This is a genomic window from Aeromonas sp. MR7 (assembly GCF_963899385.1).
GTDB lineage: Bacteria > Pseudomonadota > Gammaproteobacteria > Enterobacterales > Aeromonadaceae > Aeromonas > Aeromonas bestiarum.
The window spans coordinates 1-112367 of the sequence record NZ_CAWQXH010000043.1; the positions used below are offsets into that span (position 1 = coordinate 1).

General features: G+C 60.9%; 113 protein-coding genes and 10 tRNA genes (1 of these 123 running past the window's edge). 60 read left to right on the plus strand and 63 right to left on the minus strand.

Annotated features, from left to right (window positions below; all coding sequences use genetic code 11):
* Positions 1-46: 46 nt before the first annotated feature.
* From AACW87_RS15970 to pncC, 11 genes are all read right to left on the minus strand, one after another.
* Positions 47-123 (minus strand) — tRNA-Arg (locus tag AACW87_RS15970).
* Between the two features lie 25 nt (positions 124-148).
* Positions 149-225: transfer RNA gene (locus AACW87_RS15975), tRNA-Arg, on the minus strand.
* Between the two features lie 26 nt (positions 226-251).
* Positions 252-328, minus strand: a tRNA-Arg gene (locus AACW87_RS15980).
* A gap of 100 nt (positions 329-428) precedes the next feature.
* Positions 429-505, minus strand: a tRNA-Arg gene (locus AACW87_RS15985).
* A gap of 3 nt (positions 506-508) precedes the next feature.
* Positions 509-601, minus strand: a tRNA-Ser gene (locus tag AACW87_RS15990).
* Positions 602-813: 212 nt separating this feature from the next.
* Positions 814-1002 (minus strand): carbon storage regulator CsrA, encoded by a 189-nt coding sequence (gene csrA / locus AACW87_RS15995; RefSeq protein WP_005315760.1) that lies wholly within the window; start codon positions 1000-1002, stop codon positions 814-816.
* 93 nt (positions 1003-1095) lie between these two features.
* Positions 1096-2343: an aspartate kinase gene (locus AACW87_RS16000; RefSeq protein ID WP_042866547.1), complete on the minus strand. Its 1248-nt coding sequence runs from the start codon at positions 2341-2343 to the stop codon at positions 1096-1098.
* 16 nt (positions 2344-2359) lie between these two features.
* Positions 2360-4984, minus strand: coding sequence for an alanine--tRNA ligase (gene alaS / locus AACW87_RS16005; protein WP_098982140.1), 2625 nt, complete (start codon positions 4982-4984; stop codon positions 2360-2362).
* Positions 4985-5512: 528 nt separating this feature from the next.
* Complete coding sequence (locus AACW87_RS16010) at positions 5513-6013, minus strand: regulatory protein RecX (protein ID WP_241325523.1); 501 nt, start codon at positions 6011-6013, stop codon at positions 5513-5515.
* 41 nt (positions 6014-6054) lie between these two features.
* Complete coding sequence (gene recA, locus AACW87_RS16015; protein ID WP_042866551.1) at positions 6055-7116, minus strand: recombinase RecA; 1062 nt, start codon at positions 7114-7116, stop codon at positions 6055-6057.
* A gap of 80 nt (positions 7117-7196) precedes the next feature.
* Entirely contained in the window at positions 7197-7688 is a 492-nt protein-coding gene (gene pncC / locus AACW87_RS16020; protein WP_103473049.1) for a nicotinamide-nucleotide amidase, read from the minus strand.
* A 292-nt stretch (positions 7689-7980) separates the two neighbouring features.
* Here pncC and mutS point away from each other — a divergent pair, with 292 nt between their 5' ends.
* Entirely contained in the window at positions 7981-10551 is a 2571-nt protein-coding gene (gene mutS / locus AACW87_RS16025; protein WP_241325524.1) for a DNA mismatch repair protein MutS, read from the plus strand.
* 84 nt (positions 10552-10635) lie between these two features.
* Here mutS and AACW87_RS16030 read toward each other — a convergent pair whose 3' ends face one another.
* Both AACW87_RS16030 and AACW87_RS16035 read right to left on the minus strand, forming a co-directional pair.
* Positions 10636-12234, minus strand: coding sequence for a BCCT family transporter (locus AACW87_RS16030; protein WP_043554476.1), 1599 nt, complete (start codon positions 12232-12234; stop codon positions 10636-10638).
* 9 nt (positions 12235-12243) lie between these two features.
* The gene (locus tag AACW87_RS16035; RefSeq protein WP_043141064.1) at positions 12244-12771 is read right to left on the minus strand and encodes a hypothetical protein; all 528 of its coding nucleotides are present in this window, start codon (positions 12769-12771) and stop codon (positions 12244-12246) included.
* A 163-nt stretch (positions 12772-12934) separates the two neighbouring features.
* Here AACW87_RS16035 and AACW87_RS16040 point away from each other — a divergent pair, with 163 nt between their 5' ends.
* Positions 12935-13414 carry a MarR family winged helix-turn-helix transcriptional regulator gene (locus AACW87_RS16040; protein WP_042866558.1) on the plus strand — a complete coding sequence of 160 codons (480 nt, stop codon included), beginning with the start codon at positions 12935-12937 and terminating at the stop codon, positions 13412-13414.
* 77 nt (positions 13415-13491) lie between these two features.
* On the opposite strand, the gene AACW87_RS16045 is transcribed toward AACW87_RS16040, so the two are convergent.
* Positions 13492-14073: a YjaG family protein gene (locus tag AACW87_RS16045; protein ID WP_241325525.1), complete on the minus strand. Its 582-nt coding sequence runs from the start codon at positions 14071-14073 to the stop codon at positions 13492-13494.
* A gap of 163 nt (positions 14074-14236) precedes the next feature.
* On the opposite strand from AACW87_RS16045, the gene AACW87_RS16050 reads away from it, so the two are divergent.
* A complete protein-coding gene (locus tag AACW87_RS16050) occupies positions 14237-15181 on the plus strand; it encodes a D-2-hydroxyacid dehydrogenase (RefSeq protein ID WP_241325526.1) in 945 nt (314 codons plus the stop codon).
* 72 nt (positions 15182-15253) lie between these two features.
* Here AACW87_RS16050 and mepM read toward each other — a convergent pair whose 3' ends face one another.
* Positions 15254-16591, minus strand: a complete 1338-nt coding sequence (mepM, locus tag AACW87_RS16055; RefSeq protein WP_043140372.1) for a murein DD-endopeptidase MepM — start codon at positions 16589-16591, stop codon at positions 15254-15256.
* Positions 16592-16851: 260 nt separating this feature from the next.
* On the opposite strand from mepM, the gene AACW87_RS16060 reads away from it, so the two are divergent.
* Together AACW87_RS16060 and AACW87_RS16065 are read left to right on the plus strand one after the other, a co-directional pair.
* Positions 16852-18150, plus strand: coding sequence for a LapD/MoxY N-terminal periplasmic domain-containing protein (locus AACW87_RS16060; RefSeq protein WP_241325527.1), 1299 nt, complete (start codon positions 16852-16854; stop codon positions 18148-18150).
* Positions 18147-19088 (plus strand): TAXI family TRAP transporter solute-binding subunit, encoded by a 942-nt coding sequence (locus AACW87_RS16065; protein WP_241325528.1) that lies wholly within the window; start codon positions 18147-18149, stop codon positions 19086-19088. Before AACW87_RS16060 ends, AACW87_RS16065 begins: the two co-directional genes overlap by 4 nt.
* Here AACW87_RS16065 and AACW87_RS16070 read toward each other — a convergent pair.
* A complete protein-coding gene (locus AACW87_RS16070) occupies positions 19083-19757 on the minus strand; it encodes a transglutaminase-like cysteine peptidase (RefSeq protein ID WP_043140381.1) in 675 nt (224 codons plus the stop codon). The genes AACW87_RS16065 and AACW87_RS16070 overlap by 6 nt on opposite strands.
* 76 nt (positions 19758-19833) lie before the next feature.
* Positions 19834-20739 (minus strand): zinc ABC transporter substrate-binding protein ZnuA, encoded by a 906-nt coding sequence (gene znuA, locus AACW87_RS16075; RefSeq protein ID WP_241325529.1) that lies wholly within the window; start codon positions 20737-20739, stop codon positions 19834-19836.
* Between the two features lie 94 nt (positions 20740-20833).
* Here znuA and znuC point away from each other — a divergent pair, with 94 nt between their 5' ends.
* Both znuC and znuB read left to right on the plus strand, forming a co-directional pair.
* A complete protein-coding gene (gene znuC / locus AACW87_RS16080; RefSeq protein ID WP_042868263.1) occupies positions 20834-21598 on the plus strand; it encodes a zinc ABC transporter ATP-binding protein ZnuC in 765 nt (254 codons plus the stop codon).
* Positions 21599-21618: 20 nt separating this feature from the next.
* Positions 21619-22398 (plus strand): zinc ABC transporter permease subunit ZnuB, encoded by a 780-nt coding sequence (gene znuB / locus AACW87_RS16085; protein ID WP_042868261.1) that lies wholly within the window; start codon positions 21619-21621, stop codon positions 22396-22398.
* A 12-nt stretch (positions 22399-22410) separates the two neighbouring features.
* Here znuB and AACW87_RS16090 read toward each other — a convergent pair whose 3' ends face one another.
* Positions 22411-23301: a LysR substrate-binding domain-containing protein gene (locus tag AACW87_RS16090; protein WP_043140387.1), complete on the minus strand. Its 891-nt coding sequence runs from the start codon at positions 23299-23301 to the stop codon at positions 22411-22413.
* 91 nt (positions 23302-23392) lie between these two features.
* Here AACW87_RS16090 and AACW87_RS16095 point away from each other — a divergent pair, with 91 nt between their 5' ends.
* Positions 23393-24250 (plus strand): DMT family transporter, encoded by an 858-nt coding sequence (locus AACW87_RS16095; RefSeq protein ID WP_043140389.1) that lies wholly within the window; start codon positions 23393-23395, stop codon positions 24248-24250.
* A 14-nt stretch (positions 24251-24264) separates the two neighbouring features.
* Here the strand turns inward: AACW87_RS16095 and AACW87_RS16100 are convergent, their stop codons facing one another.
* Positions 24265-24852, minus strand: coding sequence for a uracil-DNA glycosylase family protein (locus AACW87_RS16100; protein WP_241325530.1), 588 nt, complete (start codon positions 24850-24852; stop codon positions 24265-24267).
* A 102-nt stretch (positions 24853-24954) separates the two neighbouring features.
* Between AACW87_RS16100 and rarD the strand changes: the two genes are divergently transcribed.
* Positions 24955-25857 (plus strand): EamA family transporter RarD, encoded by a 903-nt coding sequence (gene rarD, locus AACW87_RS16105; RefSeq protein WP_241325531.1) that lies wholly within the window; start codon positions 24955-24957, stop codon positions 25855-25857.
* On the opposite strand, the gene AACW87_RS16110 is transcribed toward rarD, so the two are convergent.
* Complete coding sequence (locus AACW87_RS16110) at positions 25839-26570, minus strand: substrate-binding periplasmic protein (RefSeq protein WP_241325532.1); 732 nt, start codon at positions 26568-26570, stop codon at positions 25839-25841. The two genes, rarD and AACW87_RS16110, sit on opposite strands and share 19 nt — an antisense overlap.
* Before the next feature lie 44 nt (positions 26571-26614).
* Between AACW87_RS16110 and AACW87_RS16115 the strand changes: the two genes are divergently transcribed.
* On the plus strand, positions 26615-27025 hold the full coding sequence (locus tag AACW87_RS16115; protein ID WP_277606807.1) for a GIY-YIG nuclease family protein: 411 nt from the start codon (positions 26615-26617) through the stop codon (positions 27023-27025).
* Here AACW87_RS16115 and pspG read toward each other — a convergent pair.
* The 4 genes from pspG to AACW87_RS16135 form a co-directional block, all read right to left on the minus strand.
* Positions 27022-27240 carry an envelope stress response protein PspG gene (gene pspG, locus AACW87_RS16120; protein WP_043140399.1) on the minus strand — a complete coding sequence of 73 codons (219 nt, stop codon included), beginning with the start codon at positions 27238-27240 and terminating at the stop codon, positions 27022-27024. The genes AACW87_RS16115 and pspG overlap by 4 nt on opposite strands.
* 46 nt (positions 27241-27286) lie before the next feature.
* Positions 27287-27493, minus strand: coding sequence for a PspC domain-containing protein (locus AACW87_RS16125; protein ID WP_043140401.1), 207 nt, complete (start codon positions 27491-27493; stop codon positions 27287-27289).
* Between the two features lie 2 nt (positions 27494-27495).
* Positions 27496-28158: a phage shock protein PspA gene (pspA, locus tag AACW87_RS16130; protein WP_043554461.1), complete on the minus strand. Its 663-nt coding sequence runs from the start codon at positions 28156-28158 to the stop codon at positions 27496-27498.
* Between the two features lie 210 nt (positions 28159-28368).
* Positions 28369-29097, minus strand: a complete 729-nt coding sequence (locus tag AACW87_RS16135; protein ID WP_043554460.1) for a 1-acylglycerol-3-phosphate O-acyltransferase — start codon at positions 29095-29097, stop codon at positions 28369-28371.
* Positions 29098-29272: 175 nt separating this feature from the next.
* Here AACW87_RS16135 and AACW87_RS16140 point away from each other — a divergent pair, with 175 nt between their 5' ends.
* From AACW87_RS16140 to AACW87_RS16185, 10 genes are all read left to right on the plus strand, one after another.
* Positions 29273-29650 carry a hypothetical protein gene (locus AACW87_RS16140; protein WP_043554553.1) on the plus strand — a complete coding sequence of 126 codons (378 nt, stop codon included), beginning with the start codon at positions 29273-29275 and terminating at the stop codon, positions 29648-29650.
* Between the two features lie 50 nt (positions 29651-29700).
* A complete protein-coding gene (locus AACW87_RS16145; RefSeq protein ID WP_241325534.1) occupies positions 29701-31743 on the plus strand; it encodes a protein-disulfide reductase DsbD family protein in 2043 nt (680 codons plus the stop codon).
* Complete coding sequence (locus AACW87_RS16150) at positions 31740-32483, plus strand: DsbA family protein (protein WP_241325535.1); 744 nt, start codon at positions 31740-31742, stop codon at positions 32481-32483. The genes AACW87_RS16145 and AACW87_RS16150 overlap by 4 nt, the downstream gene beginning before the upstream one ends.
* Positions 32484-32486: 3 nt before the next feature.
* Positions 32487-33011: a protein disulfide oxidoreductase gene (locus AACW87_RS16155; protein ID WP_241325536.1), complete on the plus strand. Its 525-nt coding sequence runs from the start codon at positions 32487-32489 to the stop codon at positions 33009-33011.
* 249 nt (positions 33012-33260) lie between these two features.
* A complete protein-coding gene (gene atcJ, locus AACW87_RS16160; RefSeq protein WP_096119877.1) occupies positions 33261-33545 on the plus strand; it encodes a cold adaptation protein ActJcold adaptation protein ActJ in 285 nt (94 codons plus the stop codon).
* 6 nt (positions 33546-33551) lie between these two features.
* Positions 33552-34082, plus strand: a complete 531-nt coding sequence (gene atcA, locus AACW87_RS16165; protein ID WP_241325537.1) for a cold adaptation protein AtcA — start codon at positions 33552-33554, stop codon at positions 34080-34082.
* A gap of 13 nt (positions 34083-34095) precedes the next feature.
* The gene (gene atcB / locus AACW87_RS16170; protein WP_098982089.1) at positions 34096-34857 is read left to right on the plus strand and encodes a cold adaptation protein AtcB; all 762 of its coding nucleotides are present in this window, start codon (positions 34096-34098) and stop codon (positions 34855-34857) included.
* A gap of 11 nt (positions 34858-34868) precedes the next feature.
* The gene (atcC, locus tag AACW87_RS16175; RefSeq protein ID WP_241325538.1) at positions 34869-35774 is read left to right on the plus strand and encodes a cold adaptation protein AtcC; all 906 of its coding nucleotides are present in this window, start codon (positions 34869-34871) and stop codon (positions 35772-35774) included.
* A gap of 193 nt (positions 35775-35967) precedes the next feature.
* Positions 35968-36219 carry a hypothetical protein gene (locus tag AACW87_RS16180; RefSeq protein WP_277604567.1) on the plus strand — a complete coding sequence of 84 codons (252 nt, stop codon included), beginning with the start codon at positions 35968-35970 and terminating at the stop codon, positions 36217-36219.
* Between the two features lie 182 nt (positions 36220-36401).
* Positions 36402-36776: a hypothetical protein gene (locus AACW87_RS16185; RefSeq protein ID WP_241325539.1), complete on the plus strand. Its 375-nt coding sequence runs from the start codon at positions 36402-36404 to the stop codon at positions 36774-36776.
* Between the two features lie 340 nt (positions 36777-37116).
* Here the strand turns inward: AACW87_RS16185 and AACW87_RS16190 are convergent, their stop codons facing one another.
* The gene (locus AACW87_RS16190) at positions 37117-38361 is read right to left on the minus strand and encodes an MFS transporter (RefSeq protein WP_241325540.1); all 1245 of its coding nucleotides are present in this window, start codon (positions 38359-38361) and stop codon (positions 37117-37119) included.
* Between the two features lie 87 nt (positions 38362-38448).
* Between AACW87_RS16190 and AACW87_RS16195 the strand changes: the two genes are divergently transcribed.
* The gene (locus AACW87_RS16195) at positions 38449-39357 is read left to right on the plus strand and encodes a LysR family transcriptional regulator (protein WP_241325541.1); all 909 of its coding nucleotides are present in this window, start codon (positions 38449-38451) and stop codon (positions 39355-39357) included.
* A gap of 105 nt (positions 39358-39462) precedes the next feature.
* On the opposite strand, the gene AACW87_RS16200 is transcribed toward AACW87_RS16195, so the two are convergent.
* The 12 genes from AACW87_RS16200 to nudF all read right to left on the minus strand — a co-directional run bounded on the left by AACW87_RS16200 (position 39463) and on the right by nudF (position 52073).
* On the minus strand, positions 39463-40467 hold the full coding sequence (locus AACW87_RS16200) for an alpha/beta hydrolase family protein (protein WP_241325542.1): 1005 nt from the start codon (positions 40465-40467) through the stop codon (positions 39463-39465).
* A gap of 122 nt (positions 40468-40589) precedes the next feature.
* Positions 40590-42884, minus strand: coding sequence for a DNA topoisomerase IV subunit A (parC, locus tag AACW87_RS16205; protein ID WP_241325543.1), 2295 nt, complete (start codon positions 42882-42884; stop codon positions 40590-40592).
* A 148-nt stretch (positions 42885-43032) separates the two neighbouring features.
* Positions 43033-44928, minus strand: coding sequence for a DNA topoisomerase IV subunit B (gene parE, locus AACW87_RS16210; RefSeq protein ID WP_103472158.1), 1896 nt, complete (start codon positions 44926-44928; stop codon positions 43033-43035).
* Positions 44929-45044: 116 nt separating this feature from the next.
* Positions 45045-47060: an FUSC family protein gene (locus AACW87_RS16215; protein WP_241325544.1), complete on the minus strand. Its 2016-nt coding sequence runs from the start codon at positions 47058-47060 to the stop codon at positions 45045-45047.
* Position 47061: 1 nt separating this feature from the next.
* Complete coding sequence (locus AACW87_RS16220; RefSeq protein ID WP_241325545.1) at positions 47062-47928, minus strand: efflux RND transporter periplasmic adaptor subunit; 867 nt, start codon at positions 47926-47928, stop codon at positions 47062-47064.
* The gene (locus tag AACW87_RS16225; protein WP_043137108.1) at positions 47921-48163 is read right to left on the minus strand and encodes a DUF1656 domain-containing protein; all 243 of its coding nucleotides are present in this window, start codon (positions 48161-48163) and stop codon (positions 47921-47923) included. Before AACW87_RS16225 ends, AACW87_RS16220 begins: the two co-directional genes overlap by 8 nt.
* 199 nt (positions 48164-48362) lie before the next feature.
* A complete protein-coding gene (locus tag AACW87_RS16230) occupies positions 48363-48767 on the minus strand; it encodes a GFA family protein (protein ID WP_241325546.1) in 405 nt (134 codons plus the stop codon).
* Between the two features lie 37 nt (positions 48768-48804).
* Entirely contained in the window at positions 48805-49428 is a 624-nt protein-coding gene (locus tag AACW87_RS16235) for an NUDIX hydrolase (RefSeq protein WP_241325547.1), read from the minus strand.
* Between the two features lie 2 nt (positions 49429-49430).
* Positions 49431-50018, minus strand: a complete 588-nt coding sequence (locus tag AACW87_RS16240) for a YqiA/YcfP family alpha/beta fold hydrolase (RefSeq protein ID WP_241325548.1) — start codon at positions 50016-50018, stop codon at positions 49431-49433.
* 13 nt (positions 50019-50031) lie between these two features.
* Entirely contained in the window at positions 50032-50850 is an 819-nt protein-coding gene (gene cpdA, locus AACW87_RS16245) for a 3',5'-cyclic-AMP phosphodiesterase (RefSeq protein ID WP_241325549.1), read from the minus strand.
* Positions 50851-50876: 26 nt separating this feature from the next.
* On the minus strand, positions 50877-51323 hold the full coding sequence (locus tag AACW87_RS16250; RefSeq protein WP_043554441.1) for a DUF1249 domain-containing protein: 447 nt from the start codon (positions 51321-51323) through the stop codon (positions 50877-50879).
* A 108-nt stretch (positions 51324-51431) separates the two neighbouring features.
* Entirely contained in the window at positions 51432-52073 is a 642-nt protein-coding gene (gene nudF, locus AACW87_RS16255) for an ADP-ribose diphosphatase (RefSeq protein ID WP_241325550.1), read from the minus strand.
* A gap of 306 nt (positions 52074-52379) precedes the next feature.
* On the opposite strand from nudF, the gene tolC reads away from it, so the two are divergent.
* A complete protein-coding gene (tolC, locus tag AACW87_RS16260; protein WP_098982054.1) occupies positions 52380-53705 on the plus strand; it encodes an outer membrane channel protein TolC in 1326 nt (441 codons plus the stop codon).
* A gap of 169 nt (positions 53706-53874) precedes the next feature.
* Here tolC and hldE read toward each other — a convergent pair whose 3' ends face one another.
* Positions 53875-55302 carry a bifunctional D-glycero-beta-D-manno-heptose-7-phosphate kinase/D-glycero-beta-D-manno-heptose 1-phosphate adenylyltransferase HldE gene (gene hldE, locus AACW87_RS16265; protein WP_103472152.1) on the minus strand — a complete coding sequence of 476 codons (1428 nt, stop codon included), beginning with the start codon at positions 55300-55302 and terminating at the stop codon, positions 53875-53877.
* A 308-nt stretch (positions 55303-55610) separates the two neighbouring features.
* On the opposite strand from hldE, the gene lpxL reads away from it, so the two are divergent.
* Positions 55611-56534, plus strand: a complete 924-nt coding sequence (lpxL, locus tag AACW87_RS16270; RefSeq protein WP_241279663.1) for an LpxL/LpxP family Kdo(2)-lipid IV(A) lauroyl/palmitoleoyl acyltransferase — start codon at positions 55611-55613, stop codon at positions 56532-56534.
* A 155-nt stretch (positions 56535-56689) separates the two neighbouring features.
* Complete coding sequence (locus tag AACW87_RS16275; RefSeq protein ID WP_043137134.1) at positions 56690-57157, plus strand: energy transducer TonB; 468 nt, start codon at positions 56690-56692, stop codon at positions 57155-57157.
* A 107-nt stretch (positions 57158-57264) separates the two neighbouring features.
* On the opposite strand, the gene AACW87_RS16280 is transcribed toward AACW87_RS16275, so the two are convergent.
* Entirely contained in the window at positions 57265-58230 is a 966-nt protein-coding gene (locus tag AACW87_RS16280) for a CYTH domain-containing protein (protein ID WP_241325551.1), read from the minus strand.
* 169 nt (positions 58231-58399) lie between these two features.
* On the opposite strand from AACW87_RS16280, the gene AACW87_RS16285 reads away from it, so the two are divergent.
* From AACW87_RS16285 to ybaK, 3 genes are all read left to right on the plus strand, one after another.
* Positions 58400-59080, plus strand: coding sequence for a TIGR00153 family protein (locus AACW87_RS16285; protein ID WP_042653142.1), 681 nt, complete (start codon positions 58400-58402; stop codon positions 59078-59080).
* A gap of 25 nt (positions 59081-59105) precedes the next feature.
* On the plus strand, positions 59106-60371 hold the full coding sequence (locus AACW87_RS16290; protein ID WP_042868184.1) for an inorganic phosphate transporter: 1266 nt from the start codon (positions 59106-59108) through the stop codon (positions 60369-60371).
* 220 nt (positions 60372-60591) lie between these two features.
* Entirely contained in the window at positions 60592-61062 is a 471-nt protein-coding gene (gene ybaK, locus AACW87_RS16295; RefSeq protein ID WP_042868183.1) for a Cys-tRNA(Pro) deacylase, read from the plus strand.
* 51 nt (positions 61063-61113) lie between these two features.
* Here the strand turns inward: ybaK and AACW87_RS16300 are convergent, their stop codons facing one another.
* From AACW87_RS16300 to AACW87_RS16310, 3 genes are all read right to left on the minus strand, one after another.
* Positions 61114-61842, minus strand: coding sequence for a GNAT family N-acetyltransferase (locus AACW87_RS16300; RefSeq protein ID WP_241325552.1), 729 nt, complete (start codon positions 61840-61842; stop codon positions 61114-61116).
* Entirely contained in the window at positions 61832-62269 is a 438-nt protein-coding gene (locus AACW87_RS16305) for a rhodanese-like domain-containing protein (RefSeq protein WP_241325553.1), read from the minus strand. Before AACW87_RS16305 ends, AACW87_RS16300 begins: the two co-directional genes overlap by 11 nt.
* A 91-nt stretch (positions 62270-62360) precedes the next feature.
* Complete coding sequence (locus tag AACW87_RS16310; protein WP_098982043.1) at positions 62361-62843, minus strand: OsmC family protein; 483 nt, start codon at positions 62841-62843, stop codon at positions 62361-62363.
* 128 nt (positions 62844-62971) lie between these two features.
* Here AACW87_RS16310 and pdxR point away from each other — a divergent pair, with 128 nt between their 5' ends.
* From pdxR to AACW87_RS16325, 3 genes are all read left to right on the plus strand, one after another.
* Positions 62972-64399 (plus strand): MocR-like pyridoxine biosynthesis transcription factor PdxR, encoded by a 1428-nt coding sequence (gene pdxR / locus AACW87_RS16315; RefSeq protein WP_241325554.1) that lies wholly within the window; start codon positions 62972-62974, stop codon positions 64397-64399.
* Positions 64400-64499: 100 nt separating this feature from the next.
* Positions 64500-65384, plus strand: a complete 885-nt coding sequence (locus tag AACW87_RS16320; RefSeq protein ID WP_241325555.1) for a hypothetical protein — start codon at positions 64500-64502, stop codon at positions 65382-65384.
* A gap of 217 nt (positions 65385-65601) precedes the next feature.
* Positions 65602-66462: a hypothetical protein gene (locus AACW87_RS16325; RefSeq protein WP_241325657.1), complete on the plus strand. Its 861-nt coding sequence runs from the start codon at positions 65602-65604 to the stop codon at positions 66460-66462.
* Between the two features lie 6 nt (positions 66463-66468).
* Here the strand turns inward: AACW87_RS16325 and AACW87_RS16330 are convergent, their stop codons facing one another.
* On the minus strand, positions 66469-67344 hold the full coding sequence (locus AACW87_RS16330; protein WP_241325556.1) for a LysR family transcriptional regulator: 876 nt from the start codon (positions 67342-67344) through the stop codon (positions 66469-66471).
* A gap of 126 nt (positions 67345-67470) precedes the next feature.
* On the opposite strand from AACW87_RS16330, the gene AACW87_RS16335 reads away from it, so the two are divergent.
* The 4 genes from AACW87_RS16335 to AACW87_RS16350 all read left to right on the plus strand — a co-directional run bounded on the left by AACW87_RS16335 (position 67471) and on the right by AACW87_RS16350 (position 70560).
* Complete coding sequence (locus AACW87_RS16335; RefSeq protein ID WP_017412989.1) at positions 67471-67872, plus strand: CidA/LrgA family protein; 402 nt, start codon at positions 67471-67473, stop codon at positions 67870-67872.
* The gene (locus AACW87_RS16340) at positions 67865-68554 is read left to right on the plus strand and encodes an LrgB family protein (protein ID WP_103472145.1); all 690 of its coding nucleotides are present in this window, start codon (positions 67865-67867) and stop codon (positions 68552-68554) included. The genes AACW87_RS16335 and AACW87_RS16340 overlap by 8 nt, the downstream gene beginning before the upstream one ends.
* Before the next feature lie 100 nt (positions 68555-68654).
* Positions 68655-69569: a hypothetical protein gene (locus tag AACW87_RS16345; RefSeq protein ID WP_241325557.1), complete on the plus strand. Its 915-nt coding sequence runs from the start codon at positions 68655-68657 to the stop codon at positions 69567-69569.
* A gap of 106 nt (positions 69570-69675) precedes the next feature.
* Positions 69676-70560 (plus strand): hypothetical protein, encoded by an 885-nt coding sequence (locus AACW87_RS16350; protein ID WP_241325558.1) that lies wholly within the window; start codon positions 69676-69678, stop codon positions 70558-70560.
* Between the two features lie 136 nt (positions 70561-70696).
* Here AACW87_RS16350 and AACW87_RS16355 read toward each other — a convergent pair whose 3' ends face one another.
* A complete protein-coding gene (locus AACW87_RS16355) occupies positions 70697-71935 on the minus strand; it encodes a multifunctional CCA addition/repair protein (protein ID WP_098982033.1) in 1239 nt (412 codons plus the stop codon).
* A 273-nt stretch (positions 71936-72208) separates the two neighbouring features.
* On the opposite strand from AACW87_RS16355, the gene AACW87_RS16360 reads away from it, so the two are divergent.
* The 5 genes from AACW87_RS16360 to mltC all read left to right on the plus strand — a co-directional run bounded on the left by AACW87_RS16360 (position 72209) and on the right by mltC (position 77245).
* Positions 72209-73852 carry an ExeA family protein gene (locus AACW87_RS16360; protein WP_172955267.1) on the plus strand — a complete coding sequence of 548 codons (1644 nt, stop codon included), beginning with the start codon at positions 72209-72211 and terminating at the stop codon, positions 73850-73852.
* Entirely contained in the window at positions 73852-74532 is a 681-nt protein-coding gene (exeB, locus tag AACW87_RS16365) for a GspB family T2SS assembly factor variant ExeB (RefSeq protein WP_241325559.1), read from the plus strand. Before AACW87_RS16360 ends, exeB begins: the two co-directional genes overlap by 1 nt.
* 101 nt (positions 74533-74633) lie before the next feature.
* Positions 74634-75695 (plus strand): A/G-specific adenine glycosylase, encoded by a 1062-nt coding sequence (gene mutY / locus AACW87_RS16370; RefSeq protein WP_043554415.1) that lies wholly within the window; start codon positions 74634-74636, stop codon positions 75693-75695.
* Positions 75696-75703: 8 nt separating this feature from the next.
* On the plus strand, positions 75704-75976 hold the full coding sequence (locus tag AACW87_RS16375; protein ID WP_005313967.1) for an oxidative damage protection protein: 273 nt from the start codon (positions 75704-75706) through the stop codon (positions 75974-75976).
* Positions 75977-76144: 168 nt separating this feature from the next.
* Positions 76145-77245: a membrane-bound lytic murein transglycosylase MltC gene (mltC, locus tag AACW87_RS16380; protein ID WP_043137185.1), complete on the plus strand. Its 1101-nt coding sequence runs from the start codon at positions 76145-76147 to the stop codon at positions 77243-77245.
* A gap of 69 nt (positions 77246-77314) precedes the next feature.
* On the opposite strand, the gene AACW87_RS16385 is transcribed toward mltC, so the two are convergent.
* Complete coding sequence (locus AACW87_RS16385) at positions 77315-77695, minus strand: YgiW/YdeI family stress tolerance OB fold protein (RefSeq protein ID WP_043137188.1); 381 nt, start codon at positions 77693-77695, stop codon at positions 77315-77317.
* Positions 77696-77933: 238 nt separating this feature from the next.
* On the opposite strand from AACW87_RS16385, the gene AACW87_RS16390 reads away from it, so the two are divergent.
* Entirely contained in the window at positions 77934-78941 is a 1008-nt protein-coding gene (locus tag AACW87_RS16390) for an SGNH/GDSL hydrolase family protein (RefSeq protein ID WP_043137347.1), read from the plus strand.
* Between the two features lie 56 nt (positions 78942-78997).
* Here the strand turns inward: AACW87_RS16390 and AACW87_RS16395 are convergent, their stop codons facing one another.
* On the minus strand, positions 78998-79732 hold the full coding sequence (locus AACW87_RS16395; protein ID WP_241325560.1) for a substrate-binding periplasmic protein: 735 nt from the start codon (positions 79730-79732) through the stop codon (positions 78998-79000).
* Positions 79733-79964: 232 nt separating this feature from the next.
* Here AACW87_RS16395 and ompA point away from each other — a divergent pair, with 232 nt between their 5' ends.
* A complete protein-coding gene (ompA, locus tag AACW87_RS16400; protein WP_241325561.1) occupies positions 79965-81023 on the plus strand; it encodes a porin OmpA in 1059 nt (352 codons plus the stop codon).
* Between the two features lie 84 nt (positions 81024-81107).
* Here ompA and AACW87_RS16405 read toward each other — a convergent pair whose 3' ends face one another.
* The 3 genes from AACW87_RS16405 to AACW87_RS16415 are packed head-to-tail and all read right to left on the minus strand — an operon-like array spanning position 81108 to position 84593.
* Positions 81108-81677 (minus strand): PqiC family protein, encoded by a 570-nt coding sequence (locus tag AACW87_RS16405; RefSeq protein ID WP_080741096.1) that lies wholly within the window; start codon positions 81675-81677, stop codon positions 81108-81110.
* The gene (pqiB, locus tag AACW87_RS16410; RefSeq protein ID WP_016352115.1) at positions 81677-83323 is read right to left on the minus strand and encodes an intermembrane transport protein PqiB; all 1647 of its coding nucleotides are present in this window, start codon (positions 83321-83323) and stop codon (positions 81677-81679) included. The genes AACW87_RS16405 and pqiB overlap by 1 nt, the downstream gene beginning before the upstream one ends.
* Positions 83316-84593, minus strand: a complete 1278-nt coding sequence (locus AACW87_RS16415) for a paraquat-inducible protein A (RefSeq protein WP_043137196.1) — start codon at positions 84591-84593, stop codon at positions 83316-83318. Before AACW87_RS16415 ends, pqiB begins: the two co-directional genes overlap by 8 nt.
* A gap of 177 nt (positions 84594-84770) precedes the next feature.
* Here AACW87_RS16415 and hfq point away from each other — a divergent pair, with 177 nt between their 5' ends.
* Positions 84771-85133 carry an RNA chaperone Hfq gene (hfq, locus tag AACW87_RS16420; RefSeq protein ID WP_011707507.1) on the plus strand — a complete coding sequence of 121 codons (363 nt, stop codon included), beginning with the start codon at positions 84771-84773 and terminating at the stop codon, positions 85131-85133.
* 139 nt (positions 85134-85272) lie between these two features.
* On the opposite strand, the gene AACW87_RS16425 is transcribed toward hfq, so the two are convergent.
* From AACW87_RS16425 to dapA, 4 genes are all read right to left on the minus strand, one after another.
* Positions 85273-85863 carry an HAD family hydrolase gene (locus tag AACW87_RS16425; RefSeq protein ID WP_241325562.1) on the minus strand — a complete coding sequence of 197 codons (591 nt, stop codon included), beginning with the start codon at positions 85861-85863 and terminating at the stop codon, positions 85273-85275.
* Between the two features lie 65 nt (positions 85864-85928).
* The gene (locus AACW87_RS16430) at positions 85929-87032 is read right to left on the minus strand and encodes an EAL and HDOD domain-containing protein (protein WP_043137203.1); all 1104 of its coding nucleotides are present in this window, start codon (positions 87030-87032) and stop codon (positions 85929-85931) included.
* 4 nt (positions 87033-87036) lie between these two features.
* Positions 87037-88677, minus strand: coding sequence for a GGDEF domain-containing protein (locus AACW87_RS16435; RefSeq protein WP_241325563.1), 1641 nt, complete (start codon positions 88675-88677; stop codon positions 87037-87039).
* 94 nt (positions 88678-88771) lie between these two features.
* The gene (dapA, locus tag AACW87_RS16440) at positions 88772-89644 is read right to left on the minus strand and encodes a 4-hydroxy-tetrahydrodipicolinate synthase (RefSeq protein WP_043554405.1); all 873 of its coding nucleotides are present in this window, start codon (positions 89642-89644) and stop codon (positions 88772-88774) included.
* 278 nt (positions 89645-89922) lie between these two features.
* On the opposite strand from dapA, the gene rsmC reads away from it, so the two are divergent.
* The 9 genes from rsmC (at position 89923) to AACW87_RS16485 (ending at position 94905) form a co-directional block, all read left to right on the plus strand.
* On the plus strand, positions 89923-90951 hold the full coding sequence (gene rsmC, locus AACW87_RS16445) for a 16S rRNA (guanine(1207)-N(2))-methyltransferase RsmC (RefSeq protein WP_241325564.1): 1029 nt from the start codon (positions 89923-89925) through the stop codon (positions 90949-90951).
* A 107-nt stretch (positions 90952-91058) separates the two neighbouring features.
* Positions 91059-92318 carry a glucose-1-phosphate adenylyltransferase gene (gene glgC / locus AACW87_RS16450; RefSeq protein WP_274454401.1) on the plus strand — a complete coding sequence of 420 codons (1260 nt, stop codon included), beginning with the start codon at positions 91059-91061 and terminating at the stop codon, positions 92316-92318.
* The gene (gene glgA / locus AACW87_RS16455) at positions 92308-93768 is read left to right on the plus strand and encodes a glycogen synthase GlgA (RefSeq protein ID WP_241325565.1); all 1461 of its coding nucleotides are present in this window, start codon (positions 92308-92310) and stop codon (positions 93766-93768) included. The genes glgC and glgA overlap by 11 nt, the downstream gene beginning before the upstream one ends.
* Before the next feature lie 116 nt (positions 93769-93884).
* Positions 93885-93970, plus strand: a tRNA-Leu gene (locus tag AACW87_RS16460).
* 56 nt (positions 93971-94026) lie between these two features.
* A tRNA-Leu gene (locus tag AACW87_RS16465) sits at positions 94027-94112 on the plus strand.
* Between the two features lie 44 nt (positions 94113-94156).
* A tRNA-Leu gene (locus tag AACW87_RS16470) sits at positions 94157-94242 on the plus strand.
* Positions 94243-94286: 44 nt separating this feature from the next.
* Positions 94287-94372, plus strand: a tRNA-Leu gene (locus AACW87_RS16475).
* 71 nt (positions 94373-94443) lie between these two features.
* Positions 94444-94529, plus strand: a tRNA-Leu gene (locus AACW87_RS16480).
* A gap of 109 nt (positions 94530-94638) precedes the next feature.
* Positions 94639-94905, plus strand: coding sequence for a late competence development ComFB family protein (locus AACW87_RS16485; RefSeq protein ID WP_043137219.1), 267 nt, complete (start codon positions 94639-94641; stop codon positions 94903-94905).
* 3 nt (positions 94906-94908) lie between these two features.
* Here the strand turns inward: AACW87_RS16485 and AACW87_RS16490 are convergent, their stop codons facing one another.
* A complete protein-coding gene (locus AACW87_RS16490; RefSeq protein WP_021141290.1) occupies positions 94909-95115 on the minus strand; it encodes a hypothetical protein in 207 nt (68 codons plus the stop codon).
* 302 nt (positions 95116-95417) lie between these two features.
* On the opposite strand from AACW87_RS16490, the gene nhaC reads away from it, so the two are divergent.
* The 7 genes from nhaC to AACW87_RS16525 all read left to right on the plus strand — a co-directional run bounded on the left by nhaC (position 95418) and on the right by AACW87_RS16525 (position 103523).
* Positions 95418-96827, plus strand: a complete 1410-nt coding sequence (nhaC, locus tag AACW87_RS16495; RefSeq protein WP_043137222.1) for a Na+/H+ antiporter NhaC — start codon at positions 95418-95420, stop codon at positions 96825-96827.
* 105 nt (positions 96828-96932) lie between these two features.
* Positions 96933-97856, plus strand: a complete 924-nt coding sequence (locus AACW87_RS16500) for a LysR family transcriptional regulator (RefSeq protein WP_043137224.1) — start codon at positions 96933-96935, stop codon at positions 97854-97856.
* A 200-nt stretch (positions 97857-98056) separates the two neighbouring features.
* Positions 98057-99202 (plus strand): ABC transporter substrate-binding protein, encoded by a 1146-nt coding sequence (locus AACW87_RS16505; RefSeq protein WP_241279639.1) that lies wholly within the window; start codon positions 98057-98059, stop codon positions 99200-99202.
* A gap of 74 nt (positions 99203-99276) precedes the next feature.
* A complete protein-coding gene (locus tag AACW87_RS16510; protein ID WP_241325566.1) occupies positions 99277-100290 on the plus strand; it encodes an ABC transporter ATP-binding protein in 1014 nt (337 codons plus the stop codon).
* Complete coding sequence (locus AACW87_RS16515) at positions 100287-101255, plus strand: ABC transporter permease (RefSeq protein ID WP_241325567.1); 969 nt, start codon at positions 100287-100289, stop codon at positions 101253-101255. Before AACW87_RS16510 ends, AACW87_RS16515 begins: the two co-directional genes overlap by 4 nt.
* Positions 101245-102063, plus strand: a complete 819-nt coding sequence (locus AACW87_RS16520) for an ABC transporter permease (RefSeq protein WP_103472130.1) — start codon at positions 101245-101247, stop codon at positions 102061-102063. Before AACW87_RS16515 ends, AACW87_RS16520 begins: the two co-directional genes overlap by 11 nt.
* Positions 102064-102092: 29 nt before the next feature.
* Positions 102093-103523: a gamma-aminobutyraldehyde dehydrogenase gene (locus AACW87_RS16525; protein ID WP_241325568.1), complete on the plus strand. Its 1431-nt coding sequence runs from the start codon at positions 102093-102095 to the stop codon at positions 103521-103523.
* A gap of 113 nt (positions 103524-103636) precedes the next feature.
* On the opposite strand, the gene cyoE is transcribed toward AACW87_RS16525, so the two are convergent.
* The 4 genes from cyoE to AACW87_RS16545 are packed head-to-tail and all read right to left on the minus strand — an operon-like array spanning position 103637 to position 106743.
* Positions 103637-104542 (minus strand): heme o synthase, encoded by a 906-nt coding sequence (gene cyoE / locus AACW87_RS16530; protein WP_241325569.1) that lies wholly within the window; start codon positions 104540-104542, stop codon positions 103637-103639.
* Positions 104539-105558: a COX15/CtaA family protein gene (locus AACW87_RS16535; protein ID WP_241325570.1), complete on the minus strand. Its 1020-nt coding sequence runs from the start codon at positions 105556-105558 to the stop codon at positions 104539-104541. The genes cyoE and AACW87_RS16535 overlap by 4 nt, the downstream gene beginning before the upstream one ends.
* On the minus strand, positions 105555-106034 hold the full coding sequence (locus tag AACW87_RS16540; protein ID WP_241325571.1) for a hypothetical protein: 480 nt from the start codon (positions 106032-106034) through the stop codon (positions 105555-105557). Before AACW87_RS16540 ends, AACW87_RS16535 begins: the two co-directional genes overlap by 4 nt.
* Positions 106027-106743, minus strand: a complete 717-nt coding sequence (locus AACW87_RS16545) for an SURF1 family protein (RefSeq protein WP_241325572.1) — start codon at positions 106741-106743, stop codon at positions 106027-106029. The genes AACW87_RS16540 and AACW87_RS16545 overlap by 8 nt, the downstream gene beginning before the upstream one ends.
* A gap of 27 nt (positions 106744-106770) precedes the next feature.
* On the opposite strand from AACW87_RS16545, the gene AACW87_RS16550 reads away from it, so the two are divergent.
* Complete coding sequence (locus AACW87_RS16550) at positions 106771-106980, plus strand: DUF2909 family protein (RefSeq protein WP_098981996.1); 210 nt, start codon at positions 106771-106773, stop codon at positions 106978-106980.
* Between the two features lie 7 nt (positions 106981-106987).
* Here AACW87_RS16550 and AACW87_RS16555 read toward each other — a convergent pair whose 3' ends face one another.
* From AACW87_RS16555 to coxB, 4 genes are read right to left on the minus strand one after another with little or no spacing between them, the layout of a single operon-like run.
* On the minus strand, positions 106988-107869 hold the full coding sequence (locus AACW87_RS16555; protein ID WP_241325573.1) for a cytochrome c oxidase subunit 3: 882 nt from the start codon (positions 107867-107869) through the stop codon (positions 106988-106990).
* 2 nt (positions 107870-107871) lie between these two features.
* Positions 107872-108426 (minus strand): cytochrome c oxidase assembly protein, encoded by a 555-nt coding sequence (locus AACW87_RS16560; RefSeq protein ID WP_241325574.1) that lies wholly within the window; start codon positions 108424-108426, stop codon positions 107872-107874.
* A gap of 9 nt (positions 108427-108435) precedes the next feature.
* Positions 108436-110022: a cytochrome c oxidase subunit I gene (ctaD, locus tag AACW87_RS16565; protein WP_241325575.1), complete on the minus strand. Its 1587-nt coding sequence runs from the start codon at positions 110020-110022 to the stop codon at positions 108436-108438.
* 9 nt (positions 110023-110031) lie between these two features.
* Positions 110032-111144 (minus strand): cytochrome c oxidase subunit II, encoded by a 1113-nt coding sequence (coxB, locus tag AACW87_RS16570; protein ID WP_241325576.1) that lies wholly within the window; start codon positions 111142-111144, stop codon positions 110032-110034.
* 408 nt (positions 111145-111552) lie between these two features.
* Here coxB and AACW87_RS16575 point away from each other — a divergent pair, with 408 nt between their 5' ends.
* On the plus strand, positions 111553-112152 hold the full coding sequence (locus tag AACW87_RS16575) for a Yip1 family protein (protein WP_043137242.1): 600 nt from the start codon (positions 111553-111555) through the stop codon (positions 112150-112152).
* Between the two features lie 203 nt (positions 112153-112355).
* Here the strand turns inward: AACW87_RS16575 and AACW87_RS16580 are convergent, their stop codons facing one another.
* A protein-coding gene (locus tag AACW87_RS16580) for a hypothetical protein (RefSeq protein WP_241325577.1) crosses the window boundary here: on the minus strand, positions 112356-112367 show its 3' portion. The gene runs 321 nt beyond the window's last position; only the last 12 of its 333 coding nucleotides appear in the window; its start codon lies off the right edge, out of view; it ends in the stop codon at positions 112356-112358.

Below are 112367 nucleotides of genomic sequence, written 5' to 3' on the forward strand. Positions count from 1 at the left end.
ATCCAGCTGAGCTACGGGCGCTCATCAACTTTTGGTACTGCTAAAATGGTGCGCCCGGGAGGATTCGAACCTCCGACCACCTGGTTCGTAGCCAGGTACTCTATCCAGCTGAGCTACGGGCGCTCATCAACTTTTGGTACTGCTAAAATGGTGCGCCCGGGAGGATTCGAACCTCCGACCACCTGGTTCGTAGCCAGGTACTCTATCCAGCTGAGCTACGGGCGCTCATAAACTTGTATTGTTGCTTTAAATGGTGCGCCCGGGAGGATTCGAACCTCCGACCACCTGGTTCGTAGCCAGGTACTCTATCCAGCTGAGCTACGGGCGCCCTGATTTAAAACGATAAAAAAAGCTTACTTATCAGTAAGCCTTTTCCAAAGTGTCGACTTGCTGATGGTCAACACATGACTCTTGCTTGAGTCGTAATATGGTGCGCCCGGGAGGATTCGAACCTCCGACCACCTGGTTCGTAGCCAGGTACTCTATCCAGCTGAGCTACGGGCGCAAATGGCGGAGAAGGGGGGATTCGAACCCCCGATGCGGGTATAAGCCGCATACTCCCTTAGCAGGGGAGCGCCTTCAGCCTCTCGGCCACCTCTCCGTTTGCGGGGCTGATAATACTTCACAGGGATTTTTAGTCAAACACTTTTTTGGAGAAAAAAGCGTGTTCGCTCAGCATTTGGTCAAAGCGTGGAATATTCAAACAATATCGGTACTTATCCCGCAGTTTAGTGCCTTGCAGGGCGATTTCCGGGGCACGGAAAAACAAAAGGCGACACAGAGGTGTCGCCTTCAAGCAGCTATCGATGCGGCTTAGAAATTCGGTTGGCCCGGAACTTTCTCGGCCTGTATCCGCATGTAGATCTCTTCGCGGTGCACGGAGACCTCTTTCGGTGCGTTCACACCGATACGAACCTGATTGCCTTTAACGCCCAGTACGGTGACAGTCACTTCGTCACCAATCATCAGGGTTTCCCCTACACGACGAGTCAAAATAAGCATTCGCTTGCTCCTGTATCCTGTTTTGTATTTATATCGATATGCGACATTATCTTACAAAGATACCGATATGGTAAATGGTTGAAACTAAATCAATCAGGGATTGTTCCCCAAGGGCTGCTCATGAGGCTCATTATCCAGCCCGAAAGCGGCGTGCAACGCGCGCACCGCCAGCTCCAGGTACTTCTCGTCAATCACCACGGATATTTTGATTTCAGAGGTGGAAATCAACTGCATGTTGATCCCCTCCTCGCCCAATACCTTGAACATGGTGCGGGCGACGCCAGGATGATTCCACATGCCGACGCCGACGATGGACACCTTGGCTATCTCGCCGTTGCCCTGCACACAGGCGGCTCCCAGCTCGCTGGCAGTCTCCTCCAGCAGGGCGCGCGCCCGACGATAGTCATCGCGATTCACCGTGAAGGTGAAATCGGCGGTGCCATCGCCCAGGGTGTTCTGCACTATCATGTCGACATCAATGTTGGCATCGCTGATCGGATTCAGGATCTGCGCCGCCACCGTGGGCCGGTCCGGCACACCCAGAATAGTCAGGCTGGCCTCGTTGCGATTGAACGCAATCCCGGATACCAGGGGAGCTTCCATCCTCTCACCTCCATATGTGATTAAGGTTCCCTCTCCATCGACAAAGCTCGACAGCACCCTTAGTGGCACGCGGTACTTGCCCGCGAACTCCACCGAACGGATCTGCAGCACCTTGGCCCCCAGGCTCGCCATCTCCAGCATCTCCTCGAAGGTGATGGTGGAGAGACGACGGGCCTTGGGCTCGATGCGCGGATCCGTGGTATAGACCCCATCCACATCGGTAAAGATCTGGCATTCATCGGCCTTGATGGCAGCCGCCACCGCCACTGCCGTGGTATCCGACCCACCGCGCCCCAGCGTTGTGATGGCGTTGTGCGCATCACGGCCCTGGAAGCCGGCGATCACCACCACCTTGCCCGCGCCCAGTTCAGCCTGAACCTGCTCGGTATCTATGTGGCTGATGCGCGCCTTGCCATAGGCGGAGTCAGTATGAATGCGTACCTGATCGCCGGTCATCGAGACCGCGGGACAACCGCGTTTGTTCAACGCGATCGCCAGCAGCGCTATGGTGACCTGCTCACCGGTGGAAACCAGCACATCCATCTCGCGCCGGTTGGCATCCGGATCCAGCTGCTGGGCCATGCCCAGCAACCGGTTGGTTTCGCCCGACATGGCGGAGACAACCACCACCACGTCGTGTCCCTGGGCGCGGGTCAGTTGAACCCGCTCAGCCACCGCCTCGATCCGCTCCAGCGTGCCGACCGAGGTGCCGCCGTACTTCTGTACATAGAGTGCCACAGATCACCTCGCCCGATTACAGGCGCTCTTCCAGCCAGGAGTGAACAGATTGCAGCGCCGCAGGCACGGCTTCCGGCTGGGTACCACCCGCCTGCGCCATGTCGGGACGACCACCGCCCTTGCCGCCCACCTGCTGGGCCACCAGATTGACCAGCTCACCGGCCTTGACCTTGCCGGTCAAATCGCTGGTCACGCCGGCGATCAGGTTGACCTTGTCATCGCTGCTGGTTGCCAGCAGCACGACACCGGACTTCATCTGGTTCTTCAGCTCGTCCAGCATGCCGCGCAGTGACTTGGGATCGGCCCCTTCCAGCGCCGCGATCAGCACCTTCCGGCCATTGATCTCGATCACCTGACTCAGCAGGTCGCTGCCGGCCTGAGCCGCCAGTTTGGCCTTGAGCTGCTCCAGCTCGCGCTCCATCATCTTGGACTTGTCCAGCATCTGGCGCACTTTGTCGGCGATGGAGAACTGATCCCCCTTCACCAGAGCCGCCGCCTCTTCGATCTGCTCACCCAGCTGGTGCATGAAATCGATGGCACCCTTGCCGGTCACGGCTTCGATACGACGCACACCGGCGGCAATACCGCTCTCGGCGATGATCTTGAAGAAGCCGATGTCACCGGTGCGCTTGGCGTGAGTACCGCCACACAGCTCGGTGGAGTAGTCGCCCATGCGCACCACGCGCACGTCGTCTTCGTATTTTTCGCCAAACAGCGCCATGGCACCGGCCGACTTGGCCGTTTCCAGATCCATCACCTGGGTGTTGACGTCATGGTTGGCACGGATCTGGGCATTGACCAGCTCTTCGACCCGGCGAATGGTCGCCATGGTCAGGCCTTCGAAGTGGGAGAAGTCAAAGCGCATGCGCTCGGCGCCCACCAGAGACCCTTTCTGGGTCACGTGATCACCCAGCGCCTGACGCAGGGCGGCGTGCAGCAGGTGAGTCACAGAGTGGTTCAGGGCCACGGCCTGACGGCGCTCGCCATCGACCACGGCTTCGACCTCGGCGCCCTTCTCCAGGGTACCCAGCTCCAGATATCCCTTGTGAATGATGGCCTTGCCCGCTTTCTGGGTATCGGTCACGGCGAAGATGCCGTCATCCACCTTGAGGATGCCGCTGTCACCCACCTGACCGCCGGACTCGGCGTAGAAGGGGGTTTCGGCCAGCACGACCACGGCTTCTTCACCTGAGATGAGGCCGTTCACTTCGACGCCATCCTTGTAGATGCCGACGACGGTCGTCTTCTGACTCAGCTGCTTGTACCCGGTGAACGGGGTCTCGAAGTCGAGCTTGAGCACTTCGTTGTAGTTCACACCGAAGCTGGAGGCCTCTTTCGCACGGGCGCGCTGCTTCTCCATCTCGGCGTTGAAGCCCTCTTCGTCGATACCGATCTCGCGCTCGCGTACCACATCGGCGGTGAGATCTGCCGGGAAGCCATAGGTGTCATACAGCTTGAACACCACCTCACCCGGGATGATCTTGGCATCGCCCAGATTGGTCAGCACGTCTTCCAGCAACAGCAGGCCGCGATCCAGGGTGCGGACGAACTGCTCCTCCTCGATGCGCAGCACGCGCTCGACCAGCGGCAGCTGGGCGATCAGCTCGGCCGCCACGTCTTTCATCTGCACGGCCAGTTCGGCGGCCAGCTTGTAGAAGAAGACGTCGGTGGCACCCAGCTTGCGACCGTGACGCACGGCGCGGCGAATGATGCGACGCAGCACATAACCACGCCCTTCGTTGGATGGCATGACGCCGTCCGCCACCAGGAAGGCGCAGGAGCGAATGTGATCGGCGATGACCCGCAGGGACTGGTTGTTCAGATCCGTGGTGCCGACTATCTCGGCCGCTTTCTTGATCAGTGCCTGGAATATGTCGATTTCATAGTTGGAGTGCACACCCTGCATGATGGCGGAGATACGCTCCAGCCCCATGCCGGTATCCACGGACGGACGGGGCAGCGGTTCCATGGTGCCGTCGACCTGACGGTTGAACTGCATGAAGACCACGTTCCAGATCTCGATGAAACGGTCACCATCCTCTTCCGGTGAACCGGGAGGGCCACCCCAGAGGTGATCGCCGTGGTCATAGAAGATCTCGGTGCAGGGGCCGCACGGACCTGTATCACCCATCTGCCAGAAGTTATCGGAAGCAAACGGAGCGCCCTTGTTGTCGCCGATGCGCACTATGCGCTCGACCGGCACACCCATTTCCTTTGCCCAGATGTCGAAGGCTTCATCATCCGTTTCATACACGGTTACCAGCAAGCGCTCTTTGGGCAGCTTGAGGGTCCCGGTCAGGAATTCCCAGGCAAAACGGATGGCGTCCTGCTTGAAGTAGTCACCGAAGCTGAAGTTGCCCAGCATCTCGAAGAAGGTGTGGTGACGCGCGGTATAGCCGACGTTTTCCAGGTCATTGTGCTTGCCGCCAGCCCGCACGCAACGCTGGGCCGTGGTGGCGCGGTTGTAGGCACGCTTGTCGGCGCCAAGGAATACATCCTTGAACTGGTTCATGCCTGCGTTGGTGAACAACAGGGTCGGGTCGTTATGCGGCACCAGCGAGCTGGAGGAGACAACCTGGTGCCCCTGGGAGCGGAAATACTCGAGGAACGCTGAGCGTAACTCTGACGTGGACATATACATGGAAAATCCTGCTTGATTCGAATACGGACTTTTAACCGCATTAATGTAAGTTTTCTGCGGGGTAAAGTAAAACGTACCAGCCCGTGACGGGTGAAAAAGCGCGCATAACGCCGTGTTGGCAGACAAGGGAGACAAACCTGCCGTTTTTAGCGGGGAAATGCGGTCAGCAGCGGGAGAATTTTCAGGCTTAAATCCGAGGGGCTATCGCCCGACGGCATGTCGGCGATTCGGCCAGCCATGGCTGAATCGCGAACCGATGACGCTAGGCGGCACGGCCGATGGCATTGATGGCCCCTGCGGGCCAGATCGCTGGCAAGGAGCCAGTGCAATGCAACCACAGTAAAAGAAAAAGCGCTCACTTGGGGGCGTTCAGGAGAAGCGCTGGGCGGTGAAGGCCATGGGGCGGCAAACCGCTCCACCGCCAGAGTGATGAAGCCAGCCGCGATGATCATGACAAAGAGCCGCTCAGACCCCCTCTTCAAGCCGTTTTCCTGGCGACCCATTCAACCGTCAGTGGCAAACGCCACGCTAGGCACTCTGCGCCATCATGGCTGCGATGGCATAACGGGCCTGATCCTGGTTGAATCCGCGTCCCAGCAGATACTTGATCCACTTCATCCGCAGTTTGAAATCCCCCAGATCACTGACCCTGGCCCGTCGTTGCAGCAACGCAAATGCCAGCTCGAACCAGTCCAGCTCGGGCTGCTCGAAGGCGGCCTCTATCTGTGCATCACTCAGTCCCTTGCGGCGCAGATCGAAGCGGATCTTGATGGGCCCCTGCCCCTTGGTCGCACCGGCTCGTACCGCCATGGCGCCATAACGCTCGTCATCGACCCAGTTGTAGCCGCGACAGTAGTCGAGCACAGCCTCGATCACTTCATCATTGAAACCCTGCTTGCGCAGCCGGTTGGCCAGCTCTGACTCGGCGCTCTCGCGGCGGGCCAGACTGCGCATGGCAAAGGCTCGGGCCGCCGCCAGCTGCTCTTCAAAGGTGAGTTCGACAGACTCGTCAGCAGATTCATCAAGCATAAATAACAAGGCCGGGTATCAACCCGGCCTTCCTTTGTTCCTTATTCGAACTCTTGTTCGCTTTCGGCTTCGAGCTCGTCAGCGTCAGCCGCCACCGGCTTCTCGGCCGGCGCATCACCGGAGAGCAGCAGCTCACGCAGTCTGGCTTCGACCTCGGCCGCCATCGCCTTGTTCTCGGAGAAGAGCTTCATCACGTTGGCCTTGCCCTGACCAATCTTCTCGCCGTTGTAGCTGTACCAGGCTCCGGCCTTGTCGATCAGCTTGTGCTTGACGCCCAGATCCACCAGCTCACCCTCCTTGGAGATACCGACACCGTAGAAGATCTGGAATTCAGCCTGCTTGAAGGGAGGGGCAACCTTGTTCTTGACCACCTTGACGCGGGTCTCGTTACCGACCACTTCGTCACCTTCCTTGATGGCGCCGATGCGACGGATATCCAGACGCACGGAGGCGTAGAACTTGAGCGCGTTACCACCGGTAGTGGTTTCCGGGCTGCCGAACATGACGCCGATCTTCATCCGGATCTGGTTGATGAAGATACAGAGGCAGTTGGCGTTCTTGATGTTGGCGGTCAGCTTGCGCAGCGCCTGGGACATCAGACGAGCCTGCAGGCCGACGTGGGAGTCGCCCATCTCGCCTTCGATTTCCGCTTTCGGGGTCAGGGCGGCCACCGAGTCGACTATGATGACGTCAACCGCGTTGGAGCGTACCAGCATGTCGCAGATTTCCAGCGCCTGCTCACCCGTATCCGGCTGGGAGATCAGCAGGTCGTCGACGTTGACGCCCAGCTTGGCCGCATAGATGGGGTCGAGGGCGTGTTCCGCATCGATGAAGGCACAGACCTTGCCTTTCTTCTGGGCTTCCGCAATCACCTGCAGGGTGAGGGTGGTTTTACCGGAAGATTCCGGGCCGTAGATCTCGACGATACGACCACACGGCAGGCCGCCTATGCCCAGCGCCACGTCCAGAGAGAGAGAACCGGTAGAGATGGCTTCGATATCCATGGTCTTGCTGTCGCCCAGACGCATGATGGAACCTTTGCCGAACTGCTTTTCAATCTGACCCAGCGCAGCCGCCAGTGCCTTCTGTTTGTTCTGATCCATGCCAATCTCCGCTGGAAATCGTGAGTAAGAAGTGAAGTTGGGCTAAGTATACTGTCTATTCATACAGTATCAAGCCCAATTTATCTGAGCAGGGCCAACAGACCGGCCAGGGCCTGCCTGACCGCCTGCTGGCGTACCTGTCGCCGGTCCCCGTCGAAACGGGCCAGCAGGGAGTGATGACGACCACTGCGATCCGCCCAGGCGAACCAGACGGTGCCGACCGGTTTGTCCTCTGTGGCGCCGCCGGGGCCCGCGATGCCGCTGATAGCCACGCTGATGGCGGCCGACGAGTTCGCCAGCGCGCCACGGGCCATCTCCAGCACCACAGCCTCGCTCACGGCGCCCTGCTCCCGCAGGCTCTGATCGCTCACCCCCAGCATCTGCTGCTTGGCCTCATTGGTGTAGGTGACAAAGCCGCGATCGAACCAGCCGGAGCTGCCGGCTATGTCGGTGATGGCCGTGGCCACCCCGCCACCGGTACAGGATTCGGCGGTGGCCGCCAGCCAGCCACGCTGGCTCAGGGCCAGGCCCAGCTCGGTGGCAATCTGCTCTATTTCGGCGTCCAGTTTCATCCCGGCTCCTTCTGATCCGCTCAAGAGGCACATTATGCGATCCCGATCCTGTCGCCCGCAACCGCGGCAGGGCAGAACCCGATCGCCCCCGTCGCGGCACCGATGTGCGGCTCTGAGGCCCAGTGGTGCAGGCGCAGCCTGCCAGGGCTTGCCGACTGGGCCCGGGCCAGGCCGACAGCGCCATGGAAGCCATGCCTCCACTGCGGCGGCGCTTATGTGTAGAATGGCCTCCATTCGTTCAGAGCCCATCACCGCAGACCCAGGCCCGCAGAGGCCCCTTCTGGAATAGAACATGACAGCACAATACCAAGCCAGCGGCGCCAACCTGAGCGCCCACACGCCCATGATGCAGCAGTACCTTGGCCTCAAGGCCGAGAACCCGGAGATACTGCTGTTCTACCGGATGGGCGACTTCTACGAGCTGTTCTACGACGATGCCCGCAAGGCCTCCCAGCTGCTCGATATCTCCCTGACCAAGCGCGGCCAGTCGGCAGGCAACCCCATTCCGATGGCGGGGGTGCCCTACCACGCAATTGAGGGCTACCTGGCCAAGCTGATACAGCTCGGTGAATCCGCCGCCATCTGCGAACAGGTGGGGGATCCCGCCACCAGCAAGGGGCCGGTGGAGCGCAAGGTCATCCGCATCATCACCCCGGGCACAGTCTCCGACGAGGCGCTACTCAGCGAGCGGCAGGACAACCTGATCGCCGCCGTCTATCACGATGGCCGCCGTTTTGGCTACGGCACCATGGACATAGGCTCGGGCCGTTTCTTCATCAACCAGTTCGACAAGGAAGAGACACTGCTGGCGGAGCTGCAACGCACCAACCCGGCCGAGCTGCTCTATCCCGAATCCTTCGCGTTTTTGCAGCACGTCGAGGGTCGCCGCGGCCTGCGTCGTCGCCCCGAGTGGGAGTTCGAGATCGCTACAGCCCGCACCCTCTTGTGCCAGCAGTTCGGCACTCAGGATCTGGTGGGCTTTGGGGTCGACCAGAGCGAAACAGCCCTGTGCGCCGCCGGTTGCCTGATGCAGTACGTCAAAGACACCCAGCGCACCGCCCTGCCCCACATCCGCAGCGTGCGCCTCGAGCAGCCCGATCACGCCGTCATCATGGATGCCGCCACCCGCCGCAACCTGGAGCTGACCCAGAATCTGGCTGGCGGCCATGAGAATACCCTGAGCGATGTGCTGGATCGCACCGCCACCCCCATGGGCAGCCGGCTGCTCAAGCGCTGGATCCATCAGCCGATCCGGGATCGGGTGATCCTCAAGGGGCGCCAGAGCACCATCAAGGAGTTGATCGAGCAGAACCTCTACGACGAGCTGGGCAACCTGCTGCGTCAGGTAGGCGACGTGGAACGCGTCTTGGCTCGCCTGGCCTTGCGTTCCGCTCGCCCGCGCGACCTCACCCGGCTGCGGCAGGCATTCGCCCAGCTGCCCGAGTTGCAGCGCCTGCTGGCGGATAACCAGCACGAGGCGGTGCAGCAACTGGCCGAACGCGCCAGCACCTTCCCCGAATTGCTGAGCCTGCTGGAGCGCGCCGTGATGGAGGTGCCGCCTGTGCTGATCCGCGATGGCGGCGTCATCCGTGACGGCTTCAACCAGGAGCTGGACGAGTTGCGGGATCTGGCCAACGGCGCCACCGCCAGCCTGGCCCGCATCGAGGAGCGCGAGAAGCAGCTGACCGGCATCAACACCCTCAAGGTGGGCTACAACAGGGTGCACGGCTTCTATATCGAGGTGAGCCGGGCCAACAGCCATCTGGTGCCAGCCCACTACATACGCCGCCAGACCCTCAAGAACAACGAACGCTACATCATAGACGAGCTGAAAAAGTACGAGGACAAGGTGCTCACCGCCCAGGCCCAGGCGCTGGCACTGGAGAAACGGCTCTACGAGGAGCTGCTCGACACCCTGCTGCCCCACCTCGGCGATCTGCAGGAGTCGGCGTCCGCGCTGGCGGAGCTGGACGTGCTGGCCAACCTGGCGGAGCGGGCCGAGACCCTGGACTACCGCTGTCCCGCCCTGATCGACGAGGATCAGATCCTGATCGAAGGGGGCCGCCACCCCGTGGTGGAGCAGGTGATGAGCGATCCCTTTATCGCCAACCCCATCCGGCTTGAGCGGGAGCGCCGGATGCTGATCATCACAGGTCCCAACATGGGCGGTAAATCCACCTATATGCGCCAGACCGCGCTGATCGTGCTGTTGGCCCATATCGGTGCCTTCGTGCCCGCCAACAGCGCCCGCATCGGCCCCATAGACCGCATCTTCACCCGCATCGGGGCGTCGGACGATCTCGCCTCCGGCCGTTCCACCTTTATGGTGGAAATGACAGAGACCGCCAACATCCTCAACAACGCCACCGCCCGCAGTCTGGTGCTGATGGACGAGATTGGCCGCGGCACCAGTACCTACGACGGCCTCTCGCTGGCCTGGGCCTGCGCCGAACAGCTGGCGAGCAAGATTGGCGCCTACACCCTGTTTGCCACCCACTACTTCGAGCTGACCCGGCTGCCGGAGCTGATCGAGGGGCTGGCCAACGTCCATCTGGACGCGGTCGAGCACGGCGACACCATCGCCTTCATGCACGCTGTGCAGGAGGGGGCGGCCAGCCGCTCCTACGGCCTGCAGGTCGCGGCGCTGGCCGGAGTGCCGAAATCGGTGATCCATCAGGCCCGCCACAAGCTGGCGGAGCTCGAAAGCGCCACGCCTCCGGCCGCAGGTGAAACCCGCCCGACGCCGGTGACGCTGGCACCCCAGTCCCATCCTGTGGTGGATGAGCTGGAGGCGGTGCGCCCGGATGAGCTGACCCCCCGTCAGGCGCTGGATCTGCTCTATCGCCTCAAGCAGATGCTGTGATCGGCCGCTGAGCACAGGAAAGAGCAATGAAAAAGGGGAACCTCGCGGTTCCCCTTTCGTTTTGCACTATTTGCCACTGCGTGGTCAGGCCGGGCCTATGCGATCCAGCAGGCTCAGGTTGACCGAGCCGGGATGACGCTTGAGCTTCTGCCGGTACTCGAACTGGTGCTGGCTCTCCTGCTTGAGTCCCAGCATCAGCGAGTAGCACATGGCCAGCATGATCAGCGAGAAGGGCAGCGCGGCTATGATGCTGGCCGCCTGCAAGGCCGCCAGTCCGCCGGAGACCAGCAGGATGGCCGCCACCAGCCCCTGCCCCAGACCCCAGATGGCGCGGTGCAGCACGGGGGGATCCTGATCGCCGATGGAGAGCAGGGTCGTGATGACGAGCGTGCCCGAGTCGCTGGAGGTGATGAAGTAGGTGCAGATCAGCAAGGTCAGCACCCCCTTGGCAATCCAGCCGAAGGTCTCCCAATGCAGCAGTTCCACCGTCTGGTAGAGCGCCAGAGTCACATCTTTATTGACCGCCGCCACCACGCCACCGCCGCCGAACAGCTCCAGATTCATGGCCGTGCCGCCGAACACGGTCAGCCAGAACATGCCGAGCAGTGAGGGCACCAGCAGCACGCCGAGCACGAACTCACGTATGGTGCGCCCCTTGGAGATGCGGGCGATGAACATGCCGACAAACGGTGCCCAGGCGATCCACCAGCCCCAGTAGAACGCCGTCCAACTCGATTGCCAGGCCGAGGTGCCGTTGGCCTCGGTGTTGGTCCAGAAGCTGAGTTTGACGATGTTTTGCAGGTAGTCGCCGATGTTCTGCACATAGGCGTTGAGGATATAGGTGGTCGGCCCCAGCACCAGGAAGAGGCCGAGCACGAACACACTCAGCCAGATGTTGAGCTCGGAGAGCAGCTTGACTCCGCGCCCCACGCCGGAGACCGCCGACAGGGTGGCGATCAGGCTGATGCCGCCGATGAGCCAGAGCTGATTGGACTGAGACACCGCCATGCCGAACATCTGGTTGAGGCCGGTATTCATCTGGGAGACGCCGAGACCGAGGGAGGTCGCCACCCCGAACACTGTGCCGAACACCGCCAGCACGTCGGCGGCATGGCCCCAGAAGCCGTAGATCCGCTCACCGAGAATGGGATAGAGCACGGAGCGAATGGCCAGCGGCAACTTGCGGCGATAACTGAAGAAAGCCAGCGACAGGCCGACGATCACATAGATGGCCCAGGGGTGCAGGCCCCAGTGGAAGAAGGTGAGGCGCATGGCGATCTGGGCCGCCTCCGGGGTCATGCCTTCGGTGATGAAGGGATTGCCCTGCAGGTGGTTCATGGGCTCGGCTATGCTCCAGAACACCAGCCCTATACCCATGCCGGCGCTGAACAGCATGGAGAACCAGGCAAAGTAACCGAACTCCGGTACCTGGTCGTCGTCACCCAGCCGTATGCTGCCGAAACGGCTGAACATCAGATAGACGGCGAAGAACAGGAACAGGGCGACCACCAGAATGTAGTACCACTTGAACCCGGCGATGATCTGATCCTTGGCGCCGACGAACCAGGCGGCGGCCGTTTCGGGCACGAATACGCCGAACAGCAGGAACAGGGTGATGACGGTGAGCGCCGTCATGGCCATGGTCGGGTTGAGGCCTTTCAATAGCCCTTTGGTTGCTCTCATCGGGCCTCCTTAGTCGTTGTTGAAAAAGTCTTCGCCCACATGCTCACCGGCACCACCGATGGCGCGATAAACCATGCGGCCCGCGGCCAGTTCACGGTGGTCCACCAGGGTGACGGAAGGCTGGCCATTCACGGCGTGGCGCTTGCCGAGGAAGATGGCCATGGGCACGCCCAGATTGGAGATGCCGCTGGTGATCCAGAGCCGGTTGAAGTCATAGGAACCACCGATGAACTCCAGCTGAGCCAGGCCGGTATCCAGACCGGTCAGGTAGAAGTTCATGGCGCTCTCGTCGGGAAAGAGGTGGACCAGCACATAGGCATAACGTAATTCGTTTACCAACTCCTTTAGGTTGAAAGCACCAGTCTCGCTGCAGGAGAGGGGAAGCTCACCATCATAGTGGTGCACCTTGAGGGTGTTGGGGTCTTCGTCATAGGCGGGCTGATAACGCACGAAAGCCGAGGTGTCAGGCAGTTCGTAACGCACTCTGACCACCCGTAGCTCGGCAACCAGAGACTTGATGTCCAGATCGTTATTCATCATCTCGCTCCTCAAATATCGGGTTAAAATCCGGAAAACGGCGGACAACCTAACACAAAAATCATTAGAGCAGAAATCATTAGACCAAAAACCATATTGACCTGATGAGGAATTAGGCGGAGAATTTTGCGCCTCTCAACAGCCCCCCAATGACTCAGATCCCATGGAAAAACATGATGAAGTGCTGGTCGCACTGCGCCAGATTATTCGTGCCATCGATATGCACTCCAAGCGCTTGATCAAGGAAGCCGGGCTGACATCGCCGCAGCTCTTGCTGCTCAAGGGGATCAACGAGCTGGGGCAGATCTCCATGCGTCAGCTGGCGGATCACACCAACATGAGCCAGGCTACCGCGACCACCATCATGGACCGCCTCGAGAGCCGCCAGCTGGTGCAGCGCATTCGCAGTGAAACCGACAAGCGCAAGGTCCACGCGACACTCACTGACGCAGGCCGTGCCCTGCTGGCCCAGGCGCCGACCCCGCTGCAAGAGAGCTTCATCCAGCGTTTTCAGGCGCTGGAAATCTGGGAGCAAGGCCTGCTGCTCTCCTCCCTGCAGCGTATCTCAGCCATGATGAATGCCGATGGCATAGATGCCGCCCCCGTTCTGAGCGTCAGACCGCTCACCGAAGAACGGGCATGAGAAGGGAGCAGGCATAAAAAAAGCTCCCGACGGGAGCTTTTTTCTATGGGGACTTTTTCGACAGATCCCGTGCGATGTCACTCGTCCAGGCTGATGCCTATGTTGGAAACACCGTCCTGGGCCGCAAATACCCTGATCGCCAGGATGCGGTCGCTGTCACGCTCGTGGGCCACCCGTTTGAGCAGCTCGACCTGAAACTCCAGCTCGGCCTCGATGTACTCGTGCTCGTAGAGTTCCTCTTCGGTCATGTCGCGCTCTTCCAGCATCTCGATGAAACCGGCCACGGTTCCCACTGAGGCATGGCTGGCGTCTTCGGCTTCTTCGCCGACTCGGCAGATCACCGAGTTGTAAGCACAACCCAGCGCCACGCAGGCGTCCAGCGCCGGATAGGCACCGTAGGATTCAAACTTGCCTGGCTCCGGAATGTAGACTTCAAACGCCTCCAGGATGGCCCCCAGATTGACGCGGGATCCCTTTACCGTCAGGTAGTTCCACATCTGATCCAGCGCGTTGCGAAACGCCTTGGCATCGCCGAAACCGGATGCCTGGGCAAACAGCGCATAGTTGGGGTACATGCGCTCCGCCAGCGCCAGGGTGTAGACGGTCTGTTGCCAAGGCTGTAGCTCGGCCAGTCGCTTATAAAACTTGTCACCAAACACTGGAGTCGGATCCTTTGCAAAATGTGGGGCAGATTGTAGCCCACGAGGGGCCGCGCGAAAACGAATAAAGCGGCCCGGTCGACTATCTTGCCCGATCAACTCGGGTAAGATAAACATAGAGCGGCCTCTCTCCCGCGCCGCAAATCTGATAAGGAACAAGAGTATGAGTCAACGTACCCTTCTTTTGCTCAGCCAGGACAACGCGCACTACGAGCGCCTGCTCAAGGCGGCCCATCTCCCCCATTTGCGCATTCTGAGAGCCGACAACCAGAGCGAGGCCGAGAAACTGATCGGAGAGGCCCACATACTGATGGCCGAGCCGGCGCGGGCCAAGCCGCTGCTGGCCAGGGCCAACAAGCTGAGCTGGTTCCAGTCCACCTATGCCGGCGTCGACGTGTTGCTGGATGCCAGCTGCCGCCGCGATTATCAACTCACCAATGTGCGCGGTATCTTCGGCCCGCTGATGAGCGAGTATGTATTCGGCCACCTGCTCAGCCTGATGCGCCAGCTGCCGCTCTACCGGGAGCAGCAGAAGCAGCGGCTGTGGCAGAGCCACCCGTATCAGGGGCTAAAGGGACGCACCCTGCTGATCCTGGGGACCGGCAGCATAGGCCAGCACCTGGCCCACACCGGCAAGCATTTTGGCATGAAGGTGCTCGGCGTCAGCCGCAGCGGCCGTGAGCGGGCCGGTTTCGATCAGGTGTATCAGCTGCCGGCGCTGAACAAGATGCTGGCCCAGGCCGACGTCATCGTCAGCGTCCTGCCCGCCACCCGCGAGACCCATCATCTGTTTACCGCATCCCGTTTCGAACATTGCAAGCCGGGCGCCATCCTGTTCAACGTCGGTCGCGGCAATGCCATCAACGAAGGCGATCTGCTGACCGCCCTGCGTACCGGCAAGCTGGGCATGGCGGTGCTGGACGTGTTCGAGCAGGAACCCCTGCCCGCCGACAGTCCGCTCTGGGGCCAGCCCAACCTCATCATCACCCCGCACAACAGCGCCTACAGCTTCCCCGATGATGTGGCCCAGATCTTCGTGCGCAACTACATCCGCTTCATCGACGGTCAGCCGCTGGACGGCAAGATAGACTTCGACAAGGGTTACTGATCCGCCCATGGCGCCAACGAAAAGGCCCCGCCAATGTGGCGGGGCCTTTTTCTATTCGGCTGGAAACCGGCCTCAGCCTGCCTCCATCTCCTTGCGATAGCTCTTCACCTTGGCGAGGAACTGGCGCTTGGCCTTGCCGGAGAGCGGCTCCGCCATCGGCAGCTTGACCTTCATGGCATCGACCGGGCGGTTGTTGATCCGCACCTCGTAGTGCAGGTGGGCACCGGTGGAACGGCCCGTGTTGCCGGAGAGCGCAATCTTGTCGCCCATCTTCACCTTCTGGCCGGTTTTCACCAGCAACTTGCTCAGGTGCAGATAACGGGTCATCAGGGTACGACCGTGCTTGATCACCACATAGGTACCGGCCAGCGGGTGACTGGTGGCCTTGAGCACGACACCGTCACCGGTAGCCAATACAGGTGTGCCCACCGGCAGGGCAAAGTCGGTGCCCTCGTGAGGGCGAACCTGACCTGTGATCGGGTGGCGACGATTCGGGTTGAAGCTGGAGCTGACCCGATAACGGCTGTGGGTCGGATAGCGGCGGAAGCCGCGCTCCAGACTGTTGCCCTGGCCGTCATAATAGTTGCCATCTTCCGACAACCAGGCCGAGACGCCCTGCCCCTGATTGAACACTTCGACCCCCAGCAACTGGGTGTTTCCCGTGCTCTTGCCCTCGACCGTCTCCTGACGGACCAGCACCTTGAACTTGTCGCCCTTTTTCAGATCCTTGGCGAAATTCAACCGCCACTGGAACAGGTTGGCAATCTTCTGGATGTGGTTGGCCGGGATCCCCGCATTGCGGGCACTGACATAGAAGCTGCCGTTGATGACGCCGTCATAACTCTTCTGCTGCCACTGCACCTCTTCATTGAGCATGCTGGCGCTGTAGGTGTCATCGGTGCGCTCCAGGATCAGGGTCTGCTTGATGTTCAGACGAATCTTCATCTGTTGCAGTATGTTGTCCTGATCGATCAGCAACTCTATGGTCTGACCGGGTTTGAGGCGGGCCAGATTGTTTTTGCCATCCGCATCCAGCACCTTGTAGAGGGTGGTGGTCGAGAGCCCCAGGTTGTTGAAGATGGTGGTCAGGTTTTCACCGTTGCGCACCCTGTAGTCCTGCCACTGGGGAGTGGCATCGGTCGGGATGTCATCTTCCGGGGTCGCGGCTTCCACCAGCTCATGATCCGGGATGTCGTTAAAATCCGTATTGTCTTCGTTGGTTGCCGTGCCGTTGGTGGCAATGGGCAACTCCAGACGCAATGGCCGCTCCAGGATGTCACCTGGTGCCGGCAATATGGCTACCGCTGACAGCGTCATGGCCGTGAGCAGTAACATGGCGTAAAAATGCTTGCGGGGAACCGGGGGTTCCCAATTGGCAGCCTGTGCTACCAAGGGACGGAGACGTTTCATCCGCTATCCTGTCATTAGATCCAAGGGTGTTAGTGGTCAGTCTGTTTGCTATAGAACCGTATAAAACTGATTGTTTGACCTAAATACTCACAATTAGTTCATAGCAATCTGCATGAACCTCACATTTTATGCATAACATTCCGCTATGGGCAGAAATGATCGTCTTTTTTAACCATTTTTTTCCTATTTTTAAGAACCGGGTCCGATTGTGTTTGACCCAAGGTTTCATGATGTTGCGATAACTTTTCCATGGAGTGGATATGTCGTTAGCAAAACTGTTAAACCGAATCATCCTGATCCTGTTCGTTATCGGTGCCGCCCTGTTGTTCATGCTGGAGGTCACCACGGTACGCCAGTCCATCCTCGACCAGATGTCGGCCAACCTGGAAACGGCCATCACGGCCCTCGGCCTGGTGCTGCAAGGCACCCTGCTCAACGATGACAAGGTGCTGGCCGAAACCATAGTCAACGCCATGTTCGACGGCGGCTTCGTCAGCTCAGTCACCCTGCTGGACCCCGACGGTCAACTGCTGTTCCAGAAGGTCTTTCACACAGCGCAGCAGAATGTGCCGAGCTGGCTCCCTTTCGTTATCGACATGCCGCCGGTCAAGATTGAGCAGGAGTTGACCGATGGCTGGCGCATGCTGGGCACCCTCACGCTCGAGGGACACAAAGGCTATGCCTACCAGCACCTGTGGAATGCCATCAGCCGCACCGGCCTGGCCCTGCTCGCTGGCCTGCTGGTGTTCACCCTGGTGATCTCCTGGGTATGCGGCCGCCTGCTGCGCCCCCTCGAACTCATCAACCAGCAACTGGTCAGGATCCGTAAACGCCAGTTCAGCGGCAATCTGGATTCTCCCTGGCTGCAGGATCTCAAGGAGCTGGTCATCTCGGTCAACCAGCTGGTCTCGGAGCGCAAGCGGGATCTGCTGCAACAGCGGCTCAAGATCACCCAGCTCGGCAAGCAGCAGGCGGCGACAGCCCCTCAGCCCCTGCTGGGCTTGACCGAGGGGGGAGACGGCCTGCAACAACAGCATTTCTTCTCCACCCAGGGCAGCATCCGCCTCTACAGCCGCCTCATCCCCACCCTACCTCCCTCGCAGGAGAGCTCGCCGGACGAGATCCAGCACCTGCTCGGCCTCTGGCTGCATCATCCGGTGGAGGGACTGCAACTGCCCCTCAGCCTGCTCAATCATGCTGACTGGGCGCAATTCGCCCCGCTGCTGGCCAAGGGCAGAGGCAAGACCCTCGACTGGCGCTGGGATCTGGCAAACTTCCCGCCCCTCGGGGCAGAACGGCTCGCCACCTTGCAGGAGCAGGGCGTCGAGATGGCGTTCAGCGCCATTCCCATGACCAACGACACCTTCAATCAGCTCGACCCCATCAATCCCGTCTTCATCAGCTGCCAACCAACCCAGGCTCCTCTTTACTGGAATCTGGTGGCCCAATGCCTGCACAGTGCGGGCTACACCCTGCTGGCAGAAGCCGGCGAGATCCAGGATATCGACACCCTGCGCAGCTGGGGCATAGACGGTTACGCCAGCAAGGAGATCTCATGAACAGACTCGGGTTGTTGCTCGCCCTGCTGTGGCCGCTGCCGCTGCTGGCCAGTCCCATGATCATCGCCACCGGCGGTGAGCAAGGGATCTATCATCAGGTCGCCAAAGAGTTCTGCCGGCTGGCCAACAAGAGTGACCCCGAGCTGCAATGCAAGCTGCAGGCCACCTCAGGTTCCATCGAGAATCTGCGCCAGTTGCAGGCAGGGCAGATACCCTATGCCCTGGTGCAATCGGACTGGCTCTATCAGGCCAGCCGAGGCCTGGGGCCTTATACCAGCCAGCCGCAGCCAGAGCTCAGAGCCCTATTCGCCACCCACGCCGAGCCTTTCACCATAGTGGTGCGGGCGGATGGTGACATCACCACGCTGGCGCAGCTCAAGCTGGCGCCCATCGACATGGGGCTGAAGAGCTCGGGCACTCGCCAGACGGCCCTGGCCCTGTTCAACCTGTTGGGAGCAAAGGAGCAGGAACTCGATCTGAAGAGCGCAGGCAATCTGGCGGAGGCGCTCTGCAGCAAACAGATAGATGCCTACGGTCTGGTGATGGGACACCCGAACCGGATCGTGCTCGATACCACCAAGCGCTGCGCCATCCGCTTTCTGCCCATCGAGGGAGATATTCGGAATCAGCTGCTCAAGGGGGTCAAGTACTACCAGCGCAGCCAGGTGCCTGCCCGCATCTATCCCGGCAACCTGAAGGCGACCCCCACCTTTGCCATCGCGGCCACCCTGGTGACCAATGCCGCCACGCCGGAGGCGGACGTCTACCGGCTGACCCGGGCCATGTTGACCCAGCAGACCAGCTTCAACGAGCAGACCTATGGTTACGCCAACCTGTTTCACAAGGCGCGCAACAAAACAGGCCCGGTGCTGAGCATCGAACAACATCCGGGCGCGGCAAAATATTTCGCGGAGTTGAAAGCGGCGGGAAAACTATAGCTGGCGACGGGGGGAGCGCAGTTGCTCGCTGGAGAAACGGGTCTTCATCGATGTCCACTGCGCCAACCGATCGGCACTGCCCGCCAGGGTACCTTCACGGCGCGACTTCATGATCCAGATGCTCTTGGCATCGAAGCTGTAAACGGGAATGAGATCGGTTCGCTGGCTGCCGGGCAGGATCCGGCTGTTGATGTTGTCGAGCACCAGCGGATCGGATTTGGGCGTTGGAAAATAAAGCGTCACCATATGAAACTGGTTGTATTTCACCGCCTTGACGTAAGCCAGCCGCAGCTTTTTCTCATCCACCCCCAGCTCCATCAGGGTGTAGTATTTGGAGATACTGTAATCCTCGCAATCCCCGCCCCGGGCACCGATAAACTCCAGCGGATTGGCCCAATAGTCCTCATCCCCCCACAGTCTGGGATCATCGCTGTAGGTCAGGTTGTTGAAGTAGGTGTTCACCAGCGTGATCTTCTGCTGATCCGTGGTGCCCGCCCGGGGCGTAAGCAGGCGGGAAAACGCCTCGGCCCGCTGGATCGCCCTGCCGCCATAGACCTCCTGCAACTTGGCCCTCAACTCGGGACTGGCGATGTATTCGGAGAGGCGGGAGGCCTGCACGCTGGCACAGAGCAGTGCCAGCGTGCAGGTGGGAATGAGCAGCCATTTCATACTTAACCCTCCATGTCAGATGCTGGAGGTCAGTATAGTTGGCGCAGGCAACCCCATGGGATGAGCCAGGGGTGGCTCAGCGGCACTGGGCGAAGGCGTCGGCCAGCTGTTGCATGAACTGGGGATAGCCATCCGGTCCGAGCGGCACCTGTTCACCCACCTCGTCCAGCAGCAATACCTTGGCGCCCGTGTTGCGGGCCACCGACTCAATCACGGCAGGGGAGAATTGCGGCTCGGCATAGATGCAGCTCGCCTGTTTCTCCTGCAGCGCCTTGCGGATCTCCACCAGCGTCTTGGCGCCGGGACGGCGTTCCGGGCTCACGGTAAAGTGCCCCTTGGAGCTCATGCCGTAGTGACGTTCCCAGTAGCCATAAGCCTCGTGGAACACGAAGTAGCCCTTCTGGTTCACCGCCTTCATCTGTTCGGCGATGAGCTTGTCCTTGGCATCCACCTTGGCCTTGAAGGTCAGCAGGTTGGCGCGATAACGTTCGGCATTGGCGGGATCCTGGGCACTCAGCGTCTCGCTCAGCGCATTGGCGATGACCAGAGCCTGGGTCGGCCCCAGCCAGATGTGCGGATCCACCCCTTCGTGATGATGGCCCTCGTGTCCATCGTGATCATGACCCTCATCGGTATGCTCTTCGTGCCCTTCCTGCTTGGCATAGTCGAACAGCGGCATCCCCTCAACCCGGGTAAGCGTCAGCACATGGGGATGCTTGGCCAGCGGCTTGGCCATGAAGCCTTCCAGCTCGGGACCGACCCATACCACTAGGTCGGCATCCTGGATACTGCGAATATCGGAGGGGCGCAGGGAGAAATCGTGGGGAGAGGCGCCGGTCGGCAGCAATACCTTGGGTTCACTCACGCCATCGGTGATCGCGGCCGCGATAAAGCCGAGGGGCTTGATGGTGGTCAGCACCTCGAGGGCACGGACAGGCAGGCTCACTGCCAGCAGGGCAGTGATCAGTGTAAGAATTCGCATAGAGATCTCGTCAGGAAGTGAGTGTGTGATAATATAACAAACCAACACTGTTGTTATATTATAACTCTCACAGGCTGTAAACCCCGGAGCTGTCATGACCCAACTGGTGGAGCTGAAAGAGGTCTGTCTTTCGTTCGACGGACGACTCGTGCTCGACAAGGTCTCCTTTACCCTGAATAAAGGCAAAATCACTACCCTGGTCGGCCCCAACGGGGCGGGCAAGAGCACCCTGAGCAAGCTGGTGCTGGGCCTGCTCACCCCGGATACCGGCGAGATCCTGCGCCGTCGCGATCTGCGGGTCGGCTATGTGCCGCAACGCCTCTATCTGGATCCCACCCTGCCGCTGACGGTGCGCCGTTTCCTGCAGCTCGGCAAGAATGGCCGTCTCTCCATCGAGGAGGCGCTCAACCGGGTCGGCGCCCAGGGGCTGCTGGACAACCGGATGCAGAAGCTCTCCGGCGGCGAGATGCAGCGAGTGCTGCTGGCCCGCGCCCTGCTGGTCAAGCCCGAGCTGCTGGTGCTCGACGAGCCGGTGCAGGGGGTGGACATCAACGGCCAGATCGAGCTCTATGCCCTCATCAGCAAGCTGGCGGCCGAGTTCAACTGCGCCGTGCTGATGGTCTCCCACGATCTGCACCTGGTGATGGCCAGCACCCACGAGGTGATCTGCCTCAATCGTCACGTCTGCTGTCACGGCGAGCCGGAAAGCGTGGCACGCCACCCCGAATTTGCCCGCCTGTTCGGGCGCCCCGAGCAGGAGGTGCTGGCGGTCTATACCCACCATCATCACTGCGACGGCGAACACCATCATCACGATGAGCAGGCCCCCGTCATCCGCCTGCCGTCTCGCAATCAATAAGCGCAGCTAAGGACATTCAAGTGGACAGCTTTCTGTTATATGCCCTCGCGGCCGGCCTCGGCATAGCCCTGCTGGCCGGGCCCCTCGGCAGCTTCGTGGTGTGGCGCAAGATGGCCTATTTTGGCGACACCCTCTCCCATGCCTGCCTGTTCGGCATAGCGCTGGGGATACTGCTGCAGGTGGATCTCACCCTGGCGGTGGTGGTCTGCTGCCTCGCCATGGCCATGCTGCTGGTGATCATGAGCCGCAACCAGCAGGTGGCGACCGATACCCTGCTCGGCATCCTGGCCCACAGCGCCCTGTCGCTCGGCCTGGTCACCTTGAGTTTCATGGATAACGTGCGGGTGGATCTGATGGCCTACCTGTTCGGTGACCTGCTCTCGGTACAACCGGTGGATCTGCTCTGGATCTACGGCGGCGGCGCTCTGGTGCTGCTCACCCTGTGGCGCCTGTGGGATCCCCTGCTCTCCATGACCATCTCGGAAGAGCTGGCACGGGTGGAAGGGATCCGGGTCGATGTGCTGCGCTGTGTGCTGATGCTGTTGATCGGGCTGGTGATCGCCGTGGCCATGAAGTTTGTCGGGGCGCTGATCATCACCTCCTTGCTGATCATTCCGGCCGCCACTGCCCGCCGCTTCAGCCAGACGCCGGAGCAGATGGCCGGCTTTGCCGCGCTGATCGGCTGTCTGGCGGTGTTGGGCGGGCTGACACTCTCGTGGTATCAAGACACGCCGGCTGGCCCTTCCGTGGTGGTCTGTGCCACCAGCCTGTTTATCCTGAGCCAGTTCAAAAAAGCCTGATAGCCCAAGCAGTTATAGTGCCATGCTCTGACGCGTCTCCATCATCAGCCATTGGCGCAATCGGCTGATGGCGGGCTCATGGGCCCGGGAGCGCTTGCAGGTAAAGTAGAAGGCATCCCCCGTCTCCAGCTGGTGTACCGGCAAGGCCACCAGCTGGGGATCATCCGGCCGCAGCATGTAGTCGTTCACAAACGCCACCCCCTGATCCCAGGCCGCCGCCTCCATCGCCAGCAGCACATGGCTGAAGTGGTGCATCCGCGCCTCGTCCGGGATGACCAGGCCGCCCGCCTTGGCCCAGCGCTGCCAATCCTCCCCCCGCGCCTTGTAGATGGACTGCACCGACAAGAGCGGCAGTTGCCAGATGGCCTGCGGCCACTCCCCCTCCAGCTGTTGCAGCAGGCGCCTACTGCAGACCGGGAACAGCCGCTCCCGGTAGATGAGATCGTGGCAATAACCGCGGCCGTGAGGCGAGACTGTGATGAAACAGTCAGCCACCCGATCGGAGAGCTCGGGATCTTCCGCCACCATCTCCAGGCTCAAATCCAGCTCGGGATAGAGCTGACGCAGCCCCGCCAGACGCGGGATCAGCCACTTCACCGCGAACGAGCTGTAGACCGCGAGCCGCAGCCGCATCTCGCCACCGCCGCGCAGCTGTTCGCTGCTCTGGGCTATCTGGCCGAGCCCGGCCGCTATGCCTTCGAAGTAGACCTCCCCCTGGGCGGTCAATGACAACAGCCGCCCCTGGCGCAGCAGCAAGCGCTCACCCAGAAAATCTTCCAGCAGGCGGATCTGGTGGCTGACCGCACTCTGGCTGACGTTCAGCTCGAGGGCTGCACGGGAAAAGCTGAGCAGGCGGGCGACCGCTTCGAAATATTGAACGGCGCGCAGGGGAGGCAGCTTCATTATCCAAAATTCTCATAGATGGTGATTTTTTATCATTTTACTGGATAACTGACCCCGCGCTACCCTGCCCTCATCTGATATGGGAGGTGATATGAATGCAGTCGGGATCGGAATCCTCTATCTGGTGCTGGGCAACATGGTGGCGGTCTTTTCCGATGCGCTGGTCAAGGTGCTGGAACCGAGCCAGCCCGTGTTCCAGTTTGTCTTCTTTCGCCAGCTCTCCGCCGCCCTCTTGCTGATGCCCTGGCTGCTCTGGTCCTGGCGTCGCAATCCGCCGGTGGCGCTCAAGTGGCATCTGCTGCGGGCCCACATCTGGGCGGTCGGCGTCTGCCTGATGGTCATTGCCCTCACCCGCTTGCCGCTCGCCACCGCCAACGCTCTCTTCTATGCGGCCCCGCTGATGATGGTGCCGCTGGCGGTGTGGATGGCGGGGGAAGCCATCTCCCGCCAGAAGGTGCTGACCGCGCTCATCGGTTTTATCGGGGTACTGATCGTGCTGCGGCCGACCGAGGTGAACTGGGCCGCGCTGGCGGCGCTCGGGGTGGCGCTCTCCATGGCGCTCAACAACTTGCTGATCAAGCGGATCCCGCTCAAGCAGCCCATAGCACAGACCCTGTTCTTCACCAACGTGCTGAGCATGCCCTTCATACTGGCGCTGGCATGGTGGGAAGGGGGAGACTGGCAGTGGCAGATGTGGTGGCCCGCCTTCGGCTCATCGGCGCTGATCATGGTCTATGCCGGGCTGTGCGTGGTGGCCTATCGCAAGGCGGAGGCGAGCAAGATCGCCTCGGCGGAATACACGGGTCTCCTGATGGCGGTCGCCATCGGGGTCTGGTTGTTCGACGAGCAACCGGGTCTGCCGCTGCTGCTGGGCTGCCTGTGCATCATAATCCCGCTGCTTGCCATGGCCCGCAGCAAACCCAAACCGCTGACGGAACCTGCGGTCTGACGCAGAGGCCAGTATTAGGGTCGCACCAGCAAGGGGGCGACCCTTTGCTGCAGATGGGGGAGCACATCCTGCTCGAACCAGGGATTCTTCTTGAGCCAGAAGGTGTTGCGCGGGGACGGGTGCGGCAACGGCAGCCAGGCGGGACCATAGTCGGCCCAGCTGCGCACCGTCTCGGTGAGCGAGCCTTTGCTGGCCTTGCCCAGATAGTACTGTTGAGAATACTGGCCGATGAGCAGGGTCAGCTCGATATTGGGCAGCAGCATCAACACCTTGTCGTGCCAGGTAGGCGCACACTCGGGTCTGGGTGGCAGATCCCCCGACTTGCCCTTGCCGGGGTAGCAGAGCCCCATCGGCATGATGGCGATGCGGGACTCGTCGTAGAAGGTCGTTTTATCCACGCCGAGCCAGTGACGCAGCCGATCGCCGGAGGGGTCATCCCAGGGGATGCCGCTGGCATGCACGCGGGTACCGGGTGCCTGGCCGATGATCAGCAAGCGGGTACTTTCGGCGCCACGGATCACCGGGCGTGGCCCCAGCGGCAAATGAGCCTCACATAACCGGCAGGCCCGGATCTGTTCAAACAGCGTATCGAGTCGGTTCATGGACCCGATAGTAACAGAATTTCCCCCTCCATCCTGCTTGTGAAAGCGTCAGCGGGTACTTATCATGCGACCACAAATGTTTAATTTAATAAACGGAGAGAGATGAAGAACTGGATGGGTACCGGCAGCGCGGCCCTCTCATTCGTGCTGTGGGGCATGCTGCCTCTCTATTACCAGTTCATGCCGGAGGTCAACATGTGGGAGCTGCTCTCCCATCGTGTCCTCTGGTCGGCGGTACTGCTGGGCACCCTCTTCGCCCTGCTCGGCTACCGGGTGCCCTGGGCGCGCCTGCGCAGTGAACCCCGTCAACTCGGCCTCATACTGCTGGCGGGCCCCATCATGTCCATCAGCTGGTGCATGTTCACCTGGTGTCTGACCACGGGTCAGGTGCTGGCCACCAGCCTCGCCTTCTTCATGACGCCGCTCTTCAATATCGTGTTCGCCGTGCTCTTCCTCAAGGAGCGGCTCACCCCGCAAAAGCATCTGGCGGTCGCCCTGGCGCTGGCGGGGCTGGCCTACATGCTGTTCTCCTACGGCCAGCTGCCCTGGTTCTCCCTCATCATGGGGGCCAACTTCGCCTTCTACGGCCTGCTCAAGAAGAAGGTGCACTACGACGCCGGCGTCAGCCTCTATCTCGAGGCCCTGGTCCAGCTGCCGGTCGCTTTGCTGATCATCGGCTCTCTGGCCCTGAGCGGCATGAGCCAGTTCATGGCCGGTGACTGGGCCGATCGGTTGCTGCTGATGGGCAGCGCCCCCGCAACCCTGCTGCCGGTGGGCCTGTTCTGCTACGCCGTGGCGCGCACCCGCATGAGCACAGTGGGGTTCCTGCAATATATAGAACCCAGCCTCGCCTTCCTGCTCGCCCTCTTCTGGTTTGGCGAGACGGCGGATCCGGTAAAGTCGGTGGGATTTGCCTTCGTCTGGGCGGGTCTGCTGGTGAGCCTGCTGCCGCTGCACAAACTCAGGCGCGGGGCCGGCAACCCTACTCAGGGTCTGCCACGATAGGATTCCAGGATGGCGTGCCACGCGGGATCCTGGTCCATCTGCTCGGCGATGTCGTTCAGCCGGGCATGCAGCTCGCTGCGGGATCTCGGCAGCAAGAGGTGGCGGGTATAGCTGGACTGGGGAAAGGGCGAGACGAACAGCTTGCCCTCATAGGCATCATGAATGAAGAAGGAGAGTGCCGAGCCCGGCACCAGCGTCACATCGATGCGGCCCCGCATCAGCAGGCTGAAATTGGTTTTGACCTTCTTGGCATCGTGGCGCACCAGCTCGCCCCGGGCCACAGCATCATCTATCCCCTGATAGCGATAGCCCTCTATGCCACCGAAGATCAGCCCCTTGAGTGAATCCGGGCTGCGATAGGTGATGGGTCTGGCCACGCTGGAGATGAGCTCGTTGGTGTCACGCATAATGGGAAAGGTCCACAAATAGCGCTCGCGCTGGGGATCCCCCACCCAGGCGGGATTGACCCAGGCCACCAGGCCGTCAAAGCCGGGATCCGACATCTCCAGCGCCAATCTGGCCCGATTGACCAGCCAGAGCTCAAGCCTGGGTTCTCCGCCGAGCCTTTCATTGAGATACTTGACCAGATCCCGGCTCAGCCCCGTCTTCTCCCCTGTCATGAAAGGGGGATGCTGATGGTAATCATAAACACGGATCGTCTCCCCCAGAGCCGGGACCGACAACAGGCACCACAACCAGAACCAGACTCGCATCGCACCTCCTTGGACTGCTTTTGAGTTTGGCACAGACAGATCGAATGAGAAAAGCAGCGATGGACACAGAACCGACCAGCTCACCCCCAACCAGCCAGTGGTCCCTCTATCTGGTACGCACCGCGACCGGCCTGCTCTATACGGGGATCAGCACGGATCCGGTCAGACGGTTGCACCAGCACCAGAGCGGCAAGGGATCCCGCGCCCTGCGCGGCAAGGGACCGCTCACGCTGGTCTGGCAGCAGATGGTGGGCGACAAGGGGGCGGCGCTGCGACTCGAATACCGCCTCAAGCAGCAGAGCAAGGCCTTCAAGGAGCGCCTGGTGCGGGAGCCGGATGGCTGGGCCGACTGGAGCCAGCCCTGGCTGGCGGCTGTCGAGCAGGCGATGAAGAGGTCACAAAAAAGGCCACTGCGAGCAGTGGCCAAGGCAGGATCCGATAGCAGGGAGGCTTAACGGTAGGTATTGGATTGCTTGCGCCGGTTGCTGATGAGCCAGCACACCACCAGCAGCACCAGCAACCAGGGCGCCAGCTTGATGATCAGAGCGAACATGCCGGCCAGAGCCCCAAACAGCACGAAGAGGCCGCTCACCAGCAGCATGGCCAGCACGGTAAACCCCGCCAGCGCCATGGCCACCAACACCAGCATCAAGACGATAAATTCCAGCATGTTCTGCTCCTTACAGGCTTCTCTTGCCGGCTGAAGGACCCTGGGGTCAGTCCAGCCAGCGCTTCAATTCACGACGGGGCGGCATGATCAGCACCGCCAGCAGATAGGCGGCCAGGGTCAGTGGCGGCATCAGGATCAGGGCGATCAGCGCCACTATCCGTACCGTCACCCTGGAGAGCCCCAGCCCGTTGGCGATGCCGGCGCAGACCCCGGTCAACTTGCGATGGGCAAGGTCCTTCGGCCAGGGCGTCATCTTTATGCCTCCACCTTCTGACCCTTCAGCCGGGCCAGTTCGCGCTCAATCTCGTCGTTCAGCTCCAGCTCGCGGAACTGGGCCTCCAGCGAGGGATTCTGCCCCAGCGTCGCCGCCTCCAGCTGGGCTTCCAGCTGATCGACCCGCCCCTGAAAGCCGTCGAAACGGGCCATCAGCTCGTGCATGCGCTGGTTGTCGACCTGGGCGCGGGCACGGATGCGGCTGTGGGCTGTCTGCTCGCGCAGGGTCAGCATCTTCTGCTTCTCGCGGGCTTCGGTCAGCTTGGCGGCCAGCCGCTCGCTGTCGGCGGTGAGCTGGGCCAGCACCTCGGCCACCCGGGCCTTGTCCTGCTCCAGCTGGTCACATTTTTTGGCCTCGGCCAGCTTCTCGGTGAGGGCGGCACGGGCCAGATCCTCACGCCCCTTCTGGATGGCGAGCTCGGCCTTGGCCGACCACTCCAGGATCTGGTGTTGCAGCGCCTGCTGGTGGCGTTCCAGCTGCTTCTGCTCGGCGATGACGCGGGCGGCCTGGGTTCTCATCTCGACCTGGACCTGCTCCATCTCCTCGATCATCAGGCGCAGCATCTTCTCCGGCTCTTCGCTCTTGTCGAGCAGGCTGTGCAGGTTGGCATTGATCACGTCGGTCAGGCGGCTAAATACGCTCATGGTCTGGTTCCTTGTTCATGGGGATGGCTATCTCTTCCCATAGCATTACAAGAGCCATGCCAAGATAATTTATTGTTGCTTTACAAATAGATGGGGATTCATTCGCAAGATACAAGCCGGATTTGTTGGTTAAAATTGCCAACAAGGTGGTGATTTTAACCAACAAAAAAGGGAGCCAGCGGCTCCCTCTATGTCATCTTTCGTTCAGACTCAGGCGGCTTGATGGCGACCCAGCTTGCTGTCCAGCTCGACCAGCTTGGCTTCCATCCGGGCACGGCAGTTGTCAGACAGCTCGCGAATGCCGGCGGCGCCGTGTTCCTTGCTGCAGACAGGTGCCATGACTTCCAGCAACACCTCGCCATTGTCCCAGCGGTTCAGATCGATCTGGCCGAAGTAGCTGGAGCAGACGATGGGCACCACGGGCACCTCGGCCTGCACGGCGGTGTGGAAGGCGCCGGCCTTGAACGGCAGCAGGCCTCGCCCCTTGGAGCGGGTCCCTTCCGGGAACATCCAGATGGAGGTGCCGTGATGCTTGATGCGATCCACCACCTGGCCTATGGTGCCGATGGCACGGGAGCGGTTGGAGCGGTCGATCAGCACGTTGCCTGAGAGCCAGAAGAGGAGGCCGAAGAAGGGCAGCCACAGCAGGCTCTTCTTGCCCACCGCCACCACGCCGGGCATGACGGCACCTGTCACTGTGAAGATGTCGAAATTGCTCTGGTGGTTGCAGACGTATACCGCCGGGCCAACCGACTTGACCTCGTCCGGTATGATGACCTTGACCTTGAGGCCGAGCAGCGGGCAGATCGCATGGTACATGCGGGCGAAGACAAAGACGTTGTTGGGATGACGCGGACGCACCAGACAGAGCAACAGACCAAACACGAACCAGAAAACGAGCAGCAGGGTAAGCAGCAGCACACGGGCAAGTTTGAGCATCGAACACCTCGGATTTTAACTCGGCGCAGTATACTGGTCCCCCTTTTAGCGAACAAGCGTTCGCCAAACAGAACCGACCACCCCGATGTTGCATATGGTCGCATCGAATCCTGCTGACTTGCTCCTGTCATTATTGATCGATAGGATATGCACCATTCAACAGGGTAGGGCGAGCATGATTTTGCGACAACGCGTGGCGACAAGACTCCTGCTGCTGGTCTGCATTCTGGTGCTCAACTGCGCGGCCCAGCCGCTGGCCCGGCTGGCTCAGCTCGATCAGGCCCTCAGTTGCCAGGTACAGCTCCTCCCCTCTTCCAGCGCCGATGCCGACGATGCACAGCCAGCGACGCCTCAGCCGAGCAGTTGCCAGCTCAATGGCAAATGGCTCAGTGCCGCCAGTCTGCTCTGCGTCGAACAGATCTTCTTTGCCATCGCCTTCGTGATTGCCCTGCTGGCCCCGCTGTCGCGCCGCTCACCCGCCTTGCCTCCCCCTCGCAACATATCTCCGCCTGAACGGCGGCTTCACCTCACTTTATGTGTCTGGCGAGAATGAGTTAGCCGCGGTTTACACCACCCTAACTTCCATTTTCAAGAGACAAAAACATGTCAAACATGATCAAGACTGCCCTGTTGATGGGCGGCCTGCTGTGGCAATCCATGGGGTTGGCCAGCGATACCGGCTGGCTTGTCAGCCCCCAGAACGATCACGCAAAAGTGCGGCTGCAAGCCGACGCCAGCGATCCCGTCCAAACTCGCGTGCTGCTCAGCCTGGCGCTCGAGTCCGGCTGGAAGACCTATTGGCAAAACCCGGGGGAAGGCGGCATAGCTCCTGAAATCTTCTGGGATACCCCTCAAACCACCCAGCAGTGGCATTGGCCCGTGCCGGAGCGATTTGACGTCAGTGGCATCTCGACCCAAGGCTATCAGAAGACCGTCAGCCTCCCCATCACGCTTGCCCACAGCCGCCGCGAGGCGCTGACGGGCACGCTGCGCCTTTCGACCTGCAGCAACGTCTGCATACTGACCGACTACCCCTTTACCCTGGCGCTGGATGGCACTGCGCCGCAAGGGTTCGACTTTGCCTACGCCCAGGCGATGAGCAAGCTGCCACAAACCCTGCCGGATACCGTCATTCTCAAAGCGGGTTATCAGCAAAACCAGCTGCAGCTGACCGCCGACAACCCGCAAGGCTGGCAGGATCCGCAGATTTTCCTCCAGCGGCTGGAGGGCGCCGAATTTGGCAAACCCGAGCTGGAGGTGCAAGGCAACACCCTGATCGCCCGCATTCCGGTCAGCGATGGCTGGCAGGGCGATGCGCCCGACATACGTCGCCAGCAACTCGGGTTTGTACTGGCCAACGGTGAACAGGCCTGGCAGAGCGAGTTCCAGATAGGTGAGCCGCTGACCCTGCCGAGTCAGGGTCACTCGCTGTTCTGGCTGCTGGGCGCCGCCCTGCTGGGTGGCCTTATCCTCAACCTGATGCCCTGCGTACTGCCGGTGCTGGCCCTCAAGCTGGGGTCGGTACTGCAGCTGGAAACCCGTGAGCGCCGCCCGGTTCGTTTGCAATTCCTGGCGGCCAGCGCCGGCATCCTGGTCTCCTTCTGGGCGCTGGCACTGATGAGCACGCTGCTGCGTGCAACCCAGGGGGCGGTCGGCTGGGGCATCCAGTTCCAGAGCGTCTGGTTTATCGGCTTCATGGTGGTGGTGACGGCGCTGTTCTGCGCCAACCTGCTGGGGCTGTTCGAGCTAAGGCTGCCGAGCAACCTCAATACCCGCCTCGCCACCACGGGCGGCAACAGCCTGGGCGGTCACTTCCTGCAGGGGTGTTTTGCCACCCTGTTGGCCACCCCCTGCTCGGCCCCCTTCCTCGGCACCGCGGTCGCCTTTGCGCTCGGGGCCCCGCTCGGTCAGCTCTGGCTCATCTTCACCGCGCTTGGCCTCGGCATGAGCCTGCCCTGGCTGCTGATCGCCGCCTTCCCCCGCCTTGCGCTCTGGCTGCCGAAACCGGGCCGCTGGATGGGGCGGTTGCGCATTCTGCTCGGCCTGATGATGCTGGGCTCCAGCCTCTGGCTGCTCAGTCTGCTCGGCAACCATGTCGGCCAATTCTGGATGCTGATCCTGATGGCGCTGATGCTGGCCGCCCTGCTGCTGGCCGTGGTGTGGCGCCACGGCATGCGGGGCGTGACTCTGGGGCTGGCTCTCACCTGTCTACTGGGCGGGGCCCTGCTGCTGGGCGGCGCCTTCACCATGGAGGGCAAGCCCCAGCGGGACAGCGTCAACTGGCAGCCGCTCTCGGAGCAAGCCATCCAGGACGCGCTGGCGCAGAACAAGCGGGTCTTTGTCGATGTCACCGCCGACTGGTGCATTACCTGTAAAGCCAACAAATTCAATGTACTGCTGCGAGATGACGTACAAAAAGCGCTGAGCGCCCCCGATGTGGTGGCCCTGCGCGGGGACTGGAGCCGTCCCTCTGCCAGCATCGCCGACTTCTTGCGCCAGCGCGGTAGCGTGGCCATTCCCTTCAACCAGATCTACGGGCCCGGCCTGCAGGGTGGCGAGATCCTCTCGCCCCTGCTGGACCGCCCGACCCTGCTTGCCACCCTGGCGCAAGCAGGCATTGCCACTTCTCAAGGAGACACTAAATGAAACCGACCCTGCGCACCCTGACCCTGCTGGCTTCCCTCTCTGCCGCCCTGCTGGCCCCGACCCTGCACGCCGCTCCCTTCACCCCGGAGCAGGAGGCCCGCATCAAGGAGCTGATCCGCGAAACCCTGGTGGCCAACCCCAAGATCCTCGACGAGGCGGCCGAATCCTGGGAGAAGCAGAACGCGGCGGATCAGGCCAGCCAGCTTGGCAACTTCATCAAGGGCAATCAGGATGTGCTGTTCAACAGCCCCACCAGCCCGCGTCTGGGTGCCAAGAACCCCAAGCTGACCCTGGTGTCCTTCACCGACTACAACTGCCCCTACTGCAAGCAGTTCGACCCTCATCTGGCCAGGTTGCTGAAGGCATATCCAAATGATGTCGGGCTGGTGATCAAGCTGCTGCCGTTCAAGGGACAGAGCTCCGCCAAGGCGGCCCAGTACAGCCTGACCCTGTGGCAGCAGGATCCCGCCCGCTTCCTCACCCTGCACGACAAGCTGATGAGCAAGCAGGGCATGCTGACCGAGGCGGACATCAACAAGGCGCTGGCGGCCACCGACAACCTGGCCCTCAAGCCTGCGGCCAAGGCCACCGAGGAGCTGCGCAACAGCCTGCGCATCGGTACCTTGCTCGGCGTGCAGGGCACACCGGCCACCTTGATCGGCAACCAGCTGGTCTCCGGCGCCGTCCCCTATGAGGAGCTGGAGCAAATCGTCAAAGCCGAACTGGCCAAGCAGGGATAAACCATGACAGAGACTATCACCACCCAGCCCCGCTGGCGGCGCTGGGGCAAGGAGGCGCTCTGGCTGCTGCTGTTTGGCGTGGTCATCTCGACGGCGCTGGACCTCTGGCGCAGCCCGGCGCTGCCAGAAGATGGCCCGCTGCCCAGGCTCACCCTGCAAGATGGCACCACCGCCGACCTGCAGGCCATGAGCCGGGACAGGCCGCTGCTGGTCTACTACTGGGCCAGCTGGTGTGCCGTCTGCCGCTTCACCACACCGACGGTGGAGCAGCTCTGGCAGGACGGTGAAAACGTGCTGACGGTGGCACTGCGCTCCGGCAACGCCCAGCAGTTGAGCAAGGGAATGGGCAAGAAGGGGCTGACCTTCCCGACCCATAACGATGAGCGGGGGGATCTCGCCGCCCGCTGGCAGGTGAGCGTTACCCCCAGCTTCCTCATCGTCAAGGACGGCAAGGTGGTGAGTACCACCACAGGCTGGAGTTCGGGTCTGGGGCTGAAACTGCGCCTGGCCTGGGCCCGCCTCCAATAACCGAAAACGCCCGGCCTGCCGGGCGTTTTTTCAACCGCCATCACACATGCCCCGCCCTCTTGTTGCCAAAATGGCAGCGATTGAAGCTTTATCGCTATTGGTAACTTGCTTGCCATATCGCCTCCTATTCATGGCGGAGCTGGCCTGTTTCCGTTAAAATGACGGGTTTTTGCCGTGCCTGGTTTCTCAAGCTCCACCATCAGGCGCCCGCAGTGTGAATTCCAAGATGCCAGTGATGCAGGATCTGCCATGAACAACTACTTTCGGGTGCTGGGCGTCAAGTCCAACGCCAACGAAAATGACATCAAAAAAGCCTATCGCCGGCTGTCTAACCAGTACCACCCCGATAAGCTGTTAGGGGCGAGCGAAGAAGAGCGAGAGCTGGCAGCCATCAAGCTGCACCAGGTAAAGCAGGCCTATGAAGTGCTGTCAGACCCGAAACAGCGGGCCGCTTTCATCAAGGATTTCAACAACGTCATCGTGACCGATCCCGCTTCTGCCATGCAGGAGATGTGGGACCAATTCTACCCCTGAGGCGCTATGCAGAAAAAATGGGACCAGGCGCGGATCAAAGCGCTGATGAGTGATGCCAGCGAGAACATCGAATCCTACCGGGATCAGGACCAGCCCAAGGCACTTGAGCAGTTCACCGGCAAGATGAAGACACTGCTGCTGGCCGACATGAGCATGCTGGAATTCATGCCCGAGTACCTGCCGCTGGCCCTCTATGGCCGGGTGCAGTTCCCGGCCAAGGCCAAGCCTGAGTGGATCAAGTGGCTCGGCAGTGGCGTACAACCCTCATGGGACGAGTTCAAAGTGTCGGTGGCGTTCAACAATGCCGACCTGCCGCTGGTGAAAGCGGTGCGGGCCCAGAGCGAAGATCAGCTGATCGAAGCCTGCGCCGTGCTGTTCCAGCTCGACAACCCGCTGCCGCGCAGTGGCCGCCATGCCGATGACGACTACGAGCTGCGTGACGACGACGATGAAGACGGGGAAAACGCTGACGCCGACTACAACGGTGATGGTGACGACGACGGCGATCAAGACATGTACGACGAAGTACGTTTCTAACTTGAGGCAAAGCATGCACAGTCTGATAGAAATTACCGCCATCGAGATCAAAGAGCTGGCCGTGATCGAGCCGAAACAGGCCAGCGAAAAGTTCGAGCTGATCGCCAAGACAATGTCCGACGACCAGTTGGCCGAAGTCATTGAACAGATTGATATCGTCACCCTGACCCAGATCAACGGCCAGCACGACATGTCGTTCCCGTCCATCATCTCCGAGCTGATGACCCCGGAGCGGATCCGCGACATCGTCTGCCAGCAGCCCCTCTACTGGGAAGAGGCGATCAAGAACAACGCCGAAGAGCTGCAGCAGCACACCTTCGACTTCCTCAACTACCTGATCCGCACCCAGGACAGCGACGCCAAGCAGGCGGAGATCCTGGAGTGCATCGCCGAGGATCCGGCCGGTCTCTTCTACCTCGCCATCCCCTTCATCGAGTTCTATCGCGGTGAACGCTTCGAGGATGACGAGGGCTTCCACGACACGCTGCACGCCGAAGAGGAAGATCTGGAAGAGGCACTCTCCTACAGCGACCGCCAGCAGAGCGAAAATGCCCACGACTACCCGCTGGATGACCCGCGCAGCCTCTTGATGCTGATCCGCGAGCTGACCCCCGAGGTGGAGAAAGCCATCAAGGCACTGCTGCGCAATGAGCACTCCAGCTGGGAGGGGATCATCAGCAAGTTCGCCAGCGAGCTGGTGATGCAGGCCAAAGAGAAGAACGACGCCTCCGACGAGTACGCCGAAGTCGACGACATGTTCAGCTTCCTGGATTGAGGAGCCCCGTCATGCAACTAGCCATACGCGATGTCAATCAGGGCCCCTTTCTCACCCAGGTGCTGCGCTTTGGCCTCGAGAGCGAACACTTGAGCGATCAGCAGCTTGGCCAGATCAAGGGCAAGGCGGTGCTGATGAGCCTGAAGTTCGCCGACAAGTACTACAACAAGTACAAGATGCACCTGCTGGAACAGGCCGCCCACGACGTCATCGGCGTGGTCAGCCTGGGGCTGCTGGAGCTGTCGCAACGAGATACCGCCAAGGCGCTGGCCCTGCTGCAGGCGCCGGAGGGGCCCATCAAGCCGTTCCAGAAGGGCTGGTCCATGCTGATCTCGGTCAGCGCCAAGCAGCCCGGTGGCAACAGCCTCTATGGCGACGTGGATGCGCGGCTCTTGGACAAGATCTCCAGCCCGCCGGACGTGGAGGAGTGGCAAGGCTGGCAGGAGTACGAGAAGGCACTGGTGGAGCACAACAAGGCCCGCCTGATGAGCCTGATCGATCAGCACTTCTTCGCCTGCGAGAACGACCACCCCACCATGGAAGACAAGCTGGCCGAGGCCCTGCTCTATCGCATCCTCTGCGGTCAGGGCAGCGGCGCGGCCCCCTTGAAGGTGAAGCAGGATCTCAAACGCCGTCTGGCACGAGAAATCGTGCTGCAGGAAGCCTGGTACGACACCGACTATCTGGCCGCCCAGCTGGAACTGCTGCTGGCGGAGCTGCCAAGCGAGCTGATCGCCGGTCTGCGTCAGGAGCTCAGCAAGGGGTTTGTCGCCAACCTGCTGCATACCCTGGGCTTTGTGCGCCAGTACCAGCTGCTGCAACAAGAGAACGCCTCGCCGGAGAAGCTCGACAACGTCGAGATGCGCGCCGGTCTCAAGCACCCCCTGCTCGGCTGGCCGCTCTACCACGACTTCTAGGGCGCGTGTTCGCCGCCCGCTCAGTCGCACCACAACGCCCGGCCCGCCGGGCGTTGTGGTATCTGGCCGGCGGACATCCTGGCCGGCCTACCTCGTTAGCCTAATTGGCCCCGTTTTTGGCAGGGATATAATGCATCCTTCCTACAGGCAGCAGGGGCCAGGCGTGAGCAGAAAACCCGACCGCATCACAGCGATGCAGCAGATCATCGATGCCGTGAAGCAGGAATTCCCGCTCTATCAACCGGATACCTTCAAATGCGGGCCGGACAACACCTGTATCGGCTGCCCCAAGAAGCTGATGGAGCTGGTGGATACGGATCTCAGCTACTGGCAATATCAGATCAACCGCGGCATCCCGCCCACCTTCGACGAGCTCTACCGTTTTGGCAAGATGTGCAAGAACATCCGCCGGGCGCTGGTGAAAAATGGCCGGATCCCCGCCTGATATTTTATAAACATCGGCATGGTTTCGATTTTACGGATTGCTTCATCTATCAGGACAAGGACTCCCCTATTACGTGATGCGCCATCGACAATTTGCGATAAAACACGCTGGTCGCAGATTCCGGGTTACAGGTCTCTGCAGCGGCCAAACTGTTGCCACATCTCAGTTCAGGAGGAAACGCCATGACTCAGGAAAGGATCCAGACCCGCTACCCCCTCGGTGGCCCCTTCGCCAGCCAGAGCGAGCTCGAGCAAGCCATCACCCAGGCCATCGAGACCCACAAGCAGGACTTCTTCCCCCTGCTGGAGCGACTGGTCGATGAGGGCAATCCCGCAGTCAACCTCAGTCAGGAGCACCCGCCGCAGGTGCTGCGCATCGAGCTCGATCAAGACGGCGCCCAGGGCCTGGCCCACTTCAGCTACGAATCCAACTTCTTCGAGTGCTGCCTGATCGTCAACGAATATGAGCAACACCAGACCAGCCTGCCCTTTAGCCTCGAAGGAGATGCGCTTGTCTTCGACCTTGAGTTGCCCATCAAGTGGAATTTCAATAACTGAGGGGTCAGCAGTGTGATGCAGCTTGTTGAGTGCATCCGACAAACCAGCTCCCCTCACCCTGGCCCTCTCCCAAGGGGAGAGGGGACATATCTGCCAGCCCGGTCCCTTCCGGCCTTCACTCATCACCAAGCCCCCCTAATGCCACCGCCACCCGATATAGCTGCGAGCAGCGCCCCCTTCTCCCACTCTTTGTCATAAACAAGGGGAGAAGGGTTGGGGATGAGGGAGGGCAAAAAAGCACCACCAATAACATTGCAGTAGCCGGTTTTCGCGATCATCTGCTCACGCCTCGCCAATCAAACCTGCGACCCTGCCACCTCGTCATTAATAAAACATGACGCTAATCGCTCACCACACATAAACGTTTAAGCAGCTGATATAGAAAAATGGGTTGAACAAGCGTCAGCGCTATGGTCAACCAAGCCACGGTAGCCATATTGCCCAGGTGACCATCGACATCCGTCAACAGCATCGAAGAGACTACGGCGGCTGAACCGCTGAATATATGTTGGAAAACATTCTGCAATGACATGAACCCTGCTCGTTCCCCGGGCTCGGCGACCTGACTATTAACAGCAGCAGCAGTGATCGTCCGCGTCGACGTTACTACCATGAACAAGGTAAAGATGGTCATGGTCGGCAACAAGGGGGAACCCAAGAAACCATCCCAGACAATGGCGATAATCAATCCCCCCACCCACATAGTGATGCGCATTGCGCCAAAACGGTCAATCAAATAGCCACCCAACTGCATCGTGAGCAAGCTGAAAACGCCACCCATGACATAGTACTGACTCATATCGCCGCGAGGCACACCGAGATTGAACTGAAAATAGGTTGCCATGTTCGGGACAATGAGGAAGGTACTAAAAATTGCCAACCCGATTGCCATAAAAGCATTCCACACTACAGGTCGTTTCAACATTTCAATGGATGAAAAAACCTTCCGGTCTCGCCCCAAGTGGGAGGTCATATTCGGCAGCCTCATAGATACCGCCACACTGACGCACAATCCCAATCCACCAAGGACATAAAAAGGTGCACTCCACCCTTTCAACATGGCCAGCTCCAGTCCCAACGGGACACCGGCAATGGCTGATAACGAGAAGGCCCCCATCACTATCGCCATCGCTCGACCACGTTGTGGTACTGGCGTGGCATCCACGACTATCGTCATCGCTATCGACGTTGCCGGACCGGCAAATATGCCTGCCAGCAAACGGGTAAAGAACAAACTTTCCATATTCCATGCTAAAGCGCACGCCCAGGTGGATAGCGTGACGCCCAGCAATGAGATCAATGCAATGTGTTTTCTATCAAATCGGTCTATGTATCTGGCACATAATAAAGATGATAATGCGGCGGCCAGTGCATATCCTCCCCCCAAATATCCTATATAGGTTGGACTGATATCGAGCGCACGAGATAAATCAGGCCCAAGCGGCATGATCATCATGAAGTCCAGTGTACTCACCAATTGGATAAAGGCCGCCAGCCAGACGCTACCCACATCCATCACAGCGCTATTAAAATGAGGTTTCTTACCTACCTTGTTTTGATCTGACATCATAGTGTTTACGCTCAATTTTTAGAGGCAGACAGCATACCCACTACCATCATCTATTTTTATCCTTTAGAATGGCACAGACTGTTATCATATTAGGGATAATCGATGCGCACAGGCTTGGACTTTACTTCATCAAGGATATTTATTGCCGTGGTTGAACAAGGCAGTTTTGTCGGTGCATCTAAAACCCTTCAAATCCCCACGTCAAATGTGAGCCGCAGTATCTCTCAATTGGAAGAAGCCTTGAACCTTCAACTGATTGAACGCACTACCCGCCATATGAAGCTCACACAGGCGGGGCAACTGCTCTATACCAGGGTGAAACCATTGCTGGAGTCACTGGAGCAAACCGAGGCTGAATTGACATCACAACAGATTCAGCTGAAAGGGCCACTGCGCCTATGCATTCCCAATGAAGCCGGCCCCAGGCTGCTCGGTACGGCCATTGCTGACTTTGCCTGTCAACATCCAGAAATAAAGATCAGCTGTATTACCAATCTGTCCGGACTTGAATCCTTAAGAGAGGATCTGGACATGGCAATCATCATTCACAGAGGCAAGCTGGACGATAGCGATTATATTGCCAGCCATCTGACAACCATTCCCTGCACTGTTGTTGGCTCCCCTTCTCTTATTCAGCGGTGCGGGCTTCCCAGCCACACGACACAGCTACAAGACCTCCCCTGCATTACTACGGTTAGCGCCCTGAAAGGCATGCCTTGGCAGTTCACTCGTACAAACAGTGCGTTTTCCACCATCCAGGTCAATGAACACTACCGGGTCAATAGTGGTGAACTGGCGCTAAAAGCCGCGATCGCCGGTGTCGGGTTTGCCATTCTAGCCAAGGTATCTTGCCAAGCGTTTATTGATGATGGCAGCTTGGTCGAAATTGAACTTGAGTTACCTGCCGCCCCATTGCAGTTGTTTGCTGTTTATGCAAACCGCCAATATCTACCGGCTAAAACGCGCGTATTTATTGATTTTATACGGGAAAACATTATGAATTATCAGTAGCTAGAACCGGTAAAGCCTCAACAGATTGCGTTGACTTCTCAAGATACCAAAATCCGGCTGCTATCGTTTTCGAACGCTGATTACGCTTCGCCACCAGACACGTTGTCATTTCAATTTAAGCCACACTCGGCTGAGAAATTCAGAAATTTTACCGTTAATTACCGCATGTATATGCTCTCTGTTTATTCCTGATGCATCATTACAAATAGCCGGGGCCATTTTATTTAATTGAGCAGAGCACGGTGAGAGAAAAACAAAATGACCGGCATTGTGTATTACCTGAAATTCATTTTCTGCAGCCAACATTTTGGCCAGCTCTCTCGAGTTTTCCTCCCAAGAAAGCTCTTCATCCTGATCACCAGTAAAAATAAGGGTAGGTTCAATCACTCTTTTTAGTGAGTGGGGAGAAAGTGCCATACTCACCGGAGCCATGAAAACCCATGCCTTGATTCTCGAGTCGGGGCGCACAACTAAACCAGAATGATCATTGATGATGATCCCTTTGGTCGAACATATAGCTTTCATTTCATATTTACGACAATAATTTTCATAGCGTCCTGAATCAATTTCTCCTCCTCTTAACAACAATCCTGTTGCACCACCGGCAGAGAAACCAATAAATGCTATTTTATCTACATCAACATATGCAGCTAGCTCTGCATTATTAGTTACTGCTGTAATGGCGGCAGAAATTTGTAATGGGCGGCCATACCATGAACTAATGGCCCCCGCCCCAGTCTGATCCTTGTAGTTGTCACCAGGGTGAGTGAGGGTAACAACAATATTGCCCTGCCGAGCCAGAGTTGTGGCAAGGTCATGATGACTCCACAAACTACCGGCGTTGCCATGTGAGATAACTATGACTGGATAGCGGCCTGGTACTATATCCAGCGCCTTTTTTGCCGCTATTTGATAAGGGCCTATCGTAGTTGGTGTGTTTTCTGCAGCCACACCGGGGTAGAAATATACGGCATCCATCGGCTTTCCGCCTACAGGATCTGTCACTATGAGACGCTTAAACCCTGTATATTCAGCCGATACGACGAAGGATGACAAGGCACTGCACGTACATATTGCACAAAGTAAAAAATAACGGAAAAAAAGCCTCATCAGATATCCTTTCTGATCCAATCGACATTGGGACGACACGCTACCACTATCGCCATGAGGAGTCATTTTTAACAAAAAAATGGGAGCGAATAATTCGCTCCCATCTTGTATAGATCCGTTGACTACCCTTCCTGACTTTCCTCCGCGGCCGGCTCAGCACCGGCAGCGGGTTCAATCTCGATGCGATCGACGCGCTGCAAACCGCGGGGCAGCTTGGCGCCACGGCGGCCGCGCTCGCCGCGGTAGTAGTCCAGATCCGAGGGTTTGAGGGTCAGCTTGCGCTTGCCGGCAAACAGGGTGACATATTGCCCCTGCGGGATAATGGCGGCCATCACCATAAACTCTTCCCGCGCCTTGACCCGCGCCGACGGTATGCTGATCAGCTTGTTGCCCTTGCCCTTGCCGAGTACCGGCAGGGTGTTGAGCGGGAACAGCAGCATGCGCCCCTCGTTGGAGATGGCCATGCACAGATCCGTCTCCGGCGAGCCAATCTTCTGGGGAGCCATCACCAGGCCCCCTTCCGGCACCGTCAGCAGCGCCTTGCCGTTCTTGTTCTTGCCGATGAGATCGTCATAGGTGCAGACGAAGCCGTAACCGGCATCCGAACAGATCAGATAGGGTTCCCCCTCGTTGCCCATCACCAGATGGCGTACCTCTTCCCCTGCGCCCAGCGCAAAGCGGCCGGTGAGTGGCTCGCCCTGACTGCGGGCCGATGGCAGCGTGTGAGCCTCCAGCGCATAGGTGCGTCCCAGGGTGGAGAGGAACACCGCCTGCTGGTTGCTGCGGCCGCAGGCGTGGGCCAGATAGCCATCCCCCGCCTTGTAGGAGAGGCCTGCCACGTCCACATCGTGGCCCTTGGCGGCCCTTACCCAGCCTGCACCCGACAGGATGACGGTGACCGGCTCGCTCGGGGTCAGCTCTTTCTCGGTCAAGGCTACCGCGCTGGCGCGCTCCACCAGCGGGGTGCGGCGATCGTCGCCGTACTTCTCGGCATCCGCCAGCAGCTCTTTCTTGAGCAATGTGTTGAGGCGACGCTCCGAGCCCAGCAGCAGTTCCAGCTTGTCGCGCTCTATGGCCAGTTCGTCCTGCTCAGCGCGCAGCTTGAACTCTTCCAGCTTGGCCAGGTGGCGCAGTTTGAGCTCGAGGATCGCCTCGGCCTGGGTCTCGCTTATATTGAAGCGCTCCACCATCACCTTGCCCGGCTCATCCTCGGTGCGGATGATCTCGATCACCTCGTCGATGTTGAGATAGGCCACCAGCAAGCCTTCGAGGATATGCAGGCGAGCCAGCACCTTGTCGAGGCGATACTGCAGGCGACGGCGCACCGTCTCGCGGCGGAAGGTGATCCACTCGGAGAGGATCATCTTGAGGGTCTTCACCTGCGGCCGGTTGTCCAACCCCAGAATGTTGAGGTTGACCCTGTAGTTCTTCTCCAGATCCGTGGTGGCGAACAGATGGGCCATCAGCGCCTCCATGTCCACCCGGTTGGAGCGGGGGATGATCACCAGACGGGTCGGGTTCTCGTGGTCCGATTCATCCCGCAGGTCGGTGACCATGGGCAGCTTCTTGGCCACCATCTGGGCGGCGATCTGCTCCATGATCTTGGCGCCGGAAGCCTGATGGGGCAGCGCCGTGATGACGATGTCGCCATCCTCCTCGTTCCAGACCGCCCGCTGCTTGATGGAGCCCTTGCCGGTCTCGTAGATTTTGCGGATGTCATCGCGCGGCGTGATGATCTCGGCGCTGGTCGGGTAGTCCGGCCCCTGAATGTGCGCCATCAGCGCATCCAGCCCGGCATTGGGGTTGTCGAGCAGCTCGGCGCAGGCGTAGGCCACTTCCCGCGCGTTGTGGGGCGGAATGTCCGTCGCCATGCCCACGGCTATGCCAGTGATGCCGTTGAGCAGTATGTGGGGCAGGCGAGCGGGCAGCACCACCGGCTCTTTCATGGTGCCGTCGAAGTTCGGCGTCCACTCCACTGTGCCCTGGCCGAGCTCGGAGAGCAGCAGCTCGGAGAAACGCGACAGCCGCGCCTCGGTATAACGCATGGCGGCGAAGGATTTGGGATCGTCCGGCGCCCCCCAGTTGCCCTGACCGTCCACCAGCGGGTAGCGGTAGGAGAAGGGCTGGGCCATCAGCACCATGGCTTCATAACAGGCGCTGTCGCCATGAGGGTGGTACTTGCCCAGCACGTCACCCACGGTACGGGCGGATTTCTTGTGCTTGGAGAGGGCGGACAGCCCCAGCTCGCTCATGGCGTAGATGATGCGCCGCTGCACGGGTTTGAGGCCATCGCCGATATGCGGCAGGGCCCGATCCATGATGACGTACATGGAGTAGTTCAAGTAAGCCTGCTCGGTAAAGGCGCGCATCGGCTGGCGCTCTACCCCATCCAGACTGAGCTCGATAGCATCACTCATGTGATTATCTCTTTCGGTTCGGGAGCTGGTTGGCGCTCTACTTCATCCAACAGACTGAGCTCGATAGCATCACTCATATGTTTTTCTCTTGCTATGGCGCGCCCCTAGAGGGCTCGCCTGAAATGCGGGTCGGCAGGTGGCCGACGGCTTAGATGATGGCGAGGTTGCCCTTCTCTTCCAGCCACTCGCGGCGATCCGGGGCACGCTTCTTGGCCAGCAACATGTCCATCAGTTGCAGGGTCTCGTCCCCCTCCTCCAGCTCGCCCATGGTGAGCTGCACCAGGCGGCGGGTATTGGGATCCATGGTGGTTTCCCGCAGCTGTTTCGGGTTCATCTCGCCCAGACCCTTGAATCGGGTCACCATCACCTTGCCTTTCTTCTTCTCGGCCTCGACCCGCTGCAGCACGCCGTTCTTCTCGTCCTCATCGAGGGCGTAGAACACCTCCTTGCCGATGTCGATCCGGTAGAGCGGCGGCATGGCCACATAGACGTGGCCATGGTTGACCAGGGTTCTGAAGTGCCTGACGAACAGTGCGCACAGCAGGGTGGCTATGTGCAGACCATCCGAGTCCGCATCCGCGAGTATGCACACCTTGCCGTAGCGCAGGCCGGAGAGATCTTCGGAGTCCGGATCCAGGCCTATGGCCACAGAGATGTCGTGCACTTCTTGCGAGGCGAGCACCTGACCGGCCTCCACCTCCCAGGTGTTCAGTATCTTGCCGCGCAGGGGCATGATGGCCTGGAATTCGCGATCCCGCGCCTGCTTGGCGCTGCCGCCCGCGGAGTCACCCTCCACCAGGAAGAGTTCCCCCTGCATGGGGTCGGCGCAGTTGCAATCGGTCAGCTTGCCGGGCAGGGCAGGGCCTTGCGTTATCTTCTTGCGCACCACAGTCTTGGCGGCGCGCAACCGGCGCTGGGCGCTGCTGATGCAGATCTCGGCGATCTGCTCCGCCAGCTCGGTGTTGCTGTTGAGGAACAGGCTGAAGGCATCCTTCACCACCCCCGACACGAAGGCCGAGCTCTGGCGCGACGACAGCCGCTCCTTGGTCTGGCCGGCAAACTGGGGATCCTGCATCTTGATGGAGAGGATGTAGGCGCAGCGATCCCAGATGTCTTCCGGGGTCAGCTTGACCCCGCGCGGCAGCAGGTTGCGGAACTCGCAGAACTCGCGCATGGCGTCGAGCAGGCCCTGACGCAGGCCGTTGACGTGAGTGCCGCCCTGCGGCGTCGGGATCAGGTTCACATAGGATTCGGCGAGGCACTCGCCCCCTTCCGGCAACCAGCACAGGGCCCAGTCCACCGCGGACTGCTCTGTGCTGAAGGCGCCGACGAAAGGCTGCTCCGGCAGGCAGGTAAACTGCTTGACCGCATCGACCAGATAATCCTTGAGGCCATCTTCGTAGCACCACTCCAGCTTGATGCCGGTGTTCTTGTCGAGGAACTTGATGGTGAGGCCGGGGCAGAGCACGGCCTTGGCCTTGAGCAGGTGCTCCAGCTTGGTGACCGAGAAGCGGGGCGAGTCGAAATAGCTCGCCTGCGGCCAGAAGCGCACCCGGGTGCCTGTGTTGCGGCGCCCGCAGGTGCCGGTAATGGTCAGCTCCTGCACCTTGTCACCGCGCTCGAAGGCGATGTCATAAACCTGGCCGTCGCGGCGCACCGTCACCTCGACCCGATCGGAGAGGGCGTTCACTACCGAGATGCCCACCCCGTGCAGACCGCCGGAGAACTGATAGTTCTTGTTGGAGAACTTGCCCCCCGCGTGCAGCTTGCAGAGGATCAGCTCCACACCGGATACCCCCTCCTCCGGGTGAATGTCGACCGGCATGCCGCGGCCGTCATCGATCACCTCGAGGGACTGGTCTTCAAACAGGGTCACCTCCAGGGTACGGGCGTGGCCCGCCAGCGCCTCATCGACGCTGTTATCGATGACCTCCTGGCCGAGGTGATTGGGCCGGGTGGTGTCTGTGTACATGCCGGGGCGACGACGCACCGGTTCGAGGCCATTGAGGACCTCAATGGCATCCGCATTGTATTGAGTGGACATGGAGGGCCTTGCGAATTGACGTTTGGGGAGAATCTTACTCGTTGGGAGAGCCTTGGACAAACCCGACTGCGGGAAAGGGTGATCCAGACAGGGGCCGGCCAGGCCCAAGTCCGGACTCAGGTCGCGGCTGACGCCACCGGCAGCGCCTGCTGCAGCTGGGAGAGAGAGCTGTGCAGCCGCCACACCATGCCAGCCAGATCCAGCGCCGCCGGATCCCGATGACGAGCCAGCCCCTGGCTGATGCGTTGCAGCTCGGCCAGCGTCCGTTCGAGGGAGTCATGCTGCACCCCCCGCTCGGTGAGGATCCCTCGCAGGCAGCGAATGCAGGCGTCTCGCACCAGGTAGAGCGGCTGATCGTCGCCACGCCACTGACGCAATTGCCAGACGATGTGGCTGCAGTTGAGCAGCACCACGCCCCAGCGCAGCACCCAGAGCCTGGCCGTCTGATCCTGGCTCTGGCTGAGCTGGCTGATGCCGTGATAGATGCGCGATTCGAACTGGCTCTCGCTCTGCTGTGGCCTGGGCGCCAGCTGATCCATGAAGTCGTGGCGCAGGATACGCATGATGCGGCGACTCTTGCGCCGATCCGAGCTCGGCCGCAGGACCTGGAACGCCAGTCCGGCCGCCATCACCCCCAGCACCTGGCTGATGCTGGTATTGATGAACAACGAGTAGTCGTAGCTCGGCGGGTTGGTGATGGAGAGAAAGGAGCCGAGCAGCACTATGAGCTGACCCCACAGCACAGCCATCCTGGGCTTTTGCAGCTTGAACATCTGCATGGTGACCAGCACGGGAAACAGCAGGGCACAGAACTGCCAGAAGTCGTCGATGCGGATCATCAGGCCGAACTTGACCGCGAAACAGACCAGGCTCAGCAGCAAAATAGCCTGCAACATGGTGTTGACGCCCTTGGCCGGCGCCGGCGTCGCCGAGTAGAGCACGCAGCAGATAGAGAGCATGGTCAGCGCAGTCCCCCCCAGATCCCACTGGCTGTGGATCCAGAAGGCGCAACCCAGCAGCACGCAGAGGAAGGTGCGGCCACCGTTGTAGGCCGCCTCATAGCTGTCGGTGTGGCTGGTGAGAGAGGTGTGGCGCGGCGGGGCCGGCCACTCCCGATCGTCATACTGTTCCAGCCGGCTCAGCCAGCGCTGGCACTCCAGATAGCTCCAGCAGAAGTGACGCAGCCGCAGCCAGAAGGTGCGGTGACGATAATCGCCCCCTGCAGTCGGCGCGAACGGAGCCAGCAGGCGGGCGATGCGATACTTGTCGCACGCCGGCTTGCCCAGCTCGGTCAGCAGGCTGGCCAGCAGCGCCTGAATGCCCGCCGGTTGCTCCGGCCAGTTGTGCAGCATGCGGCGCTGGCTGGAGATGAGGCTGATGATCCGCAGCTGGCGGTGCAGCAGGAAGTTGAGCAGCTTGTTGTGGCGGCGCAGCCGGTGGTGGCTCCACACCGCCTGAATGCGCAGCACGTTCATGGTGAGGATCTGGCCGATCAGCCCCTCGTGGGCGCTGCGCACATCCGGGTTGGCCTCCCCCAGCCAGAGCAGCTGGGCGTGTTCCAGCAGACGGCTCTGGCTCTTGCGCAGCGATTGCAGCAGGGTCTCGCTGTCGGAGGTGCTGGGCAGGATCATCATCATCAGGCCACCGCAGAGGATGCCGATGATCACCTCGCTCACCCGGGCCTGGGCTATGTCGAAGATATGGTGCGGATCGACCACGTTGACGCAGGAGAAGGCGATGATGGCGGCCGTGTAGCCCGCCAGGGCAAAGGCGTAGGAGACGTTGTTCTGATAGTGGTTGGAGATGTAGGTGCAGAGCCCGAGCCAGAGGGCGATGAGAAAGCTGAACAACCAGGGATCGCTGATGCCAAGGCCGGTGATCACCACGGCCGCCATGGCGCCAATCAGACTGCCAACCACCCGCCCCAGGCTCTTGCTGATGACCCCGCCCACGGTGGGAAAGCTCACCACGGCGGCCGAGGTCATGGCCCAGTAAGGGGCATCCAGCTGCAAGACAAACGCCAGCCAGAGCGACAGGCACATGGCCAGGCTGTTGCGCAGGGCATAACGCCACTGGCCACCGCTGGCCTTGCCCCAGGGGGTCCGGCGCCAGAGTGACCCGATTGCACTCACCTCATTCCCCTATGGTGATGGTGCAGGTGGTGCCCGCGATCAGGGCCAGCTCGGGCGGCACATCCAGCAGGCGGATCCGCACCGGCACCCGCTGGGCCAGCCGCACCCAGGGCACGTTCGGTTTGACGTCGAGCAGCAGGCTGCTGCCACCGTCCACGCTCTGATCGTGAATGGCGCGTCCTATGCTTTCCACCTCGCCGCGCAGGGTCTGATCCCCGCTGTAGAGCACCACTTCGGCCGGCTTGCCCGGCGCTATGCGCCTGAGCTTGGTCTCTTCGAAATAGCCCTGCACATAGAAGGAGTGGATATCCACCAGTGCCACCAGCGGCACCCCGGCGCTGGCATAGTTGCCGACCCGGGTCTGCAGGTTGGTGATGTAACCGTCGCTCGCGGCATGCACCTGGGTCTTGGCGAGGGACCACTGCGCCTGCTCCAGATTGGCCTGGGCCACCTGATAGGCCGCCTTCATCGCCTGGGCATTGAGCCGTGCCTCGTCCCCGGCCTCCGCCGAGATGACGTTATTCGACAAGCCACGGCGACGCGTCGCCTCGTGCTCGGCCTTGTCGAGATCCGATTTGGCCTTGGCGAGCACCGCGCTGGCGTTGTCGAGGGCAATCCGGTAGGGCTCGGGATCCAGGGTGAAGACCAGCTCTCCCGTCTTCACCAGCTGGTTGTCCTTGACCGCTATCTTGATGATCTTGCCCGATACCTCGGGGGTGATGCTGACCAGCTCGGCCCGCACCTTGCCATCCCGGGTCCAGGGGCCCTGCATGTAGTAGTTCCACAGCCACCAGCCCGCCGCCAGCGCCAGGACGCACACCAGCAGGGTGGAGAAGTATTTGAGGGTCGCGAGGGGTGATTTAGCCATGTAACAGGATCCAGAAAGCGCCACTGACGGCGAGGATAAACAGGGAGAGATCCATCAGCAGGGGATGCCAGACATCCCCGCCATAGAGCCAGTCACGCAGCAGATGATGCACAGGCAACCAGCCAAGCAGACCGAACAGCACGGCCTTGAACAGGGGTGGAAAGTAGAGAGAAGCGCCCAGTATCAGATCCGGCAGCGCTGAAGGGGTCGTCACAAGCGTGCTCCCTGTTGGCAGAGAAGGGCAGAAAAGTCGGCCAGGGTCTGCACCAGAGCAGACCCGCCAAGGTTAACACAGCCATTTCCAGTGCTACAGGAGCAGATGGCTCCCTTGCGGTCAGACCACTCGGCCGGGTGGTAAACCCAGTCGCGCAGCGGCACTTCACCGGCTCGAACGGGTTGATCCTTCAGAGGCAGGCGAGGGTGTCATCCTGTTCTCAACGGGTTGGGCGATCCGCAGGGTGATGCACCCCGTCTCGCGTCGGTACCTCCCCCAGTTCAAACGGATTCACCCCCTCGAGACAGGCGATGTTGTAGCCATACTCGGCCGGATTGGAGCGACGCTGGTGATGGGTGTAGATGCCGCAGACGCTGCAGAAGTAATGTTTCGCGGTGCGGGTGTTGAACTGGTAGCAGCTCAGCACCGCCTCTCCCTGCAGGATGCGGATGCCCGAGAGCGGCACCGAGGCGACGATGGCGCCACGCCGCCGGCAGAGGGAGCAGTCGCAGCGGCGCGGATCCACCACCCCATCCGGCAGGCTGAGTTCCAGCACCACGGCCCCGCAGTGACAGCTGGCCTTGTGTTTCTCTTCAATGGGGGTGTTGCCGATGCGTTTTATCATGCAGCCTCCTTGCCGCCGGGCGCCGGGCCCTGTCGTCTCAATCGAACAGCGTCTCGCGCCGCCCCTGCTGCAGATGAGCATGCAGGATACGCAGCTGGGATGCCAACACCCTGTGCAGGGAGAGCGGCGGCAGGGCATCGAGGGCGAAGTAGGCAGCGCCCCGGGTTTCGTCGGTCTCGGTGAGCAGTTGGCCCCCCGTCACCTCGCACAGGAAGAAGGCCTTGTGGGCGTGGGGCAACTGGGGCGGATGGGGGTGTTTGAGCTTGTCGAACAACGCCAACAGTTGCACGGCCCGGCAGGCGAGCCCCGTCTCCTCGGCCACCTCGCGCACCACGGCACCGGCCGGCGAGTCACCTATGTCGCACCAGCCGCCCGGCAGGGTCCAGCAGCCGTCGTTGCGCTCCTGCACCAGCAGGATATGGCCGTCATCGTTTTGAATAAACGCCCGCACATCCAGCTTGGGAGTGGGATAGCCGCTATCGAGGGCGATCCATGCTGAAATGGCGGTGGGATCCAGCTCGCTCTGATTGGCAATCAGGGCGACCGTGGCCGCTCTGAGTGCCTCGAAACGGCCGATATCGAAGGGATCCCTGGAATAGGTGAGGCCGGCCTGCGCCGTGGCCAGCACCTGTTCCAGAAAGGCGGCCAACGGCGGTTGCATGGCTAGAGCCCGAGGAAACGAATGATCTGGGCGGGATAGCGCTCGAACCCGGTGAAGGCGTGATTGCCACCGCACTCCAGCGAGAGGCGGGCAAAGCGGTATTCGGTCAGCGCCTTGCGATAGTCGAGCACCTCATCCTCCTGCTGTTGCAGGATCCAGAGCCGTTCGGGGGCGGTTACCGGCACCGCCAGCGCCTTCAGCTCGTCCATGTGGGCCGGCAGCAGCTCGTAGCGCTCGTCGGTATAGGGATTGGTCTGGGGGCCCAGATAGTCGCAGAGCAGCTCGTGAGGGCGCACCGCCGGGTTGATCAGGGCCGCACGGCAGCCATACAAGGCACTGACTCTCGTTGCCATAAAACCGCCGAGTGAGCTGCCCACGGCGCCAAGCTTGAGGCGGTTACCGTGACGGGCGCTGGCCGCTTCAATGGTCTGCGCTATGGCCACCCAGGCCGCCGCCGGCGTATTGGGCTGGGCCGGGATGATCACCTCTATGTCGGGCCTGTGCGCCGCTACCCAGGCAGCCATCTGCTGCGCCTTGGCCGAGCCGGGTGATGAGTTGAAACCGTGCAGATAAAGCAAAACGGAGGTCATGGAAGCGGCCTCCTCAATAACCGGTGGCATCGGGGTCGGGCACAAACTGCCCCACCGGCAGACGCCACACCTGGCTCGCGACCCGGCCATCCGGATGCAGGGTGAGATAGCGCCAGCCCGGACCTGACTCGTCCAGCGCGAAACCATCGCTGAGCGGCTTGAACTGGATGCAGGTAGAGGGACTGGCAATCAGCCGCACCCCGCGGTGCACCTCGTCAAACTCCTGATGGACATGACCAAACAAGATGGTTTTCTGCTGGGGATGACGGGCCAGCACGGCGAACAGGTCGTCGGCGTTCTTGAGATTGTGCTGATCCAGCCAGGCGCAACCCACAGGCACGGCCTGATGGTGCAGGGCGATGAGGGCATGACGCTCGGGGTGCTGGCGCAGTGCGCTGTCCAGCGCCGCCAGCTGGTGATCGCCGAGCACGCCGTGAGGTTTGCCGCGTACCTGGGTATCCAGCAGTATCACCTGCCAGTGCTCGCCCACCAGCTGCTTGGCCTCGCTGATGCCGGCCGCATGCAGGTATTCGGTCATCAGGGGAGCGTCGTCATGGTTGCCGGGCAGCCAGTAGATGGGGCGTGCCAGCGGGGCCATCATGCTGGCAAAGCGCTGGTAGGATTCCGGACTGTGATCCTGCGACAGATCGCCGGTCGCCAGGATCAGATCAAACGGATGATCGTTGGCCTGCACCCGCTCCAGCACGGCAGCCAGGCTCTCCGCGGTGCGCACGGCCAATAGCCGCCCCTCGGCACTCGCGAAGAGGTGGGTGTCGGTAATTTGTAACAGGCGCACACTGCCGTCCTGCGCCTGGGGTAGCTCTGTTTCCAAAATCACGCTTCTTTTTATAAGTTCAACTAGAGGATGTTTATCAGGCTGGTACCATGTCTGAGACAAAATTTTAGCCAATCGGCCAGGAACAGATTTACCTGCTCCTTTTCATCCCGCTGGTGCATTTTTTTATTGGGATAATCATAACGTGGTTGCAACCTCGAAATCTGTTGCGCCGCACACACTTCCGCCATCCGCACATCATGATACAAACGAATCTCGATGCGAGCCTGCAAGTAGCTCGGCAATTCCGGGTTGTGCTGGGCCAGGATCACCTGGCTGGTGAAGCGGCTCTCCTCGCTGACGGTGAGCTGGAACTGCAGGCCGTTGCCCACCTGATAACGGCGCTCGGCCCCGACTGTGCCACCCGGCGGCAACAGTTTCATCAAGGCCATATAATTCACCTCGCAGGTTCGCTGCAAGGACATCAAATCAGGCACATAGCGTTTCATCGGGCTCTGGACCAACGGCATCTCGCAGCTCCATCAATCAACACCCGTGAGTAATTCACCTCGCAGGTACGCTGCAAGGACATCAAATCAGGCACATAACGCCTGGTCTGGGTGTGAACGAGTGCCACCTCAGCGCCCCGCCAGCCAGCGAGCCCGCAGCTCGCCGTGATTGAGGGCCAGCCACTGCAGCGCTATGACGGAGGCCGCGTTGTCGATGCGTCCCTCTTTGAGCCAGGCATAGGCCTGCTCGCGGCTCACCACGTGCACCCGGATATCCTCGCCCTCCTCCGCCAGACCGTGGATCCCCTCGGCCTTGCTGGCATCCACCTCGCCCACATAGACCTCGATCCGCTCAGTGCTGCCACCCGGGCTCACCAGATAGCTGATGGCATGCTCGCAGCGACCCACCTCGATCCCGGCCTCTTCCACCGCCTCACGGCGCACCACGGCTTCGGCGGTTTCCCCTTCATCTATGATGCCGGCCACCAGCTCCAGCAGCCAGGGGGTGGGACTGGTCTCGATGGCGCCGATGCGGAACTGCTCCACCAGCACTATCTGGTCGCGCACAGGATCATAGGGCAGCAGGGCGCCGGCATGGCCGCGCTCGAACAGCTCGCGCACTATGGGTTCATTCCAGCCTCCCGCAAATAACCTGTGCTGCAGGCGATAGACGTTCACTTTGAAGAAGCCGTTATATCCCGATGATTTCTCGATAATTTTTACATCATCGGCAGAATAGTGACGGGTTTGGGGCAAGGCTTGCTGCGACATACGAGACTCCCGCCAGCTTGACTTGGCTCGGTTTGACCATAAAATCCGAGAACATGAATGAACATTCATTCACTCGTTCCCGACGGAGATGAGGGATGGATTTTAGCAGCCACAGGGCATTTGGCTAGGCACGAGGGGGAGAAAACTCCCCCTCGTGCTTGACGTTCCTGTCGCTGGAAAAGAGACAGTTATCATAAAATTTTGCTTATAGTAGAGTGATTAAGCTGAAATCAAGCTTGCTCAGTGACAATACCCCTCCTTCATCCAGCGACAGCTTTGGGTTAATACATAAGGTTAAAACGATCTATGAAAAGAACACTCTTGTCAGCCATGGTGTTGCTGGGCGTCAGCGCCGGCGCCCATGCCGAAAACCTGCTCGATATTTACCAACAGGCTCAGATCAAGGACACCCAACTGCTGGAATCCAAGGCCAAGCGTGATCAGGCTTTCGAGAAGATCAACGAATCCCGCGCAGCCCTCTTGCCCCAAATCAATCTGGGTGCCGGTTTGAACTACCTGCAGAACAAGGGTGACACCCAGACCAACAGCAACGCCACCGGCTCCCTCTCGCTGGATCAGTCCATCTACCGCCGCAGCAACTGGGTCAACCTGGATCTGACCGAGAAGAGCGCCACCCAGTCTGACGTGGCCTACAACCTCGAAGTCCAGAACCTGATGCTGCGTACCTCCCAGGCCTATTTCGACGTGCTCAAGGCGATGGACACTCTGGAGTTCGTCCGCGCCAACAAGGCCGCGGTGGAACGCCAGCTGGAACAGACCCAGCAGCGCTTCGAAGTGGGCCTGACCGCCATCACGGACGTGCATGAGGCCGAGGCCGAGCGCGACCAGGCGCTGGCGGACGAGATCAATGCCGAAAACACCCTGGACAACAGCTACGAGAGCCTGCGTGAACTGACCGGCATAGACCACCGTCAGCTGGACGTGCTCAACACCGAGCGCTTCACCCCGCAGAAGACACCGTTCAACTCCGACAAGTGGCTGGAGCTGGCGCTGGACAAGAACCTGCAACTGCACAGTGCCCGCATCGGCAAGGACATCGCCAAGGAGCAGATCGATCTGGCCAAGACGGGTCATGAGCCGACCGTAGATCTGGGCGCCGGTCTCTCCACCAGCTACAACGACTACAAGGACGAGATCCGCAACCCCGAGAGCAACAGCAATCAGGGCAACATAGGCTTGAACTTCAAGCTGCCGCTCTACACGGGTGGGGCGACCACCTCCCAGGTCAAGCAGTCACAGTTCAACTACGTGGCCGCCAGCGAGCAGCTGGAGCGCAGCTTCCGCTCTGTGCAGAGCACGGTTCGCTCCTCCTACAACAACGTGAACGCCAGCATAGGTTCGGTACGCGCCTACGGCCAGTCCGTCATCTCCGCCGACAGCGCCCTCAAGGCGACCGAGGCCGGTTATGAGGTCGGCACCCGCACCATAGTCGACGTGCTGGACTCCACCCGCAAGCTGTACCAGGCCAAGCAGAAGCTCTCCGAAGCCCGCTACAACTACATCCTCAGCATCCTCTCCCTCAAGCAGGCCGCCGGCACACTTGAGCAAAAGGATCTGGAAGAGGTGAACCAGGGGCTGATGCCTGCCGCCAAGGTCACCAAGAAGTCCTGAGCCCCGCAGCTCATGTCATGAAAAAGGCGACCTCAGGGTCGCCTTTTCGTTATCTGCGCTGTTGCCCGCAGCGGCCGGTTGCTTTGCCGCAGGCTGGTGCCGCTAGGTGTCACTTACGCGCTCTGGCGCGTGCCAGACATAAAAAACCCGGCCTGAGCCGGGTTTTGACTCATCCGCGTTCGCGGATGGTCTTGATGATGTCGCTGGTGGAGCAGCCATCCTCGAAGTTGAGCACGCGCACCTCGCCACCGTTGGCGGTCACCTCGTCGTAACCGGCGATATCCTTCGGCTTGTAGTCACCGCCCTTGACCAGCAGGTCGGGCAGCACTTCGGCGATCAGCCGCTGGGGCGTATCTTCGGCGAAGGGCACCACCCAGTCCACGGCGCCCAGCGCGGCCAGCACGGCCATGCGACGGTCGGTCGAGTTGACCGGGCGACCCGGCCCCTTCAGGCGACGGACCGAGTCATCGGTATTGACCGCCACTATCAGGCGATCCCCCAGCTTGCCGGCATTGGCGAGGTAGGAGACGTGGCCGGCGTGCAGTATGTCGAAGCAGCCGTTGGTCATCACCACCTTCTCGCCACGCAGGCGGGCAGCCTGCACGGCAACCTTGAGCTGAGCCTCGGACATGACGCCAAAGCCGGTCTCCTGCTCGGTGTAGAGGGCATTGGCCAGCTCGACCGGGCTGACGGTGGAGGTACCCAGCTTGCCGACGACGATACCGGCGGCGGTGTTGGCCAGGGCACAGGCCTCGTCCAGGCTCATGCCGGCGGCCAGCGAGGTGGCCAGGGTGGAGATGACGGTATCACCGGCACCTGTCACGTCGTAGACCTCGTGGGCCTGGGCCGGCAGGTGCAGCTCTGGCTGACCTTCGCGGATCAGGGTCATGCCGTTTTCGGAACGGGTGACCAGCAGGGCCTCCAGCTCGAAACGCTTGACCAGCTCGAGTCCCTTGGCGACCAGATCCTCTTCACCCTTCACCTTGCCCACCACGGCCTCGAACTCGGACATGTTGGGGGTCAGCAGGGTGGCGCCGCGATACTTCTCGAACTCGGTCCCCTTGGGGTCGACCAGTACGGGAATGCCGGCGGCGCGGGCACGCTGGATCATGCCGGGTACGTCGTTGAGGGCACCCTTGCCGTAGTCGGAGAGGATCATCACGTCGCTGTTCGGCAGCGCCTGCTCCACCTTGTTCATCAGCAGAGTGGCATCGACATCGTGGAACGCTTCCTCGAAGTCCAGACGCAGCAACTGCTGGTTGCGGGACAACACCCGCAGCTTGGTGATGGTCGGATAGTCGGCCAGACGAACGAAATCACAGGCGACCTTGACGCCAGCCATCTGGCCAGCCAGCGCATCGGCGGCCTCATCCTGACCGGTCAGGCCCAGCAGCACGGCATGGGCGCCCAGGGCGGCAGAGTTGAGGGCCACGTTGGCGGCGCCACCCGGGCGCTCCTCAATGTGCTCAACCTTGACCACGGGCACCGGGGCCTCGGGCGAGATCCGGCCGGTGGGGCCATGCCAATAGCGGTCCAACATGACATCGCCAACGACCAGAACGCGGGCTTTTTCAAACTCGGGCAGGGTGATCTTCATCTGTATCGACTCTCAAAACCTGAAAAATTCAGTCCCGGATTTTATCACACTCTTTTCTACGGTGTAGAAAAAGCAAACCTGTGGTTTCCATTTAAGGAAACTCATAGTTACAGTCCGCGCCACGCGGATCAGAGGCAAGCAGCCCCTCTGACCAGCACATAGCCATTCGCCCCCGACCCCGCTTTTCGGCTAGAATCCCCCGATTGCGAGTAAAACTATCCGCTCAGGATACCCACGTGCCTTTATCGCCTCCCCTTATTCGACCGGGCTTGCCCCGGTGCATGGCGATTGCGAACAAGAGACTTTTCATGGCCCACGATAATGCTCCCCGCCTCGACCCCCATCTGTTCCACCCCCGCTACTGGGGCAGCTGGTTCGGCCTCAGCCTGCTCTGGCTGCTGGTATTGCTGCCCTGGCGCAGCCAGATGTGGCTGGGCCGTCAACTGGGTCGTCTCGCCCGCAAGCTGCTGAAATCCCGAGTCAAAATTGCCCGCCGCAACCTGGAACTGGCGATGCCCGAGCTGACCAAGGATGAGCGGGAGAAGCTGCTCAAGGCCAACTTCGAGAGCGTCGGCTGCGCCATCTTCGAGGTGGGCATGGCCTGGTTCTGGCCGGATTGGCGGATGCGCAACCTGATGAAGGTGGAAGGGGAAGAACACGTCATCGCCGCCATGGAGAAGAAGCAGGGCATGCTGCTGCTCTCCTGCCACTTCCTGACGCTGGAGCTGAACGCCCGCTGCTTCGGCCTGGTGCGCCCCGGGGTCGGCGTCTACCGCCCCAACACCAATCCGGTGCTGGAGTATGCCCAGTACCACGGTCGCTGCGCCTCCAACAAGTATCTGGTGGACCGCATGGACGTGAAGGGGATGATCAAGGCGCTGCGCAACGGCGACGCCCTCTGGTACGCGCCGGATCACGACTACGGCAGCCACGCCAGCGTGTTCGTGCCCTACTTCGCGGTCGAACAGGCCGCCACCATCACGGGCACAGCCACCCTGGCGCGGGTGAAAAATACCGTCACTCTGCCCTGCTACAACATCCGCACCAGCGAGGGTTACACCCTGCATATCGGAGCACCGCTGGCCGATTACCCCAGTGGTGACGACCTGGCCGACGCCACCCGCGCCAACAGGGAGATAGAAGCGGCGGTTCGCAAGGCCCCCGAGCAGTACATGTGGCTGCACCGTCGTTTCAAGACCCGGCCCAATCCGGATGACGCTGGCTACTACTGAGTCAAAAAGGGATGAAAAAACCGCCGCGAGGCGGTTTTTTATGGCCTGCAGCCCGGAAAGGGTTTTCATTCGTGGCTGGATATTTTATTAATGGCAGTGCCGAGCGGCGGGCCGGGCCCCGCCAGGAACAATAAAACGAACGAAGGGAAGCGAACATGAAAGCCACTCTTTTAGTGGGCGCCCTGTGCGCATTGACAGGTTGCAGTCACCAGACCCAGAGCGTGCACCTCACCTCTCTCCCCCTGAGCAAGATCACGGATGTGAATGCCCAGTGGAGCCCTCTCAGCAGGAACGAATCCCGCTACCCCAAGGAAGCCATACTGGCCGAGAAGATGGGGTGTACCTCGCTCGAGTACGTGATCAATGAAGCGGGCCGGGCCGAGCAAATCCGCGTGCTGGCCCGCAGTGACGACACATTCAGCGAAGCCGCCATGGAGACGCTGCAGCAGTGGCAATGGCAGGCAACCGCTGCCAATCCGGGCCATCTTCCCGTCAAGTCCCAGACCCGGTTCGAATTCTGTATCGAGCATAACGGCCAGCCCTGTGACACCAGCGGGCTGGCGCAGCTCTGCCAGGGTGAGGACATGGTTCGCAGCACGGGGCAGGTCTACACCCAGGTCTGAGCAAAGCCCCGCCTGGCTAGGCATCCCACATGAAAAAGGTGAGCCCAGGCTCACCTTTTTCGTTATCACAGTTGTTCATCGCCGCCACGCCCTGCAAGGCACGGATGTCATGTCCCAGCGTGCAGCCAGGCGGCGATGGCCAGTTGCAGCCGCACATAGTCGGCGCGATGGAACAGTGTCGACAGGGTCGCTTGCCACCCGGCGTCGGCCGGTGCCTGGGCCAACAAGGCCAGATGAGTCGACAAATCGGTCAGCTCCGCCAGCCACACTGGCGCCCGCGGAGCGGCAGCCTCGACGATGAGCGCAACCCCTTGCCGGATCTCTTGCAACGCCAGGCGTCGCTGTTCGGGGTCCGCCTGCTCCAGCCAGTACTGCTCGTGATGTTGCCAATGTTGCAGGCCCGCGGTGATGCCCATGGCGGCGTCGGTCCCATTGATCGCCGGCAAGGATTGCAGCGCCAGCGGCTTGCCGAGCCCCGCCAGCAGATAGCCGCGCTGCGCCTTGGATTGCGCCCCCAGCCTGACCCCGCCGAGCCCGGCCAGTTGCTCCGCCAACCCGAACAAGGCGCGGGCGTCGCCGGACTTGAGTTCCAGCTCCAGCTCATCGATACAGGTCTTGCCCAGCGAACCGACGATCTCCCCCTGATCCCAGGCCAGCTCGATCTCGGCTCCCTCGAAGGCGACCAGCCAGTGGCGGCGCAGGAAGTCGGTCCTGAACTGGGCAACCAGCCTGGCCTGGATGTCGTCGCGCACCACCAGACTCGGCCAAAGCTCGGCTGGGAAAGCCGCAAGCAGGGGCACATCGCCATGTACGGGGGCATTATATTCGGGCCTGGCATGCAATCCCCCCACCACCTGGCCCCGACATTTAATCGTCTGCTCGGCAAAATCATCGCTGCGACGAATCCGCAATCCCATTTCCAGCCGACGTAAATCCAGGGCCGGCGTATCAAAATAGACATTGCCGAGCTCGACCTGGGAGCTTGATATAATTTCAAGTGAATTCAGAAGCTTGGATAGTGGCTGTTGAATATCTTGTGAGACAAAAAACTTTATCTCGATCTCAGTTTGCATAGTCATTCCGGGCTGGCAGGCAACTTTGGGGGGCATGATGTGGAGCGCGAGGATATAATGCCTGCGATACATCAGGATTAATTCACGGTTTTATTGATGGCGCAGTTCGGTTACCATGCGCCCCTCATAAAATCGTATCGAGTGTTTTTTCACCGACACAGGTTTGGCCATGCCAGTAAATACTATTTTGGGGCTTTTTGCCAAGTCCCCCATCAAGCCGCTGCAGAAGCATATCGTCAAGGTTCACGTGTGCTGCGAGCAGCTCATTCCCTTCTTTGACGCCGTTGCCGAAGACCGTTGGGAAGATGCCGAGAAGATCCGGCAGCAGATAGCCCAGCTGGAAAAAGAGGCGGACATCCTCAAGCGTGAAATTCGTCTGAAACTGCCTCGCGGCCTGTTCCTGCCGGTCGCCCGTACCGACCTGCTGGAGCTGCTGACCCAGCAAGACAAGATTGCCAACCGTGCCAAGGACATCTCCGGTCGCATGCTTGGTCGTCGAATGGAATTCCCTGCCGAGATGCGTGCCGATTTCATGGCCTATCTCAAACGTTGTATCGATGCGACCGCCCAAGCCGAAAAAGCCATCGGAGAACTCGATGAGCTGCTCGAAACCGGCTTCAAAGGACGTGAAGTTGAAATGGTTGCCGAGATGATCCATCAGCTGGATCTTATCGAGGACGATACTGACACCATGCAGATCGGGCTGCGCCAACAGCTGCAAGCCGTTGAGCAGAAATACAATCCGATCGACGTTATGTTCCTCTACAAGATCCTCGAATGGGTAGGTGACCTGGCAGATCAGGCCGAGCGCGTTGGCGCCCGTCTGGAACTGATGCTGGCTCGTTCGTAATCGACTGACTGGGTAAACACTATTAATGGACATTATCGCGAATTACGGCACTACTCTGGTGCTCGTGGCGGCCTTGTTCGGCTTTTTGATGGCCTGGGGGATAGGCGCGAATGACGTGGCCAACGCCATGGGCACATCGGTCGGCACCAAATCCCTGACCATACGTCAGGCGATCATCATCGCCATGATCTTCGAATTTGCCGGTGCCTATCTGGCCGGCGGCGAAGTGACAGCCACCATACGCAACGGCATCATAGATACCAACGCCTTTGCCGACACCCCGGATCTGCTGGTACTCGGCATGATCGCCTCCCTGCTGGCGGCCGGCGCCTGGTTGATCCTGGCCTCCTACTTCGGCTGGCCCGTCTCCACCACCCACTCCATCATAGGTGCCATCGTCGGCTTCGCCGTGGTGAGCATAGGCCCGGAAGCTGTGCAGTGGAGCAAGTTCGGCGGCATAGTCGGCTCCTGGATCATCACCCCGGCCATCTCGGGCATCATCGCCTACTTCATGTTCATCAGCGTGCAGAAGCTCATCTTCAACACAGATGATCCCCTGGCCAACGCCAAGCGCTACGTGCCTTTCTACATGTTCCTGACCGCCCTGGTGATCTGCCTGGTGACCATCAAGAAGGGGCTGACCCACGTCGGTCTACACCTGAGCGATGGCGAAGGGATCCTGCTCTCCATCGTCATCTCCATCGCGGTGGCATTTGCCGGCTGGCTCTATATTCGCGGCCAGCAATACAACCCGCAGGATGACAGCAAGATGCACTTCGCCAACGTGGAGAAGGTATTCGGCATCCTGATGGTGATCACCGCCTGTGCCATGGCCTTTGCCCACGGCTCCAACGACGTGGCCAACGCCATAGGCCCGCTCTCCGCCGTGGTCTCCATCGTCGACAGCGCCGGCCAGATCGCCGGTCAGTCCACCATCGCCTGGTGGATCCTGCCGCTCGGCGGCATAGGCATAGTCATCGGCCTCGCCACCATGGGCGAGAAGGTGATGGCCACCGTCGGTACCGGCATCACCCATCTGACCCCGAGCCGTGGCTTCGCCGCCCAGCTGGCCACCGCCGCGACCGTGGTGATCGCCTCCGGCACGGGTCTGCCCATCTCCACCACCCAAACCCTGGTGGGTGCTGTGATGGGTGTCGGTCTGGCCCGTGGCATAGCCGCCCTGAACCTGGGCGTGCTGCGCAACATAGTGGTCTCCTGGATCATCACCCTGCCCGCAGGTGCAATCCTGGCCATCGCCATCTTCTACGTGCTGCAAGCCTGTTTCTCCTGATACGCGCAACAGCAAACAGCCCGGGTCACTGACCCGGGCTTTTTCATATCTGGCGCATGGGAAGCAAGGGGTCGGCGGCGGTCAACACGGCCCTGCCACTGTCTCTATTCACAATGTCGGGCGTGCCACCTCCTGCCGCTGCGACCGGCTTGCATCCCCTGCCTGGCAGGCGCAGACTGTTTGGCCTTGTTTTTATTCGATTCGATTCAAGGCAACCATCATGACTCCTGCCATCAACCTGCTGAAAAAGCTCAAGATCCCCCACAAACTCTATCCCTACGAGTGCGAAGCTCACGACGATTTCGGCAAACATGCCGCGACCCAGCTCGGCCTGCCGGAGGCCCAGGTGTTCAAGACCCTGGTCGCCCATCACGACAAGCAGGCGGTAGTCGCCATAGTGCCCTCGTCGGGCATGTGCAGCCTCAAGCAGCTGGCCAAGGCCACAGGCTTGAAGAAGGTGGAGATGATGAAACCGGCCGAGGCCGAGAAGCTGACCGGCTACAAGGTCGGCGGCATCAGCCCGCTGGCCCAGAAGAAGCTCTTGCCCACAGTGCTCGACGACTCCGCCATGGCGTTTGACGAGATCCTGGTGAGCGGCGGCAAGCGCGGCCTCTCGGTCGGGGTGGCGCCACAGGACATGCTGACCCTGCTGAAGTGGATCGCCGCTCCCATCGGCGAGCACCATGAGTAACGCCTGAAACGGCAGAGGCCCCGCTGGCGGGGCCTCTGTTATGTTGCAGGGTCAGTCGTTATTGGCACGACAAGCGGCGGTCAGCTCGGATAGCCGCAACCGCTGCCTGCCGGCCTCATCGAAGTTCTCCTCCGCCAGCCAGCGTGCAAAGCAGACCTGCAACGCCGGCCACTCGCCGTCGATCACCGAGAACCAGGCGGTATCCCGCGCCCGTCCCTTGTCCACCCGGCTCTGGCGAAAGGTTCCCTCGTAGCTGAAACCGAGCCGCAGCGCCGCCTGCCAGGAGGGTCGGTTAAAGGCATTGCACTTCCATTCGTAACGCCGGTAGCCGAGGGCAAAGGCGTTGGCCATCATCAGCGCCATGGCCGCCGTCGCCAGCCGCGAGCGCTGCAGGGCCGGCGAGAAGTGCAGCCAGCCCACCTCTATGCTGCCCGCCAGGGGATCGATGCGCAGGTAGCTGGCCAGCCCCAGCGGCTGTTCACCATGCTCATCGAAGATGGTGTAGAACTGGGGATCTGTCTTGGCGGCGCACTCTCGCAGCCAGGCCAGCATATCCGCTTCCTCTGCGTAGGGACCCGTGGTCAGATAGGTCCACATGGCCCCGCTGTCGGCGCTGAAGGCCTGCCACAGGCCGGGGCTGTGACGCTCGGGATCCAGCGGTTCCAGCCGGCAGCCCCAGCCGCTGAGAGGGCGGCGGGGCGGAAACTCGGCACCCCGCCAATCGGGCAGCGGCGCACCGACCGGCTGGCCGAACTCGTTCAGATGGATATCAGCAGCCACAGGCGATCCCTCCCGTTTGCAGCACGCCCGCCTCGTTGCCGGTGGCGACGGCGAAGCCGTCCTGGCGCCACCAGTGCAGGCCGCCGATCAGCTCCTTGACCTGAAACCCCAGCGCCGCCAGCTTGCAGGCGCCGCGGGTCGAGCCGTTGCAGCCGATGCCGTCGCAATAGCAGACATAGACCTTGTCCCGTGCCAATGCGGCCGTGGTCGCCGGGTTCATGGTGGCGTGGGGGAAGCTGATGGCACCGGGAATGTGTCCCTCGGCATAGTGGCCGGCGGAGCGGGTGTCGATGACGACGATGCGCGCCTCGCCCGCCAGCAGATCGGCAGCCAGATCGGCCGGGTCGGTGCGATAGGCCAGCTGGGCCTCGAAGAAAGCGCTGGCCTCTGCCGCACTGGCCAGCCCGCTGCTCAATACCTGACTCATGATAAACCTCCTTGTGACCAGACCCGAGTCCGGGTGGTGACGACTGTGTTGACCGGACTGACCAAGCCGGTACCCAATACATGGCTCATTGCTAAGCCTCCCGTGACCACTGCACGATTTTGGTGATCACTGTGGTCCTGACCGAGTTGGCGATGAAGCACTCCTCATGGGCCTGATGGTGCAGTTGCTCCAGCTCGGCCAGGGTGGGTTGCCGCTCGCCGGCAAACTGCACCAGCGGCTGCAATGTGACCCGGGTGATGGACTGGCGACCCCTGTCGTCCGCCTCCATGATGCCCACCGCCTCGTCCCGGTAGCTCTCCACCCGATAACCCGCCCTGGCCACCAGCCAGAGGAAGGTGAGCATGTGGCAACTGGAGAGGGCCGCGACGAAGGCCTCCTCCGGATCGACGTGCTCGGCCACCGACCAGGGCAAGGGCACAACGTGCGGGGAGGATGAGGCGGGCACCCTGACGCCGCCATCAAACTCCCACCAGTGGGCCCGACTGTAGCGCTGATCGACGAAGGGCTCGCCGGCCCCGCACTGCCAGCTGATGGTGGCGCCGTATTCCGACATGCAGACTCCTTTCATTGCCAATATCTGTTGTTCCCGAACCTTGAACCTCAATGTAGCGACATAATGGCCTTGCCACGCCGACCAATTTTGCCAATATGGGCAGACCAATTGTCTGCCTGGAAATAGCCATGCCCGCCCTGCCAACCCTGTTCGCCACTCAGCAACCCAGCGAGCTGCCGCTGCACGAGCAACTGGTGCGCATGTTGCGAGGCGCCATTCTGGCCGGCCATCTGCCCCAGCACAGCCGGCTGCCTGCCAGTCGCATGCTAGCCAGCGATCTCGGTATCTCCCGCAGCACGGTAGAGCTGGCCTATGGCCGGCTGGAGGCGGAGGGCTATCTGGTGCGCAAGGTGGGAGCCGGCAGCTTCGTGGCGCTAGCGGCCGTGTGCCCGGCGCCACGTCCGCCCCAGTCGGCGGCCGGACTCTCCCGCCGTGGCCAGGAGATGGCGGCGGGGGGCGCCTGTCACGACACGCCGCACGTCGGCGCCTCCTTTGCCTCCAGCCAGCCGGATCCCCGCCTCTTCCCCCACGGGCTCTGGGGCCGGCTGATGCAGCAACAGTGGCGCCAGCAGGGGGAACGCTGGATGAACTACGGCGACCCGCAGGGGTTGCCCGAGCTGCGCGGCGCCATCAGCAGCTATCTGGTGCAGTCCCGCGGCGTGGTGTGCGAGCCGGAGCAGATCCTGATCCTCACCAGCTCCCAGCAGGGGATACTGCTGGCGACCCAGCTGCTCATCGATGCCGGCGACACCGTCTGGGTGGAAGATCCCGGTTATCCTGGGGCCCGCACCGCCATGGAGAGCGCCGGTGCCAGGGTCCACCCCGTGCCCATGGATGGGGAAGGGCTCAACCCGCAAGGTGATCACCCGGCGCCGCGCCTCATCTACACCACGCCGGCCCACCAGTATCCCCTGGGCGTGCCCATGAGCCTGCCTCGCCGGATGGCGCTGCTGCGCGAGGCCGAGCGTCACGGCGCCTGGATCCTGGAGGACGATTACGATGGCGAGTATCAGTACGATCAGCGGCCGCTCCCCGCTCTGCAGGGGCTGGATGGCCAGGGGCGGGTCATCTATGTGGGCACCTTCAGTAAGGTGCTGTTCGGTTCGCTTCGACTCGCCTATCTGGTGCTGCCGAGGCCGCTGATGGATGCCTTCTGCCGGGCCAGGGCAGCCTTCGATGGCCACAGCAACCAGTTGCAGCAAGCGGTCACCGCAGATTTCATCCGCGCCGGTCACTTCGCCACCCACCTGCGCCAGAGCAGGCTCATCTACCAGAGCCGGCGCGACCTGCTGCTGAGCGAACTCGCCAGCCACTGCCCGCGGCTCACCCCGGTTCACAGCGGCGCCGGTTTGCAGTGCGCCGTGCTGCTGCCCCCCGGCGGCGAGGCGCGCTGGACCAAGCGTGCCAATGACATGGGTATTGGCCTGCGCCCGCTCGGCCAGTTCCATCTAGGCAAGCCGGAGCTGGAGGGCTGGCTGCTCGGCTTTGGCGCCCTCGACAACCAGACTCTGCGCCGGCTCTGTCGCCAGCTGGGCAGCCTGATGGCGTCGTCCTGACGGGCTCATTCTGGTAGCGAGGCCAGCCAGCCCGGGGGCGGGGCGCAGCCCCGGGCGCCGGACTATAATGGATGGACCAAAGTCGTAGAGCCTAGCCGAGATGTATAGACTCCTGTTGCTGATCCTCTGCCTTTTCCTCTCCTCCCCCCCGATGGCGGCCACCCGCTTTACCCTGCTCAGCCCCGAAAACGGGCAGGATGCGCGGATGCGCTACTACCGGGAGGTGATGCAACTGGCGCTGGAGAAGACCCGCCCCGACTATGGCGACTATAAGCTGCTCGACTCGCTGCCGATGAACAAGGCACGGATGCGGATCGAGGTGCAGGAACCCGGGGCCAACGCTCTCTTCATCATCGACAGCTGGCCCCTGCAGTCCCCCGGCGATCACGTCACTGCCATCCCCTTCCCCATCGATCTCGGCATTCTCGGTTATCGGGTCTGCTTCGTCGGCGCTTCCCGGGCGGATGCGCTGGCCAGGGTCGCCACACTGGCCCAGTTGCAAGGTTTCAACCAGGGCACGGGCAGCGGCTGGCAGGATGCCGATATCTTGCGCCACAACGGCTTTCAGGTGCAGGAGGTGGAAAAGTACGAATCGCTGTTTCGCATGGTGGCCCGTGGCCGCGTAGCCCTCTTCTGCCGCGGTGCCAACGAGATACTCCCCGAGTGGAAAACCCATCAAGCCGGACTGCCCGGGCTGGTGGTCGATCGCCATGTCGCGCTCTTCTATCCGCTGATCCATGTGATCTACAGCCACGCCCAATACAGCAAGGAGCGGCAACGCATCGAGCGCGGCCTGCAACTGGCCTGGCAGGATGGTTCGCTGAAACGGCTCTGGCGCCACCATTTCCAAGCCTCCCTGGTGTTCGCCAATCTGGGGCCGCGCCAGATTTTCAGGCTGACCAACCCCTTGTTGCCCAAGGAGGGGTTCGACTATCGGCCCTATCTTTATGACCCGGCGCGCGATGACTTTGGCATTGACCCCTGATGGGGCGCACAGGCCGCCGGCATGGCCAGGCGTGGCGCCGAGCCGGAGCGTCACTCACCCCACTGGCGGGCAGCCCGTGATGCACGCCCTGTTTTCCTGGCGTGGACGCCAGCTGCGGCCCGCCAACGACCAGACGGCGCAGCCCGTGCGTGCAGGCAACCTGCCGCTCCCCCTTGTCACCCCCATGAAGATCGGCAAACGGGCGACTCTGCTGGTCATGACGCTGCTGTGTCTCCTGTCGATGGGGGCCCAGGCGGCCACCCGCTTCACCTACATCAGTCCGGAGAGCGAGCGGGATCCGCGCATGACCTATGACAGGGAGCTGCTGCGTCTCGCCCTCGACAAGACCCGCGACACCTTCGGCGACTATGAGCTGGTGCCCGCCCCGGCCATGACCAAGGCCAGGGTGCGGCTCAGCCTGCAGCTCAACAGTTTCACCAACCTGTTTGCCATGGACAGCTACAGCAGCACGCGCGATGGCAAAGGGCTGGCGTATGTCCGCTTCCCCATTCATCTCGGCATCGTCAGCTATCGCATCTGCTTCGTCAGCCCCCAACGACAGGCAGCTATAGCGGAGGTGCATGATCTGGCAGGACTGCGCCGTTTCACGTTTGGCCAGGGCAAGGGCTGGCTGGATGTGGAGATACTGCGCCACGCCGGTCTCAAGGTGGTGGAGGTGGATGGCTACGAGATGCTGTTCAAGATGGTGGCGCGCGGCCGGTTCGATCTCTTGTGCCGCGGGGCGAGCGAACTGCGCAGCGAGTTGCTGACCCACAAGGACATAGGGGGTCTGAAGATGGATCCCTACCTGCTGCTCTACTACCCGCTGCCCAGGGTCTTCTATACCAATGTGGCAAACGGCGAGGCCCTGAAACGGGTGGAGACGGGGCTGCGGCAGGCCTGGCAGGACGGTTCGCTGCAGGCCTTGTGGCGCCACAGCTTTGGCCCCGCCATCGCCTTTGCCGGGCTCAAGCAGAGGCGCATGCTGCGACTGGATAACCCCTTCCTCGAAGGCATCAACTTCGACTACCGCCCTTACTTCTACAACCCCATGACGGATCGCTTCGGCGAGCCCTGATGAGGCTCAGCCCTGCTCGCGGCAGAGCGCCAGCCAGGCCTCTGCGGTGCGGGAGAGATAGCGTTCGCTCGGCCAGATCACTCCGAGTCGCCAGCTGAGCTCGGGCAGGAGCGGCCGCAACACCAGCCCGTCCGGGGTCAGCCGGCGGCAGATGGGCTCGGGCAGAAAGGCAACCCCCATGCCGCTGCGCACCATGGCGGTGAGAAAATCCCACTGGCTGCTGCGGGCCGCCACCTGGGGCACGAAGCCCGCCTGCTGGCACGCCTGTTCCAGCCGCTCGCTCAGGGTGAAGGCCTGGGTGTAGAGCAGGAAGGGCTCATCGCGCAGATCCTCCAGCCGGATCTCGCGGCACGCGCGCCAGCGCGGCAAATCAGGCAACACCACCTGGATGGGATACTGATCCAGCTCCAGCGCGCTCAGGGCGCCCCCCTCTTTGGTCGGCAGCATGGTGATGGCGAGATCCAGTTCCCCTTCCAATACCGCCTGCTCGATGCGCCGGCCGCCGTACTCGACGATGGAGAGCTCTACTTTGGGATAGCGGCTGCGATAGGTGCGGATGAGATCCGCATAGACGTGGCCCACCATGGGTGGGATGCCGAGGGCCAACCGGCCAAATTGCAGGCTCTGCAGATCGGCGAGTTCCGCCTCCAGCTGCTGCATCTCGGCCAATATGGTCTGGGCCCGGTTGAACAGCACCTGGCCGCTGTCGGTCAGGGTGAAGCGGCGCCCCTCCCGGTTGAGCAGCGGCTGACCCAGCTCCTCCTCCATGTTGCGGATCATCTTGCTGATGGTGGGCTGGGTGACGAACAGCTTCTCGGAGGCGCGGGTGAAGCTCTGCTCCCGCACCAGTTCGACAAAGTAACGCAGGGCTCGGATATCCATGGTGCTCTCTCACGGGCGGCAAGCCTTAATCATGCCTCTTTGGCATGAATTTGATAATTTAAATTCATTTTTTGCAGGTTTTGCTTGTCTCTATACTGTGAGCCAGTTCACAGAAAGACACCCATCATGAAAGCCCTCTGCATTCGCTGGTTCCAGACGCCCTTCCAAATCGCCCTGCTGGCCGCCATCTGGCTGCTGGCCGATGCGGCGGTACGCACCTTCCATCTGCCGCTGCCCGCCAACCTCACCGGCATGCTGGCGCTGCTGGTCCTGATCCTGCTCGGCGTGGTCAAGACCCAGTGGTTCAGCGCTGGCGCCCGCTGGCTGCTGGCCGAGATGCTGCTGTTCTTCGTGCCGGCCGTGGTGGCCGTGGTCAACTATCAGGATCTGCTGTTGCAGGAGGGATGGCGCATCATGCTGGTCTTGCTGATCAGCACCACCCTGGTGCTGGGCACCACGGCGCTGGTGGTGGACAGAGTCTATCGCCTCGAGCTGAAGCTGGCCCGCCGGAGTCGCCGTCATGTCTGATACCCTGCTTGGCCTGCTCTGCTTCGCCCTGACCCTGCTGTTCTACTACGCCAGCAAGTGGCTCTATGGCCGCAAGCGCATACTGCCCCTGATGCCGCTGCTGCTGGCACCCACCCTGCTGGTGGCCGTGGTGCTGCTGTTCCACATCCCCTATCAGGACTACATGGCCCAGTCCCACTGGCTGCTCTGGCTGCTGGGTCCGGCCACCGTCGCCTTCGCCGTGCCCGTCTATGAGAACCGCCAGCTGATCCACCGTCACTGGCTCTCCCTCTCGGTCGGGGTCGTCGCCTCCGTCATCATGGCGGTGGGCAGCACAGTGCTGCTGGCGCGCTGGCTGCACCTCTCCGACATGTTGCAGCGCAGCCTGGCGATGCGCTCCATCACCACACCGTTCGCGGTGGAGGCGACCCGCGCCATCGGCGGCCAGACAGATCTCACCGCCCTGTTTGTGGTGCTGACCGGGGTGATCGGCATGGCGGTGGGGGAGAGCGTGCTCACCCTGCTCGCCATCCGCAGCCGCCTCGGCAAGGGGGCCGGTTTCGGCGCCTCTGCCCATGGCGCCGGCACCGCCAAGGCGTACCAGATGGGGAACGAGGAGGGCGTCGTCTCCAGCATGGTGATGATGATCGCCGGCATGGTGACTGTGCTGCTCGCCCCCCTGCTCGGCCAGATGTTCTGGTAATCCGGCCTGCCGCCAGGCGAGGTCAATTTCCTCCTGCCAGGGACGGCAAGCCTCCCCCGCCAGCCGCTACACTGAACTCAATGTGATGGCGGTGAGCGGTATGATGAACCACAGAGTGATCCCCCTCGGGTTGCTGATATGCAGCCTGCTCTTCTCCCCCCTCTTGCAGGCCGTGGACATAGTGACCCACGTCAGCCCGGAAAGTGATCGGGATCTGCGCACCCTCTACGGCCAGCAACTGCTGCAACTGGCGCTGGAGAAGACCCGCGACAGCTTCGGCGATTACGAGCTGCGCCCGGCCCCGCCCATGAGCCGGACACGGCTGCGCCAGGTGCTGCAATACAACCTCTACCCCAACCTGCTCGCCATCGACAGCTTCCCGCCCCCTGGAGACCCTCATGATCTGGACTATGTCCGTTTCCCGGTGGATCTCGGCATCCTGGGGTATCGCATCTGTTTCGTCAGCCCGACGCGGCAGCAGGCGGTGGCACAGGTGCGCACCCTGGCCGATCTGCAGCAGTTCAGCCATGGCCAGGGCCGTGGCTGGCAGGATGTCGACATCTTGCGTCATGCCGGTTTCAAGGTGCAGGAGGTGGAAGGGTACGAACGGCTGTTCAAGCTGGTAGCAAGAGGCAGGCTGGATCTGTTCTGCCGGGGAGCCAACGAGCTGTTTACCGAGCTGGAAACCCACCGGGATCTGGCCCGGCTCACGGTCGATCAGCACCTGGCCCTCTACTACCCCTTCATCCACCTCTTCTACAGCCACAAGGATAACCAGCACGCCCTGCGCCGCATCCGCGCCGGCCTGCAACTGGCCTGGCAGGACGGATCGCTGCAGGCGCTCTGGCTCAAGACCTTCAAACCGGCACTGGATTTTGCCAGACTGGACCAGCGCCTGCTGTTCAGGCTGGACAACCCCTTGCTCCGGCAGATGGATTTTGACTATCGCCCCTATCTCTACGACCCCCTCAGCCACAGCTTCGGGCCCGGCGAAGCCGCGAGCCATGAGCCATGAGCCATGAGCCATGAGCCATGAGCAGCAGGGCGAGGCGAGCCCGACCCACTAGCAAGGGCGCAACCACTACACTCATGGGAGTCTCTTTCTCCGACAGGAGGTCACGATGCGCTGGATCCCGCTGCTTGCCCTGTTTCTCGCCCTGCCCGTGCCGGCCGCGGCCCCGACTGTGTTCACCTACATGAGCCCGGAGAGCGAACAGGATCCCAGGGTCACCTATGACCGTGAGCTGCTGCGGCTGGTGCTGGAGAAGACCCGCGCCAGCCATGGCGACTATCGCCTGCAAGCCGCCCCGCCCATGACATTGGCCAGGATGTGGATCAGCCTGCGCTTCAATCACTATCCCAACCTGTTTGCCATGGACAGCTACCACTCGGACCGTGACATGACGGGGGTCGACTATGTGCGTTTTCCCATCCATCTCGGCATCGTCAGCTACCGCATCTGCTTCGTCAGCCCCCAGCAGAAGGAGGCCGTCGCCAGGGTCACCAGCCTGGAGCAGCTGAAAAAGTTCGACCTGGGCCAGGGCAAGGGCTGGCTCGATGTGAAGATCCTGCAGCAAGCCGGGTTCAGGGTGCAGGAGATAGAGGGTTACGAGCAGTTGTTCAAGATGGTGGCGCGTGGCCGTTTCGATCTCTTCTGCCGCGGGATCAACGAGTTGCCTCAGGAGAAGCTGAACCACAAGGAGATAAAGGGGCTGGTCATGGATGAGAACATAGCCCTCTACTACCCCCTGCCCCGCTTCTTCTTCACCCACAATGCCAATCGGCAGGCGATCCAGCGGGTACAGGCCGGGCTCAAGGCCGCCTGGCGAGACGGCTCGCTGCAGGCGCACTGGCTCAAGACCTTCAAGCCCTCACTCACCTTCGCCCACCTCAACACCCGCCGCCTGTTCCGGCTGGAGAACCCCTTCATCAAGGACATTGACTTCGACTATCAGGCCTATTTCTACGACCCCGTCCACGGCCGTTTCGGCCCGGGCGAACCCTGAACGGACCTTGCCCGGGCAGCGACATCCTCGGCCGATAGCCCCAGCCCCAGCCCGCGCCTATTGAAGCACGCCTCAGCAAAAAGCCCGGGTCAGTGACCCGGGCTTTTTCATGGCGGACAGCTGGCAGAAGCCGCGCCTACTCCTCGATAAAGGTCCACTCGTCCCGCACCCGGCTGATGGCATCGAGCCGGCGCTTGGCGAGCTGCTCGCGAATGGCCTCGCCCTTGAAACCGGCGGCCACTATATCCTTCACGGGCACGGCCTGGGCCGCGCCGAGCGCCTGGGCCACATAGTCGGGCTCGGCATAGACCCGCTCCTCGAAGCCGGTACGGCCGTGGAAGTCGGCGCGGCAGGCGTCCAGCAGCTGGGCGAAACGCTCGGGTCTGCGCCAGGCATCCGCCTTGTCGAACACCTTGAGCAAGGTCGCGGGCTTGAGTTCGAAGGCAATGTGGATATGGGTGTGCAGATCGCTCACCAGCAGCGCCAGATCGCGGCAGTCGTTCGGCACCCGAAAACGCTCGCAAAAATCGCGGATCAGCGGCAAGCCCTTCTGGCCGTGGCCGTGGTGGCTCGGCCAGAAGGCGGGTGGGGTCAGCCCCTTGCCAAAGTCGTGGCACAGGGCGGCGAAGCGCACCGCCAGCTCGGGGGAGAGGCGACACGCCTGCCCCAGCACCATGAGGGTGTGGATGCCGGTGTCTATCTCAGGGTGCCACTTGGCGGGGGCCGGCACACCAAACAGGGCGTCCAGCTCCGGGAACAGCGCCTTGAGGGCGCCACATTCGCGCAGCACCTCGAAGAAGATCTGGGGAGTCTCTCCCAGCAGCACCTTCTCCAGCTCCTTCCAGACCCGCTCCGGGGTCAAGTGGGCCAGCTCGCCGGCGTCGGTCATCTCGCGCATCAGCGCCAGCGTCTCAGGGGCCACCACGAAGCCCTGGGCGTGGAAACGGGCGGCGAAGCGGGCAACCCGCAGGATGCGCAGCGGATCCTCGGCAAAGGCCGGGGAGACGTGACGCAGCACCCGTCGCTCCAGGTCCTGGATGCCGCCGTAGGGATCGTGCAGCCGACCCTCTTCGTCCTCGGCGATGGCATTGACGGTGAGATCCCGGCGCAGCAGATCCTGCTCCAGCGTCACCTCGGGGGAGGCGTGGCAGACAAACCCTGTGTAACCGCGGCCCTGCTTGCGTTCGGTGCGGGCCAGTGCGTACTCCTGCTGGGTCTTGGGATGGAGAAACACGGGGAAGTCGCGGCCCACCTGGGTGAACCCCAACGCCAGCATCTGCTCCACGGTCGCCCCCACCACCAGGTGATCCCGATCCCCTTGCGGCAATCCCAGCAGGCGATCCCGCACCGCGCCCCCAACCAGATAAGTCTGCAATCTCTGTCTCCCTTGATAAACCTGCCTCGATTATACCGGTTTTGCCTGGCGGGCACGATGGCGCCGCCACGCCCCCGCGATCAGGCAGCCGTGATCGCCCGGTTGGTTTGGCCCGACAGCCACGCTGACCTCTCCCCATCACCACTAGGCCACATTAGATAAAAACAGCGGTTTTGGCCGCCAGATGCGCCAGCCCCCCTTATGGCACCCGGGTCTTTGACATCCCGGTGGGGAGGCTTTAACCTGCCGCCCATAACAATGGAATGGATCCTTATGTACACACAGTTCTTCGGTCTGTCGGAGCCCCCGTTCTCCATCTCGCCCAACCCCAAATACCTCTATATGAGTGAACGTCACGGGGAGGCCCTCGCCCACCTCAACTACGGGTTGCAGGATGGGGGAGGCTTCGTGTTGCTGACCGGGGAAGTGGGAACCGGTAAAACCACCGTCTCCCGCTGCCTGTTGCAGCAGTTGCCGGCCGAGACCGAGATCGCCTACATCCTCAATCCATCCCTGACCGAGCGTGACCTGCTGGCGGCCATCTGCGACGAGTTCCAGCTGCCGTACGACAAGGACGCCGGTCTCAAGCTGCTGTTCGATCTCATTCGCGATCACCTGCTGGCCAACCTGGCGGCAGGCAAGCGCAGCGTGGTGCTGGTGGATGAGGCCCAGCATCTGCTGCCCGGTGTGCTGGAGCAACTGCGCCTGCTCACCAACCTGGAAACCGACGAGAAGAAGCTGCTGCAAGTGGTGCTCATCGGTCAGCCCGAGCTGCAACAGATGCTGCGCCAGCCCCTGCTGCGCCAGCTGGCCCAGCGCATCACGGCCCGCTATCACCTGCTGCCGCTTTCGCATCAGGACGTGGATGCCTATGTGCGCTTCCGGCTGCAGGTCGCGGGCTGCGTCCAGCCCATCTTTACCCCCAAGGCGCTCCAGACTCTGCACCGCCTCTCCGGCGGCATTCCCCGCCTCATCAACCTCATCTGCGATCGCGCCCTGATCGCCGCCTTCGCCCGTGGCAGCCACAAGATAGTGCACGGCGACATCAGCCTGGCGGCCTATGAGGTGAGCGGCATTCGCGACGAAGGCACCTGGCAGTCCGGCCTCATGGTCGCCCTGGCGGGGGCCTTGCTGGTCGCCACCGGCTGGTGGGGCTGGCAGTTCTTCGGCTTCTTCCCCGAGCGCCCCGTGATCAAGGTGGAGGTGCCGGTCAAGGTGGACGACACCCCGGAGCAGCAGGAGCAGCTGACCCGCGCCATCAATCAGGCGCTGGAGCCGGATAGCGCCATGCAGAATCTCTACAAGGTGTGGGGCTACCAGACAGATCTGGAGGAGGCGACCTGCGACAACGCACCGCGCGCCGGCTTGCGCTGCCAGGAGGGTGACGCTTCGCTGGCGGAGCTGCAGGCCCTGCAGCACCCGGCCCTCATCAGCCTGACCGACGAGACGGGCGGCATCTATTACGCAACTCTGGTGAATCTCGGGCCGGACAAGGCCAACCTGCTCATTGGCAATCAGAGCTGGCAGGTGGACAGGCAGTGGCTGTCCGACTTCTGGGGCGGCAGCTACACCCTGCTGTGGCGCATGCCCAAGGGCGGCGTCGCCCTGATCGGCAACAATGCCGGGGCGACCCAGGTACAGTGGCTGGACAACGCCCTCAGCCGTGCCCTGCAACAACCGGATCGCAAGGTGCGTCGCTTCGATGCCGAGCTCAAGAACAAGTTGCAGCAGTTCCAGCGCGAGCAGGGGCTGAACCCGGACGGCATCGCCGGCAGCAATACCCTGTTGCGCCTCAACGTGATGGCCGGTGAACCCATGCCGAAGCTGGAAGATGAGTCCCAGCGCGCCAGCACACCGGCCACGCCGGATACCATGAACGATGAGCCCATGGTCACATTGTCGGAGGAGGCTTCCTGATGTCTACCCTGCTCAAGGCGCTGCGCCGGGCCGAACAGCCCCAGTTCACCCCGCATATTCCGGCGATGGGGCTGCCCGTCACCCAGGAAGAGGAGCAGAACCGGCGCTGGATCTGGTGGCTGCTGGCCCCGCTTGCCCTGCTGATGGGGGCCGGCGCCAACTATGGCTGGCACCTGCTCAACAACCGCCCCATCGAGAAGACGGTGGAGGTGAAAGAGGTGGTCACGCCGCCGTTCGTGCGGGTCGAACCCAGACCCATGATCACCCGCCCGCTGCCCCCGCCGCTGCCGGAACCCGTGGTGCGCCCCAGAGTCGCCCCCAATGACAGTGCCCCTGCCACCAACAGCAGCCAGGGGCTGGCCGAGCGCATCATGAATGCACTCAACAGTACGCCGCTGATGGAGGAGACGGCGCCCCAGGCACAGAGCGAGTCTCAGGCCATGCCGATCAGCGCCCTGCCGCTGGAGCTGAAGCAGCGGATCCCTGCCCTGGCCTACGGCTCCCACGTCTTCTCGTCCAACCCGGCCAAGCGGGCCGTGATGCTGAACGGCCGTGAGTTTCGCGAGGGCAGCGAGGTCGCCCCCGGCGTTACCCTGATCGCCATAGCCCAGGATTACATCATCCTGCAGGTGGCGGGCCAGAACGTCAGTCTCAAGGCACTGCAGGACTGGCGCGGCTGATCCCGTCACGACCACAACGCCGGCTCAGCCCCGCTGAGCTGGCGTCCATTTCAAGAGGGAGCCTGAGAGCTCCCCTTTTTAATCAATAACATGAGAGCCATGTGAGCAATTCAGACAACACCACCTTCGCCACCCGGATCCTGGACTGGTACCAGATCCACGGCCGCAAGACCCTGCCCTGGCAGCAGGACAAAACGCCCTATCGGGTCTGGGTCTCCGAGATCATGCTGCAGCAGACCCAGGTCGCTACGGTTATTCCATACTACCAACGCTTTATGGCCCGCTTCCCCGACGTGCAGGCCCTGGCACAGGCCCCCATAGATGAGGTGCTGCACCACTGGACCGGGCTCGGCTATTACGCCCGCGCCCGCAACCTGCACAAGGCGGCCCAGCAGATCTGCGAACTGCACGGCGGCCTGTTCCCGGAGCGGCTGGAAGAGGTGATGGCCCTGCCTGGCATAGGCCGCTCCACCGCGGGCGCCGTGCTCTCCCTCTCCCTTGGCCAGCCCCACGCCATTCTGGACGGCAACGTGAAGCGGGTGCTCACCCGCTGGCTGGCACTGCCGGGCTGGCCCGGCCAGAAACAGGTGGAGAACGATCTGTGGGAGCTCGCCATCCGCCTCACGCCCAAGCTCGGCGTGGCCCACTACAACCAGGCCATGATGGACATGGGAGCCACCGTCTGCACCCGCAGCAAACCCGCCTGCGAGCGCTGCCCGGTGCAGGCCGATTGCCAGGGGCTGTCGCAGGGCAAGCCCACCGCCTACCCCAACAGCAAGCCCAAGAAGAGCATTCCGGCCCGCGCCGGCATCATGCTGCTCATTCGTCACGGCGACCAGCTGTTGCTGGAGAAGCGGCCGCCACAGGGGATCTGGGGCGGGCTCTACTGCTTCCCGCAGGTGGAGTCGCTGACGGAGGTCGAGGGGCTGATGCAGCGGCTCGGGCTGAGCGGCCATGATTATCGGGAACTAAGCGGATTTCGGCATACATTCAGCCACTTCCATCTCGATATTCAGCCTTTCCTGATTGAAATCGATGCGCCACCGGCCCCCCAGCTCATGGAAGCGGATAACCGACTCTGGTATAACTTACGCCATCCTGCAGAGGTGGGTCTGGCAGCCGCCACGGCCCGCCTGCTCGCCTACCCGGACTTACAACCATAGAGGTCAACATGAGCCGTACTGTATTTTGCCAACGCCTGAAAAAAGAGGGCCCGGGCCTGGATTTCCAACTCTATCCCGGTGAACTCGGCAAGCGGATTTTTGACAACATCAGCAAGGAAGCCTGGACCGAATGGCAGAAGAAGCAGGTGATGCTGATCAACGAGAAGAAGCTGAACATGATGAACCTGGAGCATCGTCAGCTGCTGGAAAAAGAGATGGTGAGCTACCTGTTTGAAGCGGGTGAAGTGGCCATAGACGGTTATACCCCTCCCAGCCAATAAGCCGATGAGTTGTACTTGTGAGCCAGCGACGGCGATACAGCTCCCGGTTCACAGCCAGTGACCGGTCTATGAACCAATGAGTTGTACCTGTGAGCCAGTGACGGCTATACCTCTCTCTGTTCACAGCCATGCATGACGGGCGGCCCCGCCGCCCAGTTTGAGGATCCTATGGGCCGAATTTTTTGGCTGCTTTGCACCCTGCTGTTTCTCTCTGCCTGCTCATCCTCCCCCAAGCCCAGCGGGAGTGAGGATGACGATCTGGTCAACGGCAAGGACATTCGCGGTTTCGAACACATGATCAGCGCGCTCTCCCATAACGTGAACGAGATATGGGGGCGTGAGGCGCTGTTCGCGGGCAAATTTGACTACGTCAAATACACGGATCAGTACAAGAGCCGGGCTCACATCGACTTCTCCAGCGGCCACATCATGGTGGAAACCGTCTCCGGGCTTGACCCTCGTGCCCACCTGCGCCGCGCCATCATAGAGACCCTGCTGACCCCGGACGACCCGGCGGAAGTGGATCTGTACTCCGACCGTGAAATTCTGCCCGGTGGCGAGCCCTTCCTCTATGGTCAGGTACTGGACAACCTGGGCCAGCCGATCCGCTTCGACTGGCGTGCCGAGCGCTACGCCGATTACCTGCTCAGCACGGCGATGAAGAAGCGCACCCTGGGGATCCGCACCATCTTCTTCGTCGACATCCCCATGGTGGCCAACCACGAGGACAGACGGGGTTACAAGTATGCCGGCATCATACGGGAAGCCTCCCGCAAGTACGGGGTCGCCGAAAGCCTCATCTACGCGGTGATCAAGACAGAGAGCAGCTTCAACCCCTATGCGGTCAGCCACGCCAACGCCTATGGCCTGATGCAGGTGATCCCGGCCACCGCCGGACGGGACGTCTACGTGCGGGTCAAGGGCAGGAACGGCCAGCCGACCCGGGAGGATCTGTTCAACCCGGCCTACAACATAGACGTGGGCACCGCCTACCTGCACTTGTTGCAGACCGTCTATCTGGTGGACATCCAGGATCCGCTCTCCCGCCGCTATGCCGTCATCTCGGCCTACAACGGCGGCGCCGGCGGTGTGCTGAACACCTTCTCCAGCGACCGCAAGGCGGCGCCCGGCATGATCAACCAGCTCTCCCCCGAGGCTGTGTACCAGATCCTGACCGAGCAGCATCCCAAGGCGGAAGCCAGACGCTATCTCTACAAGGTCAATCAGGCCGAGAAGGGATTCAAGCGCACGCTGGCCCGCACCGGCTAAACAGACCAACAGCAAAAGGGCGCCTCCATGGAGGCGCCCTTGTTACGTCTGGCGTGCGGCTATCCTGCCTTACTTGGCGACAAACCCGCCCTTGCTCTGCGGAGCGGCGCCCACCTTCTCCAGGCTCTCCACCTCTACCTCTGTCTTGTTCCAGCTGTGGTCCACTTCACCACGAATGCGGATCAGATCGTCCGGGCCCACCTCGGTGCCGCGCCACACATCCTGATCCACCTCGACTTCCACCTCGCCACTGGCGTCACGGAACATGTAGTTCTCGCCGCCCAGGTGCTTGACCAGCTTCCCTTCCAGGGTGGCCCAGCTGTCATCGGCCAGATCCTTCAACTGCGCGACGGACACCTTGTTCTGCTCCTGCGGGCCTGTATAGGCCGCCATGGCGAAAGAAGAGATGGACATCAGGGTCAACAGACCGATTACGCTTGCCTTGTTCATTTCATGCTCCTGTCATTGGGTACGGGAGCAGTGTGCAAGCCGGGGCGTGAAACAAACGTGAAGCCTCCCCATCTGGGTGAAGGGGATGTGACCGTAATCGATTTAATCAGCACCGCCTGCTGCGAAATTTAATTCGGCTGGATACCCTGCAAAATGGCAAAACAGCTTCCCAGCCCGTTTGCCTATCGAGGAAAAGCCTGCAGGCACCACCTGCTTTCAAAGTAACGAGAACAACAAGATGAAAAAATGGTTTGTGTGTTTATTGGGATTGGTCGCGCTGACAGTTCAGGCAGCCGACAGCCGTCCCGCCTTCTCCCGGATCGTGATGTTTGGCGACAGCCTCTCCGATACCGGCAAGATGTACAGCAAGATGCGCGGTTACCTCCCCTCCAGCCCCCCCTACTATGAGGGCCGCTTCTCCAACGGGCCCGTCTGGCTGGAGCAGCTGACCAAGCAGTTCCCGGGCCTGACCATAGCCAACGAGGCGGAAGGCGGAGCCACCGCCGTGGCTTACAACAAGATCTCCTGGAATCCCAAGTATCAGGTCATCAACAACCTGGACTACGAGGTCACCCAGTTCCTGCAAAAAGACAGCTTCAAACCGGACGATCTGGTGATCCTCTGGGTCGGCGCCAACGACTATCTGGCCTATGGCTGGAACACAGAGCAGGATGCCAAGCGGGTGCGCGACGCCATCAGCGATGCGGCCAACCGCATGGTGCTGAACGGCGCCAAGCAGATACTGCTGTTCAACCTGCCGGATCTGGGCCAGAACCCCTCGGCCCGCAGCCAGAAGGTGGTCGAGGCGGCCAGCCATGTCTCCGCCTACCACAACCAGCTGCTGCTGAACCTGGCACGCCAGCTGGCTCCCACCGGCATGGTGAAGCTGTTCGAGATAGACAAGCAGTTTGCCGAGATGCTGCGTGATCCGCAGAACTTCGGCCTGAGCGACACGGAGAACGCCTGCTACGGTGGCAGCTATGTATGGAAGCCGTTTGCCTCCCGCAGCGCCAGCACCGACAGCCAGCTCTCCGCCTTCAACCCGCAGGAGCGCCTCGCCATCGCCGGCAACCCGCTGCTGGCCCAGGCCGTCGCCAGCCCCATGGCTCGCCGCAGCGCCAGCACCCTCAACTGTGAGGGCAAGATGTTCTGGGATCAGGTCCACCCCACCACTGTCGTGCACGCCGCCCTGAGCGAGCGCGCCGCTACCTTCATCGAGAGCCAGTACGAGTTCCTCGCCCACTGATGACAAGGGGCCGACACTCGGTCGGCCCCTCTTTTACCTCGCCACAGCACCATCAATCAGCGATAGCGCTTCACTATGCCGTCATAGATACCGTTCTGCCGGATGGTGGCCAGCGCCTCCTGCAGCCGCTTGATCACTTCGGGCGCCGTCTTCAGGCTCGCCGCCACGTAGAGCTCCCCTCCGGTAAAGTCTTCGATGTCGTGCACTATCTTGAGGGTGTCGGGCCCATAGCCCGCCTGCCGCACATAGTAGTTCGCCGCCTCCTGCGACACGGGCCAGAGATCGATGCGCCCCATCAACAATTTGAGCATGTTGGCCTCGTTGCTGTTGTTGCGCTGCAGGTTGGAGAAGTTGAGACCGATCAGATACTGCTCCAGCGCATCGTTGCGCACTGTGCCGATGGACCAGGCCCGCGCTTGTGACAACTGGCTGAACGGCTTGATGTCATCGCGTTTGGCCAGGGCAAACACATGAAAGTTGATGCGGGCTATCACCCCGATCCACTGGAACTGCGCCTCGCGCTCGGGGAAGCGGCTGATGCTGTAGATGAGCACGTTGGGGCGGCTGCGGGCCAGCGAGATGGCCCTCGCCCAGGGATAGATGTCGAGGTCGTACTCGAATCCCGCCTCCTCCAGCATGGCCTCCACCACTTCGGTGCCCAGCCCCTTGATCTCGGCCTCTTCCAGATAGTTGTAGGGGGCATAGTCTTCGGTCACCACCTGCAGCGAGTCAGCGGCCCAGACCGGCGCCAGCCACAGCGACCAGCACAGCCATATCCATTTGCTTTTCATGCTCACCCCGGTGCGATCCTGCCTCGGTTAACTATTGCCGCCCCGCCCCAGAGATCAAATCACACAGCTCAACTGCGGCAATAATAATCACAATATGTTTTATATCAGTTGCTTGAGAACCCATGGAAAGCGACTACCTTTAATCTGTTGTGGCTGTGCTATAAGCCCCGACCCATAAGGAGAGGCGACATAGAAAAACCTCCCCCCCAATATGAAATTGCAGAGGCTCAACATGAATAAAACACTGATTACCTTACTGGTTTCAGGCTTGCTTGCGGCCAACGCCCAGGCTGCCGGACAAGACAACACCTGGTATGGCGGTGCCAAGCTGGGTTGGTCCAACTTCTATGGCGTCGATCACAACCAGAGCATCAAGGACAACTTCGCCATCGGCGAAGAGGACAAGAACGACGTCGGCGCCGGCGCTTTCCTCGGCTACCAGATCAACCAGAACCTCGGCGTCGAGCTCGGTTATGACTGGCTCGGCAAATACAAGTACACAGCAACCGACCTGCTGACGCCCACCGACATCAGCCAGGACGAGATCAAGGCCCAGCTGGCCCAGCTCACCATGAAGATAGGTCTGCCGGTGAGCGACAGCCTGGATCTCTACACTCGCCTCGGTGGTGCCTACGCCTGGACCGACAGCAAGCAGTTCGACAATGACAACGGGGCCGCCTTCGTCGGCGCACTGGGGGCCGAATACGCCTTCAACCGCGACTGGGCCGCCCGCCTCGAATACCAGTACACAACCCCGCTCGGTGACAAGGCGCTCGACAAGACGGGGGCCGAGCTCGACAACGGCCTGCTGGCGGTCGCCGTGGTCTACCGCTTCGGCCAGGTTGCTCCCGTGGTTGCGGCCCCGGTTCCGGCCCCCGCGCCTGAGCCCGTGGTGGTCGAGAAGCAGTTTACCCTGAGCTCGGACGTGCTGTTTGACTTCAACAAGGCGACCCTCAAAGCGGAAGGCGGACAGGCACTGGATAACCTCTACGGTCAGATTGAGCAAGCCAGACCCAAGGATGGCGTCGCCACAGTGATCGGCTATACCGACCGCATCGGCTCGGATGCCTACAACCAGAAGCTCTCCGAGCAGCGTGCCCACACTGTCGCCGATTACCTGGTCGGCAAGGGCCTGCCAGCAGGCAAGGTCAATGTGGAAGGGCGTGGCAAGGGTTCCCCTGTCACCGGCGACAGCTGCACCAGCAAATCCAAGCGTGAGCTGATCGTCTGCCTGGCCCCGGATCGCCGGGTCGAGGTCAAGGTGGAAGGGGTATCCGACGCTCAGCAGTAAGTTCCACCTCCTTGGCACCGGGTCTGTGGTGCCGGGATAAAAAAACGGGAGGCCTCTGGCCTCCCGTTTTCATTCTCGGCGGTTTCAGGCGCCCTTGCGCACCTCTGCCGCAATCTGGTCGAGCAGCTGTTGCCAACCCTGTCCCAGTTCGCTGACCAGGGAGCCGTAGCCATCCTCCGGCAACACCCGCACCTGCTGGAAGGGAACGTCACGCAGGACAGTGCCCTCTTCCGTCAGCAGGCGCCAGCGGCCACTCAGCACGGCGCGGCCGTCGTGGCGCCCCTGAAAGCGCTCGACCGAAATGGTCAGCACTGGCCCCTTGCGGGCACCGTCCTGGCGCACCACCCAACCGGGCAGCCGGCTGGAGAGACCGTTCAGGGTCAGCTGATCGAGCTGGGCATCCAGCGACCCCGCCCAGCGATGGTACTCGGCGAAGTGCAACTCCTTACCCTCCAGCTGATAGACCAGGCTCATCCTGTCCAGCTGGCCGGACAGGGAGACAGGTTTGAGCACCAGCTGGTGCTGCGGTTGCGCCGTCATAGTGGTCGGCTGCTGCGCCTCGGCATCGAGGGAGTAGTAGTGCAGCGCCGTCGGCGCCGAACTACAACCCGCCAGCAGGCCCAGCAAGGCCAGCGTCATCATCTGTTTTTTCATCATTGGCCTCGCTTGGGCTCGGGATCACGGGGACGGGCGCGATCGAAGATCAACGAACTCGGCTGCTCGTTGAGCGAATGCACCAGTGGCTGCAACTCACGCATCAGCTGATTGAGCGACTGTACCGACTGACGCAGATCCTGATTGGTCTGGGAGTTGGCATCGTACTCTTGCAGCGTGCTCTGCAACTGCTTCAGGCTGTCGTTCAGGGACGCCGGCAACTGCTGGGTCGCACTCTGGCCGGTAAACTTGTCCAGATTGGCGCTCACCGCGCTGACGTTCTTGAGGGTCTGGTCCAGGGTAACCAGGGTGTGATTCACCTGGTTCAGCGTCTTGGCCGTGTCCATGTCGACGAACTTGTCGAGGATCTGGTTCACCTTGCGCTCGATCTGGTCCAGCCCGGCCTGCACGGTCGGGAATACCTGATAACCGGCCAGCTTGATGGCCTGATACTTGGGGGCATCCGGATAGAAGTTCAGATCCACCACCTTGCCCCCGGTCAACAGGCTGGAGGTCTTGAGCGTCGCCCGCAACCCCTCCTTGAACTGCTTGCCGAACAGGGCGCGCCACTGCTCCTTCTCCGCGTTGGCGTAGCGGTGGGAGAGGCGCTGCACCTCGATGCGCGCCAGTACCGGGATCTGCCGGTTCTGGAATATCTGCACCCCTTTCTCGTCGATGAGATAGGGCGCCGAGATGACGGTGCCGACCCGGATGCCGCGATACTCCACCGCCGCACCGGGGTGCAGGCCACCGACGCTGTCTTCAAACAGGAACACGTAGTCGATGAACTGATCCAGGCTACCGGCCAGCACGCTGGCCTGATCCTGGAACAGGGTGAAATCGTCCATCTGCTTGGCCGGCTCACCCGGTGCCCAGCCAGGGGGCAGACCCATGGTGATACCGCCGTCGAGCAGGCTCTCCAGCGAGTCCATCTTCACCTTCATCCCCTCGCTGCTCATGGAGACCTCGAAACCCGGGGTCATCCAGAAGCGGGAGTTGCCGCTCACCAGCACGTCATAGGGGGCGTTGATGAAGATCTGGTACTGCATCTCGCTCTTCTCGGGCAGGAACTTGGCCTCCTCCACCTGGCCTATGGTGAAGCCCTGGTAGTTGATGGGCGAGCCCACCCCGAGCGCCCGGGTATCCCGGCTGCTCAGGGAGAGCCGCAGCCCCTTGGCGTCCTGGGAAGCCAGCGGCGGCTTGTCCAGCATGGCGTATTCGTCCAGCGGCCTGCCCTTCTTGCCGGGGGCCAGCTCGATGTAGGCGCCGGAGAGCAGGGTGCCGAGGCCCGAGACCCCTTCCCGGCCAACCCTGGGCTTGACCACCCAGAACTGGCTGTCTTTCTTGAGCATGCCGGCGGCGGCATTGGTCAGGCGAGCCTTCAGCACCGCATGGCTGTAGTCCTCGCTGAGCTCCACCGCCTCGATGCGGCCCACTTCCACCTCGCGGGAGCGGATCACCGTCTTGCCCGCCACTATGCCTTCGGCGGTTGCCACTGTCAGGGTGAAGCTGGGACCTTGCGAATACCAGTGCTGGAACAACATCCAGATGCCGATGAACAGCGCCAGCAGCGGCACCATCCAGATTGCGGCGGCCGAGCTCAGAAAATCAGAGCCGGGTTTCCACCTTTTCTTACGCTCACTCACGTTCGCGTTCTCCTTGTTGTAAATCCCAGATCAGGCGGGAATCGAAACTCATGGCTGCCACCATGGTAATCAGCACCACACCCGCAAATGCGACGGCCGCGGGGCCGGGGTAGATGGTCATCAGGTTGTCGAGCCGGATCAGGCCCGCCAGTATGGCCACCACGAAGACGTCGATCATCGACCAGCGTCCCACGAATTCAGTCATGCGATAGAGCTTGAGCTTGCCAAGGGGCGAGGCGCCGTGGCCGCGCTGTACCATATAGCAAAGCCACAACAGCGCCAGGATTTTCACCAGCGGCACCACCACGCTGGCGATGAAGATCACCGCGGCTATGGGGTAGGAACCCATGGCCCACAGCAAGACCACGCCGCCGAGGATGGTGGAAGGGCTGTCGTCCCCCAGAAAAACGGTATCCATGATGGGATAGAGGTTGGCGGGCACATAGAGGATCACAGAGGTGAAGAGCAGGGCCCAGGTCCGGTTCAGGCCGCCCGGCTTGCGGCTGTGCAGCTTGCCGCCGCAGCGCGGGCAGCTGTGCTCGCCCGCTTCGCTCAGGGCGCCGCAGATGTGACAGCCCACCAGCCCGGACGCCATGGCTGCGGCTTCGCCATCCGCATCCAGCTCGCGGGCTTCGGTCGGGCCGAACAGCCGTTGCCACAGCCACATCCGGTCCAGCGACGAGATCATCTTGATGAGCAACACCGTATAACCGACGAAGGCCCAGAACGACAGCCCCATCTTGATGTCGGCCATACCCATCAGCTTGACCAGCGAGATGAGCACCCCGATCAGGAAGACATCCACCATCAGCCAGGGCTTGATCCGGCACAGCAGGCGACCGAGGGAGCGCAGGGCATTGCTGTGCAAGTCCTTGTCGACCCGCCACAGCACCAGCATGATGGAGCCGATGTAGACCAGCGGCAGGCCGATCAGGGTCAGGCTCAGCACGGCGCCCAGAAACAGATAGCCCTGATCCACCAGCGTGGTGATGCACTGCAGAAACGTCATCTCCTGCCCCACTCCCTTGGCCGAGAACGACATGAAGGTAAAGGCGTTGGAGAGCACGAACATGATGAGGGCCGCAAAGCCGTAAGCGATGGGCCTGCGCTCCTGCTCCGGCAAATGACGGCTCAGGGTATGGCCGCAACGCGGACAGCTGCTCGTCTCCCCGACGGCCAGCGCGGTGGCCGGCACCAGCAGGTCACACTCTTCGCACGCGGTCGCGTCATGGGTATAGGTGGGTAGGTGTTGGTGTGAAACCGGATGCAAGATGAAACCCCAGCATGAGGCCCGCCACGGGGCCAGAGCCGCCAATTATTACAGCAGCGGCCCCTGCCGACCAGCACTGTCGTTGCACCATCCGGGATGGGAGCGAGAATGACTTTGACAAGCCAGTGACCATTTAGCACAATCAAACGCCACTTTTTTTCCGCGGGACAATAATTTATGACAACTGAATCCCCAAGCTACTCCACGATCGAGCAAGCCTTCTCCCTCGGGAACGGGCAAGATTCTGCCCTCAACTGGTTGCGCAAGAATCGCAGTCAGGTCGCCATCTTCCTGGTGAGCGGCATCAAGCTGGAGGGGACCATCAGCGGTTTCGACCAGTACAGCGTGCTGTTGACCGATGCCCATGGCAACCAGCAGCTGGTCTACAAGGCCAAGATCTCCACCATCGCCATGCACTCCGGCCGTCCCCAGGTCAGCATTCAGCGTGCCCGCAAGCCGCGCGTCTCCATGGCGCCGCGTCCCCATGGCGCCCCCGGTCGTTACGATGACAATCAGGGCGGCGGTAGCAGCGAGCAATAATGCGCTTGCCTGAATCACCCCCACGCCATTGCTGCGTCAAAGGGTGACCGAGTCCATTCTCATTTATCATGTCTGTCCCGTATGAGAATGGACTCCACTCTTCCTCCGAGTGGATCCACCTGTTTCACCGCCCTTTACTTCAATACGGCAAGTCGACCGGTCTGCCATCCCTGACCATGCAGGTCTGCATGCCCGCAGCCTGACCGGCCTGTACGCCAATTCCCGTATCCTCGAACACCAGACAGGTCGCCGGCTCGACCCCCAGCCGACGTGCAACCAGCAGAAACGTATCTGGATGGGGCTTGTGCAGAGCCACATCGTCGGCGGTCACCACCACGGAGAAGTAACGATCCAGCCCGGTATTGCGCAGCACGGCCTCGGCATTGATGCGGGGCGAGCCTGTGCCTATCCCCATGGGAATGAGGCCGTGATGACGCTGAACCAGTTCCAGCATGGCCGGAAAGACGGTGACCTTGTGCAGGTTGGCCACGTAGTGATCCGTCTTGCAGCGGGTCACTACCAGCGGGTCCAGGGCGATCTGCTGCTGCTCGGCGACCAGCAGGGCGATTTTGCGGCTCGGCATGCCACCGAGTTCATAGAACCAGTCGGCATCGAAGTGAAAACCAAACTCCCGGGCCGTGTGCGCCCAGGCGGCAAGGTGCAGTGGCATTGAGTCCACCAGGGTGCCATCGAGGTCAAATACCAGGCCTTGAAATCCGGAGAGAGTCATGGTGCGGGATCTGTGTCTGAAAATGGGTCCCCATTCTAGCCAGAGCCGCGCCCCGTCGCCATGACCTAGGTGGCGAGAAACGCTTGCCCCCACATTTGTGCCTGAAAATAGATGGGGGTCAGCTTGGCGGGATCCAGCTGATAGTTAGGTGCCAGCTGGGCAAGCAGCGGCCAGTTCCCCTGCTCATAGGTCTTCACCAGCTGGAACAGATGAAAGAGCGGCCCCTCGCTGGACTCGAGCGCCCGCTTCACATCCTTGGGCAGATGGGCCTTGAGCTGCTCGGAGAGCAGCGAGCCATCCAGCACCAGCCCCACCAGAAACGCCCAGCTGGCGGCGGCCTTGCCGAGCGCAGTCACGGCGATCAGCTCGCAGAAACGGCCACGGGCGATGGCCATGCGGGTACAGGCCTCCGGCATGTGCTGACTGACCCGCGCCAGCCCGTAGATGAGCACGAACTTGCGGATCTCCTGCTCCCCCAGATAGGAGAGCGCCCGTGTGACCGAGACGATGGGGCTGGCGTGATCGAAGCCAGGGGCGTTGACATAGGTCATCAGCTGGCCCGGCAGCCAGGCGTCCTGCTCCAGCAGGCTGGCGACCCTGGCAAAGGAGAACTCCTCATGGCAGATGATTTGCAGTATCTCCTGCACCAGCTTCATGTCCGGCTGGGCGGCGCGCTGATTCACCAGCTCGGGACGCGCGAGGAAACCGCCGGCAAAGAAGTCCACCCCCGCCTCCTTGAGCGGCAGAAAATCGCCCCAGGTCTCGATGTCGAGCGCCATCCGCTTGTGCTCGGTCGGCTGACTGATCCCCTCCTCCCCCATCCAGAACACCAGCAGCCGGGAGGCGTTGAACCAGCGGGGCTCGCGCTGGGCGCCGTGCACGGCCAGACGGCGTCGATAATCGCGCCACTGGGCCAGTACGGGAAACGAGGCGGGCAACCGCTCGGCCGAGGCCTCGACCAGTGGAATAGTGTCCTGATCGAACAGCAGGGGACGTTGCTCATCGAGTTGTTCATGGCTGAAGGGCAGCAAGTATTGGCGCCCCTGGGCCAGCAGACGGCATTGCGTCGCGAGAAGAGTCCATTCGGCGGGGTCGGCAAGCTGATAGTCCATGCCATAGGCAACGAGGGCGAGACGACGATTGAAGATGGGATAGCGACGTAACAACATGGGCTCACCGATAGGCTAGCGTACACGCCCTCCCCTGCGACTTGGCATGATAGAGCGCCTGATCGGCCTGTTCGGTCAAGCTCTGCCATGTTCCATCCAGCGAGGGAACCAGATAGCTAAAGCCTATGCTAACCGTAATGAAATCAGCAACTCGGGAAGCCGGATGTGGGATCTTTAATTCACTGAGCCCCTCGTGAATCCGCTCCGCCAACCGCTCGGCCTCTTCGGGTTGCGGGCCGCACAGCAGGATAACGAACTCCTCCCCGCCGTAGCGGGCCACCAGGTTGGTGCGCCGCCGCTCCGCCTCCTGCAGCAAACTGGCTACCTGTTGCAGACACAGATCCCCCTTGGCATGACCGAAGTGATCGTTGTAGGACTTGAACTCGTCCACGTCGATCATCAGCACCGCCAGCAGGCCCTGGTGACGACGGGCCCACTCCCACTCCCGCTGCATGGTGAGATCCCAGTGGCGACGGTTGGCGATGCCGGTCAGGGGATCCTCCAGCGACAGCAGCGACAGTCGCTTGTTGGCCGCCTCCAGCGCCCGGTTGGTCTCCGCCAATTGCATGGTGCGCTCGCTGACCCTCAGCTCCAGCTCCCGGTTGAAGCGCTCCAGCGCGGCCTGGGTGCGCTGACGGATCAACAGCTGGGAGAGCATGGCCGCATACTGCTTGAAGATCTCGCTCTGGTACGCCTTGAGCGGCCGCCGCCACAGCAGGTTGTCGGCGGCGATCCAGCCGATGGGCGTGGCGCCGTCCCACAGCGAGACCATGGCATTCCAGCCGCGCCCTACCTCCTGCTTCTCGTAGTAGAGCGGCGCATCTTCCAGTACCAGCACATAGTCCTTGCGGCGCAGGGCCTCCTGCACCGTGGGGTGCTCCGGAATGGGGCTGATGAAGTGGTGCTCGTCGATGAGTTCACCCGCCTCGTTGGTACCCCAGGTGCCGTGCATTGTCTTGAACTCGGCGTCGACCAGGAAGATGGCGATGCGGTCGAACTGCAGATCCTGACGGGCCAGCGCCACCGCATCGTGCAGCAGCTGATGCTCGCTGTCGCAACGGGAGAGTTTGACCCCCACCTGATGCAGCGCCTGCAACATGCTGAGGAAAGAGTCTTGCAGCGCCTGGCTGCGGATGAGATCGGCCTGGGTGTGCCTGCGCTGATCCCGCTCCTGATCGATCTGGCTGGCGAGCAACCGGCTCTCCAGCTCGGCGGCCAGGTAGTGCATCAGCAACTGGATGCTCTGCTGCTGGCGTCGGGAGAGGCGATCGAGGCGACGGCGAGTCTCCAGATAGACCACGGCCTTGAGCCCCTTCTGGCGTTTGAGCGGGAAGCAGGCACGCAGGCGTGGAATTTCGGGTTCGACCGTCTCCCAGACATCGGTCGTCGGGGCTATCTGCTCCACCACCAGCTGGCCCTTGTCGAAGGCATGCTCGATGAAGATGACGGGGAGTTTGAGGGGGGCGGCAATGTCCGCATTCAGGCAGATCAGCCCCTGATCGAGCTGAAAGCTGTAAAGTTGGGACTCGGGAGCCCGCAACCAGAGGTAAATTTGTTCGGCTTCTGTCTTTTCCCTGACCGCTGCCAGCGTCACTTCACAGAGATGTTCAAAACTGGTGAAGTGCTCTGGATCCCATTCCTGCATGCCTGCCATCCTTGGTTGTATCCAAGCGAGTATATCGGCAAACCTTGCACATTAATTGACTAGGCAGTCAAAAGCGCGATCCAGAGCCCAATTTTTATAACAAATTCAATGCCTGCATCGCGCTGCGGATGCGCTCGCGGGTCGCCTCGGACAGCGGCATCACCGGCAGGCGACACTCTTCGCTGCAAAAGCCCAGCAGGGAGACCGCATACTTGGCGCCCGCCGGGCTCGGCTCGGCGAACATGGCCTGATGCAGCGGAATGAGCGTGTCCTGCAACTCACGGGCGGCCTGCCACTCACCAGCCAGCGTCAGGTTCTGCACCTCGGCCACCAGCTTGGGGGCCACGTTGGCCGTCACCGAGATGCAGCCCTGGCCGCCACCTATGTTGTAGGCCACCGCGGTGGCATCTTCGCCGGAGAGCCAGGCGAACGGCTTCTTGATCAGCTGGCGCTCGGTCCAGGGGCGGGCCAGGTCGCCGGTGGCATCCTTCACGCCGGCGATGCGTGGCAGTTCGGCCAGGCGGGCCAGGGTCGCCGGTTGCACGTCCACGATGGCGCGCGGCGGAATGTTGTAGACGATGATGGGCTTGGTCGTCGCATCGTGCACCGCCTTGAAGTGGTGGTAGAGCCCCTCCTGATTGGGACGGTTGTAGTAACCGGCCACATGCAGGGTCGCATCGGCCCCCGCCTGCTCGGCGTGGCGGGTGTATTCGATCGCTTCGACCGGGTTGTTGGAACCGGCGCCGGCAATCACGGGAATGCGCCCCGCCACCTGCTTGACTACCAGTTCCACCACCCGGCAATGCTCGTCGTGGGTCAGGGTCGGGCTCTCACCCGTGGTACCGACCGGCACTATGCCGTGGGTCCCCTGCGCTATGTGCCACTCCACCAGACGGGCCAGTGCGGCCTCATCCAGCTGGCCCTGTCGAAATGGGGTGATCAGGGCAACTATCGAACCTTGAAACATGGGATTTCCTTCTCCGTTGACTCGCATATGGCAATAAAAAACCCCGGTACGGGCTGCGCAACCGGGGTTTGAATCTTCTCAGGGATGAGAGGTTACGCGCGAACGTCGGCAGGCCCGAATGTCAGGCTTTTCTTGTGCTTTCGTTTCAACCCGTTGAACCGCATTTCATCATCTCTGGTCAAAAAATGGTGTCTGGGCATATTTCGGGAACACGGCATAAATGTCAAGGCGAAAGGGGCTATGTATAATGGCCGCCCAAAATTGTGTGGAGAGACCCGATGAGCAGCCCTGTCAGTGCCGTCAGCCAGATGCTGGAACGAAACCAAGCCCTCTTTGTCGGCAAGCGGCTACTTGTCTGCGGGACGCTGGAGGATGACTATCCCCGCCAGCTGGCCGAGCTGGCCCGCTCCCTGACAGTATTCACCACGGACTATTGCTACTACCGCAGTCAGCAGGCCGCACTGGGGGACGCCATCCTGTTCGATCACCAGCTCGGCGGCGCCCCCCGTTTCGATGCTTTGCTGCTGCTGATGCCCAAGGCCAAGGCCGAGGCGCAATACCTGCTGGCCATGATGGCCCCCCTGCTGGAGACTGGCGCCGATCTGTTTCTGGCCGGTGAGAATCGCGGCGGCATCAACGGCGCCGACAAGCTGCTGGCCCCTTACGGCGACAAGCCCATCAAGCGCGACTCGGCGCGCCGCTGCTCTCTCTATCACGGTGAGCTGAGCAAACCGGTAGCACCATTCGAACTGGACGCCTGGTTCAGCCGGTATGAATGCAAGGCGGGTGAGACGGCGCTGACCGTGCTGGCGCTGCCGGGGGTATTCAGTGCCGACGAGCTGGATCTGGGCAGCCAGATGTTGCTGGCCAGCCTGCCGCCGATGCGGGGCAAGCTGCTCGATTTTGGTTGCGGCGCAGGAGTCATAGGGTCAATGCTGGCCAAGCGTAATCCGGATCTGACGGTCAGCATGGTGGATATCAGCGCGCTGGCGCTGGAGTCGAGCCGCCGCACCCTGGCCGTCAATGGCTTGCAGGGGAAGGTTCATGCCTCTGACGTTTACTCCGACATTGCTGAAAAGTTTCAACATATCGTCTCGAACCCTCCCTTCCACGCCGGGCTCAAGACCTTCTATGCTGCCACCGAAACCTTCCTCGCCAAGGCACCGGAATACCTGTTGGCGAATGGCGGTCTGACCATAGTCGCCAACGCCTTCCTGCGATATCAGCCTATACTGGATACGCACTTCAAACGGACCGAAGTGGTCAACAGCGACAGCAAATTCAAGGTGTATCTGAGCAAAGTGTAAATAAGTGTAACCGGTGTAATAAAACAAGTAGAGGGCCCCATCCGGGATCTGATAAGGTAATTGTCAATCGTTTAACCACCCCTTTAGGGGTGTTTTTTTGCAGTGAGCTGAAAACCTTTTCATATCATAAATTCAGGGAGAGAAATACGATGGCAGGCATACTCACCATGATACTGGCAGGCGGCGAAGGAACCCGTCTCCAGCCGCTTACCACCACTCGCAGCAAGCCCTCTGTCCCGTTCGGCGGCAGCTATCGACTGATCGACTTCGTCCTCAACAACTTCGTCAACGCAGACTTCCTGCGCATCTACGTATTGACCCAATTCAAGTCCCAGTCCCTCTATCTGCACATGAAGAAGGGCTGGAACATAGTCGGCATCACGGACCGCTTCATCGACCCCATTCCTGCCCAGATGCGGATGGGCAAACGCTGGTATGACGGCACGGCCGATGCCATCTACCAGAACCTGCGTTTCATCGAGATCTCCGACCCCGAGCACGTCTGCATCTTCGGCTCCGACCACATCTACAAGATGGATGTGAGCCAGATGGTGACCTTCCACAAACAAAAGGCCGCCGCCCTGACCGTCGCCGCCCTGCGCATGCCCATCGAGGAGGCGAGCGCCTTCGGAGTGATCGAGGTGGATCAGGAAGGGCGCATGATAGGTTTCGAAGAAAAACCCAAACATCCGAAGCACATTCCGGGAGATCCCACCCAGGCACTGGTCTCGATGGGAAACTATATCTTCGAAACCGAAGCGCTCTACCGCGAGCTCAAGCGCGATGCCGCCGAGGAGAACTCCAGCCACGATTTTGGCAAGGACATCATCCCCAGCCTGTTCCCGCGCGCCCCCGTCTATGTCTACGACTACAGTACCAACGTGATCCCGGGCGAGAAGCCCAACGTCTACTGGCGCGACGTGGGCACCCTCGACTCCTACTGGCAGGCGCACATGGATCTGGTGGCGGACGACGCCCCCTTCTCCCTCTACAACCGCAAGTGGCCGCTGCACACTCACTATCCGCCCCTGCCGCCCGCCACCTTCGTCGATACCGATGACTGCAAGGTCAAGATTGCCAACTCCCTGATCTCCGGCGGTTGCTTCATTCAGGGCAGCCAGATCCAGCGCTCCATCCTGGGTTTTCGCTGCAACATAGGCCCCTGCAGCCACATCAGCGAGTCAGTGTTGCTCGGGGATGTGAAGATTGGCGAAGGCTGTTCCATTCGGCGCGCCATCATTGACAAGAACGTTGAAATTGCACCCGGCACCGTGATCGGTGAAAATCTGGACCATGACAGAGAGAGATTTACCGTATCCGAAGGCGGTATCGTCGTGGTACCTAAGGGAGCAAGAGTTGGCTATTAACCCACTGAAAATCCTGTTTGTTGCCTCGGAAGTTGAGGGGCTTGTGAAGACCGGGGGCCTGGCGGACGTGGCCAGAGCCCTGCCGCTGTATCTGGCCCAGAAGGGCCATGACGTCAGGATCATCCTGCCCTTCTACAAGACGATCAAACGCCGTGATGAGGCCAGACTGATCGCCTCGCGCTGGTTGCCAACCCATCCGGGACTGCCGGATATCGGCTATCGCATCTATCAGATGGAGCTGGAAGGGGTCTGTGTCTACCTGCTCGACTGCCCGCAATATTTCGATCGACCCCAGCTCTACGCCGAGAACAACCAGGCCTATGGCGACAATGGTGAACGCTTCGCCTTCTTCTCGGCCGCGGCCCTGCATGCTTGCGAACAGCTCAACTTTGCCCCCGACATAGTGCACTGCAACGACTGGCATACCGGTCTGCTGCCGCTGCTGCTCAAGTCCCGTCATGCCCATAACCCCTTCTTCCAGCACACCCGCAGCGTGATCAGCATTCACAACGCGGCCTTCCAGGGAGTGTTCGGTCGGGAGCAGTTCTGGGCCATGCCCGAGATTGCCGAGTATGAACAGCGCATCAGCTACGACTACGGTCACATCAACCTGCTCAAGTGCGGGGTGCTCTATGCCGACAAGATCAATGCGGTCAGTCCCAACTACGCCAGCGAGCTGCTGACCCACCTGGGCGCCCACGGCATGGCCAGCATCTTCCAGCAGCGGGCAGCCGACCTGCGCGGCATTCTCAATGGCTGCGACTATCAGGACTGGGATCCGGCCTTCGACGACTTCCTGCCCGCCACCTATGACGTCGACAACCTCGCCGGCAAGCGGGTCTGCAAGCAGACACTGCAACAGGAAACCGGCCTGCCGGTGGCGGATCTGCCCATCTACGGCATGGTGTGCCGGCTGACCGAGCAGAAAGGGGTGCACCTGTTGCTGCCGGTGCTGGACAAGTTCCTGCATCACAAGGTGCAGGTGGTGATAGTGGGCTCGGGGGATCCCTCCCTCGCCGCCCAGTTGCAGGCCATGGCTCAGCAGTACCCGGACAAGTTTGCCTTCATCAACACCTATGACGACCGGCTGGCCCACCTGGTGGAAGCGGGCGCCGACTTTTTCCTGATGCCCTCCCTGTTCGAACCCTGCGGTCTCAACCAGATGTACAGCCTGGCCTACGGCACCTTGCCGCTGGTGCGGGCCGTCGGTGGCCTCAAGGATACCGTAGTGGACTGGGATGCCGATCCTGAGCACGCCACCGGCTTCTGCTTCAACGATCCGACCGCCAACATACTGCTCGATGCCATGCGCCGCAGCCTGCTCTATTACCTGCAGGATCCCGAACGGTTTGCCAGAGTGCAGCGCAACGCCATGAACACCCGCTTCAACTGGCCGGACTCGGTCACCCAGTATGAGCAGATGTATCGGGATGCCCTGGCGCGTCAATGACGCTAATTGCTGAAGTTTTGTGCCCTTAGCACTGCTTTGAACGTCAACAGCGAAAAAAGTCCCCTTTGGCTGTTGACGCTCTTCCAAAACTCTATAGAATCCCCCACCGCAGTGATGCGAAGGTGGCGGAATTGGTAGACGCGCTAGCTTCAGGTGTTAGTGTCCCACGGATGTGAGGGTTCGAGTCCCTCTCTTCGCACCATACTGCAACATGCTTTTATCAGACAGCATGTCAATCCAGACTGATAACCCGAATGTGCGAAGGTGGCGGAATTGGTAGACGCGCTAGCTTCAGGTGTTAGTGCCCCCCGGGTGTGAGGGTTCGAGTCCCTCTCTTCGCACCATGCTTCTCCAGATAGCATGTAAATCAAAACTGGTAACACAATGTGCGAAGGTGGCGGAATTGGTAGACGCGCTAGCTTCAGGTGTTAGTGTCCCACGGATGTGAGGGTTCGAGTCCCTCTCTTCGCACCATGCTTCTCCAGACAGCATGTAAATCAAAACTGGTAACACAATGTGCGAAGGTGGCGGAATTGGTAGACGCGCTAGCTTCAGGTGTTAGTGCCCCCCGGGTGTGAGGGTTCGAGTCCCTCTCTTCGCACCATGATTCTGACATGTAAAAACAGAGCAATGCGCTCCAACCGCATTTAAAAACCAGCTGGAGAAAATCAGTGTGCGAAGGTGGCGGAATTGGTAGACGCGCTAGCTTCAGGTGTTAGTGTCCCACGGATGTGAGGGTTCGAGTCCCTCTCTTCGCACCATTCATTACATAAAAAGCCCATCACGCAAGTGATGGGCTTTTTGTTTTTACTCCTTGTTATGACTATGCTTTTGACGACTTACCGCCCATCGTCATGCCAAGGAACGCATATGATACTGGATACCGACATTCACAACTTCTACGAGCATCTGGTGCTCAAGGAGATTGAGAGACAGGGTCTGAACCTGACGCTGAACGCCAACCAGATGGCCGATCTCTGCTGCCTGACCCTCAACCAGCTGCCCTCCCACTACATACGTCACGACGTCGACATGATCTACTTCCTGACCGATGCCAAGCGTACCGAGATGGAGAAAAACGTCATTGAGTCGCTCAAGCTGGCACAGGAGAAGGTCCAGAGCGCCCCCATCCCCTGATCCTCACCAGGGCTGCTGCCAGATCAGAGCCGCTATGCCGGTCATCCCGGCCACCGGCAGCAAAATAAGGGCAGGCCTCAGCCTGGGTTCCAGCATGACCCAGGCGGCCAGCACAAAGCCAAGACTCCAGATGCCGTACTCCTTCTCCTGACCCCAGCCCAGCACGGCCAGCAGCCCGACCAACAACATGACTCTCACAATCCAGATCATGGTGATGCCTCCTCCCGCATTATTTGATAACGATTATCATTTGTATTTTAGGAGTATGCAATCGGACTTTTCTATCAGAGTCGAATGTCCCATAGGGGCAAACAGAGCACTCAAAAACGGGTTATGAGATCAACTAATTTGTAAGTTTTTCAATCAAAACTGCATTTTTGCTAAATCTGTTGGGATTTGCCCCCCCAGGTTTGTGGTAGATTGCGGCCTCTTTTTGGGTTGGCCCCTCGGGATACGTGTATCCACAGGACGAGAGGGACTGACCTTGGCGAGCAAGAGTTTAGGAAGTATCTATGCAAAACCAACAAAACCACATCCGACTACCGGGCATGTCGCAGGTGTTTGCCTGCCTGGCCATTTTCCTGGCCCTGGCCTTCTCGTTTACCAGCGTGCTCGACCTGCCAATCCAGTTGGCGCTGTTCATTGCCTGGTTCGTCATCATGGGGCTCGGCATCAAGCTCGGCCATGATTACAAGTCCCTGGAGCAGGCCGCCGTCGATGGCGTCTCCAAGGGGATGGGGGCCATCCTGATCCTGGTCTCCGTCGGTGCCCTGGTCGGCACCTGGATCGCCGGCGGCATAGTGCCCAGCATCATCTACTTCGGCCTCAAGGTGATACACCCCTCCATCTTCCTGCTGGCGACCCTGATCATCTGCTCCCTCACCTCCCTGGCCACCGGTACCTCCTGGGGCTCGGCCGCCACCGCCGGCATCGCCATGATGGGCATTGGCCACAGCCTGGGCGTCCCCGCCCCCCTGGTGGCCGGCGCCGTGCTCTCCGGTGTCTATTTCGGTGACAAGCTCTCCCCGCTCTCCGACTCCGTGGTGCTGGCATCGACCATGTCCAACGTCGATGTGGTGGAACACATCAAGGGGATGCTGCCCATCAGCCTAGTCTCCTATGTCATCACGGCCGTGCTGTTCACCCTGGTCGGCATGCAGTATTCGGGCAATGTCAGCCTGGAGCAGGTCAATCTGGTGATGGAGGCGCTCGACAAGCAGTTCAACATCACGCCGCTGGCCATAGTCCCCGTGGTGCTGGTGCTGGGCCTCTTGGCCAACCGCAAACCCGCCTTCCCGGTGATCAGCTTCGGCGCCCTGCTGGGCCTGATCTGGGCCATCGCATTTCAGGACATGGATCCGGTCAAGGCGATGCACTCAGCCTACAGCCCCTTCCCCATCATCTCCGGCATCGACTTCATCGACAACATCCTGGGTCGTGGTGGCATGGAGTCCATGCTGGGCTCGGTGGCCGTGATCATCTTCGGTCTGGGCTTTGGCGGCCTGCTGGAGAAGGTCGGTATTCTGGAAGTGATCGCCGGCGCCTTCGAGAAGCGCATCAACAGCGTCGGCAGCCTGACCAGCCACACCATAGGCACCGCCTTCCTGGCCAACGTGTTCGGCTCGGCCATGTATGTGTCGCTGATCCTGACCCCCAAGATCATGGCCAAGAACTACGACCGGCTGGGACTGGCACGCAAGAACCTCTCCCGCAACGCCGAGTTCGGCGGCACCCTCACCTGCGGCATGGTGCCCTGGAGCGACAACGGCATCTTCATGGCCGGAGTGCTCGGGGTCGCCACCCTCGACTACCTGCCCTATATGTGGCTCAGCTTCACCTGCATCATAGTGACCATCACCCTCGCCTACCTGGGCAAGGCGGTGAACCGGGTTCCGCTGGTGGCCGCTGCCAGCTCCCGCTAATCGTTGCGAGATCAATGACAAAGGCGCCATCACGGCGCCTTTTGTTTGAGCGGGATTCGAGGTTAAGCTGGCAGCCACCCCAGTCGCGAGTGGCAGGATGCCCAGATGAATTTTACCTTTCGCCAGATCCGCTATTTCGTCGCCGTAGCCGACAGTTTCTCGGTCAGCCGCGCCGCCGCCGAGCTGCACATCTCCCAGTCGGCGGTCACCAGCGCCATTCGCGAGCTGGAAACCGAGCTGGGCGCCGCCTTGTTCGAACGCAATCCGCGCGGGGTCAGCCTCACCACCCAGGGCCACCAGTTTTTGCTGCACGCCCGCCGCATCCTTGGCGCCATGACCGAAGCCGGCCAGTCCCTCAAGGCGGTGGCCCAGCAGGATCAGGGGCAGCTCACCATAGGGGTCACTACCCTGGTGGCCGGTTACTACCTGTCGGAGGCGCTCGGACGCTTTCGCCGCGCCTTTCCGGCGGTGCGGATCGAGGTGAAGGAGGATGAACAGCCCTATCTCGAGCACCAGATAGTCAACGGCGAGGTGGACGTGGGGATCCTCATGACCAACCGCACCATCCGCCAGGAGGCGTTCGATACCGAGCTGCTGACCCGCTCGCCGCTGCGGGTCTGGCTCGCCGCCAACCACCCGCTCTGCGCCGAATCGACCCTCTCCCTCAAGGCGCTCGGTGAGGAGCCCATGATCTCGCTGACCGCCGATCAGCTGGACCAGATCATCGGCGGCGGCCTGCGCCGCTATGGCATAGCGCCGCGCATAGTGCTGCGCACCGCCTCGGTGGAGGCGGTGCGCAGCCTGGTAGCCAGCCAGCTCGGGGTTGCCCTGTTGCCGGACTTTGCCTATCGCCCCTGGTCACTGGAGCAGGAGCGGGTCGAGGCCCGCACCATCAAGGAACCCATTCCCGCCATCGACATAGGGCTGGTGTGGCGGCGCGGCTCGCGGCTGGATTGGACTGCTCGCGAATTCATCGACATAGTGCGGGATCAGAGCCGCTTGCGGGCCCGTCAGCAGGTTTCTCGCTAACCGCTCCCGGGGACCTGACGACCGTATTTGCCACAGAAATTCAGATTCATCTGCACTCGATATCGATTTAGCAGATACCTCTGGCGTTAAAAATTGAAATTCTCATTACCACCGTCTTCTCCTACGCTCATGACTGGTTAACAGGATGTTAATTGCCATTGCGGTATCGCCATGGTTTCCGATCATGCAAGGAGAGCAAGATGAAACTGACCCCCCTGACCCTGGCCCTGATCCCCGCCCTGCTGGCAGGCCAGACCCAGGCAGCCCCCACCGAACTCGGCAAGGGTGAAGGCCAACTCAATATCGTGGCCTGGGCCGGCTACATAGAGCGTGGCGAGACCGACAAGAACTACGACTGGGTGACCGGCTTCGAAAAGGAGACAGGCTGCAAGGTCAGCGTCAAGACGGCGGCAACCTCGGACGAAATGGTGGCGCTGATGAACGAGGGGGGCTTCGATCTGGTGACCGCCTCCGGCGACGCCAGCCTGCGCCTCATCGCAGGGGGCAAGGTACAGGCGCTCAACCTGGCGCTCATCCCGAGCTACAGCAAGATAGATCCCCGCCTGCAGAGTGCACCCTGGCACACGGTAGACGGCAAGCACTACGGCGTGCCCTACCAGTGGGGCGGCAACATACTGATGTACAACACCAAGGTGTTCCCCAAGGCCCCCGACTCCTGGAGCCTGGTGTTCGAGGAGCAGACACTGCCGGACGGCAAGTCCAACAAGGGACGGGTACAGGCCTTCGACGGCCCCATTCACATCGCCGATGCCGCCCTCTATCTGATGACCCACCAGCCGGCGCTCGGCATCAAAGACCCTTACGAGCTGAACGAGGATCAGTACAAGGCCTCCCTAGAGCTGCTGCGCAAGCAGCGCCAGCTGGTGGGCCGCTACTGGCACGATGCCTTCGTCCAGATCGATGACTTCAAGAACGAGGGGGTGGTAGCCTCCGACTCCTGGCCATTCCAGGCCAACACCCTGATCGCCGACAAACAGCCTATCGCCACCACTGTGCCCAAGGAAGGGGTCACCGGCTGGGCCGACACCAGCATGGTACACAGCGAGGCCAAGAACCTGACCTGCGCCTACCAGTGGCTGGAGCACTCCCTCAACAACAAGCTGCAGGGAGATCTCGCCTCCTGGTTCGGCTCAGTGCCCGTGGTGCCCGCCGCCTGTGAGGGCAACGCCCTGCTGGGGAAAGAGGGCTGCAAGACCAACGGCATCGACAACTTCGACCGGGTGCACTTCTGGCGTACCCCCGTCTCCCAGTGCAAGAGCCAGGGTACTTGCGTGCCCTACTATCGCTGGGTCTCCGACTATATCGCCATCCTGGGTGGTCGCTGAGCTTGAGCTGACTACGCACAACCCAGCGGGCCGGACAGGAGTCCGGCCCATCCCTGCACAGACAAGGATGCTCCATGAACGCCGTACAATTTGACCGCATCAGCCGCCACTATGGCGAGGTGAAGGCGGTCGACGACATCTCCTTCCAGATCCCTTCCGGCGAGTTTTTTACCCTGCTTGGCCCGAGCGGTTCCGGCAAGACCACCTGCCTGCGGATGATCGCAGGCTTCGAATACCCGAGCGAGGGGGAGATCCGCCTGTTCGGTGAGCCCTGCTCCCGGGTGCCGCCCTACGATCGCAACCTCAACACCGTATTCCAGGACTATGCCCTCTTCCCCAACATGGATGTGCGCGACAACATCGGCTACGGCCTGATGCTCAAGGGGGTGGCCAAGGCGGAGCGTTACCGCAAGGTGGACGAGATGCTGGAGCTGGTACGCTTGCCCGGCGTCGGCAACCGCAAGCCCGGCCAGCTCTCCGGCGGCCAGCGCCAGCGCATCGCCATCGCCCGGGCTCTGATCAACCAGCCACGCATCCTGCTGCTGGACGAGCCGCTGGGGGCGCTCGATCTCAAGCTGCGCGAGCAGATGCAGCTCGAGCTGAAAGCCTTGCAGCGCCAGCTCGGCATCACCTTCATCTTCGTCACCCACGATCAGCAGGAGGCGCTCTCCATGAGCGACCGCATCTGCATCTTCAATCAGGGCAAGATAGAACAGATAGCCGCGCCGGATACCATCTACGACGCCCCCGCCACTCCCTTCGTCGCCCGCTTCGTCGGCACCGTCAACCTGTTCGAGGGGGAGCAGGCCCACCGTCTGTGCGGCGATGCTCGCCAGATGATGGTACGCCCGGAGCGGATCCGGCTCAGTGAGGCCGGCAGCCCCGGCTGGTCGGGCGAGATCCGCGAGGTGGAATACCTGGGTCCCTTCGTACGCTACCGGGTCGATCTGGGTGAGCGGCTCGAGCTTATCGTCAACCACCCCAACGAGGGGCAGGCCCGTCTGGCCCATGGCAGCCGGGTCAGCCTCAGCTGGCCGGAACAGGCCATTCATCGCCTGAATGGCTCCGAGTCCGGTGCTCAGCCATGAGCCTCCCCCACAGTGCGAGCCTTGCCATGAGCCACATCACAGAACCTGCACGCTTGCGGCCATTGCGGCGCCTCTCCACCCTGCTCTACGGTCGACCCGGCCTGCTGCTGGGGATACTACTTGGCCCACCGCTGATCTGGCTCGGCGTCATCTACGTGGGCTCCCTGCTGATGCTGCTCTCCAACGCCTTCTTCGGGCTGGACGAGTTCAGCGGCCAGGTACGCCACGAGCTGGGACTGCAAAACTTCGTCGCCCTGCTGCGGGCGGAGAACCTCGACGTCATCGGCCGCACCGTCGGCATGTCGCTGCTGGTGACCCTGGCCTGTGCGCTGCTCGGCTTCCCCATCGCCTACTACATGGCACGCTACACCAGCGGCAAGACCCGGGCGCTGTTCTACGTGGGCATCATGCTGCCGCTCTGGTCCAGCTATCTGGTGCGGGTCTATGCCTGGAAACTGATCCTGGCCAAGGAGGGGGTCATCAGCTGGCTGGCGGACAGTCTGGGACTGGACTGGCTGCTGGATGGCATCCTCTCCCTGCCGGTGATAGGCGGCCCCTCGCTGTCGTTCTCGCGGCTCGGCACCTTCATCGTCTTCGTCTACGTCTGGCTGCCCTTCATGATCCTGCCCATCCAGGCGGCGGTGGAGCGGATCCCGCGCTCCCTGCTGGAGGCGAGCAGCGATCTCGGCGCCACCCCGGCACAGACCTTTCGCACCCTGATACTGCCGCTGGCATTGCCGGGCGTGGTGGCGGGATCCATCTTCACCTTCTCCCTGACGCTTGGGGACTACATCATCCCCGGCATCATAGGTAACTCGACCATGTACATAGGCCAGGTGGTCTACATACAGCAGGGCACGGCGGGCAACCTGCCCTTCGCCGCCGCCTTCTCGCTGGTGCCGATCCTGATCATCGCCATCTACCTCACCATAGCGAAACGTTTAGGAGCCTTTGATGCGCTCTAATCCACCCGTGAATCAGGCCTCCGGTCTGCTGAAATATGCCGCCATCGGCGGGCTGCTGTTCCTGCACATCCCGATCCTGTTCATCTTCCTCTACGCCTTCACCAGCGAGAGCAAGAGCTACCAGTTTCCGCCCCCCGGCCTGACCCTGAAGTGGTTCGAGGTGACCCTGAACAGACCCGATGTGTGGCGCGCCATCCAGCTGTCGCTGGAGGTGGCGGGGCTGGCTACTCTGGCAGCCATGGTGCTCGGCACCCTGGCGGCGGGGGCCATAGCCCGCAGCCGCTTCTTCGGCCAGGAGGTAGTGTCGCTGCTGCTGGTGCTGCCCATCGCCCTGCCCGGCATAGTCACCGGTATAGCGCTGCGCTCCGCCTACGGCCTGCTGGAGATCCCGTTCAGCTTCTGGACCATAGTCATAGGCCACGCCACCTTCTGCGTGGTGGTGGTCTACAACAATGCGCTGGCGCGCTTTCGCCGCACCAACCAGTCGCTGATTGAAGCGTCCATGGATCTTGGCGCCGACGGCTTCCAGACACTGCGCTACGTGATCCTGCCCAATCTGGCCACGGCGCTGCTGGCGGGGGGCATGCTGGCCTTTGCGCTGAGCTTTGACGAGGTGATCGTCACCACCTTCACCGCGGGCCAGCAGACCACGCTGCCCATCTGGATGTATCAGGAGCTGATCCGCCCCCGGGATAGACCCGTCACCAACGTGGTGGCCCTCATCATAGTGGCCTTCACCACTATCCCCATTCTGCTTGCCTACTACCTCACCCGCGACGGCCAGGATGTCGCCGGCAGTGGCAAGTAACAACTCAACGCCCGTGCAAGGATGCAACCATGAAACTCTCTACCCAACTCTTGATCGATGGCCAGTTCATCACCGGTGACGGCCCGGCCGAGCCCATCCTCAACCCGGCCACCGGCGAGCTGCTCGCCTCCGTGCCCGAAGCCTCGTTCGAGCAGGTGAGCCGGGCGGTGAACGGCGCCCAGCGCGCCTTCGCCCAGTGGAGCCGCACCACCCCGGCCCAGCGCAGCAACCTGTTGTTGCGCCTCGCCGATGCCATAGAGCGCCACGCCGAGGAGTTCGCGGCGCTCGAATCCCTCAACTGCGGCAAACCCTATCTGGCGGTGCTCAATGATGAGCTGCCGGCGGTGGTGGACTGCTTCCGCTTCTTCGCCGGGGCGGCCCGCTGCCTGCAGGGGCCGCTGGCGGGGGAGTACATAGAGGGGCACACCAGCATGATCCGCCGTGATCCCATAGGTGTGGTGGGCAGCATAGCACCCTGGAACTACCCGCTGATGATGGCGGCCTGGAAGATGGCCCCCGTGCTCGCCGCCGGCAATACGGTAGTGCTCAAGCCCTCAGAGCAGACTCCGCTCACCGCCCTGCGCCTGGCCGAGCTCGCCAGCGAGCTCTTCCCGCGCGGCGTCATCAACATCGTCTGCGGCCGGGGCGAGAGCGTGGGGGCGCCGCTGGTGGAGCACCCGCTGGTGCGCATGGTGTCCCTGACCGGCGATATCGCCACCGGCCAGAAGATTCTGCAGAGCGCCGCCCGCACCATGAAGCGCACCCACCTTGAGCTGGGGGGCAAGGCGCCCGTCATCATCTTCGACGATGCGGATCTGGAGGCCGTGGTGGCCGGCATTCGCACCTTCGGCTTCTACAACGCGGGGCAAGATTGCACCGCAGCCTGCCGCATCTACGCCCAGGGCAAGATCTACGACAAGTTCGTCGCCGCCATGACGGATGCGGTGGCTTCCATCAAGGTGGGCAGCCAGCGTGAGGAAGGGGTGGAGATGGGGCCGCTCATCTCGGACCGGCAACGCAACAGAGTAGCCAGCTTCGTGGAACGGGCCCAGAGCAGCGGCCACGTGGAGGTGACAGCGGGGGGCAAGATCCGCCCCGGCAACGGCTTCTTCTTCGAGCCGACCCTGATCGTTGGCGCCCGCCAGGAGGATGAGATTGTGCGGCGTGAGGTGTTCGGCCCGGTGGTGTCGGTAACTCGCTTCAACGACGCCGAGCAGGTGGTGCAGTGGGCCAACGACTCGGACTACGGCCTCGCCTCGTCAGTCTGGACCCGGGATTTGAGCCTCGCCAGCAAGGTAGCCAGCCACCTGCAATATGGTTGCACCTGGATCAACACCCACTTCATGCTCACCTCGGAGATGCCCCACGGCGGCATGAAGATGTCCGGCTACGGCAAGGATCTCTCCCTCTACGCGCTGGAGGATTACACTGTGCCGCGCCACATCATGGTCAAGCTCTGAAAACGACAAGGCTGGCCCTGGGCCAGCCTTGTCACTTGAGCCGTTTCCCCCGCACTGCGCCCCTGAATTGTTCCCATCCCAAGCCCCTGAAACTCAAAGGCAGATGGCTTTTCCTAGGACAGCCGCCACAGCCAATGGTGATCCAGGATCAGCAGACCAAACAGCAGCATCAGGTGGTAGATGGAGAAACGGAAAGTCCGCATCGCCTGACCGGGCCGCTCCGAGTACTTCAGTAACCAGCCATGCCAGCAGAACAAGAGGTTCAACATCAGGCTGCCGATCAGGTAGAGCAGGCCCGACATGCCGATCAGATAGGGTAGCAGGCAGATCAGGGTCAGCATCAGCAGATAGAGCAGGATCGCCGTCTTGGTAAAAGCAATGCCATGGGTGACCGGCAGCATGGGAATATTGGCGCCGGCATACTCATCTCGTCTATGGATTGCCAGCGCCCAGAAGTGAGGCGGCGTCCAGGCGAAGATGATCATCACCAGCAGCCAGGGCTCGGCCGAGAGCTGCCCCGTGATGCTGGTCCAGCCAAGCAGCGGCGGCATGGCTCCCGCCAGCCCGCCGATGACTATGTTCTGTGGTGTGGCCCGCTTCAACAACAGGGTGTAGACGACCGCATAGCCAAACAGGCTGGCCAGGGTCAGCCAGGCCGTCAGGGGATTCACGCCCCAATAGAGCAAGGCAAAGCCCAGCAGGGCCAGCCAGAACGCAAACGCCATCGCCGGTTTGGTGCCGATCCGCCCAGTGGCGACCGGCCGCCAGCGCGTCCTGCGCATCTGGGTATCAATATCGCGATCCAGAATATGGTTCATGGCCGCCGCCGCTGCGGCTAACAACCCTATCCCCACCAACCCGGAGACCATGTTGTCCAGCGAGGCCACCGTCGGCTCGGCCAGCAACATGCCGACCCAGGCCGTCAGCAGGAGCAGTGCCACCACCTTGGGTTTGGTCAGCTGGTAATAGTCCCGCAGCAACCGGATGTCTATGATGCGGGCCAATGACTTGCTGTTCATATCTGACTCCTGATCGCCCCGGGCGACAGCAAGGGGGAAAGATAGGGGCGAGAGAGCCGCCCACGGGCCAGCACACAACACACCAGCAGGTGTGCCGCCACCAGGTTGTGCGCGAGAGCATTTGCCAGTGGCAGGGCCAGGTGGACGTTCGCCAGCCCCAGGGCTATCTGCATGAGCAACAAGGCCAGCAACAATACCCCCAGGGGGCGCAAGAGGAGCCCCTGGCGGATCAGCCCGAGCGCGAAGGCTCCGACCAGCAAGACAGTGCCCAGGGCTCCGAGGCGGTGAGCTATGTGGATCGTCTGACGCGCCTCCTTGCCCAGCACGCCAAACTCATAGCTGCCATGCCCCAGGGGCAGATGAAAAGCCTCTCCCCACGCCAGCTGGTTTTGCCAGCCATCCTGGCAGACTGGCAACTCGACGCAGGCCATGGCGGCATAGTTGGCCGAAGTCCAGCCACCCAAGGCAATCTGCACCAGCAGCACGGCGCACGCCAGATTGCCCAGCCAGGGCAAACCCTGACCACAGATGACAGGGCTTGCCCTGGCGGGGTCGGTCGTCACGTCGACCCGATACAACCACAGCAGGGTCAGGATGGCGAATCCACCCAGCAGATGAGCCATCACGACCAGAGGATGCAGGGCCAGCGTCACAGTCCACATGCCCAGCATGGCCTGACCCAGCACCAGGATGAGCAGCGCGCTGGCGATGCGGCGCAGGCGTTGTTTGCAACGCCAGCTCAGCATGAACAGGAGCGCAATGACGCAGCCCAATGCACCGGCGAAATAGCGATGCACCATCTCACTGCGCGCCTTGCGGGGCTCCAGCGGGCTCTCCGGGTAAAGCTGGGCGGCTCGCTCGATATGCGCAGATTGAGGGACGGCCAGCGAGCCGTAACAGCCCGGCCAATCGGGACACGCGAGTCCGGCATCGGTCAGCCGGGTATAGGCGCCGAGCAGTATGACCAGCGTCGCCAGGGCGATGGCCATCGACGCCAGCATCTTCTGACTCTTCATTCAGGGCCTCGCTGATATTTGAGCAACTGTTGCACATCCGACAGCACAGCCTTGCCAAACAGCGGCCACTGGGCCGTGTTGGCAGGCACCTCGTAACGCAGTATGGCCAACCCCTGTGAGTCCACCAGCATGATGTCCCCCGTTTTGATCTCTGCGCCTGCCTCGGGCGCTGGCTCATCAACCAGTTGCACCAGCGCCAGCTTGTCCAGGTTGCGGCCCAATGCGCTCCGGATCCGCTGCATCAGCATCGGCACCTGCCGACATACAGCCTCACACTGCCTGGCTTTCAGATAAACCAGCCGCCATTTGGTCTGGCTCGGCGGGAGTGGTTGCAGCAGGTAGACGTCTTTGCTCAGCCATTGTCCCTTGTTGCGAGTGCCGGGTTCATACCAGCCCTGTCGCAACGTCAGTGCGGCCAGCACCACAGGCAACAGGATCACCAACGCGAATGCAACAGGCACCTTCCACTTATCCATCGGACCTCCTGCTCAACACCCAACCGCCGCACAGCGTTACCAGCGCCAGTCCCAACCACTGCACCGCATAGGCCCTGTGCTTCTCTGGCGGCATCACATGCTGTTGATAGTGGTAGATAAAGGGAGACGTCTGCTGGTAAAACACGGCATCGACGAGTGACAAGCCACTGATGCGGTTCAGGCTATCCACCCTGATGGCTTGCAGCCGGTTCGGATAGGGACCCGCTTCTATGTTTTGTCCCAGCAAGACGCCGCTGGGCTTGATCCGCAGCAGGCCGTTAAGCTCGAACCTTGCCGGAATGACGGGGAGTGGCAACTGCTGGCGCTGCGCAGGGGCAGGAAGCCAGCCCAGATTCACCAGCAACGGGGGGGAGTGGCTGTCGGCGCGTACCGGGATGAGCACATCATATCCGGCCTCGTGCGCGACCAGCTGATTGTCCAGCAACCAGATATAGGGGGCCACCCACTCCACCTTTCCTCGCAATTGTGCACCGTCCAGACGCTCAGCCTGCCGCCAGTCGATCTCGGTCAGCGTCAATGGCACCGCCTGCTGCAGGGTGGCTACATGGGCCAGCCACTCCTCCTTTTCGGCCGCACGCTGCCATTGCCAGAGCGCCAGCTTGCACAAACCGGCAGACACACCCAGAGTGAATATCAGCAGGATCCAGCGCCTGTAATGGAATGGTCGCTGCTTATGCCACGTCGCCATGTCGCGCATCTTTTGGAGGGCCCTAACATGTTGATCAAGATAGTGCTGGTGCTCATGTTGCTGCTCATCATAGGGCAGCTATTCCATGCTCTCTGGCTGATGTTGAGCACGGGTCAGCCCGCTCGGAAGATGTCGGTTCCACTGGGTCGCCGCGTCCTGTTCTCTCTGCTGGTGGTCGCCATCTTGCTGCTCTCGCTGGCAATGGGCTGGATTGAGCCCAATCCACGCCCCTACTAGACGAATATCAGAGCAGATACACAAAGACAAAGAGGCATAGCCAGACAACGTCAACGAAATGCCAGTACCAGGCAGCGGCCTGAAAGGCGAAGTGCCGCTCGGCGGTAAAATGATCCTTCAGCACGATGCGCAGCCAGATGATCAGTAGGAATACAGTCCCCAGGGTGACATGCAAGCCATGGAAGCCGGTCAATATAAAGAAGGTATTGCCATATATTCCGGAGTCCAGCCGCAAACCCAGATCTCGGTATGCATGCATGTATTCGTAGCCTTGCAGCCACAAGAAGGTCAGGCCAAGCAACACTGTGCTCAGCAGCATCCATTTGAGCCGTTCTCTTTTACCCTGCTCCAACCCTGTATGAGCAAACAGCAGCGTCACGGAGGAGCTCAGCAACACCAGAGTGTTGACGAGCGGGATCCCATGCCAGGGCATGGCCTGGGTTTGGGTGCCTCCCGGGGTCTTGAGCATGGGCCAGTGCGCGGAAAAGTCCGGCCACAACAGCTGCGCCGTCATTGCCTTGTTTCCTGCACCATCCAGCCATGGCATGGCGAGTTGTCTGGCATAAAACAGCACACCAAAAAATGCCAGGAAGAACATCACCTCGGAAAAAATGAACCAGACCATACCTTGCCTGAAGGAGCAATCCATCTGGGGACTGTACAACCCAGTCATGGACTCATGGATAATGTGACGGAACCAGCCAAACAACATGAACACCAGCAATATGACGCCCGCCATCATCAGATAGCGGCCAATGCCCGATTGCTTGTGTGCTATTTCATTCACCAGATGGCCCGCACCGAAGGCCAGGAGAAACAGTGCCAGGGCGCCGATAATGGGCCAATGACTCTGCTCAGGGACGTAATAATGCGAGTTCACCTTGGCCATGATTATTTCCTCTGCGCCAACGCATCGGCTGGCTTGGACTGCGTAATGTCATAGAGCGAATAAGAGAGCGTGATGGTGTTGATGTCGGAGGGCAGGGCGGGATCGACATAGAACTTGAGTGGCATCAGCTTGCTTTCCCCTGCCCGCAATTCCTGACGATGGAAGCAGAAACATTCCACCTTCTTTAAATAGGCGGCGGCGGGTCCGGGGGAGACTGATGGGACAGCCTGGCCAATCATGGTGCGATCCGTCGGATTGAATACCCGGTAATTGACCAGTTTCATTTCGCCAGGCCGTATTGATAGCCGCTCTGTCTCCTGAGTAAACTGCCATGGCATCTGGGTGTCCGCATGAGCAAGAAACTCCATCTGTATGGTACGTTTGCTGTCGATCACGGCGCGATCCGTGCTGGCCGGCTGCTCGGCAGTCTTGCCGTTGAGGCCTGTGATCCGGCAAAAAACGTCATACAGCGGCACCAACGCAAATGCAAAACCAAACATGACGGTGATGACCAGGATCAGCTTTTTCAGCAGAGGCCCATGATTGATTTGTGTCATATGCGCCTCCTACTTGATATCTGGTGGTGACTGGAAACTGTGATAAGGGGGCGGAGAGGGCAAGGTCCATTCCAGCCCTTCCGCACCTTCCCACACCTGTGCCGTAGCCTTATCGCCGCCACGGATGCATTTGATGACACCCCAGACGAACAACAGCTGTGACAACCCGAAAGCAAAACCACCAACGCTGATCAGCGCATTAAAGTCTGCGAATTGCAGTGCATAGTCGGGTATCCGGCGAGGCATGCCCGCCAGGCCGACGAAATGCATCGGAAAGAACAGCACATTGACCGAAATAAGCGAGCACCAGAAATGCCATTGTCCAAGTCGCTCGTCATACATATGGCCGGTCCATTTTGGCAGCCAGTAATAGGCCGCAGCGAGAATGGAAAATACAGCCCCGGTAACCAACACATAATGAAAATGGGCCACGACAAAATAGGTATCGTGATATTGGAAATCGGCCGGGATCATGGCCAGCATCAACCCCGAGAAACCGCCTATGGTAAACAGGGTAATAAAGGCGATGGCAAACATCATGGGGGTCTCGAACGTCAAGGAACCTCGCCACATGGTCGCCACCCAGTTAAATACCTTCACACCGGTCGGCACCGCGATCAACATGGTGGCGTACATGAAGAACAGCTCGGCGACCACGGGCAGCCCCGTCGTAAACATGTGATGAGCCCAGACCAGAAAAGACAATATCGCTATGCTGCTGGTGGCATAAACCATGGAGCGATAGCCAAAGAGTTTCTTGCGAGAGAAGGTAGGAATAATGCTGGATACTATGCCAAAGGCGGGCAGTATCATGATGTACACCTCAGGGTGACCAAAGAACCAGAATATATGCTGGAACATCACAGGATCTCCCCCTCCTGCAGCATCGAAGAAACTGGTACCAAAATACTTGTCCGTCAATACCATGGTGACGGCCGCTGCCAATACCGGCATCACAGCAATCAACAGAAAGGCCGTTATCAACCAGGTCCATACAAATAGCGGCATCTTCATCCAGGTCATGCCTGGTGCCCGTAAATTGAAGATGGTGACGATGACATTGATGGCTCCCATGATGGATGAGATGCCCATGATATGGATTGCGAAGACAAACAACGCCGTACTGTTGCCGCTGTATTTGGTCGACAAGGGGGCATAGAAGGTCCAACCCGAGCTCGGGCCACCACCATCCATGAACAGGCTCGACAACAGGATCAGAAAGGCAAACGGCAGGATCCAGAAACTCCAGTTGTTCATCCTGGGCAGGGCCATGTCAGGGGCCCCAATCATCATGGGGATCAACCAGTTGGCCAGGCCGGTGAACGCGGGCATCACGGCGCCAAAGACCATGACCAGACCATGCACTGTGGTCATCTGGTTGAAGAACAGGGGCTCGACCAGCTGTAACCCGGGCTGAAACAGTTCGGCCCGGATCACCATGGCCATGGTGCCACCGGTAAAAAACATGGTCAGGGCGAAGAGCAGATAGAGGGTGCCAATATCTTTATGGTTAGTGGTATATAACCAGCGCCTCAGTCCTGCTGCCGGTCCATGGGAGTGGCCTGCGTGCAGGGTCTCGATGATGCCATCGCTCATGCCGACTCCTTATTTGTCATTTTTCAGAATGGACTGCACATCCGCAGCCTGAATGACATCGCCCGTGTTGTTGCCCCAGGCATTGCGCTCATAAGTCACCACGGCGGCAAGTTCCTGAACCGTGAGCTGCTTGCCGAATGCCTGCATTGCGGTCCCGCTCTTGCCATGCAGGACCAGGTTCAGGTGCTGGGCACGATTTTCCGCCAAGGTAGTGATCTTGCTGCCCTTCAACGCGGGGAAGATCCCGGGTAATCCGGTTCCTCCTGACTGATGGCAGGCCGAGCAATGACCCAAAAAGATTTTCTCTCCCAACGCCATGGCCTGCGGCAGGGTCATGATCGTACTGGCCTGCTCCTGCTGCTGAGCCTTGGCAGCGGCCTGGGCTTCCGCCGTTCTGGCAATCCAGCCCTCAAACTCCTCGGCGGTTTTGGCGACCACCACTATGGGCATGAAGCCATGATCCTTGCCGCATAGCTCGGCACACTGCCCCCGATAGGTGCCGGGTCTGTCTATCCTGGTCCAGGACTCATTGATGTAGCCGGGATTGGCATCTTTCTTTACCGCGAAGGCGGGCACCCACCAGGAGTGAATGACATCATCCGATGTCATCAAGAAGCGAATTTTCTTGCCCACAGGCAGCACCAGCGGCTGATCGACCTCCCGTAAATAGGTGTCACTCTTGGGCTGATCGCCGGAGATCTGCTTCTTGCTGGTCGCCAGCAAGGAGTAAAACGCCACCGGATGCTCCAGGTATTTGTAGTGCCATTTCCATTGAGATCCCGTGATGAGCACTGTCAGATCGGCTTTGGAAGTATCTTCCATCTTCAATAGCGTCGAAGTGGCCGGCGTGGCCATCGCCACCAGGATCAACACAGGAATGGCAGTCCACAACAATTCAATCCGGGTGCTCTCATGAAACTGGGCGGCTTGGGCGCCACGTGATTTTCGATGATGGATAATGGACCAGAGCATGGCGCCAAAGACGAGCAGACCGATCAGGCAGCAGATATAGAAGACGGTCATATGCAGGTCATAGACCTGCTGACTGATGGCCGTCACCCCCCGCGTCATGTTGAATGTTATCTCGCTGGCAAAAACGCTCTTGCCAGCAAGGCACATCATCCACACGCCATGCCTGATCGCACTTTTTCCCACTTTGCACTCCCTGTGCACGCTGGAAAGGACCGCAAACCTCGCCAAGTAAAGCATCTAACCACATGAAAATAATGAATTTATTAAAATCACTCTCACAAACAAGTATTAGTCCATATTTTGAAAAAGCCACCATGATGTCGATGATCCTGGACTCATCAGAGCAGTTTGTATCAATTCATGGCTCACAGGATGGCAATAAACATCAACAGCAGGGATTGGAGGTGGGAACCTTGACGTAGGGGGGCTGGGACAGCTTTATTTAAAACTGTCAGTGGCGGCTGCATATGAATGGCTCACCCGGTGATGCCAACCTGATACAGAGGAGAAAAACGGGATACGACGCTCCACAAACTCAAGTAGAGAAGGAATAACGCTATGATATTAAATCACTTATGGGGATTGTATGCCCATCCTCACACCGAATGGCATACCATAGACGAGGGTCACGACAGCTTCAGAAACAGTCTGACCCATATTCTTGTCGTGGCCCTTATCCCCTCGGTCTGTGCCTACTACTCCGCCGTTCACATCGGCTGGAGTATCGGTGTGGGTGATCCCATTACCCTGACCGCAGAGAGTGCATTCATGCTATCGGTAGCCATGTATATCGCGCTCATCGCTGGCGTGTTTGCACTGGCCTATCTGGCACACTGGATGGGGCACACCTTTGGCTCTGATCCCAGCTATACGACGGCGCTCGAACTGGCGGCCTATACCTCTACCCCCCTGTTTATGGTTGGCTTCTCGGCCTTTTTCCCGCACCTCTGGTTTGTCATGATCATTGGCCTGATAGGGCTGAGCTATTCCATCTACCTGCTCTACGTCGGCGTGCCAATACTGATGCACATCCCCAAGGAGCAAGGGTTCATCTATGCCAGCTCTGTGGTGACGGTCGGATTGGTGCTGCTGGTCTGCGTGCTGGCAACCACGGCCATTCTGTGGGGTTCAGGTTTTGGCCCCGTCTTTACGCAATAGCACCCTGGCCACAGCAGCATCCGCTCTATGGTCAGCCATCACCAGAAATGACAAGGGCGCCTTTATGGCGCCTTTGTTATTGGGCTGAATTGCATTACTCGCCTCGGCATTGACTGCGACAGAGCTACGAGCAACCTCAAACAACCCAGACATTGTCTCACTCCAATGACCTTGCTGATCAGCCACCGGGTGGATAACGACAATTAGCGCTGCTT

Bases quoted from the DNA above. Each gene is read 5' to 3' on its own strand.
- AACW87_RS16500 (WP_043137224.1), top strand. From the start codon at position 96,933: ATGAATTTTACCTTTCGCCAGATCCGCTATTTCGTCGCCGTAGCCGAC.
- AACW87_RS16490 (WP_021141290.1), bottom strand. From the start codon at position 95,115: ATGATCTGGATTGTGAGAGTCATGTTGTTGGTCGGGCTGCTGGCCGTG.
- AACW87_RS16240 (WP_241325548.1), bottom strand. From the start codon at position 50,018: ATGACCTCCGTTTTGCTTTATCTGCACGGTTTCAACTCATCACCCGGC.
- AACW87_RS16125 (WP_043140401.1), bottom strand. From the start codon at position 27,493: ATGACGCCCTGGCCGAAGGACCTTGCCCATCGCAAGTTGACCGGGGTC.
- AACW87_RS16435 (WP_241325563.1), bottom strand. From the start codon at position 88,677: ATGCAGGAATGGGATCCAGAGCACTTCACCAGTTTTGAACATCTCTGT.
- AACW87_RS16040 (WP_042866558.1), top strand. From the start codon at position 12,935: ATGGAAAAACATGATGAAGTGCTGGTCGCACTGCGCCAGATTATTCGT.
- AACW87_RS16575 (WP_043137242.1), top strand. From the start codon at position 111,553: ATGATATTAAATCACTTATGGGGATTGTATGCCCATCCTCACACCGAA.
- nudF (WP_241325550.1), bottom strand. From the start codon at position 52,073: ATGTCGCAGCAAGCCTTGCCCCAAACCCGTCACTATTCTGCCGATGAT.
- AACW87_RS16195 (WP_241325541.1), top strand. From the start codon at position 38,449: ATGCGCACAGGCTTGGACTTTACTTCATCAAGGATATTTATTGCCGTG.
- AACW87_RS16095 (WP_043140389.1), top strand. From the start codon at position 23,393: ATGAATGCAGTCGGGATCGGAATCCTCTATCTGGTGCTGGGCAACATG.
- rsmC (WP_241325564.1), top strand. From the start codon at position 89,923: ATGAGCAGCCCTGTCAGTGCCGTCAGCCAGATGCTGGAACGAAACCAA.
- pdxR (WP_241325554.1), top strand. From the start codon at position 62,972: ATGCCCGCCCTGCCAACCCTGTTCGCCACTCAGCAACCCAGCGAGCTG.
- AACW87_RS16180 (WP_277604567.1), top strand. From the start codon at position 35,968: ATGCAGCAGATCATCGATGCCGTGAAGCAGGAATTCCCGCTCTATCAA.
- AACW87_RS16100 (WP_241325530.1), bottom strand. From the start codon at position 24,852: ATGAACCGACTCGATACGCTGTTTGAACAGATCCGGGCCTGCCGGTTA.
- AACW87_RS16360 (WP_172955267.1), top strand. From the start codon at position 72,209: ATGTACACACAGTTCTTCGGTCTGTCGGAGCCCCCGTTCTCCATCTCG.
- alaS (WP_098982140.1), bottom strand. From the start codon at position 4,984: ATGTATATGTCCACGTCAGAGTTACGCTCAGCGTTCCTCGAGTATTTC.
- atcA (WP_241325537.1), top strand. From the start codon at position 33,552: ATGCAGAAAAAATGGGACCAGGCGCGGATCAAAGCGCTGATGAGTGAT.
- AACW87_RS16185 (WP_241325539.1), top strand. From the start codon at position 36,402: ATGACTCAGGAAAGGATCCAGACCCGCTACCCCCTCGGTGGCCCCTTC.
- AACW87_RS16515 (WP_241325567.1), top strand. From the start codon at position 100,287: ATGAGCCTCCCCCACAGTGCGAGCCTTGCCATGAGCCACATCACAGAA.
- AACW87_RS16320 (WP_241325555.1), top strand. From the start codon at position 64,500: ATGTATAGACTCCTGTTGCTGATCCTCTGCCTTTTCCTCTCCTCCCCC.
- nhaC (WP_043137222.1), top strand. From the start codon at position 95,418: ATGCAAAACCAACAAAACCACATCCGACTACCGGGCATGTCGCAGGTG.
- tolC (WP_098982054.1), top strand. From the start codon at position 52,380: ATGAAAAGAACACTCTTGTCAGCCATGGTGTTGCTGGGCGTCAGCGCC.
- pspG (WP_043140399.1), bottom strand. From the start codon at position 27,240: ATGCTGGAATTTATCGTCTTGATGCTGGTGTTGGTGGCCATGGCGCTG.
- AACW87_RS16430 (WP_043137203.1), bottom strand. From the start codon at position 87,032: ATGTTGTTACGTCGCTATCCCATCTTCAATCGTCGTCTCGCCCTCGTT.
- AACW87_RS16390 (WP_043137347.1), top strand. From the start codon at position 77,934: ATGAAAAAATGGTTTGTGTGTTTATTGGGATTGGTCGCGCTGACAGTT.
- AACW87_RS16375 (WP_005313967.1), top strand. From the start codon at position 75,704: ATGAGCCGTACTGTATTTTGCCAACGCCTGAAAAAAGAGGGCCCGGGC.
- AACW87_RS16520 (WP_103472130.1), top strand. From the start codon at position 101,245: ATGCGCTCTAATCCACCCGTGAATCAGGCCTCCGGTCTGCTGAAATAT.
- lpxL (WP_241279663.1), top strand. From the start codon at position 55,611: ATGGCCCACGATAATGCTCCCCGCCTCGACCCCCATCTGTTCCACCCC.
- dapA (WP_043554405.1), bottom strand. From the start codon at position 89,644: ATGTTTCAAGGTTCGATAGTTGCCCTGATCACCCCATTTCGACAGGGC.
- AACW87_RS16060 (WP_241325527.1), top strand. From the start codon at position 16,852: ATGTCGTTAGCAAAACTGTTAAACCGAATCATCCTGATCCTGTTCGTT.
- atcB (WP_098982089.1), top strand. From the start codon at position 34,096: ATGCACAGTCTGATAGAAATTACCGCCATCGAGATCAAAGAGCTGGCC.
- AACW87_RS16050 (WP_241325526.1), top strand. From the start codon at position 14,237: ATGAGTCAACGTACCCTTCTTTTGCTCAGCCAGGACAACGCGCACTAC.
- ctaD (WP_241325575.1), bottom strand. From the start codon at position 110,022: ATGAGCGATGGCATCATCGAGACCCTGCACGCAGGCCACTCCCATGGA.
- AACW87_RS16150 (WP_241325535.1), top strand. From the start codon at position 31,740: ATGAAACCGACCCTGCGCACCCTGACCCTGCTGGCTTCCCTCTCTGCC.
- AACW87_RS16510 (WP_241325566.1), top strand. From the start codon at position 99,277: ATGAACGCCGTACAATTTGACCGCATCAGCCGCCACTATGGCGAGGTG.
- AACW87_RS16200 (WP_241325542.1), bottom strand. From the start codon at position 40,467: ATGAGGCTTTTTTTCCGTTATTTTTTACTTTGTGCAATATGTACGTGC.
- recA (WP_042866551.1), bottom strand. From the start codon at position 7,116: ATGGATCAGAACAAACAGAAGGCACTGGCGGCTGCGCTGGGTCAGATT.
- mepM (WP_043140372.1), bottom strand. From the start codon at position 16,591: ATGAAACGTCTCCGTCCCTTGGTAGCACAGGCTGCCAATTGGGAACCC.
- AACW87_RS16280 (WP_241325551.1), bottom strand. From the start codon at position 58,230: ATGCAAACTGAGATCGAGATAAAGTTTTTTGTCTCACAAGATATTCAA.
- AACW87_RS16285 (WP_042653142.1), top strand. From the start codon at position 58,400: ATGCCAGTAAATACTATTTTGGGGCTTTTTGCCAAGTCCCCCATCAAG.
- AACW87_RS16330 (WP_241325556.1), bottom strand. From the start codon at position 67,344: ATGGATATCCGAGCCCTGCGTTACTTTGTCGAACTGGTGCGGGAGCAG.
- AACW87_RS16250 (WP_043554441.1), bottom strand. From the start codon at position 51,323: ATGCCGTTGGTCCAGAGCCCGATGAAACGCTATGTGCCTGATTTGATG.
- hfq (WP_011707507.1), top strand. From the start codon at position 84,771: ATGACAACTGAATCCCCAAGCTACTCCACGATCGAGCAAGCCTTCTCC.
- AACW87_RS16305 (WP_241325553.1), bottom strand. From the start codon at position 62,269: ATGAGTCAGGTATTGAGCAGCGGGCTGGCCAGTGCGGCAGAGGCCAGC.
- AACW87_RS16220 (WP_241325545.1), bottom strand. From the start codon at position 47,928: ATGGCTAAATCACCCCTCGCGACCCTCAAATACTTCTCCACCCTGCTG.
- mltC (WP_043137185.1), top strand. From the start codon at position 76,145: ATGGGCCGAATTTTTTGGCTGCTTTGCACCCTGCTGTTTCTCTCTGCC.
- AACW87_RS16505 (WP_241279639.1), top strand. From the start codon at position 98,057: ATGAAACTGACCCCCCTGACCCTGGCCCTGATCCCCGCCCTGCTGGCA.
- AACW87_RS16335 (WP_017412989.1), top strand. From the start codon at position 67,471: ATGAAAGCCCTCTGCATTCGCTGGTTCCAGACGCCCTTCCAAATCGCC.
- AACW87_RS16290 (WP_042868184.1), top strand. From the start codon at position 59,106: ATGGACATTATCGCGAATTACGGCACTACTCTGGTGCTCGTGGCGGCC.
- AACW87_RS16395 (WP_241325560.1), bottom strand. From the start codon at position 79,732: ATGAAAAGCAAATGGATATGGCTGTGCTGGTCGCTGTGGCTGGCGCCG.
- AACW87_RS16425 (WP_241325562.1), bottom strand. From the start codon at position 85,863: ATGACTCTCTCCGGATTTCAAGGCCTGGTATTTGACCTCGATGGCACC.
- AACW87_RS16230 (WP_241325546.1), bottom strand. From the start codon at position 48,767: ATGATAAAACGCATCGGCAACACCCCCATTGAAGAGAAACACAAGGCC.
- AACW87_RS16555 (WP_241325573.1), bottom strand. From the start codon at position 107,869: ATGGCCAAGGTGAACTCGCATTATTACGTCCCTGAGCAGAGTCATTGG.
- AACW87_RS16145 (WP_241325534.1), top strand. From the start codon at position 29,701: ATGTCAAACATGATCAAGACTGCCCTGTTGATGGGCGGCCTGCTGTGG.
- AACW87_RS16525 (WP_241325568.1), top strand. From the start codon at position 102,093: ATGAAACTCTCTACCCAACTCTTGATCGATGGCCAGTTCATCACCGGT.
- AACW87_RS16010 (WP_241325523.1), bottom strand. From the start codon at position 6,013: ATGCTTGATGAATCTGCTGACGAGTCTGTCGAACTCACCTTTGAAGAG.
- znuC (WP_042868263.1), top strand. From the start codon at position 20,834: ATGACCCAACTGGTGGAGCTGAAAGAGGTCTGTCTTTCGTTCGACGGA.
- csrA (WP_005315760.1), bottom strand. From the start codon at position 1,002: ATGCTTATTTTGACTCGTCGTGTAGGGGAAACCCTGATGATTGGTGAC.
- AACW87_RS16550 (WP_098981996.1), top strand. From the start codon at position 106,771: ATGTTGATCAAGATAGTGCTGGTGCTCATGTTGCTGCTCATCATAGGG.
- exeB (WP_241325559.1), top strand. From the start codon at position 73,852: ATGTCTACCCTGCTCAAGGCGCTGCGCCGGGCCGAACAGCCCCAGTTC.
- pncC (WP_103473049.1), bottom strand. From the start codon at position 7,688: ATGAAACTGGACGCCGAAATAGAGCAGATTGCCACCGAGCTGGGCCTG.
- AACW87_RS16325 (WP_241325657.1), top strand. From the start codon at position 65,602: ATGACGCTGCTGTGTCTCCTGTCGATGGGGGCCCAGGCGGCCACCCGC.
- pspA (WP_043554461.1), bottom strand. From the start codon at position 28,158: ATGAGCGTATTTAGCCGCCTGACCGACGTGATCAATGCCAACCTGCAC.
- ompA (WP_241325561.1), top strand. From the start codon at position 79,965: ATGAATAAAACACTGATTACCTTACTGGTTTCAGGCTTGCTTGCGGCC.
- atcJ (WP_096119877.1), top strand. From the start codon at position 33,261: ATGAACAACTACTTTCGGGTGCTGGGCGTCAAGTCCAACGCCAACGAA.
- AACW87_RS16155 (WP_241325536.1), top strand. From the start codon at position 32,487: ATGACAGAGACTATCACCACCCAGCCCCGCTGGCGGCGCTGGGGCAAG.
- AACW87_RS16030 (WP_043554476.1), bottom strand. From the start codon at position 12,234: ATGAGAGCAACCAAAGGGCTATTGAAAGGCCTCAACCCGACCATGGCC.
- AACW87_RS16340 (WP_103472145.1), top strand. From the start codon at position 67,865: ATGTCTGATACCCTGCTTGGCCTGCTCTGCTTCGCCCTGACCCTGCTG.
- AACW87_RS16310 (WP_098982043.1), bottom strand. From the start codon at position 62,843: ATGTCGGAATACGGCGCCACCATCAGCTGGCAGTGCGGGGCCGGCGAG.
- AACW87_RS16065 (WP_241325528.1), top strand. From the start codon at position 18,147: ATGAACAGACTCGGGTTGTTGCTCGCCCTGCTGTGGCCGCTGCCGCTG.
- AACW87_RS16345 (WP_241325557.1), top strand. From the start codon at position 68,655: ATGATGAACCACAGAGTGATCCCCCTCGGGTTGCTGATATGCAGCCTG.
- ybaK (WP_042868183.1), top strand. From the start codon at position 60,592: ATGACTCCTGCCATCAACCTGCTGAAAAAGCTCAAGATCCCCCACAAA.
- AACW87_RS16275 (WP_043137134.1), top strand. From the start codon at position 56,690: ATGAAAGCCACTCTTTTAGTGGGCGCCCTGTGCGCATTGACAGGTTGC.
- AACW87_RS16385 (WP_043137188.1), bottom strand. From the start codon at position 77,695: ATGAACAAGGCAAGCGTAATCGGTCTGTTGACCCTGATGTCCATCTCT.
- AACW87_RS16235 (WP_241325547.1), bottom strand. From the start codon at position 49,428: ATGCAACCGCCGTTGGCCGCCTTTCTGGAACAGGTGCTGGCCACGGCG.
- AACW87_RS16545 (WP_241325572.1), bottom strand. From the start codon at position 106,743: ATGGCGACGTGGCATAAGCAGCGACCATTCCATTACAGGCGCTGGATC.
- rarD (WP_241325531.1), top strand. From the start codon at position 24,955: ATGAAGAACTGGATGGGTACCGGCAGCGCGGCCCTCTCATTCGTGCTG.
- cyoE (WP_241325569.1), bottom strand. From the start codon at position 104,542: ATGAACAGCAAGTCATTGGCCCGCATCATAGACATCCGGTTGCTGCGG.
- AACW87_RS16405 (WP_080741096.1), bottom strand. From the start codon at position 81,677: ATGAAAAAACAGATGATGACGCTGGCCTTGCTGGGCCTGCTGGCGGGT.
- AACW87_RS16035 (WP_043141064.1), bottom strand. From the start codon at position 12,771: ATGAATAACGATCTGGACATCAAGTCTCTGGTTGCCGAGCTACGGGTG.
- AACW87_RS16090 (WP_043140387.1), bottom strand. From the start codon at position 23,301: ATGAAGCTGCCTCCCCTGCGCGCCGTTCAATATTTCGAAGCGGTCGCC.
- mutS (WP_241325524.1), top strand. From the start codon at position 7,981: ATGACAGCACAATACCAAGCCAGCGGCGCCAACCTGAGCGCCCACACG.
- AACW87_RS16485 (WP_043137219.1), top strand. From the start codon at position 94,639: ATGATACTGGATACCGACATTCACAACTTCTACGAGCATCTGGTGCTC.
- AACW87_RS16110 (WP_241325532.1), bottom strand. From the start codon at position 26,570: ATGCGAGTCTGGTTCTGGTTGTGGTGCCTGTTGTCGGTCCCGGCTCTG.
- AACW87_RS16535 (WP_241325570.1), bottom strand. From the start codon at position 105,558: ATGAAGAGTCAGAAGATGCTGGCGTCGATGGCCATCGCCCTGGCGACG.
- znuA (WP_241325529.1), bottom strand. From the start codon at position 20,739: ATGCGAATTCTTACACTGATCACTGCCCTGCTGGCAGTGAGCCTGCCT.
- AACW87_RS16350 (WP_241325558.1), top strand. From the start codon at position 69,676: ATGCGCTGGATCCCGCTGCTTGCCCTGTTTCTCGCCCTGCCCGTGCCG.
- parE (WP_103472158.1), bottom strand. From the start codon at position 44,928: ATGTCCACTCAATACAATGCGGATGCCATTGAGGTCCTCAATGGCCTC.
- parC (WP_241325543.1), bottom strand. From the start codon at position 42,884: ATGAGTGATGCTATCGAGCTCAGTCTGGATGGGGTAGAGCGCCAGCCG.
- atcC (WP_241325538.1), top strand. From the start codon at position 34,869: ATGCAACTAGCCATACGCGATGTCAATCAGGGCCCCTTTCTCACCCAG.
- coxB (WP_241325576.1), bottom strand. From the start codon at position 111,144: ATGATGTGCCTTGCTGGCAAGAGCGTTTTTGCCAGCGAGATAACATTC.
- AACW87_RS16115 (WP_277606807.1), top strand. From the start codon at position 26,615: ATGAGAAAAGCAGCGATGGACACAGAACCGACCAGCTCACCCCCAACC.
- AACW87_RS16140 (WP_043554553.1), top strand. From the start codon at position 29,273: ATGATTTTGCGACAACGCGTGGCGACAAGACTCCTGCTGCTGGTCTGC.
- AACW87_RS16560 (WP_241325574.1), bottom strand. From the start codon at position 108,426: ATGACACAAATCAATCATGGGCCTCTGCTGAAAAAGCTGATCCTGGTC.
- AACW87_RS16540 (WP_241325571.1), bottom strand. From the start codon at position 106,034: ATGGATAAGTGGAAGGTGCCTGTTGCATTCGCGTTGGTGATCCTGTTG.
- AACW87_RS16070 (WP_043140381.1), bottom strand. From the start codon at position 19,757: ATGAAATGGCTGCTCATTCCCACCTGCACGCTGGCACTGCTCTGTGCC.
- hldE (WP_103472152.1), bottom strand. From the start codon at position 55,302: ATGAAGATCACCCTGCCCGAGTTTGAAAAAGCCCGCGTTCTGGTCGTT.
- AACW87_RS16135 (WP_043554460.1), bottom strand. From the start codon at position 29,097: ATGCTCAAACTTGCCCGTGTGCTGCTGCTTACCCTGCTGCTCGTTTTC.